Origin of the sequence: Dyadobacter sp. CY347 (assembly GCF_021502655.1) — a bacterium.
Lineage (GTDB): Bacteria > Bacteroidota > Bacteroidia > Cytophagales > Spirosomataceae > Dyadobacter.
In genome coordinates this window covers 346,029-461,371 of sequence record NZ_JAKFFT010000008.1, presented here as the reverse complement: position 1 = coordinate 461,371, position 115,343 = coordinate 346,029, and the positions used below count along the sequence as shown (strand labels likewise).

Genomic DNA, 115,343 nt, shown 5'->3' with positions numbered 1-115,343 from the left:
GTGAAAAAATATGGGATGCGATGACGAAAGAAGCTTTGGACAGGCATGCTTTGGTGATCAATGTGGGTGGCGGGGTGATTGGCGATATGGGTGGTTTTTGTGCGGCAGTTTATAAGCGTGGAATAGATTTTATACAGGTGCCGACCACGTTGCTTTCGCAGGTCGATGCAAGCGTAGGAGGAAAATTAGGAATTGATTTTCAGGGTTTTAAAAACCATTTAGGTGTTTTCACATTGCCTAAAAAAGTGCTGATAGATCCGGTCTTTTTGCAAACATTGCCGGAAAGGGAAATCAGGTCAGGGTTTGCGGAAATCATTAAACATTGCCTGATCGCTGATGCGGCGAAGTGGGAAGTGATCAGACAAAAAGATTTTGAAGAGCAAAACTGGAAAGATCTGATAGCGCATTCAGTAAAAATCAAACAATCGGTTGTAGATCAGGATCCTACGGAGAAAGGTTTGCGCAAAATATTGAATTTTGGACATACACTTGGACATGCAGTAGAGACTTGTTTTCTCAACAAACCTGCAAACCAAAGATTGTTTCACGGAGAAGCGATTGCAGTAGGGATGATCATGGAAAGTCATCTTTCCTTTTCGCGAAAAATGATTGACCAGCAGACGCTTACAAGCATTGAGGAATTTCTTTTCGCCACGTATGGTAAAGTGAACATTAAGGCAGAAGACATTGAAACAATCATTAACCTGACGCGCCAGGATAAGAAAAACAAAGGAAAAGAGGTGCGGTTTTCATTGCTGAAAGGAGCAGGGCAATGTGCGTTTGATATAGTGGTTTCTGCTTCTGAAATGCGTAAATCCATAGCTTATTATTTGGGATAATTTTTAAAAATATCTGGCATAAGCTATTGCTTTCGAAGGATTTGTATAAATACATTCTTGATATATTTTCATAAACCTGACAAATTAAATGCTTATGCTAAGGTCAATTTTTACTTATGCCGCTTTACTCCTAGTCATTATCATAGCGGGCTGTTCCAGTGGTCGGAAAGTGTTTGTGGAGCATGATTACAGCTACGAGACCAACTTCAAGGATTATTCTTCCTATACTTTTCTGGAATGCGAACGTGACACCAATAATCTCTGCACCGAGATCTACGAAGCCATCCGCCGTCAAATGCAAGTGAGAGGCTACAAGCTCACGGCTGAAAAACCAACATTACTGGTCAATTACGGTATCTTTTACGATAACCTGCGTTATCAGGGCTACATGCAGCCGGTCATTAAAAACTGGGTAGATACTGAAAACGACGGCTTCCGCTACGAACCAATCAAATACGCCCTTGACAAAGGAACGCTCATCGTTTCCCTAATCGATGCCGAAAGCGACCAGGTTGTATGGAGAGGCTACGCGTCAGGTATTTTCAAAGGCGTAGAAAACTCCAATAACCATTACAGGAGCGTAGTAAGAAGGATTTTTGACCAATATCCGCTGTTTGCGAAGGGTTATGATCCGAGACGTTATAGCGAGGCGGTAGGGCGTTAACCTACATTGTCACACTGAGCGTCACTTACCTGTCACACTGAGCGGAGTCGAAGTGAGGTACATCGTGCTAGCACTTCGACTACGCTCAGTGTGACAGGCGTTTACCGCAACTTCAAAGTCGCCAATGTCAAAATCGCCAGAATAATCCCTACAATCCAGAACCTGGTTACGATCTTCGATTCGTGGATGCCTTTTTTCTGATAATGATGGTGAAGTGGTGACATTAGGAGCACCCTTCGGCCTTCGCCGTATTTTCTTTTAGTCCATTTGAAATAGCTGACTTGGACGATTACGGAGAGGTTTTCGGCGATGAAAATACCGCACATGAAGGGGATAAGCCATTCTTTGCGGATGGCCAGTGCGATAACGGCGATAACACCTCCCAGCATTAAACTTCCGGTGTCGCCCATGAAAACCTGGGCGGGATACGCGTTATACCAGAGGAACCCGACGCAGGCGCCTATAAATGCCGCGCAGAAAATCACCAGCTCACCCGAGTTCGGAATGTACATGATGTTCAGATACTGCGAGAACTTCGTATTCCCTGATAAATAAGCCAAAACGCCCAGCGTAAGCGCAATGATCCCCGAAACGCCTGCCGCTAAGCCGTCAATGCCATCGGTAATATTGGCTCCGTTGGAAACAGCGGTAATGATGAAAATGGCGATGATTGTGTAAATGACCCAAGTGTATTCTTCTGGTAACCAGCCAAATAGCAACGCTTTGTAATCAAATTCGTTGTTTTTAATGAAAGGGATCGTTGTTACTGTCGGGTGGATAATGTCGCGGTAACGCTGGATTTCGCCCAAGTTGGAGCTCAATAAAGGCTGCTCGTAAATCCGGATCCTGACATTATCATTAAAAGACAGCGTAAGGCCTACAATGACGCCCAATCCCACTTGCCCTACAATCTTGAACCGCCCGTGAAGGCCGTCTTTGTTGTTCTTGAATTTTTTCAAATAATCATCCACAAACCCAATCATCCCTGTCCAAAGCGCTGTAATGATGAGGAGGACAATGTATACATTACTCAGTTTCGCGAAAAGCAGCACGGGAATAAGCAGTGAAGCCAGAATAATAAAACCACCCATGGTTGGTGTTCCGGCTTTTTCCATCTGACCGGCCAATCCCAAATCCCGGATTGTCTCGCCCATTTGTTTCTTTCTCAGGAAGTTAATGATGGTTTTTCCATAAGTCGCGGCGATGAAAAGGGATAAAACCGTGGCTCCCAGCGCCCTGAATGAAATATATTGGAAAACACCCGCTCCCGGGATATTGAAGTGCTGGTCGAGATAATCGAATAAGTAATAGAGCATGAATAATGTATTGGGGATGACTTTGCAAAGTTGGTTCTTTTCAAAGACTACGCAAAAAGGCAAATGTGATTTTTAGCGCCAATATCAGGAATAACGCCTTGCAAAAGCTTCAAGCAGAACTTCTTTATCGTCGAAATGATGCTTTACGCCTTTAATTTCCTGGTAATTTTCATGGCCTTTACCGGCAATTAAAATAATGTCCTCAGGATTCGCCTCTTCAAATGCCTTGTTAATGGCCTCATAGCGATCCTCAATCACCGAGGTTTTTTTGTAATCCAATGGCGGAACGCCTTTTCGCATTTGCTCCAAAATATCCATAGGATCTTCGTAACGCGGATTATCCGAGGTTAAAATGACCCGGTTACTCAATTTGCAGGCAATAGCAGCCATTTTAGGCCGCTTTTCAGCATCCCGGTTTCCCCCGCAACCCACAACCGTGATCACTTTCTCATTTCCGCTCCGCAAATGATTGATCGTTTCCAGCACATTCTCTAACGCATCCGGCGTATGCGCATAATCCACAATCCCCACAATGTTATCAGCCGAATGAAACTGCTCAAAACGTCCCGGAGGGCTTTTCAGGTTGGAAAGTTCGGTTAGGACAGATTCCGGTTTTTCGCCCATAAGAACTGCCGCGCCATAAACGGAAAGCAAATTATAAGCATTAAAACGGCCTATCACCCGGAACCAGACTTCCTGATTATTAACCTCCATATGCATGCCCGCCAGCGTGTCAGAAATGATTTTTCCTTTAAAGCTCGCAAGAGTCTGTAACGAATAGGTTTCAACTTTCGCTTTTGTATTCTGGACCATGACGGCGCCGCGCCGGTCGTCAACATTCACCAGTGCAAAGGCGGTTTTAGGAAGCTGGTCGAAAAATCCTTTCTTGGCTTTGATATAATTGTCGAATGTCTTGTGAAAGTCTAAATGATCGTGGGTAATGTTGGTAAAAATGCCTCCTGCGAAGTGCAAACCTGTAATGCGGTGTTGGGCAACAGCGTGTGAGCTTACTTCCATAAACACGTGGCTGCATTTGTTTTTCTGCATTTGGGAAAGCAAATGGTTCAGCGCAACGGCATCCGGCGTGGTGTGCGTGGAAGGGATCACCTCATCCTCGATCTGATTTTGAACCGTTGAGATCAGGCCGCAGCGATAGCCGAGTGCACGGAAAAGCTGGAAGAGAAATGTAGCAACGGATGTTTTACCATTTGTGCCGGTTACACCTACTAATGTGATCTGTTGAGAAGGATGGCCATAAAATGCAGCGGCAATAAGGCCCATTGCTTCGGCTGAATCCGCAACCTGAATGTACGTAACGTTGTCACTGAGTTTCTCAGGAAGTTCTTCACAAAGAATAGCTGCCGCGCCAAGTTCTGTTGCAATGCCAATGTATTGATGCCCATCGGTTTGAGTTCCTCTGAGCGCTACAAATAAGCTTCCTGGCAGAACCCTTCGGGAATCCAGAATAATGCTGTTGATGGTTACTATATCAGAGCCGGTGACGTTAGCGCCGGCCACGCCAATCAGGATATCGCTTAAAATTTTCTCTGGGGTGCTCTCCATGAAGGAATTACTGTAATGTTAATAGGATCGTTTTGTTGCCAGCGGCACTGGTTCCCGGCGGCAGGGATTGCTCCACCACTTTGCCCGAACCTTTAAATGTGACATTGAATCCTTTATTTTCCAAAATATACAACGCATCGCGCATGGCAAGGCCTTGCAGGTCAGGCACTTCCCTGGAATTCATATTGCGGGATTGCCAGTTGGTTTTTCCTTTTTTAAGGAGCGAAGCCGCAGCATATTCGCTGCCTTCGGGAACGGGCGTCAGTTTAAGTTCTTTGCTGATTATGTTCAGATCCGCTGATCTTCCTGCCCATTTTACATCTTTGGAAAGTTCTGATAATGAGTCTTTGATCGGTTTTTGAATGCTCACATCGTAGGCGTAGATCCGGTCGGCCACTTCCTTGAAAACCGGCGCAGCAACGCTTCCTGCGTATAATGTGTAGTTGGCACCCGCGCCCTGCGGTGTATCAATGATCACAATGGCGCTGTACTTGGGCTTATCGGCGGGGAAATAGCCGGCAAATGACGTGTAATATTTTCCAGGCGTGTAAATGCCGTTGATCAGTTTCTGCGCCGTTCCGGTTTTTCCTGCGATCTGGTAAAGCTCCGAACTGATGTTTTTGGCAGAGCCCGCTTTCACAACGCCTTCCAGCATCGTCTTCACTTTCTTAATCGTTTCAGGAGAAGCAATCGGCTTGTCTTCAACATAGGACGGGATTTTGTCTTCAACGCCTTCTGCATTCCTGATCTCGCGCACGATCATTGGCCTGACCCAGTAACCGTCATTGGCAACTGCATTATAAAGTGCCAGCGTTTGCAGCGGTGTCATGGACATTTCGTAGCCGTATGACATGAAGGTCAGCGAGTAAGCGCTCCATTGCTTGGACGTGCGGTCTTTAATATAAGGAGGCTTTTCCCCTTTCATATGGATTCCGGTGGGCGTGGTCAGGTGAAAGCGTTTTAAATAGGATAGGTAAGTGTCCGGTTTTGAGAAAAAGTAACGCTGCATGAGCATATGAACGCCAATATTAGACGATTTTTCAAAAACCTGCGTCGCAGTCAGAACGCCATGGCCACCTCTTTTGGAATCATTAATGGATGTTCCACGGAAACGGACCGAGCCTGCGCCAGTATTGACCGTAATCTGATCAGGGTTCATTTTTGTTTCCTCCAAAAGCGCCATCATGGTCGGCAGCTTGAATGTAGAGCCAGGATCGGCGCCACCCGCAACGGCGTAATTGAAAACTTCTTCGTATTTGCCCTCGCCGCGCTTGGTCAGATTGGCCATCGCGCGGATTTCGCCCGTTGCCACTTCCATAATGATCACGCAGCCGTAGTTGGCTTTGCTTTCAATGAGTTTTCTGCGCAAAGCGATTTCCGCCCGGTCCTGAAAATTCATATCCAGCGTGGTATAAATGTCCCTTCCAGCTTCCGGCTGTACATTTAATGCATCGCCCACAGGAATCTTCATGCCGCCTTCCACCATTTCCACCCATCCTATGCCCGCTTTTCCTTCAAGGTTTTTGTCAAAACTGGCTTCCAGGCCAATGTATCCGCGTCCGCTTTTGGGGTCAATGCCGCCAATGGTCCGGTCGGCCATGGGGCTGAACGGCTTATAGCGTCTGTAAATCGTTTCGAACTTGCCTCCGCCGCCTTTTCTGTTCTTTACGAAAAACGGCCAATGTTTAATCTTTTCCCGGTCCAAATGGCTGATCTGGCGGGATTTAAGCCTCAAATAGCGTTTGCTTTTACTCACGCGATAACGCATGATCTTGTTCTTATAACCAGCCACAGTATGCTCACCAAAACTTTTGGCCAGTAAGGACGACAGCTCATCAATGTTATTCCTGAAATAAGCCGAATCAGCCACTTTTGTATCCAATCCCACATAATAATATGGCAGCGAGGTGGCCAGCAGGCGGTCGTCAACAGAATAAATGTTCCCGCGCATCGCCGGAATCGTGTCGATTTTCAGGTCGTTTTTAGCAGAATATTCTGCCCAGGTTTTGCCTTTGAATTCGTCGTAATACTGCACGCGGATCAGTTTACCGAAAACCGCAACGGCCAATAAAAACAAAAGCCAGCCCACAGTCCTGGCACGGGCAATCAGCGCTTTCTTATTGTTCTGACCGCTTTCAACGTCGTTCTTCATTACTTCTCAGAAGAAAATTAAGCTTATAAGGATTGAGTATATTTCATTTGTCAGTATCGACTAATCGTCTTCTTCCGACTTGATAATGATCTTTTTGGGAGGGGTAAGGTTTTCTTCCAAACCTTCGGACTTTACTTTTTCAATGATCACAGACTGCAACCCGCTTTTCATGTATTCCGCATGAATGGACGTGTACTCAGCCCGAAGATCGTCCACTTCTTTTTTAAGCTTAATGCTGTTCCTAACATATTGTTCCGACTGAAAACCAATGCGTTCGTAGGCCACGAGCAGGATGACGATCCAGCCAAAATAATAGAAATATTTAACCGGAAGCCGCTCTTCCTTACCCGGTGCTTTTTCACCAAAAACTTTATCCAGCGGCAAAAACTTGTTGAGCCAGTTGAACAAATGATATTCCCGCTTGCGCTTCGCAGGCTTTGGAGGCTTAGGCGGAATGGGCTTAGGTCTTCTCTTATTTTCCGACATTCTCAAGTGGGGATTTTAAACAAATTATATTTTTTCTGCGATCCTGAGCTTTGCGCTTCTGGCCCGGGGATTTCGTGCAACTTCCTCGGGAGTTGCTTCCACCGGTTTTCTGGTAACGCTGCTGAGGGGCCTAATCGCATTTCCGTAGAAGTCCTTTTCTAATTCTCCGTCAAATTTTCCTTTTAAAATGAAATTTTTGACCAAACGATCTTCCAGCGAATGATAGGACATCACCACCAATCTTCCGCCGGGATTAAGCACCTCCGGGACCTGCGTCAGAAATTCTTCCAAAACCGCCAGCTCATCATTTACTTCAATCCTTAATGCCTGGAACACCTGGGCAAAATACTTGTTTTCGCGATGCTTAGGGGCATATTTTAGGAGAATCCCTTTTAAATCCGCAATTGTGTCAATCGGCGTGCTGTGTCTTGATGTAAATATTGCTTCGGCAGCTGTGCGGGCATTGGTGACCTCGCCGTACATACCTAAAATCCGTTGCAATTCGGCGCTTGACCTTGAATTAATTACTTCACGGGCTGTTTTTTCAATGTTCGGGTTCATGCGCATATCCAGGTCGGCGTCGAACCTTGTGGAAAAACCGCGCTCCGGTGTGTTGATCTGGTGTGAGGATACGCCCAGATCGCCCAGGATACCGTCTACTTTTTCGGCCTTATGCAGTTTCAGGTAACGCTTTAAATGCCTGAAATTGGCCGCTATAAATGTAAATCGCTTGTCATCTTTAAATTCCGCAGCATTGGCCGCAGCATCCGGATCCTGATCGAAAACGAGCAGTCGGCCCGTTGTTAATTTTTCCAGAATCGCCCGGGAATGTCCGCCGCCACCAAAGGTCACATCTACGTAAACACCCTCCGGTTGAATGTTAAGCCCTTCCAGGCATTCGGACAACATGACAGGCTCGTGATATGTACTTTGTAAATCCATTTGTTAAAAGCAACGTAATAGGAACTTATTCTTGCCAGGAGGCAGTTACAAACTTAGCAATTTTCAAGCGTACGAATCGCTGTCGGCAAAGGATTTAATTTCGGCGGCTTTCTGTTAATTTAATAATAACCTACTGTATATGAGACTCATTAATCAGATTGCTGCTGTCCTGATTTTATTTGCATTCGTAAGTTGCAATTCATCGACGCAAACCGACCTGAAAACCGGCACCTGGCGTGCAACATTGAGCCGGGATGAAAACAGGATCCCGTTTATTATGGATGTAACTAAAAATCCGGATGGGAAAACTTATTCTGTTGTTGTAATCAATGATACGGAGCGGTTGCAAATGGATACAGCATTCTTCCAAAATGATTCGCTGGTGATCCCTATGGATCTTTTTGACATGAAGATCATTGCAAAAGCTGACGGAGAAAAGCTGAATGGCACTTATTACAGATATGCAAAAGGCGTTGTAGCGGGCTCAATCCCTTTCGAAGCAGAGTTTGGAAAGGATTATAAATTCTTCAAACCGGGCGAAGCAAAGAGCACCAAATCCGTTGCCGGGAAGTGGGACGCAACATTCATTACCGAGGCCACAGGGGACACTACGCAATCCGTGGGTTCATTTATTCAGGAAGGAACCAATGTAAAAGGCTCCATACTGACCACAACGGGCGATTATCGCTTTCTTACGGGTAATGTTCATGGCGATAGTTTGTTCTTATCGACATTCGACGGTTCCAATGCGAAGCTTTTCAAAGCTGCCATCCAAAGCGATGGTTCGCTGAAAGGTTCTATGTGGTCGGGTGTGAAGAGTTTAAGAAGCTTTACTGCCAAGAAAAATGATCAGGCGAAACTGCCTGATGCTGCCAGTTTAACTTATTTAAAACCTGGTTTTGAAACCGTCGACTTTACATTTCCTGACTCGGACGGCAAGCCGGTTTCTCTGAAAGATCCAAGATTTAAAGACAAAGTCGTGATCATCCAGATCATGGGATCGTGGTGCCCGAATTGTATGGACGAAACCAATTTTGTGGCGCCCTGGTATAAAAAGAACAAAGACCGGGGTGTTGAAATTGTTGGTTTGTCCTTTGAAAGATCGGATGATCCCAAAGTTTCGAATCCTAAGATCAAACGCATGATCGAACGCATGGGAATTGATTATCCGATCCTTCTGGCCGGAACCAACACCGACGAGGCAACTGCGAAAGCATTGCCTATGCTTAACAAGGTAATGTCTTATCCCACAACGATTTTTATTGACAGAAAAGGAAAAGTTCGCGAAATCCATACGGGTTTTTCAGGCCAGGGAACAGGCGCTTATTTTGATGAATTTGTGACCGATTTCAATGGCCTAATGGACAAGCTGATCGCTGAAAAATAGATTTGTAAAGCATTTTGAAGAACGCATTGTCCGGCTCCGGACGATGCGTTTTTTATTAAAACTAAAATTAGTATGCTTGCATAATAGTGGGCTGATTTCTTACATTTGTGAGAAGGGGCATACCTGATACTATTCAGATTTTTTAACGATGCGTAAGGAAAAAACAATTGATTTCCAGATAAAATGGGCCTGGCATTCGATTTCCAGAATGTACAATGCCTACGCCGCACGTTTTGATACAACCATGGCTGTGGGCTATGTATTGCTCAACATCGACATTGAAAACGGTACGCCGGCAACAAAAATCGCCCCTTTGCTTGGCATGGAACCGAGAAGCCTCGTGCGGATGCTGAAAAACCTGGAAGAACGCGGACTGATCAAGCGTGAGGTAAGTGAGCAGGACAAGCGGTTTGTCCGAATTGTGCTAACCGACTTAGGAAAAGAGAAACGCGAGCTGGCACGGGAAGGCGTTATTTCTTTTAATACAATGATCAGGGATAAAATTCCGCTGGATAAGCTGGTCGTTTTTTTCGATGTAATTAAGGATATCAACAAACTGGTGGAAGAGGAAAATCAGAAACTCAAAGCCGGCGAAATAGAAGAAGAGCTTTAAACCAAACCTTTAAATAATGAATCGTTCAATTCGTAAAGTAGCCGTTTTGGGCTCGGGCATTATGGGATCGCGCATTGCTTGCCACTTTGCCAATATCGGTGTGGAAGTGCTGTTGCTCGACATTGTTCCGAAAGAGCTTAGCGACGTCGAAAAAGCCAAAGGAATGACCAGCGAGCACCCTGCTTTCCGGAACAGGATCGTGAATGATGCGTTACAGCAAGCCATCAAAGCATCACCGGCGCCCCTTTACAGCCCGGCTTTTGTGTCACGCATTAAAACGGGGAACTTCGACGATAACCTGGCTGACATAAAAAATTACGATTGGGTGATGGAAGTCGTTGTGGAACGGCTTGATATTAAGAAAAGCATTTTCGAAAAAGTGGATGCATTGCGCAAGCCGGGAACGCTCGTGACTTCCAACACGTCCGGAATTCCGATCCATTTGATGGCGGAAGGGCGCAGCGAAGATTTCCGCAAGCATTTTTGCGGAACGCACTTTTTCAATCCACCCAGATATTTACGCTTACTCGAAATCATTCCGACCTCAGAAACGGATCAGGAAATTGTCAATTTCCTAATGCATTATGGTGATCTGTTTTTGGGCAAAACTACTGTTTTGGCAAAAGATACGCCTGGGTTCATTGCTAACAGGCTGGGAATTTATGCATTGATCCAAACGATCCGTGTCGCTGCTGAAATGGGTTTGAGCGTGGATGAAGTCGACAAACTCACCGGACCGGTTGTAGGACGCCCTAAGTCAGGGACCTATCGGCTTTCGGACGTTGTGGGACTGGATACAACCGTTCATGTCGCGAACAATTTATACGCTTCCGGAGAGGGAAAAGATGAATCGAGGGACGCATTTGTGGTGCCTGAGGTCATGCAGAAATTGTATGACAACAAATGGTTAGGCGATAAGACGGGACAGGGTTTTTATAAAAAAATAAAGGATGACAAAGGCAAATCTGTCATTCTTGCCCTGGATTTCAATACATTAGAGTATAAGCCTTCTGAAAAAGTTAAGTTTGAAACATTAGAAGGAACCAAGGCCATTAGCGACGTTTCAAAACGTTTTGGCGTGCTGGTTGGCGGCAGGGATAAGGCCGGTGAATTTTACAGAAAGACGTTCGCCGACATTTTCAGATACGCATCCTTGCGAATTCCCGAGATCTCGGATGAAATTTTCAGGATCGATCAGGCCATTACAGCAGGATTTGGCTGGCAATATGGCCCTTTTGAAACCTGGGATGCGATTGGCGTGAAAAACATGCTTTCGATCATGGAAAGCCTCGATATGAAACCTGCGGATTGGGTTTATGAAATGATCCCAGCCGGCAACGAATCGTTTTATAAGGTTGAAAACGGCAAGCGGTCTTACTACGACATTGTTTCAAAAACTTACAAAAAAATCCCTGGGCAGGAAAGCTTTATTCTCCTGAGCAATCTCTCAAACAACATTGTCTGGAAAAATGCCGGAGCGAATCTATACGACATCGGCGATGGAATTCTGAACCTGGAATTCAAGTCAAAGATGAACACAATGGGTTCCGAAGTGATCGAAGGGATCAATAAAGGCATTAGTCTGGCGGAAAAGGATTTTCGTGGATTGGTGATCGGTAACGAGTCGAGCGAGGCGTTTTCTGCCGGTGCGAACCTTGCCATGTTGTTTATGTTCTCCATTGAGCAGGAATTTGATGAGATTAACATGGTCATTGCACAGTTTCAGCAAACCATGATGCGTGCACGTTATTCTTCGATTCCGGTTGTTACGGCGCCACATTCGCTGGCATTGGGCGGCGGTTGCGAGCTGAATTTGCATGCAGATAAAGTTGTGGCGCACGCTGAAACATACATCGGACTTGTAGAGTTTGGCGTTGGGATCATTCCTGCCGGTGGCGGAACGAAAGAAATGGCGCTCAGGTGCTCGGATATGTATCACGCAGGCGATACGGAATTGAACATTCTTCAAACTGCATTCATGAACATTGCACAGGCAAAAGTGTCGACTTCGGCGCAGGAAGCACGTGAAATGAATTATTTGCAGGATAAAGATCAAATCGTACTCAATCGTTCGCGGCTTATCGTGGAGGCGAAACAAGCGACGATGGATCTGGCTGATAATGGTTATACGCAGCCCAAGCAGCGAAACGACATTAAGGTGCAGGGTAAAACCGGGATCGCGCTGTTTATGGCCGGCATCGCACAAATGCGCCTGGCCAATTATATTTCCGATCACGACGCTAAAATCGCCAACAAACTCGCTTATGTCATCAACGGCGGCGATTTGAGCTATGCACAAAACGTAACGGAACAATATCTGCTTGATTTGGAAAGAGAAGCATTCCTTTCGCTTTGTGGCGAAAAGAAGACGCTGGAAAGAATGCAAGGACTGCTTAATGGTGGAAAACCTCCTAGAAACTAGTAAGGAGGCGCCTGCAACTTCTTCCTAAATTTTCAAGGGAATTATTGTTTAACCAATTAATGTTCTGCATTTAGCAGGATATTCGGTGAAATGTTCGATATTTAGAATTAATCATCTGTCAATCCGGGATGAAAAAGATTCGCCCTATATGCTAAATTGACTAAAAGTACATTTGAGCAAAAATGATTTCTAAAAAAGCAAAATACGCGCTTAAAGCCTTAAAAGTTTTAGCAGAACAATACGGAAAAGGGCCGGTCTTGATTTCCTACATTGCTGAAAAAGAGAAGATTCCAAAGAAATTCCTGGAAGCGATATTGCTTGACCTTCGTAATAACGGTGTTTTACAAAGTCAGAAGGGAAAAGGCGGCGGCTATTTGTTGCGCATTCCACCGGGGGAAGTCAATTTTTCGAAAGTATTACGGATTATCGATGGCCCTATTGCGCCGGCACTTTGCGTTTCAATGTTTTTTTACGGCCGTTGCGACGATTGTAAGGACGAAGAAACTTGCAGCTTGCGCTCCGTGCTCGAAAGATGGCGCGACGCTAACCTCGCTGTATTGGACCAAACCACATTAAACGACTTGCTACAAGCTGAAAATGCACAGCAAACGGATGTTTTGACACAATTATAGGCGGTCGTTGCGCACATATAAGCGCGTGTCGTCAAAGTCACCGACCAGTTTGTAATTATTGAGGATATATTCAAAAAGCGCAGGGTAACTCTCAATTCCCTGGGCTTTTTTGTTTTGCACCCACATACTGTTTTTCCCCACCGCATCCAGGACAATTGCTGGCTTGGTCCGCTTAATGTCAGTAATATAACGACTCTTGTATTTCTCCTGCATCGGATGGAGGAAAATAGAACGCTCAGAGTGGTTCTCCGCAGTGGCTTGTAACAGTTGCGCTTCCACGTAATAAGCACATTGCCAGCCCCATACGGCCATGTAGTCATCAGTTTTGCTGTATTTTTTAAGCGCCGTCACAACCGGGCTTTGCGCCAATGTTCTTGCATTTACCGAATCAAAAGCATTTAACCGGCGCTCTTTGACGAAGTGATATGCATCGTTTGTAGCAAACCATAGCAAAACGATCGCCGGAAATACGATAGTCCATTTTTCAATTTTAGATAAACCATAACCCGCCAGTAATGTCCAGGGAATGATGCAGAAATTGAGATAATGTATAAAATCGTTACCCGACTTCGTGACTGCATAAATGCTTGAAAACAGCAGCAAGAGAATGGTAACCGGAACGACCAAAGTCATTTTGCCCGCACTCGACCTTCGGAACATTTGATAAAATGCGATCAATATGGGCACGATGAGTGCTAATGTAAAAATCTGGAAATCAGGTGTTAATTTAAAGATTCTAATAAATTGGCCTGGGATTTCGAAAAATCCTTTTCCCCCGGCATAGATCACATTCCCTAAAATATAGAAGTAGATGAGATCGGAAAAGACGTTGAAAATCAATGTCAAGACGAGTGTAAGGATCGGAAATGTGAGTCCTCCCAGCAACACAAAAAGAATGGGCTTGAAGTCTTTTTTTGTTTTAAAGCATTGGTAACCAACCCATAAACCAGCAGCAGCAAGAACCAGTGCCTGCGGAACAGCTTGCAGCTTAGCAAAGGGAATTGCGCCGGCAGCTAGTCCAAGAAAGTATAAGTTAGTCTTATCATTTCCAATGCTTTGCGTCGCTCTTGAAAGCAGCCAAACACAAATCGATAATAAAAGAACGGGAAGCTGTTCGCTTGAATAATGTACAAAATCAATCTCTTGGGTAAAGGTCAGAAACAGCAACGGAACCAGGAATATTTTACGCGCTACGGATGTTCCATACCAGTTTTTAAGTGAGTAAAACAGCATTAATAAGGCTCCTCCAGCGCAAATGAGGCCCATCATGCGCCCGGATGTGTAGTTAATCTCGAAGCCTAATAATCTTGGGATAACCAGTAAATAATTGTCAAGCGGGCCGATGGTCGTGCCGTCCACCGAGCGCCAGTAAATAGGATCTTTGAACAACGTGATCGCGTGGCTGAGCATCTGGCTTTCATCAGGATTAAGCTCCCGGTTGAAAACGATCACTGGTAAACGCATGAAAATCAGCAGAATGATCGCTGATAGGATGAAGATTTTTGTTGATATAGATTTATAAAAACCCGAAAAGACCACAAACGCCGCCAGCACATATCCGATGAGCCAATATACAGGCGGTGAATTGTCAAAAGTGAGCATGCGGTTTAGCTGAAAGTGTCCACCTTCTCAACGAAATCGCGGTAATGAACTGCCGGGATGAAGTGTTGTTGAGAACGATATTGCAATACCATGAAAACCAAAAATAGCGAAATAAGGAAGGATTGCAACATCAAAATCATTAGCGTACTGCCCAATGTGGATGCCCAGCCAGGCGTTGCATTGCCAATAAGTTTCAGAAAAATGATGAAGATAATAAAAGCAATGGCTATGCCCGACATGAAAATCGAGAAGATCAGAATGCGGACTGCCGTGGTGTCAACCAGCACAGAAATGGCACTCAACCCATGCAAAACCAGCGAAACGAAGTTCATTTTACTTTCTCCTGCCAGCCTTTTAGCACGGTTTGTGAGCACGGAATCATAAGGAATCCTTGAACGGATAATGCCGCCCGGATAATTATTCCAGATCTCCGAAACGCGGACCAGATTTTGCAAACGATTTTGCGGCACAAGGCTGAAATTTCCAAATGTGATCACTTTTCCGGTCAGCAACTTGAAAAGCATTTTATAAATCACATAGAAAGATCGGAATAGAAAATTCTCCGTGCGCTTGTTACGTTCTGCAAAAATGATCTTGCCAGGTTCTTGTAATGATCTTTCTGCCAGCAAGTTAATGTCGCTAGGAGCATCTTCGCCGTCCGCATCCATGACAATAACTTTATCAGCAGCAATGTGCTCGGCAACATAGGAAAGGCCGATGGCAATTGCTTTTTGATGTCCAAGATTGCGATATAAGCGCAGGACTTTGATTTCTTTCCCCCCAAAACTTACAAATGGTGATGTTCTTTCCTTGGAGGAGCAGTCGTCAACGATAAATAACGTGGTATTTTTTAAGATCGAGGCGTTTAAATCCGCGTTAATCTTTTCTATAAGCAGGTTCAGCGCCTCCCAGTCGTTGAATTGAGGAATGATAATGACAAAATTTTCGGGCATGGGGGAGGAATTTGAAAGCCTCCGAAAGGTTAAATTCGGAGGCTTCGGAAAGATTTTAAACGGTTTTTGCTAGTCTTGAAGAAATACCGTCGTGAATTTGGGTAAGTGTCTCAGTCAGGCCATATTCCCAGTTCCAGCCTGGATAATGCGACTTAAATTTCGACAAATCGCTCACATACCAGATGTGATCGCCAATTCTATTTGTTTCTGAGTATGAGTACGATAACTTGTTTCCGGTAATCTCTTCACAAAGCGCGATCGCTTCCAGCATTGAGCAGTTTGCGAAACGTCCGCCACCCGCATTATACACTTCGCCCGGACGTGGATTTTGATAAAAATGCCAGAACATATTCACAAGGTCATGGCTGTGAATGTTGTCGCGAACTTGTTTTCCTTTATAACCAAAAATCGTGTAATGGTTGCCGGTAATGGCACATTTCATCAGGTAAGCAAGGAATCCGTGCAACTGAGCGCCTGAGTGGTTTGGACCAGTAAGGCATCCGCCACGGAAAACCGCCGTTTTCATACCAAAATAACGGCCATATTCCTGAACCATAATATCAGCAGCCACTTTCGAAGCACCAAAAACTGAATGTTTTGTGTGATCAATGCTGTGTTGCTCGTCAATCCCGTTCTCGAAGTAAGGATGGTTCTGATCGATTTCCCAACGCGTTTCCAGCTCGATTAATGGCAGGTAATTAGGATTATCGCCATAAACTTTATTGGTAGAAGTGAAAATAAACACAGCTTCCGGTGTATGCAAGCGTGTCATTTCCAGCATATTAAGCGTTCCAACCGCATTTACACCGAAATCTGTAAACGGCTCTTTCGCTGCCCAGTCATGGCTTGGCTGTGCGGCTGCGTGGATGATCAGCTTAATGTCGTTTCCGTATTCCTTAAAGATCGGTTCCAACTGGCTAACTTCACGAATATCAGCAGCATAATGCTTGTAGTTGTTAAACTGATCCTGGATCCTGTTACGGTTCCATTCTGTATTTCCGTCAGCGCCGAAAAAGTATTCTCTTAAATTATTATCAACACCGATTACCAGATCAAATTTATCCGCTAAAAACGCAACCGATTCACTTCCTATCAGACCGGCCGAGCCGGTTACCAAAGCTATATTCATGTTTTTGTGTATTTTTATTTGCCTGTCCGTTCCTGATTAATACGAGTATTCTACTGCCTCGAATACGTAAAGTAAATTAAAAATGTTCAATTGTCACAACTCAGTTAGTCAATGGAACTGTATCAGAAGGATTATACGCTGGAACCTGTATTAAAAATGTTCAATAAGATATAGGCAGCATTTCAAAAAAAAGATATCCCCAGTTGTGTGAGGATATCTTCATATTCAGGCAGAAATATACTATTGTTTAACCACTGCATTCGTCGTGCCGCTGTATAATTTGGCACGGATGTCGTTTACACGTGTTTCAAGTTCTGGCTTAGCCTCATATTTCAAAGACATTTGACGTGGCAAAGAATCCGGGCTTACGCCGTAAACCAATTCGTTGCCAGTATTCAGGTCTTTTTGCTCGATGTGATTATATTTCTGATAGTCACATGAAGAAAGCAATGCAAGACAGGCAACAAATGCAACAATTTTATAGAATTTCATTTCTTTGATCGTTCATAGTAATATGGGCAAAAATAACCGTCATTTTCATAACCACCAAATCAGCCCTGACGAAATGTTACTTTTTTAATTCGGCCAGTTCGTTGCGGACAAACTGCATCAGATCAGTGATATGCTGCTCCGAGAAATCAAACGGGATGTTGGCTGCCTGATATATCTCGCCAATTGTGGCTGTATAGCCCAGCTTCAACGCATCCAGATAACCTTTCAGGCCTTTCGCAGGATCCTGGCGGTAATTTTTCCAAACGCCGATTGCCCCCAGTTGCGCAATTCCGTATTCAATGTAATAGAAAGGAACCTCGTAAATGTGTAACTGACGCTGCCAAAGATATTTTTTATAAATTTCGAGACCGCTCCAGTCCATTACTCTATCTGTAAATTCTTCATAGATGCGGACCCATGCGTCCGTGCGTTCAGTGGCCGAATGCTGCGGATTTTCGAACATCCAATGCTGGAATTTATCAACCGTAGCAACCCAGGGAAGTGTTTCCAGAATGGATTCCAAATGCTGGATTTTCGCTCTCTTCAAGTCATTTTCGTTTTCAAAGAACTCATCCCAATAATCCATTGTGATCAATTCCATCGACATGGAAGCAAGCTCCGCAACTTCGGAAGGCGTGTGTTTGAATGAATTCAGCTTCAAATTCCGCGTTACCAGCGAATGCACCGCATGACCTCCCTCGTGCAGCAATGTTACCATATCCCGAAGATTCGACGTTGCATTCATGAAAATAAACGGAACGCCAATCTCGTCAAGCGGATAATTGTAGCCACCCGGCGCTTTTCCTTTCCTGGATTCCAGGTCCAGATGGTTCATATTCTTCATGGTGCTCAGGCAATTTCCCAGAAAAGGGTCCAGCCTTGAAAAACAGCGGATTGTTTTGTCCAGCAATTCTTCGCCCGTTGCAAACGGCTTCAATGGCGCCAATCCCTGCGGATCCACCTTCGTATCCCACGGACGAAGCGCATCCACTTCCAAAGCCGCTTTTCTGCTCTCAGCCATTTCATCCAGCATAGGAACCACCGCTTTTTTCACCGAACCGTGGAAATTGAAACAATCCTCCGGCGTGTAATCAAAACGTCCCATCGCAGCAAACATATAGTCGCGGTAATTGGCAAAACCGGCATTCTTACCAACCTGGTCGCGCAATGTTACCAGCTTGCCCAGCAGCTCGTCCAGTTGTTCGTGGTCGTCATAACGTCTGCCGCTGATGGCGCGCCAGGCTTCTTCCCGAATGTTGCGGTCAGTGGATTGAAGGCGGTCGGCGGCTTTTTGCAACGTCATTTCCTCGCCGTCCAGTGTCACCGTCATGGCGCCCGCGATGGCCCCGTAGCGGCGCTCTTCGGTCTGCATTTCTGTGATCAGCGGAATGTTCTCATCGCGGAAGATTTCGATGGCTTTCTTCATGCCGCGCACTGTAATTTCAAATCCAGGTTCCGTTAATTCGCTCAGATAAGGGCTGTCGACCACTTTTTTGTCCAAAGCATTGCCATATTCCGCAAGTTTCGGCTGGATTTCAGTGATGAAAAATTGCAAAGCGTTGATCAGGCTCGTATTAGCCGTATCGCAAGTCTGCCGAATGTATCGCCACGCAAAGTTTTCCGACAAATAAGACTCAATTTCACTCCTATCCAGAAACCACTGCTGCAAATCCTCCGCAGAATTGATCTCCCTGTTTTTCAGATTTTCAAAAAACGGCTCAACATCCTCCCATTTTTTCAAATCAAATTCTTCCCCTATGAAACCCCTTTTTCCCCGGGTCAGTATCTCAATATTATCCGTTGTCATTTTTTAAAAGGCTTATTACTGAATTTTTCAAAGTTAATTTTTAGCGTCTATGAATGTATTATCACTTAATTTTTTGATCCCTTTTATGAGATCAATTCCTTCCAGCGATTTACGCTGCTGCTCCACTGTATTGACAAGAAATCGGAGTCTCTCAGCTTTCGACAGGTTTTGGCTGATCAAAATTGAGTTTAAGCTTTCTATATTCGATAAGATGGCCAAGTCATTTATGCTTGCCATATCTCTTATATTTTCGCTGAAATACAGGACTAATCCACATTCCAAAAGTAAAAGCGATATCCTTATGCGCATACGTTCCTCCATAACGGCCTGCCTTAGCGACTATTCCAATTGCATTAGTCTTTGCAACCCATTCTTTTACACTGATTTTGAAAGAGTTGATGCCGGACTGATTCCTTATTAGGGCGTATTCGCCGTAATTAAAATCCGGGTTGTGCATTCCTTCCCAAGCGTGCAGATATTCCAGTGTATTGACATTTCTCAGCCAATCGCTGACAAAGAAATCACCATCCTTGGCTTTGATCATATCCGTTAAGCATATATAGTCTTGCGAATCTATGCTTACCAAGCCAATTTCCAGGCTTTGAACAATTATTTTAGTGTTTTTTCGCATATAATAGTGTGTTAAGTGAGTAATCCTAAAATCTCAAACCGAATCCGCACGTTGCGTCGTATCCGTCAGATTATCGGTGATAACGTTTTCTGTTTGGTGAACGTTTGCGAAGGCGTATTCCATTTTGCTTCGGTCAAATTCTTTTTCGTTGTTGGCCAGCCATATCGTGGCTACGCCGTTTCCGATGAAGTTGGTGATGGCGCGGGCTTCGGACATGAAGCGGTCGACACCCAGAAGGAGGGCCAAGCCTTCGACTGGGATGACTTTGATGGCGGTTAATGTGGAGGCAAGTACTACAAATCCGCTTCCGGTAACGCCGGCAGCGCCTTTGGAAGTTACCATCAGGATGCCAATTAGCGACAGGATCTGTCCGAATGTAAGATGCACATTGAAAACCTGCGCCAGGAAAATGGTGGCCATGGAAAGATAGATCGTCGTTCCGTCCAGATTGAAGGAATAGCCAGCCGGAACCACAAGCCCTACAACCGGTTTGGAACAGCCCATTCTTTCCAATTTGACCATTAAAGAAGGCAAACCGGCTTCCGAAGACGACGTGCCGAGCACAATCAGCAACTCTTCGCGAATGTATTTCAAATAAGACCAAAGGCTGATCTTATAAGTCTTCATAACCAGTCCCAAGACACCGAAAATAAAGATCGCCATCGTCGCGTAAACCGTTCCCATCAGCTTGGCAAGCGGCAATAATGTGTCAATGCCGTATTTTCCAATGGTATAAGCCATCCCGCCGAATGCTCCGATAGGCGCAAAGATCATGACCAGGTGCAAGGCGCGGAAAACGTATTTGGAAGCAGAATTCAGCCATTCCGTGACTTTTTCTTTGCCTGAATATTTGCTTAAAACAGTTCCTAAAACGAGTGAAAACAACAAAACTTGCAGCGTAACATTATCCAGGAAAAATTGCAGCCAACTGAAATCCTGTACTTTGCTGGTATATGCAGAAGCATCACCTTTTTGCAAATTGCTCGTTACCACGCCATCGCCGGGCCGGATCACATTGGCAACCACAACGCCCACGATCAATGCCAATGTCGTCACCACTTCAAAGTAAATCAGTGCCTTAGCACCCACTTTCCCGACTTTTTTCAAGTCGCCCATCCCGATAATCCCCAATGTAATGGTCAGGAAAATGATCGGATTGATGAAGATTTTGACAATTGAAATAAAACCCTTCCCCAGAATCTCCATTTTCACGGCCTGCTCCGGAATATAATGGCCCATTAATGCACCGGCCGTGATGGCTGTAAGAACCCAGAAGGTAAGATTCGTGAATAACTTTTTCAATAGGATATGGGTCTAAGGTCGGGGCTGCGCTGCAAGTTTTGAAGTTACAATAATATCAGTCCGAGGAATTGTTCAGAAGTGGAAAAGTAATTTTTTTATTGATTATTTATATTTGGTCTAAATTATAACTTTATATTTGCCACATCCAAGTGAAATACTTTAATACAGGAACGCCTCCATGCAAAAGAAATATTTCCGTCGCTCCTTAACCTTCATATTGCTGTTTTGCACAGGGGTGATAAATGCCATAGCAGGCCCCGGACAGCGGATTGTGTCCGCAAATGGAACGTTAAGCGAGATCTTGTATGGGTTAGGACTGGAAAAACAATTGGTGGGCGTTGATGTAACGAGCACTTATCCCGCCTCTCTTGAAAAAATCCCCAAAATAGGCCATAACCGGACCATTGCAGCAGAAGGCATATTGACATTAAACCCGGATGTGATCATTTATACGGACCAGAGCTTATTGTTGCCGTCGGTGGTAAAACAGCTCCAAAGCAGCGGCAAAAAAGTGGTTGAATTCAAACACGAATATTCCCAAGAGGGCGCGATTAAGCTGATCCGGGATGTGGGCGCATATTTCAATGCAAAACCGCAGGCGGAAAAACTCGTTAAATCGCTTCAGGCAGATCTGACTAAAATCAAAACCAATGCTGCGCCTAAAAAACTGCTATTTATTTATGCAAGAGGAACCGGGACATTAATGGTTTCAGGAACAGGGACTTCGGTGGATAAAATGTTCACGCTGGCAGGCCATAAAAATGCGGTCAGCGGATTTACGGAATTCAAACCATTGACGGCCGAATCATTAATAACAGCTAATCCCGACGTGCTGGTGCTCTTTTCGAGCGGGCTGGAAAGTTTGCAAGGCATAGACGGACTGCTGAAAGTGCCGGGCGTTGCGAATACAAACGCAGGTAAAAACAAAAAAGTGATCGTTATGGATGGCCAATTGCTGACCGGCTTCGGGCCGCGGCTTGGTAAGGCAGCATTAGAATTATCACAAAAGGTAAAATAGGATTAAATGTTGGCTGAAATCGCAAAGGAACCGGACCAATTCACGCAAACTGCATCTGTAAAACGGCTGCAACTTCCGTCTTCGACGGGCAGAATGGCGTGGATACTGGGTTCCCTTTTGCTTGCCTGCATGGTTTTTTCGGCTTGCACGGGCGCATTGCAGATTTCCCTGGCAGAGCTTTGGGAGATCATTGCATTCAAACTAGGTTTTATCCAGGAAACGCGCGTTGAGGAACAGAAGTCGGTCGTTTTTTGGGTGATCCGTTTGCCGCGGGTTTGTCTGGCTGTGCTGATAGGAGCGGGCTTGGGCATTGCTGGCGCATCATTACAAGGTCTTTTCCGAAATCCCATTGCGGATGCAACATTGATCGGCGTGACATCGGGCGCTTCACTGTTCGCAGTGTTTGTGATCATGCTTAATGTCAGATATTTTGGTATAATAAATGAATGGGTTGGCGTTTACGGCATTTCGTTTGTGGCATTTCTGGGCGCGGCATTAACCACATTATTAGTTTATCAACTAGCCAAAATCACGGGTGACGGCGGCGTCACAACATTGCTGCTCTGCGGAATCGCCATCAATGCTTTTGTAGGCGCCATGACCGGACTGATGACTTATCTGGCCGACGACGCGCAGCTCCGTTCTATCACATTCTGGAACCTGGGCAGCCTGGGAGGCGCGAGCTGGACGTCCGTGCTGGCAGTGTTGCCGTTTGTAGGGATTTCGGTGTTTTTTATGCCTTATCTTTCCAAAGCCTTGAACCTGCTCGTGCTTGGCGAAAGTCAGGCCGGGAGCCTGGGAGTGAATTTGAAAGTTTTGAAACGACAGGTCATTATTCTTGCAACTTTGGGCGTTGGCGCGTCCGTTGCGGTCGCAGGCACGATCGGTTTTGTAGGGCTTGTAGTCCCGCACATGATACGAACAACATTTGGCCCAAATCATAAAACATTGCTAATTGGCTCAGCATTATCCGGTTCCATCGTGCTTACATTAGCAGACACGCTTTCCAGAACGATTGTCGCGCCGTCGGAACTTCCTATTGGCATTCTGACTGCATTACTGGGAACGCCGTTTTTCATATACATTCTTTGGGAGCAAAAACGGAAGCGGCTATGATCGAGGTTAGGAATGTCGGTTTTGAGGTTAGGAACAAATCCCTTTTGAAGGATATTAGTTTTGATGTCCTGCCAGGTCAGTTCTGGGCCATCGTTGGCGCGAATGGCGCGGGAAAATCGACATTACTAAAAATCCTTTCAGCCGAGCTTTCACCTTCATCCGGTTCCGTTTTCCTGGATGGGATGGATTTGAAAAAGCATAAATTGAGAGATCTGGCCAGGAAACGTGCGGTTTTGTCTCAGCAGAATGTGATCAGCTTGTCCTTTACGGTGCAGGAAATTGTGTTAATGGGCCGATATCCGTTTTATGAAGCCGAGCCTACGCAAAAAGACCTCGAAATTGTAGAAGTATGCCTTAAAAAAGTTGGGATTGGGGCTTTAAAAAACCAACCTTACCCGACGCTTTCGGGCGGGGAACAGCAGCGTGTGCAGCTGGCGAGAGCTTTGGCGCAGATCTGGGAGATCAAAAATGGCCTTCTGCTATTGGATGAGCCAACCTCAGGAATGGACCTTTTGCACCAGTTTGAAACATTCCATTTAGCCAAAGAACTGGCGGCCAAGGGTTTTTCGATTGTGGCGGTGGTTCACGATCTCAACCAGGCACTGCAATATGCAGATCAGGTTTTAATGTTGAAAAACGGACAAAGTCATGCTATTGGCCCGCCGGAAGAAGTGCTGAATGAGCGCATTATTAAAGATGTTTTTGGATTGCCGGTTAAAATCGTCCAGTCAGAAGATTTGAGTTACCCAGTCATTGTGCCGGATGTGCCAATGGTTTCTATGGATTATTAAAGATCATTATAACATAATTTAAAAATGAAATCTACCCTGTCACCAGAAAGAACTGAGCTGAAAGAACGCTGGTCCGAATTTAAGGTTACCAACTCAAAAACCCGGATCCGGGACGCCGCGAAAGAATTGAATACAACCGAAGCAGAGCTTGTAGCCACCGGGATCGGTGAAAATGTTACATTACTGGCCGGCGATTTTCGAGAGTTGATCAAGGAAATAGGCTCGCTCGGGCATGTGATGGCGCTTACGCGTAATGATCACGTTGTGCATGAGCGGAAGGGTGTTTATGAAAAAATATCCTTTAATAACCACGTAGGGCTGGTTTTGGGAGAAGATATTGACCTGCGCCTGTTTCTGGGAGATTGGAAATTCGGATTCGCTGTTTCTGAAAACGACCGCCACAGCTTGCAGTTTTTCAACAGTTTCGGAGACGCAACTCATAAAATTTATCTCACCGAAAAAAGCAATAAAGAGGCATACGACGCATTAGTCACCAAATACAGCGCGCCGGACCAGGACATTAACCTTGTCATTTCGGAGAAAACTACGAAACCTGCTGAATCCGAAACGGTTGCTGACATTGACCAGGCTGCATTTCAAGCGGAATGGCTGGCGTTGAAAGACACGCATGATTTCTTTACACTGCTTCGTAAATACAACCTTACCCGCAAGCAAGCATTGCGCAACGCGCCCGAAGGTTACGCTTACAGGATCACGCCGGAAAGCATGAAGCCCGTTTTCGAAGCCGCTTCGGAAGAACAACTGCCGATTATGGTGTTCGTTTCCAATCCAAACTGCATTCAAATCCACACGGGCACGATCAACAAAATATTTGTAATGGGTCCTTGGTTGAACATTATGGATCCCGAATTCAACCTGCACCTGCGCCAGGATGCCATTGACGAGGCATGGGTTGTGAGAAAACCCACAGAAGACGGTGTGGTAACCGGCATTGAATTGATCGATAGAGAAGGGACGATGTTCAATCAGTTTTTCGGGAAAAGAAAACCAGGAATTCCTGAGCTTCCTGAATGGCCGGCATTGATTGAAAAGTCAGTTAGCCGCCTTTAAGCCTGATAGGAATTGTCTGAAAAAGATTTAAGATAAAATTTCGCCATAGTAATTAAAAAATTTCCGGTTTCGCTTTGAGCCGGTTTTTTTTGTGCCATTCATTTTGTTTTTGATTTCATGAAAATAAAAATTTTGCAAACTTTTTAGGCAATTGAAAATTTTAAAAGCTTGACTATCAATTTACTAAAACATTTTTCTGGAAACTTTTGAAATTAAACCAGGCATTAAAGTTTTAAAAGAGTTAAATTTATCATTCGACTTTTATTCAATGTTCTTCATATAAAATCTCAATGGAAACAACAAAACCTTCGCAAACCGCGCAAACTTACACTACGGACGAAGCGTATCAGGCTTCGCTTCAATACTTTAAGGGCGATGACCTGGCAGCGCGCGTTTGGGTGAACAAATATGCATTGAAAGATTCCTACGGCGCGATATATGAAGCCACGCCGGACGACATGCACAGGCGCATTGCGAAGGAAATTGCCAGAATTGAACAGCTCTACCCGAACCCATTGAGCGAAGAAGAAGTTTTTGATCTGATCAAAGATTTCAAATACATTATTCCCCAGGGAAGTCCGATGACCGGCATTGGCAATCCTTTCCAAATCGCGTCGCTGTCCAACTGCTTCGTGATCGGCAATAATGGTGCTTCCGATTCGTACGGCGGCATCATGAAGATTGACCAGGAGCAGGTGCAGCTGATGAAAAGACGCGGTGGTGTGGGCCATGACTTGTCGCACATCCGCCCGAAAGGATCGCCTGTAAAAAACTCCGCGCTGACTTCTACGGGCATTGTGCCTTTCATGGAAAGATTTTCCAATTCAACCCGCGAGGTGGCTCAGGACGGTCGCAGAGGCGCGTTAATGCTTTCCGTGGCGATCAGACATCCTGATTCTGAGGATTTTATTAATGCAAAACTGGAACAGGGCAAAGTAACCGGCGCCAATGTTTCTGTGCGAATTGATGATGAATTTATGCGCGCAGTTGAATCCGGGGAAACATACAAGCAGCAATATCCGATCAAAAGCACCACACCTTCGCACATTAAAGACATTGATGCAACCGCATTGTGGAAGAAAATTGTGCATAATGCGTGGCAGTCGGCTGAGCCGGGTATTTTGTTCTGGGACACGATCATTCGCGAGTCTGTCCCCGATTGCTATGCGGATCTGGGTTATGAAACGGTTTCTACCAACCCCTGCGGTGAAATTCCTTTGTGTCCGTATGACTCCTGCCGTTTGCTGGCGATTAATTTGTTTTCCTATGTGGATCAGCCGTTTACAAGCAAGGCAACATTCAATTGGGACCTGTTCAAAAAACACGTCGCTGCCGCCCAGCGCATGATGGACGACATTATCGACCTCGAACTGGAAAAAGTGGACGCGATTTTGCAAAAAATCGATGAAGATCCGGAAGACGAAGAAGTAAAAAGAGTAGAACGCAATCTGTGGCTGAACATTCAAACCAAAGCAAAAGAGGGCAGAAGAACAGGGATCGGCATCACCGCAGAAGGTGATATGCTGGCGGCACTCGGCCTGCGTTACGGAAGCGACGAAGGAACTGAATTCGCCGTTGAAATACATAAGACAGTTGCGCTCGAAGCATACCGCGGATCGGTGCATACTGCCAAAGAAAGGGGAGCTTTTTCTATATTTGATTCAGAGAGAGAAAAAAATAACCCGTTCATCCTCAGGCTCAAAGAGGCTGATGCGCAACTATATTACGAAATGCTGGAATACGGCCGGCGTAATATTGCTATGCTCACCATTGCGCCGACTGGAACGACGAGCTTAATGTCGCAAACGACATCGGGCATTGAGCCGGTTTTTCTGCCTGTTTATAAAAGGAGAAGAAAAGTTAATCCAAATGACAAAGATGTCCGGGTTGATTTCGTGGACGAAGTGGGTGATTCGTGGGAAGAATATGTCGTTTTCCACCACCGTTTCAAGGAATGGATGGAGATCAATGGCTTTGATATCAGCAAAAATTACGCGCAAAAGGAGCTGGATGATCTGGTAAAAAAATCGCCTTACTACAAAGCCACTTCCAATGATGTGGATTATCTCAAAAAGGTAAAAATGCAGGGCGCGATCCAGAAATGGGTCGATCACTCCATCAGCGTGACCATTAACATGCCCAATGACGTGACCGAAGAACTGGTCGGTGAATGTTACATGGAGGCTTGGAAAGCTGGTTGCAAAGGCGTTACAGTTTATCGTGACGGTTCAAGATCCGGCGTTTTGATTGCCAATACGGAGAAAAAAGAGGAAACAGTTTCTGGTAATGTGCCTTTCCCAACCACAAGGCCACAAATTTTGGATGCGGATGTGGTTCGTTTTCAAAACAAAAAAGACAAATGGATCGCATTCGTAGGGTTGATCGATAACCAGCCTTATGAAATTTTCACCGGGTTGGCCGATGATGAAGACGGGATCCTTTTGCCAAGATGGGTAAATGAAGGGGTTATTATCAAAAATCGTGAAGCAGACGGCAGTTCCCGTTATGATTTCCAATACAAAAACACCCGCGGCTACAAAACCACAATCGAAGGGCTTTCGTATAAATTCAATCCGGAATATTGGAACTACGCTAAACTGATTTCCAGCACATTACGCCACGGAATGCAGATCGAAAAAGTCGTTGACCTCATCAGCAGCCTGCAACTGGACGAATCCATCAACACCTGGAAAAACGGCGTAGCCAGAGCTTTGAAGCAATACATCCCAGATGGAACGGAAGCCAAGAAGCAGAAATGCCAGAATTGTAATTCTACGAATTTGCTGTATCAGGAAGGGTGTCTGACTTGCAAGGATTGCGGCTCGTCGAAGTGTGGGTGATGGTTAATGGTTAAATTAAAACTGCCAGTGAGCCTGAGCTCTATTGCCTGTCAGCCTGAGCGGAGTCGAAGGCGCGCTACCCAGGAGTAACGCGCCTTCGACTCCGCTCAGGCTGACAGGCAAATAACCCGACCCAGGCTGACTGACAGGACATTAAGCTGGCTCAGGCTGACAGGCGGCTTATTAATGCGTATCCTCAACAACCCCCAAATAATTAAACGGCGAGATTGCCCTTAGTTCTTCTCTGATCTTCTCGGAAACATCTAATGTTTCAATAAAGCGGGAAATTGAGTCGTGGGTTATCTTTTCATTCGTCCGGGTCAATTCTTTCAGAGCCTCGTAAGGTTTTGGATAACTTTCGCGGCGGAGGATTGTTTGGATGGCTTCTGAAACAACGGCCCAGTTTTCTTCGAGTTCGGATTTCAGGATTTCGCCATTCAGCTCAACTTTGCCTAAACCTTTCAGTAGCGAATTCAATGCGATGGCCAAATGCGCCAGCGGCACGCCAATGTTCCTTAACACCGTTGAATCCGTAAGGTCGCGTTGTAAGCGAGAAACGGGGAGTTTGGCGGCGAAATGTTCGAATAATGCGGTTGCCAGGCCAAGGTTTCCTTCTGAATTTTCGAAATCAATGGGGTTAACCTTGTGCGGCATGGCGGATGATCCTACTTCGCCTGCTTTGATTTTTTGTTTGAAATAACCCATTGAAATGTACGTCCACATATCCCGGTTCAAATCGGTCAGGATTGTGTTCAGTCTTTTCAGGCAGTCGAATGTTGCAGCCAGGTTATCGTAATGTTCAATTTGCGTGGTGTGACGGCTTCTTTTCAGGCCCAACCCTTCCACAAAATGATTGGCAAATGCCATCCAGTCCTGTTTGGGATAAGCTACGTGGTGCGCATTGAAATTTCCGGTTGCCCCGCCAAATTTGGCTGAATGCGGAATTTTATCCAGCATTTCCAGCTGACGTTCAAGCCTTTCCACGAAAACCAGGAATTCTTTTCCTACGCGTGTAGGCGATGCCGGTTGCCCGTGCGTGAAAGCCAGCATCGGCACATTCTTCCATTCGATAGACATTCTTTTCAAAACAAAAAGAACCTGACGGAACAATGGTTTAATCTGACGTTCAAGCGCATCTTTCAGCGAAAGCGGGATCGCCGTGTTGTTGATATCCTGAGATGTAAGTCCGAAATGGATAAATTCCTGGCAGGACTCAATACCCAGTTTCTCGAATTGTTCTTTTATAAAATATTCAACCGCCTTAACGTCGTGGTTGGTAACTTTTTCTATGTCCTTGATATGCAGCGCATCATCCTCACTAAAATCCTCATAAATCTTGCGCAGGGCTGCATAATGTTTCTTGTCAAATTGTGCCAGCTGGGGCAAGGGAAGCTCGCAAAGTGCAATGAAGTATTCGATCTCCACATAAACTCTGTAATAAATTAGGGCATATTCGGAGAAATAAGCTGAAAGCTCGGATACTTGCTTGTAGTAACGGCCGTCAACGGGAGAGATAGCCGTAAGTTGGTTTAATGACATGATTTTCAATACAAAAATTGATTATCAGGCAAAGTTAGTAGAAATCAGCGTCGAAAATTGGTAAAAAATTCAGGAAATATTCTTTTTGGTATTGATGTCAGAATTTATGAAACTATTCGCATATTCGCCGATCCAACCTTATTCCTAACTCATGCAACCTTCGCCCTTTCTTGGAGAATTAATCGGAACAATGATCCTCATTTTATTAGGCAACGGCGTCGTCGCCAATGTTGTTCTCAAACAAACCAAGGGAGAAAATGCCGGGTGGATCGTGATTACCGCGGGCTGGGGATTTGCGGTGATGATCGGTGTGTTTACTGCTAATGCGTTCGGAAGTGCGGCAGCACATTTGAATCCGGCGGTTACCATCGGATTTGCGTTTCTTCGACAGGATTACAGCCTGCTCACCAGTTACATTCCTGCTCAATTAATCGGTGCGTTTTTGGGCGCGGTGCTTGTTTGGCTCCAATATCTGCCGCATTGGAAAGCAACTGATGATCAGGGTTCTAAGCTCGCTTGTTTTGCAACCGGGCCTGCTATCAGGTCATCGGGCTCCAATTTTATCAGTGAATTCATTGCCACCATTGTGCTTATTGTGGGCGTCGTAGCAATTGGCTATGCCGGCACATCGGATCCTGAAAAAGGCGGGATTCCTTCGGGCTTTGCTCCTTACCTGGTTGGAATGCTCGTTTGGAGCATTGGATTGTCGCTGGGCGGCACTACCGGTTATGCCATTAACCCGGTCCGTGATCTGGGGCCGAGGATTGCACATGCCATTTTGCCTATTCCTGATAAAGGCAGCTCCGACTGGTCTTATGGCTGGGTCCCGGTGGCGGGCCCCGTTCTTGGAGCCATCGCCGGTGGCTTGATCCTGCGTTTTTTCTATTTTTAATTACTCCACTTTAATTTTCCCGCCGCCCGAATAGCTGCGATATTCGCCTTGATACATCGCATCCGCCGCCGCCGGGCCCACTGTGAATGTTCCTTTTGAAACAATGCGGACCTGATAATAAAATGTCTTGGCCACATTGTTCGCCGTGGTAAAGAAATGAATGCGGTCATCGCGAATGTCCAAATACTCAGGGCTCGAAGCATTCTTGATCCAGGGCATATCACGCGGCTCGGTAATCCTCGGGTTTTCAATTTCAAAACCGGAAGGAAGCAGATCGGTCACCACAACGTTATCAATCGGAAGGCCGTTTGTGCTGGTCAATGTCAGTTTCACGATCACCAGATCATTTTGTCTGAATGTTTGCACAGGCGTGCCGTCCCGGGTAAGGAATTGTCTGCGAATGCTTAATCCCTGGTCTTCCTCTGCGTAAGCGCCGGTTGCAGACATGCCCTCTGTTTGGGAGAACCAGTATAGGTCGGCCGAGCCTTGGGTTTGGATGGTTACTTGCTGGTTATTAATCCCTTTGGCAACTTTAAGTTCTTTGCCGTTGAATGTTCCCACATTCTTTCCATTAGCCGAAACCGTTGCAGTAACCGTCGAATTCGCCGTCTTTTTAGCTAATTTTCCCAATGCCAAGACCGAGAATGCGGCTTCCTGAGTGTTAAGATAAGCGGCTGACTGAACAGTTTTTGACAATTGGCGAGCGAGAGCCGGTATTTGTACATGATCCGGATCAGACTCAACTAGGGTGTTCAACACCAAAGACATATTTCTTAGCGGAGAAGAATAGCTGTTATCAAAACCTTGCGTGCCGTTTTCAGGGACGTATTTTTTGGGCAAAATAGCGTTGAAGCTTCTGGTGTCACCCGCCATTTGAAATGCTGCTGCGAGCAGATATTTGGAATCCAATGTGAGCAAATGCGGGTTTTGCTTATAATAATTCATAGAAGCCCGGTTCGGCTGACTGTTCAATGCAAGCACGTAAAGGGAATAAATGGCCTCTCTCCTTGCCACCGTTTTACGCGTTTGGGAACCCGACGAAGGCTCATTTCCGTAATTTAAGCCATTTCCAGTGCTTGCAGTGACCACTTCCTTATTGGCCGTATTTCCGGTTTTTGTTTTGAGATAATCCAATGCGCGGCTGAGGGTTTTGGCATTAATTTCAAAGCCTGCTCTTCTGGCCTCTTCGAGGAAATGGGCTGCATAGGCGGTTGCCCACCAGTCCTCCTGTGTTGAACCGGGCCACATCGCCAGGCCACCATTAAAAAGTTGCAGTGATTCCACTTTCCTGATCGCTTGTTGCACGTTGGTCATGGGATTGAAATCGCTGGCGCCACTTTTCACGGTGTAAACCGGCGCTGCCATGGCCTTGGTAAGATCCGCGAAATAAATCTGTGGAAATGCTTTGGAAACAGTCTGTTCCAGGCAACCATAAGGATAGCCAAGCAATACAGAAAGTGCTTTTCCACCCCCCTGCACCAATGGCGACCGGCTCAGAACAAGCTGACTTCTGCTCGTAGATGGAATAAATGTTGAGGCAAGATTAATCAACCCTTGCTTTCCAGCTGCGATCTGACCGGAATTACTCGATTTCAAAAGTGGCGATGCCGGGCGAACCTTAATGTTGGTCTGATTGGTAAAAGTCTCGCCGAATGCTGACACCTTGACTGTAATGTTTGCAAGGCCAATGGATTGCAAAGCTTTCACCGAGAAAATGGCGCGGGCTTCTTTTCCAGGCAGGATCGTCATTTTTTGCGTCAACGGGGATCCTCCGGATGCAAGCGGGCCGCTAAGTTGCACGGACACAGTTGCATTGCCAGCTTTATTTTCGGTGTTACTAATGTTGACGGGAAGCGTTAATTCGTCGCCTGGACTTAAAAACCTTGGTAACCCCGCGCTGATCACCACCGGATCAGCCACTTTGATATTTTTTGTCGCGGAACCGAAAGCATTGTCTTTGTAGGCAACGGCCATAATCCTGAGATCTCCGCTGAATTGCGGCACATTCATATCGAAAGTTACTTCTCCGCTGCCATTAGCCGTTAATATGCCACTCCAGAAGGAAACCAGTTCGGTCCGGCCATTACTTAAAGGATTGATCCTTCTTTCCAGGTCATAACCATCGCCGCCGAAGCTGGACGAGCCGCTAATGGTCAATTCAGGAAATAACTGAGCATATAGATCGTGTGTTGTGACTTCTAGGGCGCATTTTTGATAAAAGTGACCGTGAATGTCAGGCGTTTTAGAATTCTTGATCTGTAAAATTCCTTCATCCACAACGGCCAGCGTAACCTGTGCATTGGGCGAGGTTTTGATCTTAATCTGCTGTTTTGTTTTGGATCTGGATTTTTCAATGGCCGTTATAGCGATTGGCAATTTTCGATCAGGATCCTGAACCAAGATTGGGGTAAATCCGTGCGCTACTGTGAGCGGCATATCTGTGGAATCGAAAGGACGGATCAATGTGGCTGTGATAAAGACATTAGGCAAATGCTCTTCTTTCAACTTCAATGTTAGTTCCGCAGCTTTTTTCTCCGTTTTCAAAATGTGTTGTTCCAGCACATTATTCCGCTCAACTGTCACAAAAAGCTTCCCATCGAATGGTGTTTTGAATAATATCTTGGCCGATTCCCCGACTTTGTAATTATTCTTGTCGGTTTCCATCAGCACACGGCCTTCGTTGCTCACCTCAAATGAAGAATATTGTGTAGAACCATAGCCATACGCATAAAAATGGGCCAGCGTATAATGTTCCGCTCCCGGGCGGCGCACCCGAACTTCGTATTCTCCCGAAACTGTTGGAACATATTGAATGCTGCCTTTTCCTGCTTTAAGGTCCAATGTTGTCGAATACACCGCCTTTTCGCGCTTTTTCGATGTATAGTGCAGCACATCGTATCGTTTCTCAACAACGGTTTGATATTCCAGCCGAACGACTTCCACCTTTGCATTGCTTTTTTGAAGGACACCTTTGCTGTTGACCCCGATGATTTCAACCGGAACCGGCGCATTGGTTCCTACATAGGCATCAGGCAGGCGGATTCCGTAGAATGTAGGCTGGGTAAAGACGTCAAATTTATGAAGGCGATTGACCGGACGGCCATTTTCGTCAAAAACCGTAACGAAAATTTTTCCTTCCAGCACGCCGATGTCTTTCAAACCGGCTGCTATCGGGAAAATTTCTGTGGCTTGTCCCTGCTCGTTGGTAACGCCCTGGCGGCTTTGTTTTTCAAATGTGGTTTCGCCGGGAATGTCAAAGATAAATTCGGGAAAAGCAGCTGCAGAAAATCCTTTCCTTTTGAACTGGGCGTCCATTTGATAGGTGCGGTTGCTGGCAGGCGGGCCAAATAAATTGGTGGCGGTTGCGGTCAATGAAATATTGCTTGCTGACACATATTCCTTTGCGCCGCCGCTCAAATCCACTTTTATCCGGTCCGGCATAAATTCTTCAACGCTTACAGCATGCGAAGCCAGTAAAATCTCATTACCATTATATACTTCCAGCACATATGTTCCGGTAAGCCCGGCCGCATCAATGGGCACTTCAATCTCAACGGCACCTTGTTTGTTTGTATTCTTTCGCCATGTCCGGTATTCTCTTCCATTAGGCGTTACCATGCGTAATTTCAGTGGAATTTCACTTGCGCTATCCCATTTTTTAGTGCGGATAACCGTGTTGAAATGCATGGTTTCGCCCGGTCTGTAAATATCTCTCTGGCCGTAGATAAAGGCTTGTAAGCCAGACACATTATCCCGCAAACCCTCCACTTCAAAACGTGAAGTTTCAACCTGTGTATCTTCCAGAATCAGATAGTTGAAATCCTCTTTCATGTTGGCGGTAAGCATTGCTATTTTGAATCCCGGCGCTTTTTCACTCAGTTTTTCAATGTGTGCAATGCCTTCGCCATTGGTATTTGCGGTGTGTACAGTCTGGTTGTTGGAGCTGATGAGCGTGATTTCTACATCGCTAAGGGGCTCGTTTGTTTTGATGGAATTCGCAAAAATCCAAATTTCGTCTTTACCCTGTTTTGCAATTAATCCAATGTCTGAAATGGAAACGAGCTTGGTTGCACCGAGATAAGCTTCTTCTTTTGAATTCACTGAAACCAGATACACTCCTTTGCGTTGGTTATCGTCTGGCAAAGCCACATTCAATGCTGAAATGCCCTTATTTTTTGGCAGGTTTTCTGTTTCAACGGTTTTGTCAACGATCACATCGCTCAGCTCATTGTCGCGGTCATCGCTGTAATTGAATGAGCCGGTTGGCACCCAATCGTTGCCGGAATAGCCGTATTCATTCCAGCGATTGTTGCGGACGTAACTCAGGATGTTGTTGGCATACAATTTTGAGATCTTAACCTGTACTTTGGGAATGTTCACAATCTGAACGCCCAGGTTTCTGGATCCTTTGGGCGTCATATACAATGCTTTTTTATTGGCAAAATCAATGGATGCAGGCATTTTACCAAAAAACAGGTCCCTAGAAGTTTCGTCTTCGAGGAATGCGCCTAAGATGCCTTTTAATGTTTTGTTGATCTGTAAGTTATAAGTTTCGGTTTCGTTAAATTCACCGCGGACGATAAACCCGTTTTCCGCCGGCTCCGTCTGAACTGTAATTTCGGGATTGAATTTAAAGCCGGTGGCAATGCTTTCTTTATTGAGCTCCTGGGTGGTTATAATGCGTGCAAATCCTGCATTGTTTTCAAAACCAGTTTTAATGTCGACGATTTCAAGGTGAAGCGGTGAGGGTAAGCTGGCGCTTTTCTTAATTGTTTCCTGGCTTGTATAGGCAGTATTTTGAACTTTCAGCCCTTTTTCAATGGCAATGTTCACGGCGATCGGATTGTTGTCGGCCTTTCCGGGATTGGTTATGGCGAGCGTTACAGCTTGCTCGTTTGTTGCGGGCAAGACTTTATAATCCAGCGATTTATCATCCAATGTAACTTTCAGTTTGTCAGCAACATTCTGGCCGCTGACCGGATAATTGAAGATCAGTTTCAATCGCGCTTCCTGCTTGCCACTTTCCTGTGACAATGTCCACCAGCTTTCTGTTTCAACCAGTTGAAGATAAGGCGTATGAAAATCGAGCGGATCTTTTGAAACGGATAATTTTGCCTCTTTATCAACTTTTTCAATCAGCTCGTCAGTAAGTTTTGCGGTATATTTTGTGGCTGCGCCAAAGCCGGCCACAGGTGAGAATACAAGTTCGTTCGGTGCTGACCATTTGAATTTTCCACGCACAGCAGGCTCAAACTGAACATATTGCGTTGAATCCCAGTCATTAAGCTGGCTTTCAGAAACAATGTTTTTATTGAATGTAAAAACCAGGTTTTGCGACTGGCTGATTTCATCTGTGAAGTTGGTCCCTGCTACGCGGATTTCGTTCAGAGAGGAGCAACTGTTCAATAATATTGAAATAAAAAGAGACAAAAAGAATGCAAAAGCAGAAGATTTTCTCATAATCACGAAGGGAGTAAACGTAAGTGATAGCACACGTAAGAAACGAAAAAAGGACGGCCCATTGGAGCCATCCGACGAATATAATTTTCGTAAAAGGCGTACGCCTATATAATTGAGCAAACGGTAAGTTAAATGTTTTTCCGGCTCACATTCAGAACTGTTCCATCACCTCAGCAATGTCTTTAGTGCCTTCGAAATAGGAAAGCAGGCGGGTCAAAATGCCTTCTACAACCGCATCCGGGCAGGAAGCGCCGCATGTGAGCATAATGCGGGCAGGGGTGTGCCGGGGAAGATAATTTTCTGTGACAATTTCTTCTTTGGAATGTAAATTGAAATGGCGGATGAGCTGCTTGTCCAGTATTTTATTCACAGACTCAATGAAATAAGTCGGGAATTTCTGTTCGCAGAGCTCTACCAAATGGGTGGTGTTGGAGCTGTTATAACCTCCTGCAACAATCACCAGATCAGCCTCATGCGTGAGTAATGCGTAGGTCGCGTCCTGGTTATCATTGGTTGCGTAACATAATGTGTCGCGTGTGTTCGCGAAACGATCTTCAACCTGTTCGGGGCGGAGGCTGTAATGTTTGATCATTACATTTTTTAAAAAATCCGCAATGCCTTGTGTGTCAGAGGCCAACATGGTTGTCTGGTTCACAACGCCTATGCGCTGCAAATCTTTTTCCGGATCAAAACCATTGGAATACTGACCTTGAAAATCCTGGAAAAACTGCGTTGTCGGCAATGTGCCTTTCATATATTCCGCAAGACGTTCGGCCTGAGCCATGTTTTCAACCACAACCGTCGGTGCGTTTTCCTTGCTATGCGAGAAGGTGGCGCGTGTTTCTTCGTGATTGGGTTTGCCGTGGACAATGATCGTGTAATTTTTCTCCCCGATCTGCGCCGCGCGGTTCCAGACTTTTTCTACAAATGGGCAGGTTGTATCATAAACATAGGCGTTAATGCCCAGTTCTGTCAGTTTTTGCTGGTTTTCAACAGTTGTTCCAAATGCGGGAACGATCACAATGTCCTCAGGAGTAAGCGCTTCCCACGGAATTAAAGGATTTCCTTTGGTATCCATAATAAACTGCACGCCCCGATCCAGCAGATCACGGTTTACATCCGGGTTATGGATCATTTCACTTAATAGGAAAATCCTTTTATCAGGGTTTTCAGCAATCGCTTTATAGGCAATGTCAATGGCATTTTCAACACCGTAACAAAATCCGAAATGGCGTGCAATAAGGAACTGGACAGGGCCAAAATCCAGCAATGTAGGCGCATAATCACGTTTCAGCTTATCATTTTTACGGCGGAATTCCTTGATCGGCGTAATAATCCTGCTCCGGTAAAAATCAGGAATGTTGAACGTTTTCATTGACTAAAATTGGTAGATTGCAGTTAACAAATTAGGCTATATTATGACCAAAAATCAAAAATATATGCGCCTTTTTTAAGAACAACGGTTGACGCAACATTGTTCGAACGACGTTTCCGGAAAATTTTTTTCCTGTTGATGCAACATGTAGTTTCATCTACTGTCCTTTATACAGAACGTTCAAATATATATTAGCCATTCTGCTTGAAAACACAATTTTACCCTGACCGGCACGTCGAACTGGTGGAGCGTTGTAAACTCGGTGAGCGCAAAGCGCAATATGAGCTTTACAAGTCGTATTCCAAGGCCATGTTCAACATCTGCATGCGGATATTGAATCATTTGGGGGAAGCAGAGGACGCTTTGCAGGAGGCATTTGTAGATGCATTTACCAACCTGCACCAGTTCAGGCAGCAATCAACATTTGGTGCGTGGCTGAAACAGATCGTCGTAAATAAGGCGATCAACCACATGCGGAGCCGGAAGGTGAAATGGGTGGAGATTGAAGAATGGCAGGAAACGATGGAAGACAGCGACCGGAGCGAAAGTTATTTCGGGATGGATGAGTATGAGACGAACCTGGAAGTGGAGCGCGTGCGCAACACAGTCCAGAAGCTGCCGGATGGTTACAGGGTGGTTTTGAGCCTTTATTTATTCGAAGGCTATGATCATGAGGAAATAGGAGAGGTGTTGGGGATCAGCGAAACCACATCGAGGACCCAATATATGCGGGCTAAAAGAAAGCTTACCGAAATGCTTTCCAAATAGTTGTAGCAATAATTTTAAACTTAATCGTTTGAGTTCCATCTAAACATACAAGGATTTGAGAACATTATTTACACATGACAAGTTGATGATTTTATGAAAAATTCTTCTGATAAAAAAGATCGATTGGAGCGGTTTGTGCGAGATAACAGGGATGGATTTGATACTTTCTTACCGCAGGATTCTTTATGGAGCCAAATCGATAGCAAATTACATAGCGAGATTCCGATAGTGCCGGAGCAATCCAAAAAAAAAATTAGGCGATTAAGCAGCCCATATTTTGACTGGCGCATAGCGGCCGGCGTGTTTCTGGCCCTGGGAATCGGGTTTTTAGTTTACCTCAATAATGAATACGGCATAACCCGCGACCCGCGTGTGGCTTTAAAAGTCCCTACCTATGCCCGAGAATTCAATACGTACAATGTTGCAATAGACCAGAAAAGGGAGGAAATCATCAAGCTCGCACGGAATAATCCGGAGCTTTACAAAGATTTTTCTGCTGATCTGGAAAGTCTGGAGGTGAGTTACCAAAACCTGCGTTCCAACTTATCAAATGCTCCCAATCAGGAGGCATTGCTGGAAGCGATGGTCCAGAACTTACAATGGCAGGTTGACCTGCTCAACCAACAATTAGAAATTTTGCAACGCATTAACAAAGTAAAAAATGGAGACGATAAAGAGGAAGACAGCGCACCTGTTATTTAGCATGATGATCATGCTGCCGCAGATGCTGCTGGCAGTAAATCCGGATCCTGAACAGAATGGGCTCGTCGAAAAACGAAGGAATATTGTAAAGGTTTTTGATGTTAAAAACGATGACCAACTTGTGGTCGATAACCAATTTGGTCAGGTAAAAATTAATCTTTGGAATAGGGAAGATATTAAGGTTGAGATCATTGTAACGGCCAATGCGCCTACGGACGGCCGTGCTTCGGAATATCTCGGAGCTGTGAAAATCGACGAAAAGCGATATAAAAATCAAATTGGCTTGACTACGCATATCGACAGAAGCCAGTTTGGCAACAATGGCTGGAACAACAAAAAAGGGGAAAAGAACTTCATTCAGATCGATTATACGGTTTATATGCCAAAGGAAAATGCGCTGATCGTGCGTAACAAGTTCGGCGACACGGACATTCCTTCTTTCCACGCGCCGCTGACCATTGATTCACGCTACGGAAATTTCGTGGCCAATCTTTTGGATAATGCCGAAAATATCATTGATGTGCGTTACGGAAGCGCTAAAATCGGGAGAATGGATGGTGGAAAACTGGAATGCCAGTATTCGAACTTGAAGCTGGATATGGCTAAAAAGGTTTTTATCATCAATAAATTCGGCGAGCTTAACATTGGCGATGTTACCAATCTGGACGCAGACATTGATTATTCGGGTGCAAAAATTGGCACGATGCGCGGCTCGGGGAAAATAAAGCTGAACTACTCAGGCAATTTCAAGATCGATCAGCTAACCAATTCAGCGGAAAACATTGACATTCAGGCATCTTACTCGTCTATTATCTTGCCGGCAGATGCGAACCAGTTCAATGTGACGGTTACTTACGGGAATTTCAGTTATCCTTCTTCCAATGTCAATTTTTCCATGCAGCCGTCGAAGGATGATAAAGCTTATAAACAGAAGCAATATCAGGGGAAAGTGGGCACCGGATCAGGAACCAGGATTACGGTTGTTTCGCGGTTTGGTGATGTAAAGTTGAAGGATTAAGCAGCTTTCAATCAGCTATTTATCTTCAACGACTACATTATACCTGAAATCCAGCGGATCGAAAAGATCGAATAGTTTTTCGATGAATTCGGGATCATTAATATAGAAATTCAGCAGATTATCATAGCGTTCCTGGGCGATTCCGTTCGGGAACAGCTTGTTTTTAAGGCTGATCAGTTGCACAATTTCAGATTCGTGATTGCGCTCTTCGGCCTTGATAATACGTTTTTCCAGATGTTTTAAGGAATTCAGCAAGCGCGTTTGCTCTGCTTTTACCGCGCCGTACATGGTTTGATCCACGGCAGTAGCTTTATCTAAAATCGCCTCAAAAATATCATCAAAGGCATTTTTCTGATCTTCCAAGCTTAGGACATGCTCCGTATTCCGCTCAACGAATGTTTTTTTCAATGCAATCTCATCCAGAAAAAGATCCTTATAGTCGATCTTCAATTTCTGCACCTTTTTGCCTTGTAAATTATTGAGATACAATGCAAAGTTGCGCGGCATCAACATCGGGAAAGGCACATTAAAGTGCTCAAAAACGCCTTTCAGCTGCATCCAGTAAGGCACTTCCGACGGTCCGCCTATATACGCAAGGTTGGGCAAAATCACTTCTTCGTATAATGGCCTGAGCACAACATTCGGACTGAAAAATTCCGGGCTTTTTGTTGCCAGATCCAGGATTTCGGATTTTGTAAATGTAATGTCTGTATTTAAAACCTGAAAATTGTCGCCGTCGCGCGTAATGCGTTCGCGAAGTCCGTCGGCCAGGTAAAAAAGGTTGATTTCTCTTGCGTGAAGCGGCGTGTGGTAACCCAGTGCATTGAGTTTGCCGGTGGTTTCTGTGACCAGTTTTTCCGAGACGGAATCGGTCAGTTCCTCATGAATTACGGGAAGGAAGTGTCGTTTTAGATCTGCATTATCCGCATCAAGCGTAACTAAGCCTTGTTTTCCAAACAATTCGTGCATATAACATCGCACGGCATCAGCCAATGTTGTGTTTTCCAGATATGCTTTGGCAAACAGCAACGGTTTGTCGGGTAATTGCTTGATAATGCTTTCCAGTTCCTTCGGATTCAGGCGGCCAACGGCGCCTTTGTGCTCGCCCGTCCACTTGTGCGTTTGTCCGAACAGATGAAATGTAGCAATTTCCTCAAAATCATGATCTTCCGTAGCCATCCAGTAAATCGGCACGAAGTTATATTCAGGATATGCCTCTTTCAATGCCCTCGCGAGCTTCACTGTCGTTACGATTTTATAAATAATGTAAAGCGGCCCGGTGAAAATGTTCAGCTGGTGGCCGGTTGTAACGGTGAATGTATTTTCCTTTAAAAGGATCGAAAAATCGGGGAGATAGGGAAGTCCTGTATATTGTTTTTCTAAAACATCAACCAGCGTTTTACGCTTTTCGATATCAAAATTCTGCTTGCTAACGATGGCTTCCTTTGCATTTTCCAGGGTCGGATAAATACTGTAAAACGATTCCAATGCCGGTTTTTGATCGAGATAATCAAGAAGTAATGCAGGAAATTGGCCCGTTGTACGAAGATCCAGGGAATGCAGGGTCATGAAAGGTGGCTTTTCAGTAGCTAGTAGAGAATCCAACGTAAATTATTTAGCGATATTTTAATCAAACAAACCGATAGCCTAACGTGAAAATCGACGGCTTTGGTTTCCTAAAAATAGCCGATCCGCCTGAAAAATCTTATTTAAAAAACATATTCGTTTTTAGTGATCAGTTCATCGGCGATTCTGCGGCGGGCTTCTTTGAGATTAACCGGCTCAATTTTCGTGAACCGTTTCAATCCCATCAGCATCACGCGCAGCTCGTCACTTTCTGCAAAACTCGTTATAGCGGCCCTACCGGCATTATTTACCTTCTCCACAGCCCGATGCAGATAAATGATCGCCATATCCTCGTGCAATTTGTTTGCATCCGCCCCCAGCAGATCAATCCGTTTTTCAACGCGCAGCAGAACGGATTCGGCTGCATAAATTTCAATTACCATATCGGCCAGGTTCATGATAATTTCCTGTTCTTCGGAAAGCTTCATCATGAATTTCTGCACCGCGGCCCCGGCAACCATTAATGCTGCTTTTTTGAGGTTTTGAATCACTTTTTTCTCCGCTGAGAAGCGTGTCTCGTCTTCACTAATGCTGAAATCCGGGATAGACATGATTTCTTTTCCAACCGCCATCGCAGGTCCCATCAGGTCGATCTGGCCTTTCATGGCGCGTTTTAAAAGCATATCCACAACGAGTAATCTGTTAATCTCGTTGGTTCCTTCAAAGATCCGGTTAATGCGGCTGTCGCGGTAAGCACGATCCATTGGCGCATCCGCCGAGAAGCCCATTCCGCCATAGATCTGTACACCTTCATCCACCACATAATCAAGCACTTCTGAGCCATGCACTTTCATAATGGCACATTCTATGGCCAGTTCTTCCAGCGCTTTAAGCTTGGATTCAGCGTCCGACATTCCTTTTTCCTGAAAAGTAGAGATCAGGTCATCGATATTTTGGCCAACCCGGTAAGCCGCTGATTCGGTTGCGAACATTTGCGTAGCCATTTCAGCCAGCTTATGCTTAATTGCGCCAAAATTCGCGATTGCAGTTCCAAACTGCTTTCTTTCATTTGCATAGTTAATGGCTTGATGGGTAACTCTTTTCGCGCCGCCCAACGCCGCAGCTGCCAGTTTGATCCGGCCAATATTTAGAATGTTCACTGCGATCTTGAACCCGTTTCCGCGTTCCGACAGCATGTTTTCCACCGGAACCAGGCAATCATTAAAGAAAATCTGCCGCGTATCCGAGCCTTTAATGCCCATTTTATGCTCCGGCGCATTCATAGTGATGCCGCCGAAAGATTTTTCAATGATGAAAGCGCTGAGGTTTTTATCAGCCTGGCCGATTTCTTCAATTTTGGCAAAAACAATAAAAACATCAGCGAAACCGCCGTTTGTGATCCACATTTTCTGGCCGGTAATGGAGTAATGCTGGCCGTCAGAAGTGAGGATCGCCTTGGTCTTGCCGGAGTTGGCATCCGAGCCCGAATCAGGCTCTGTTAAACAATATGCTGCTTTCCATTCGCCCGTTGCGAGCTTGGGAAGATATTTACTTTTTTGTTCGTCGTTACCGTAATAAAGGATAGGCAATGTGCCGATTCCTGTGTGGGCGGAAAGTGCTACTGAAAATGAATTTCCCGCACCCGTGGCTTCCGCAACCAGCATGGAGGTGTTGAAATTCATCCCAAAACCACCATACTCTTCCGGAACCGCGGTTCCTAATAAGCCTAATTCACCGGCCTTATCCATTAACCCCGAAATCAGATCAGGACTTTTGGCATGATCGATTTCATCCAGGATCGGCCAGATTTCCTTGCCGAGAAATTCCCTGCAAGTGTCTGCAATCATACGCTGCTCCTCCGTAAATTCCTCAGGAATAAAAATTTGAGACGAAGATGTTTCTTTGATTAAAAATTCTCCTCCCTTAATAGACGTCTTGTTTGCTTCTGCAACGGCCATATTCGTTAATTTTTATCGATGATTAAGGCTTGAATTAAAGGTATGCTTGCATACTACCTTGTCTTTTACAAATATAAATCATTCGCATACTTATGCAAGCATACCAATGGCAAAATTGAAAGAGAGCCGGGATTTTGAAACTTACTTTTTGAAGATCTTAAACTGTTTTAAAAGCTCACCATTCGCGTGAAGGCGGATAAAGTAGATTCCTGATGAAATGCCCAATTTGGAAAGATCAATGTTCGACAGGTCGTCGGAGACGGTGACAAACTCTTTTGGAAAATCAATTCTTTTCCCCGAAACGGTAATCAGCTCGTAAGAAATGTCATTAGCGACCACATTTGCGGGAAGCTTCACATTAAAAACGCTTTCCACGGGATTCGGGAAAAAGCGCCAGTCTTCCAGGTCTTTCGTAATGTTGATCGAATCTCCAAAGGAAATGCTGAACTGGATCGAGTTGGTTACTATGGCCGAATCCTCCTTTGTTGCCGTAACCGTCAATGTGTACCGACCGATGTAAGGCGCAAATCCGCTGGCATTTTCGTAAAGGGCAAAAGGGAAAATCTTGGTTTGCGATTTTCTGTTGTAAGGACCGGTCAGGTTGAAGTCAACTTTATCGTATTCGAAATTTCCGTGCGCGTAAATGTTTAAGGAAGATGGCAAATCACTGTAAGCGATCACTTCATCACCCGTCAATTTCCTGATCACGCGCTGATCCACTTTACTTCCGCCTTGAACCAATTCAAAACGGAATTTTGGGATTTCAACGATTAATATAAATGGCACCTCCACATAAGCCCCAGCATTGTCATAAGCCCTGATAATGAGCCTGTATTCGCCTTCTGCCGTTGGCGTTCCTGAAAAAGTATTCAGCTGGAAATTGAGCCAGGAAGGGCGGTTTTGTAATGTGATGGAAGATATATAACCGTCGGGGTCACCAAAGATCTCGGTTGGTAAAATGTAGTTAAATGGCATGTTCAACTGTCCATATTTGACTGGTAATGAGCCAGCTGCGTACGGAGGAGCATTGAGAAACTGCTTTTCAACAACTTTAATTGTGAAATAAGTCTCAACAAACGCATTCAGATCATCATATGCTTTCAGACTAATGCGGAATTCGCCCAGGCTAGGCGGCGTTCCGGTCAGGACGCCATTTGTATATTTTAGCCAGCTTGGGAGTTCGCTTGCCTCTATTTTGGTCACCTCGCCATCTGCATCCTCGAATGCGCCATCGTTAATGGGCAGTGAAAATGGTTCGTTAACAGCAATGGTCTGGTTTGAAAAACTGGCATCAACTGTTGGTGGCTTGTTAGCATTCTCGCGCGTATCCACACGAACAGTCAGAAACGCCTCCGTGACGCCGCCTTCATCATCGATCCCTTTCACCTGGATGCGATAATCTCCAAGCGACGTTGGCCTGCCCCTTAATTGACCATTTTCAAACCTCAGCCATGCCGGCAATGCGCCAACCTCCATTCTTACAACTGTTCCGTCTACGTCAGAAAAAGTATCAATGGGCAGTTTGTAAGCGAAATCTTTGTTGACCGCAATGATCTGCATTGGCACCGGTTTGAACACATATGGTGGATAATTAGACGCATCATCCCAATATTCAGGAGCCAGAAGGTCTTCGTTCAGGCCAATCCAGACAGGTTTTGGGTTATTAGGATCTGCAAAGGCACGTTTTCTCCACTCGTCATAAACGACGTTCATCGGCCCGCTCTTTTCCACTGCTGCCGAAAGTCTGTAACTCACGGAATCCGTGTAAACGATGGGTTTCATGGGCTGGTTAAGCCACGTTTGGGCAGCTTGCCGGAGAAAAGGCTCGGATCTGGCCATTGTGGTTTGAACGGAGGCCACAACAGCCACCATATTTGCACCGTGGGCGAAATTTTCGTTGATCTGTTTTAAATGGGCATTGTTATCAAATACTGTATTGATAAACAGCTCATTGGCAATTATAAAATTAGCAGGCGCCGTACTCTTGATGATATCAACTGACCATCTGTGATCGTGGGTGGCAAGGTCATCATTGATTTTTATCCCATCTGATTTTTCATTCAAACTCCTGAAACCCAGCGTTCCGCGTACACTTGAAATCCTGTCAAACACAGAACCGTAATCAGATACAAACTTTACATTAGGATCAACAGATTTGACAGTCGCGATCATTTGCTCCGTAAAGCGCTTCAAGATAAGATGGCGGTAAATGTACCAGTCCTTGCCGGCACGCTGACGGAATGATTCGGCTGGCTCCCAGGGTGTTGCAGGCGGTAACACCTCTTCGAAATTTTTATGATTAATCCCCCAGAGATAGTTAAGACGTTGTAGTTTTTTATAATGCGAAATCAAAAATTGCCTGAACCCAGTTATCATGGTTCTGGAATAATCATACACTGCGGGGCTTTCCTTACCATTTTCGATCAAACTGCCCGGATATTCCCCTTCCTGCGTTCCTGTGGTGGTTATGGAAACAAATAAAAGCTGTTTGTTGGTTTGCAAATGTCTGTATCGCGTAACGGTTTCTTTAACAAATGCTTGTGCCTTTGCCGCAATCGGATCATTATCAAACCCGAATGAAGTGTCCTGATAGCCGCTGATCACAGGTTTGCCAGTTGAGCTCATATGGCTGTCCGACGGTTCCCAAAAATTCTTGATCCGCGTGCTATGCCTCCCCAGGTGGATGCGCAGTGCCACTTTCATCCCCAGATCCGTAGCCGTTTTTATTTGCAGGTCAAACTTTTCCCAAAGTGGCTGGTCTGTTGGAGAGGTGTAATAGATTTTATCCCAGGGAATAGTGAGGTAAACGGCATTCATTCCGTACGCATGCGCCGACCGGATCAGGTCCAGCTCGGGGCCTTTTTCATCTTTATCCAGCACATTAAGCAGCATCAGGGCAAGATAACGCTGGTTGTCCGCCTCGGTTGTTCCAGGATTGGTCTGGGCATGGAGCGTTTGGAAAGAGATAGTCCAAGCCAAAACCACAAAGAATAGCTTCGTGAGCAATTTAGACCCGTACGTAGAATGATGCATGCTAATAATTTTTATCTATTAATTCGATCCAATTTTTATAACCATTGTCGACATTGAACTGAGAGGCTCTTTCAATGCTTTTCTCACTGCTGGTAGCCGTTTCCCCGCGCATAATCGAGCGGATTCCTTCTACCATTTGTTTTATGCTAATATCCTGAGTGACAATGCCCATGCCTTCTTTTACAAATTCAGAAACACCTCCGGAAGGAAACGAAATAATAGGCTTACCAAGCAGCGCAGCTTCAATCATCACCAAAGGAAAAGGGTCTTGCCTGGATGTGAGTAAAAACCCGTTTCCCATGTTAAGGTAATTATAATAATCTTCTTTCTGCTTTCCGACCAGGTGAATTTTCGTTGCCGATTTCGAATTCCTGCAACGTTGTTCGGTGTAATATACGAGCCCGTCATCAATGCTTGCGCCTACCCATATCAGGTGAACGCGCGGATCGTTAAGTTCTTGTGCAAGATCGGGTAACATATCAAAACCTTTTCTTTCCGACGTCATTCCGGATAGGATCCAGACAAAATCGTCGGCCGGGATGCCCAATGCACGTTTTAATTCTGCTGTCCGCTTTTCATCTTTTTTAACAAGCGTATGATCAATGAAGGAGTAGAGCAATTCCACATGCTTTCCGCCCGCATCTTTGATTGCATCGCAGGTGGTTTGCGAGCAGCCGATGAGCAGTCCGGAATAATCGATAATGCTTTTAAAATCCGGGGCGCTTAAATAGGTGTAGGTCAAAGGCATTTCGTGAAAATGCGTGATCACCGGAATTGAAAATTCCTTCGCAACCAAAACCGTTTCAGGCATCATCATCGTATTTACATACCAAAAATCAGCCTTGAAATCTTTTGCAAGCTTTCGGAGATATTTTAATGTTGGATGGATACCAAGATGAAAAGATATCTTTTCAACGATATTAAAAGTCTTGGGCGCTATAAAAACCGGAATGTCGGCGGGAAATTCTTTTAATAATTCACCATTTGCAAAACTTACGATGCCAATATCGAAGCGGCTTCTGTCAATTTTCTTCACGATATAAAGCAGCATCATTTCTGATCCCGTCCGCGTTGCATAAGGAGTAAAGAAGAGGATCTTTTTCTTAACGTTGTTCATGTACAGCTGTTAGCAGATCAATATTTTCTTCGGGCTTAATTTTGTACAAGCCTTTTCTTAAAAAAAGTGTTTTCCAGAAGTATTTAAGGATAACCCTGGTTTTACGCACATATATATGTTGGGTGCGCAACTCGCTGAATGGGTTTCCATGCTTGCGCAGGTTCAATGCCATTTTCCAAATATAAATAACCGGGATCATCAATAGATAATGGACGATGAGCAGTAAATACTGGAAGGTCCCATATTGTTTCCTTACCCACAGGAAGTTGGAAATCTGCATTTGCGTGCTGAAACGGTTGATCCAGGAAATATTCGTGCGGCGGAACGGGTTGTTATTTTCGAGATGAATAAATTTGCAGTCTTTGAAATAGCAAAGCTTTCCCAATTTCCCGAGCCGCCCCGACCATTCCACATCCTCGCCATACATAAAGAAATCTTCACTGAACCCGCCTGTTTTTTCAAATCCTTCCCTGCGAAGAAAAATGAAAGCGCCTACAAGCCAGTCATACTGGTCCGGATCGGCATATTGGGGATCAGGGTAAAACTTTTTTACCACCTTATCTACGACATTGCTGATCGGAAGGATGAAAAATGTCCGCCGAAACTCATTAAAACTTTGGTAGAAGGGCATTGGGCTGCCGTCGGCATAATATTGGAGCGCGCCGCAAGCGATAATGTCTGTGCGCACATTCAGGCGTTCGAAGAAGCGGTGGATGACATTGTCGGTGATTAATGTATCTGCATTCAGCAGCAGGAAATATTTTCCTTTCGCCACCGCCATTCCCCTGTTGTTCGCAATCCCAAAACCGTCGTTCGACGGCGAATCAATCCATGTAATTTCCGGAAATGACTTTCTGACTAGTTTACCACCACCGTTTTCCGGATCATTATCAACAACAATAATTTCAAAAGAAATGCCTGAAGTAAACTTATAAATAGAGTCTAAACAATTGATTATGAGCTGAGGCGTCCGGTAATTGATAATGATAATGGATACATCCATGCAAAGGTGTGTATGTTTTGGGGCAAAAATAAAGAATCTCCGCCGAAGATGGTTCATTCTTCAACGGAGACCGTAAAATAAGTTCTGCAGTTATCGAACGGTTTTTAGTTTAATCTTTCAAAAATTCCTGCAACGCCCTGTCCGCCGCCAACGCAAGCGGTTACCATGCCATATTTTTGATTTCTGCGTTCCATTTCATTAAATAACTGCACCGAAAGCCGCGCACCTGTTGAGCCTAACGCATGTCCTAGAGCAATGGCGCCGCCGTTCGGGTTCACGATGTCCGGGTTAATATCGAGTTCCTGAATCACCGCCAGCGACTGCGCTGCGAATGCTTCATTCAGTTCAATTTGCTCTATATCATTGAGTTTCAAACCTGCTTGTTTCAATGCAATAGGAATTGCAGCCACAGGCCCGATGCCCATCACGCGCGGGTCAACGCCAGCGGTGGCGTAGGAAAGCATTTTGGCGATCGGTTTTAAATTTAATTCCTCCACCATTTTTTCCGACATCACCATGACAAATGCTGCTCCGTCAGATGTTTGCGACGAATTTCCTGCCGTTACCGTTCCGCCGGCTGCAAAAACGGGTTTGAGTTTATTGAGTGCTTCTAATGTTGTATCCGCTCGTGGTCCTTCATCCTGCTTTACAACAATTTCTTTCGTTTTCTTTTTGCCAGAAGCTGCGTCAAAATAGGTTTCTGTAACAGTTACCGGCACAATTCCATCCGCAAAATATCCTTCCTTTTGTGCTCTTAATGCTTTCTGGTGTGAGCTGAAAGCAAATTCATCCTGCTTTTCGCGGCTGATGTTGTAATCTTTCGCAACCTGCTCGGCCGTCAAACCCATACTTAAATAATAGTCAGGATTGGTATGCGCAATTTCGTAGTTCAATGCTGTTTTCCAGCCCATTGTCGGCACAAGTGACATGGATTCCGTTCCGCCCGCAATAATGCAATCGGCCATTCCGGCGTGAATTTTGGCAGATGCCATCGCAATGGCTTCCACGCCGCTGCCACAATAGCGGTTGATCGTAATGCCCGAAACGTTCTTTGGTAATGCAAGCAAAGCGACATAGCGGCCCATTTGCATGCCCTGTTCCGCCTCAGGAACCGCATTTCCGACAATGACGTCATCTACACGTGCAGGATCCAGATTCGGGATTTTTTCAAGCAGATATTTGATAACAGTTGCTCCGAGGTCATCAGGACGGGTAAAACGGAAACCTCCCCGCGACGCTTTTCCAACCGCACTGCGGTAACCGGCAACTATGTATGCATTCATAATGTCTGATTTTAATTTAAAGCAATCACAGGCATTTAAAGAATAGTATGCCTGCATACCATTGGTAAAAATAGCAATTAATCATAAAACAACAAACCACCGGAATTTGTTTTCCGGTGGTTTGCAATTACCTAGTCTTACTGATGGAATCATTAATATTTTTATGAATAAATCCGATGTTCTTCGTGTGTTTTATGCCTTTTGGCGCCGTCCGGCATTACGATCCAAAGAACAATGTAAAAGAGGATGATCGGAAATGTGACTGGAATGAAAACGCCCAAAACGAAAAGGACCCTGACAATCGTTACATCTATGTCCAGATAATCGGCGATCCCGGATGCTACGCCACCTATAACTTTACTGCTTGTATTGCGGAATAATCTGTTGTTGTTCATGGCTATGTCTGTTTATTTTTCTTTGATGATTTAAAGGTACTATGTATTGCATAGTAGTTGAAAAAATTTGGTATAAACGGTTCTATCGTCTGAGAATGGGCGCTTGATTTGTTTGAGCAAACGGTAAAAAAACATTAGAGTTACATTAGGATTCTTCTGATTGATATACAATACTATTTGCAATGAATTACCTTTGAGTTTGAAAATGATAGCTTTGCTGACAATCTGACACGATTATACGGACGGGCTCAATTATTTTTCTGTAAATGATCGGTTAAAAACATATACTAAAATCATGTTTAAAATATTTTCAAAGCTGTTTGGCACAAAATCAGAACGGGATTTAAAAGAACTGACTCCCTACGTTGATAAAGTCAATGCCGAATACGCACTCCTGACTTCCCTAACCAATGACGACCTGCGGGCTCAATCGGAAGGCCTGAAACAACATATAGCAGACAACCTGAAATCCATCGATGATCAGATTGCAGCTTTAAGACAACAGGCTGCTGATGAACCTAATGTCGATAGTAAAGAAGCGATCTTTAAGAAAATTGATGCGCTGGACCTGGACCGGAATAAAGAATTGGAGAAAATTCTTTTGGATATTCTGCCGAAAGCTTTTGCCATCGTCAAGGAAACGGCCCGTCGCTTTAAAGAGAATGAAAAACTGGAAGTAACTGCTTCCTTTTTCGACAGGGAAGTCGCTTCCAAAAAGTCACATGTTGTTATCGAAGGCGACAAGGCATATTGGAATACAACCTGGGATGTAATTGGCCAGCCTATTAAATGGAACATGCTGCATTATGATGTGCAGCTGATCGGTGGTGTGGTTTTGCACCAGGGTAAAATCGCTGAAATGGCGACCGGGGAAGGTAAAACACTTGTTGCAACACTTCCTGCATTCCTTAATGCACTAGCCGGAAATGGCGTTCACATTGTAACTGTGAATGATTACCTGGCGAAACGTGATGCGGAATGGAATGCGCCCCTTTTTGAATTCCATGGTATGAGCGTCGATTGCATCGACCGCCACCAGCCTAATACCATTGCGCGCCGCAATGCATATAAAGCGTCATTAACTTACGGAACCAACAACGAGTTTGGTTTCGACTATCTGCGTGACAACATGTCACGTACGCCGGAAGAACTGGTTCAGCGCAAGCACCACTTCGCGATGGTCGATGAGGTCGATTCCGTTTTGATTGATGATGCGCGTACGCCGTTGATTATTAGCGGACCAGTCCCAAGAGGTGACGAGCAGGAATATCTGGAATTGAAACCCCGCGTTTCACGCATAGTTGAGGCTCAGAAAAAGCTGGCAATGGATTTCCTTACCGACGCCAGAAAGAAAATTGCAGCCGGGGACAAAAAAGAAGGAGCATTATCCTTGTTCCGTGCGCACCGCGGAATGCCAAAATACAAGCCTTTGATCAAATATCTGAGTGAGTCGGGTATTAAGGCATTAATGCAGGAATCGGAATCAATATATCTGGCTGAAAACCAGAAATTGATGCCTGTGGCTGATGAGCCGCTTTACTTCACCATTGACGAGCGTCATAACAGCATTGAATTAACAGAAAAAGGAATTGACTTCCTCACCGGCGAATCGGAAGAGACTAACTTCTTTATTCTGCCTGACATTGCGGTTGATCTGGATGCGATTGAAAAAGATGCATCATTGAATGAGCAGGAACGTATTATCAGAAAAGAAGCATTAATCCGCGACTATTCTGTAAAAACAGCCCGTATCCACACGGTTAACCAGCTTTTGAAAGCATTTACATTGTTTGAAAAAGATGTGGAATACGTGATCATGGACGGAAAGGTGAAGATCGTCGATGAGCAAACGGGTCGTATCATGGATGGCCGTCGTTATTCCGACGGTTTGCACCAGGCAATTGAAGCGAAGGAAAATGTGCGCGTTGAAGATGCAACGCAAACTTATGCGACGGTTACCCTTCAAAATTATTTCCGTATGTATCACAAGCTGGCCGGTATGACCGGAACAGCGGAGACAGAAGCGGGAGAATTCTGGGAAATCTATAAACTGGATGTTGTTTCAATCCCTACCAATGTAAATGCGGTTCGGAAAGATCATGAAGATAAAGTGTATCGTTCGGTTCGTGAAAAATACAATGCGGTAACGGACGAAATTGTAGAGCTTGTGGAAGCCGGAAGGCCGGTTTTGGTGGGTACAACTTCGGTTGAAAACTCCGAGATCATCAGCCGGATGCTTACATTAAGAAAAATCCAACATCAGGTTTTGAACGCCAAGCAACACCAGCGTGAGGCAGAAGTGGTAACGGAAGCCGGTAAGCCGGGAACTGTGACCATTGCAACCAACATGGCTGGTCGTGGTACGGACATTAAACTAACGCCGGAATCGAAACAAGCGGGCGGACTTGCGATCATTGGTACGGAGCGTCACGAAAGCCGTCGTGTAGACAGGCAGCTGCGCGGTCGTTCCGGTCGCCAGGGTGACCCGGGTTCATCGCAATTCTTTGTTTCATTGGAAGATAACCTGATGCGTCTGTTCGGTTCCGATCGTATGGCGAAGGTGATGGACAGAATGGGATTGGAAGAAGGCGAGGTGATCCAGAGTGGAATGATCACCAAATCCATCGAACGTGCGCAGAAAAAGGTTGAGGAAAACAACTTTGGCATGCGGAAGCGTCTTTTGGAATATGATGATGTGATGAACTATCAGCGTGATGCGATTTATACGCGTCGTCGCAATGCATTGTTCGGAGAGCGTCTGGCTGTTGACATTGCCAATACATTATATGATGTGTGCGATGAGCTGGTAAGCACAGCAAATTCTTATGCAGAGCTTGAACTGGCAGTGATCACAACATTGGGTATGGAAGTGCCTTACAGCGAGTCGGAATACGGTTCGATGCGGCCCGCCGATCGCTCGCAGAAACTTTATGATGCGGCTGAAAAGCAATATCAGGAAAAAAATGCAGCGATAGCAGGAAAAGCACTGCCTGTTTTAAGCTCGATCAATGCAGAACGCGGTGCAACCATTTCCGAGATCATGATTCCTTTCAGCGACGGAATCCGTCAGACTGGCGTTGTTGTAGGCTTGAAAAAGGCTATTGAGAACGAAGGAAAAGAGATCACGAACGAAATGGAAAAAGCCATCGTGCTTTCGCTGATCGACCAGGAGTGGAAAGAGCATTTGCGTGAAATGGACGATTTGAAACAATCTGTTCAGAATGCTGTGTTTGAGCAAAAAGATCCGCTACTGATCTATAAATTTGAATCAGTTGAGCTGTTCAAGCGCTTCCTGAGCAAGGTGAATTTTGATATGATCTCCTTCCTGATGAAGGCAGATATTCCTCAGGAAGAGGAAGTTCCGGCAACTGCGGTGCAACAAACCGTGCGTCGCCCGGCTCCGGCCCCCGCATTGCATACCAACCGTGAAGAAGACTTTGACGCTGAACTCGACGGAGGCCCGAACGAGTACGCTCGCAACATGGAGTCCACGACGAAAGCGCAGCCTGTTCGCACCATTAAAATTGCCGATAGGAACCAGAAAGTGTCTGTTCAGTATCGCGACGGTCGGATTTTGCGTGATGTGAAATTCAAAAAAGTGGAGCAGGAAGTGAAAAACGGAGACTGTGTAGTGATCGAATAATCGGTCGCAATGCATTAATAAATTGTAAAGCCCTGCCCGTCTGAATGGATTGGCAGGGCTTTTGATTGAAAGGAAATCAGTATTTATACGATATTTGTATTTTACAGCAAGTCATTAACGAAACATAACCCTGCATGAGACTGCACAAAGAAGGTTACACCATCATGGCCGTTACAGCCATCATATTGATACTGATAAACTTAGGCATACATTACCTCCTTCCGGATGGCTACTGGATCCCGAGATTGGTGTTAATTGGCAGTGTGATCGTTTTCTTCCTCGTTGTTCAGTTTTTTCGCGTGCCAAAGCGCGTGGTGCATAAAAGTGACCGCCAGGTTATCGCTCCGTGCGATGGAAAGGTGGTGGTGATTGAAGAAGTTGTTGAAAGTGAGTATTTCCAAGGTCCAAGGAGACAAATCAGCATTTTCATGTCTCCCCTTAATGTACATATCAACTGGAACCCGATCAGCGGGGTGATCCAGTATTTTAAATATCATCCCGGACTTTATCTGGTTGCCTGGCATCCCAAATCCAGCACCGCTAATGAGCGCACAACAGTCGTTATCAAGACGATTGAAGGCATTGAAATCCTTTTCCGCCAAATTGCAGGCGCAGCCGCCCGCCGCATACGCTGGTATGTGAAGGAAGGCGATCAGGTTGAGCAAAGCACCGAAATGGGCTTTATCAAGTTTGGCTCACGCGTGGACATTTATCTTCCACTGGATGCAGAGATTAAGGTTAATTTGCAGGATAAAACAGTGGGCAGCGTAACTGTACTGGCTGAATTAAAAAATACGCCAGCTTAAAATCTGCTGTATAAATCCGGGAACTGCACTGGGATAAACCACGGCCATAAATACAAATCCGAAAATCGCGCCAACCATGTGTGCGCTATGGTTCACATAGCTCGTGCCACGCTTGGATTCGTAAAACGAATATCCTAAAAAGAGCAAACCGAAGATAAATCCGGGCATACAGATAAAGAAATACAGACAAACCTGCATTAACGGAGAATAAAGAATTGCGGCGAAGAGCACAGCCGAAACGCCTCCGGAAGCGCCCAGGGAATTGTATTTAGAGTTATTCCTATGTTTTAAAAATGTGGGAATATCAGAAACAATGATCCCGACAATGTAAAGGAACAGGAAATAGATCGTTCCGCTCGGTCCGAAAAGCATGGCAAAAAGCCGCTCAATTCCTTCTCCTACAAACCACAAACTGAGCATATTGAAGATCAAGTGCCCGAAATCGGCGTGAACAAAACCGGATGTTACAAAACGGTAATATTCATTGCGCTGCGTGACTTTGTAGGGATTCAGGATCAGTTTTTCCATTAAACTGTAATTGTTTAATGCATAATAACTGATGCCGGACGTGATAATGACGAGTATGAGGGTTATTGACATGTTCTGTTTTGAATGTTTAATAGCTGTTATTTTTCTCGCTCCACCAGCTGCTCAGCAAATTGCAGCAAGGGTTGTTTTCTGTCTTCATCTATTTTCAGCGCGTGCAGACTGGAAAGCCCTTTGGTAAAATATTCCTGAATTTTCTGCTCCGTAAATGCGCGGATGCCTAGTTTTTCATAAATGGCCGTTACGCCAGCCACTTTTTCCTGCTTATCAAAACTTTCCAGACCAATCCATTTATCCAGTTCGGTTTTGGCATCGTGGTCTGCTTTGGACAATGCTTCAATCAGTAAGAATGTCTTTTTATTTGAAATAATGTCTCCGCCAACCTGCTTACCAAACTTGTCAGGATCGCCATAAACGTCCAGCAGATCATCTTTCAGCTGGAAACCAATTCCCATATTTTCGCCCGCAGCATACAGAAGCTGAATGGACTCTTCATCGGCCCCACCAATAATGCCGCCCAGTTCCAATGCAAAACCCAGCAAAACCGACGTTTTCAGGCGGATCATGCCCAGGTATTCCTCTTCGGTAACGTCCCAGCGCGTTTCAAAATTCATATCCAGCTGCTGTCCTTCGCAAACTTCGGCAGCTGTTTTATTAAATCTTTCCAAAACACGGCGCAGCTTTTCAGCGGGAATGTCCAGCAGCAGGTCATATGCGCGGATCAGCATTACATCCCCGGACAAGATAGCAGTGTTCGAATTCCATTTTTCATGGACCGTGGGCTTGCCTCTTCGCAGCGGGGCCTGGTCCATAATGTCGTCGTGCATTAATGTGAAATTGTGAAAAACCTCCACCGCCATGGCTGGTTTAACGGCATTTTCCCAATCATCGGAATATATGGAAGCGGCAAGCAATGTTAGTAACGGACGGAAACGTTTCCCGCCAAGCGACATAATATAGCGGATAGGCTCGTAAAGCTCAATGGGATGTTCGCCGTAAGATTGTTTCTCAAATTCAATTTGCAGCGTCTGCAGTAATTGTTCGGGTTTAATCATTCGCAGAGTAAAAAAAGTCCGTTCAGATAAATCTGACGGGTAAAATAGTAACGTCGTGATTTGATCAGATATGTATGCAAAGTAGGGAAAATTAATAACTTTGAGATTCCGCCCATCATATATTAATTCATTCAGCATGCCCTTTCACCAGTATTTCAACGGAGAAATCCTTCCTATCGACAGTCCGATTTTTAAAACCAATGATCTAGGATTGCTCCGTGGTTTTGGGCTTTTTGACTATTTCAGGACCTATAATGGTATTCCCTTCCGTTGGGACGATTACTGGCAGCGGTTTGAGAATTCAGCAAGATTATTGAAACTAACATTGCCAATCACGCAACAGGAAACGGAGAAAGTGCTGGCCGATCTGCATGCATTATCGGGCGAGCAGGAAGTTGCTTTTCGTTTTGTATTGACCGGCGGTTATGCGCCGGACAGCGTAAATGTTGTGCAGCCTAATTTTTTAATAAGGACCGAAGCATTGCCGCAGGATAACCCTGCCGGGCGTTTGAAAGGCATTAAGGTATTGCCTTATGACTATGTACGCGACTTACCGGAAGTGAAAACCACGAATTACGTGCACATGGTTTTGATGGCCGACGAACTGAGGCGCCAGCAAGCGGCCGATCTGCTTTTCCATAAAGAAGGCGAAATCAGCGAGCTGACGCGGAGCAACATTTTCATTTTCCAGGGCGATAAGCTCATCACTTCGGATCGCAACATTCTCAAAGGCATTACAAGAAAGGTGGTTATGGAGCTTGCCAAGCCGCATTTTGAAGTGGAGATCAGGCCGGTTTTGTATAAAGAGGTGATTTTGGCGGACGAAGTTTTCACCACCAGCACGACCAAATGGGTAATGCCTGTTGTTCAAATCGGCGATCTGCCTGTCGGCAATGGAGAGGCAGGAAAACGGACGCTTTTTTTGCAGCAGTTATTCGAAAAAATGGTTGCAGACTGGGGCAAATAAGATTGATTTTTGGCAAATAAAAAAAAGTGACGAGCCAGATGCTCGCCACTTTTCGATTCTCGTAATCAGCAAAATTTATTTAGGCGCATTCGGTGAATCCTTGTTTACAATGGGCCAAACGCCCGGTCTTGGAACGCTGACGCCCTTGGTCATGCCTCTTTTCATTTCATCCGGCCCGAAATAGTAAAGCGGCCATCCCTTATACGTAAGTTGTTTCTTGCCAAAAACATCAATGGTCGAAAACAATGCTTTATCCACACCGGATGGAATGCCCTTGATCTCGTCTGCACCATAAATAGGCCAGGTTTTGTCTTTTTCAGGGTCATTAGTCGTCCAGTTGTTGATTCCCGACGAGTCACGGGCAAACGCATATAATGTTCTTCCCATGTCGTCTACAAAAAACTGTGTTTCACCCGTTCCTTCGGTCAGATCGGGCTTGTAAGACTTGCCATCCAGGCCCACAAGCTGCGTATTGGCAAGCATAATGGTGTAATCCGTCTTGGCGACAAACCATATTCCACCTACATTCTCACCATTCGCTTCACCGGCCGCTGCATCATTTTTATAATAATACAAAGGCCATCCTTTATAAGTGGTTTGTGGTTTGCCGTCAGCACGGGTAATGTTTGCAAAATCGCCTGCTGTCAGTCCGCCGTCGATTTTGAGCTTGCTAATGTCTGCAATGGCGAAAACAGGCCAGGTAACTTCACAATTGCCTGAACAAGTGGACGTTCCTGCTGCATCTTTTGTAAAAAAATACAATGTTTTGCCATCCTTATCAGTCAAGATTTTTCCTAATGTGGAGTTGTCTTTTAGCTGAATGTCGTTGGTAACCGCCGGGATCGGATCAGTGTCCGGGTCATCGTCCGAGCAGGCTATGACGAGGGACATAAGGAATCCCAGGGCAAATACTGTGCGGGAAAGGTTGAAGATTTTCATCGGATTCAAATTTTTATTGTTAGAGATGAATTGGTTTGTCGTGAATACGAGCAAAGCCTTCCGATGGTTGCGCAACAAAAAAAGCATAACCATTGGCTATGCTTTCGTAATGCGCTGTCAGATTTTCAGCTCCAACCCTGGGCCGTGATCGGCACGCGGCTGTCACCTTTGGTATGAAGCACGATTTCTTCTTTATCAGCCGTAATGTAGCCTATGAAGCTAATTTTGGGATTATTTTTGATCAAATCATAAGACGCTTGCGGAACGGTGAAAAGTAATTCATAATCTTCGCCACCATTCATCGCCGCAGTGATCGGTCCAATGTTCAGCTCCGAAGCCGCCAGGTAAGTTTGTTCGTCAATCGGAATCCTTTCTTCAAAAACCACCGCACCCACGCCCGATTGCGCACATATGTGAAGCAGATCCGAAGCCAGTCCGTCCGAAACGTCGATCATGGAAGTGGGCAGCACGCCAGCTTCCGCCAGCTCGTAAATCACATCCATACGCGCCTCCGGCCGAAGCTGGCGCTGGATCACGTAATCTTTTCCTTCCAGTTCGGGCTGCATATCAGGATTAGCCAGGAAAACCTGCTTTTCTCTTTCAAGCAGTTGCAAACCCAGATAAGCGCCGCCCAAATCGCCTGTAACGCAAAGCAGGTCATTGGGTTTCGCCGTGTTTCTGTAAGTGATTTTATCTTTCTTAACCTTCCCAAAAACGCTTACGGAAATCAGCAAGCCAGATCTTGACGATGAAGTGTCGCCCCCAACGAGGTCCACATTGAAATCGGCACAGGCCACTTTCATTCCTTCATACAATTCATCTATTGCTTCCAGTGAAAACCGGTTGCTTAATGCCAGATTCACAGTCACTTGTCTGGGAATGCCATTCATGGCAGCAATGTCCGAAACATTCACCGAGATGGCTTTGTAACCCAAATGTTTCAAAGGAAAAAAGGTCAGGTCAAAATGCACGCCTTCGAGCAGCAGATCGGATGATAGCAAGCCATATTCTTCGCCCGTGTCAATCACCGCAGCGTCGTCACCAATTCCTCTTATCGTATCCGGCAATGTCGTTTTTATTCCGCTGTTTATTCTTTTTATAAGCCCGAACTCACCCAGGCTGCTTATTTCAGTTCTTGTTTCCATGGTGCAAAATTAGCTAAAAAAAGCGAAGCCACTTCCTGGTAGAAATGGCTTCGCTATATGATGGTTTATCTCAAAAGCATTTTGAAAATGCCAATGGAGAAGATTATGGATTGCTTAATGTGTATTCGTTGATCGTTCCGCCTGTTTTTGGGCTGGTTTTCAATCTTGTCAAAACCAATCTGGCATCGTCCAGGGATGTGATTGTAAATTCAACGGTCCCGCCGCTTCCGGTTGGTTGTGGAGTCAACTCTTTAAGGATCAGCTTGGAATCACCGTCCAGTTCCCAGCTCCCGCTGAATGTGCTGCCGTCGAACTCCGTGTAGGAAACTGTTTTTGTGCCGGATGCATCATTCAATGTCAGCCTGAAAGCCGAGTAAGCCGGAACAGCATTGGTGGATCCTCCTCTGGTGTAAACAACCGTTGCCCCGTGCTTCACAGATTCTGCCGTCCACGCCTTCGCAATGCGTTCTGATACGGGTTTTACTTTTTTCTTACATCCGGTTGCAATCAGGGTAAGTGCCAGTATTGTACACCAAATTAAAGAGTAACTTTTTTTCATATTTCTGGTTCTTGGATTTTCTGTAACAGAACGCCAAGTTCTTACATTTTAGTCTTATTATCAAAATATTCACTCAAGATCATTTTTAATTTCGAACCGAAAATCCGTAATCGCTAAATTGCGGGCTAAATGGCAGTAATGAAAGAATATACAAAAGCGCAGCTCGCGCTCAGAAACGGGCAGGACCGGGAGGAAATCTGGTGCGCATATAAAGGCATTATCTATGATGTAGGATCATCCAGACTTTGGCGAAACGGGCATCATTATGAACATTGGGCAGGCCAGGACCTTACCAAAGAGCTGGGCGACGCGCCGCACACCGAAAAAGTTTTCGAGCGTTTCAGTGCCATCGGAAAATTGCAGTCACAGGAAAAATAATACATGCAGCATTCATATTTAATCGCCGATAGCGGCTCCACAAAGACAGACTGGGTCCTAAAAAACGCGGAAGGAGAGCATGCGTTCCAATCGGCCGGAATCAATCCGTTTTACCAAACCGCTGAGGAAATCATTCCGGTTCTGGAAAAGGAAGTAGTTCCCAATCTGATCGGAACGGTTGATAAAATCTACTTTTTCGGGGCAGGTTGTGCGGACGAAAAGACTGGCAAGCCGGTTTTTGATGCATTAACTAAATGTATTTCTTCTGCCAGCACGATTGAGGTTGCTTCGGATATGCTGGGTGCTGCGCGTGGGTTGTGCGGGCATGAGCCGGGTTTGGCTTGTATTTTGGGAACGGGTGCGAATAATGCTTATTATGACGGTGCAAACATTGTGCGTTCTATTGGATCGCTGGGTTTCTGGCTGGGTGACGAGGGGAGCGGATCTTATTTAGGGAAAACTTTGGTTGTTTACTTTTTGCAAAATGAGCTGCCGGAACATTTATATGTAAAGTTTGCCGCTCAGTTTCCAGAGGTCAACAGGCTATCTGTTTTAGATAAAGCTTACAAAAAACCCTATCCTAACCGCTATTTCGCCTCTTTTTCAAATTTTATAGCAGAAAACAAAGCAGATCCTTTTCTCGAAAACCTGGTATGGAGCGCTTTTGCCATTTTTGCAAAAAAATACATTTGTAAACACCCGGAAGCCCAAACCGTCCCTATTCATTTTACAGGATCAGTTGCCTATTACTATCAGGATATCTTAAAAAATGTGCTCGAAACCCTGAAATTGAAGCCCGGACGCATTCTGCGCTCACCGCTGGAAGGACTTTTGCAGTATTATTCATGATGTGTCCACAATAAACAAAGCAACGAACGTTAATCCTGCGCAATGTCACGACGTACCATTCAGTCCCTCACCGTTTTTTCTGCCCTGCTCATCATAGGTGTGGTGATTACGCAGATCTATTGGGTGAAGCAGGCGCTGGATCTCAGGCACAGGGAATTTAACCAAAACGCGCACGTTGCCTTGCAGGATGTAGCCACCAAACTCGCGAAAGTGAATGGTGTGATGCAGAGCGTCAATCCTGTGGAGCAGTTATCGCCTCAATATTTTCTGGTGAATACCAATGCAACCACGCAGCCGGATCTGCTGGAAAATTTTATCAAAGACAGCTTTCAAAAAAATAACCTGATCACCGATTTCGAGGTTGGGATTTACGATTGCACGACCAACCGGATGCGCTACGGCATGTCGCTGAGCACCAAAAACAATGATAAGATCCCGACGCCCACTTCCAACTGGATCAAGACAGATAAATATCCTTACTATTTCGGTGTGCGGTTTCCTGAGCAGGACACGTATTTTGCGGGCACCATTGATGGGGCGATCTGGTCGTCTATTCTGGTTTTAGTCGCCGTTTCCTTTTTTGCCTATGCGCTTTTTGTGATTTTGAGACAAAAACAATTGTCGGAAGTGCAGCGTGATTTTGTCAATAATATGACCCATGAGTTGCAAACGCCTATTTCAACCATTCGCATTGCGGCGGATGTTTTGAATTCTGATAACATTGCAAACCAGCCCATCCGCCATAAGCGCTATGTTCAAATTGTACAGGACGAGATTTTACGGTTGCAGGGACAAGTGGAAATGGTGCTTTCGATGGCCAAAGCGGAACGGAATGCATTGACATTACAGAAGGAAGTCATGCGCGCGGAGGATATTATCGAATCGGTTTTGCTGCCATTTGAGAATAAAATTACATTCCTGAACCGTGCCGGAAACACTTTGATCGAAGCAGACCCATTTCACTTCAGGTGCATGATCAATAACCTGATTGACAATGCATTAAAATATTCCAACGAAACGCCCGATGTAAGGATAGAGACTTATAATAAAGGTAAATGCCTGGTTATAGCGGTTCAGGATCACGGGATTGGCATTGCGCCGGAATATCGCAAGAAGATTTTTAACCAGTTTTTCCGCATTCCCTATGGCGATGTGCATAATGCGAAAGGATTTGGCATAGGCCTGAGTTACGTGAAACAGATCGTCCGGTCACATAGCTGGAAGCTGGATCTGGAAAGCGAGCTTGGGAAAGGGAGCACATTTAAAATATCAATTCCTCAGAAACAAGCCTAAATGAAAAAACGAATATTATACGTCGAGGACGATCCGAACCTGGCATTTGCGACGAAAGATAATCTGGAAGAGTATGATTATGACGTAGTTCATGCGCCGGACGGCATTAAAGCACTGGAATATTTTGGGAAGGACCATTTCGATATCTGCGTGCTGGACATTATGCTGCCTAAAATGGACGGATTCACCCTGGCAGAGAAAATCAGAAATTCCGACAGCCAAGTCCCCATCCTTTTTCTGACCGCCCGCGCTTTGCAGGAAGACAAGATCAAAGGCCTCAGACTCGGCGCCGATGATTACATTACCAAACCATTCAGCATTGAAGAGCTCAAATTGCGCATTGACGTGTTCCTGCGCCGCAGCAAATCCGAGCAGCCGCTGGCAACCAAAGCCGATTCGAGCAAGGTTGGAAAATACACTTTCGACTTTCAGAAATTAACATTAGGCATCAACGGAAGCAGTCAAAACCTGACATTCCGGGAGGCGGAAGTGCTGAAATATCTGGCAGAAAGACCTGATCAGGTAATTCGCCGGGATGAGCTTTTAAAGGCGATCTGGGGCGATGATGATTATTTTATGGGTCGAAGCCTGGATGTTTTTATTTCCAGGTTAAGGAAGTATTTATCGGCCGATCCGGACATTAAAATTGATAATATTCACGGCGTAGGGTTCAGAATGAGGTGGTAAGCCGGTTTTTTTCAAAATTTGTTTTACAGAAGTTTGTTCAAAAAAAATTAATTACGCATCTTTGCACCCTCATTTGGAAAAAAAGTAAGGTTATGGCTAAGGTTTGTCAAATTACAGGTAAAAGAACTCGCGTTGGAAATAACGTTTCTCACGCTAACAATAAAACGAAGCGTAAATTCTTCCCGAATTTGCAAAAGAAACGTTTCTTCCTTCCTTCGACAGGAGAGTGGGTTACGTTGAAAGTAGCTACTTCTGCTCTTCGTACTATCAATAAGAATGGTATCGAAGCAACGATTCAAAAAGCATACGACAAAGGAACGCTTACGTTCTAAAAATATTTACGAGTTTTAAAAAGGACTTCTCCTATCCGGGAAGTCCTTTTTTCATGCGCCGTGCGCTCCACTCATCATAATCGCAGGAATGGCTGGTTCTGAAAGCATTTTTCTCTCACTAGGCTCGAATCTGGGCGACAGGCAGGCTGTGCTTGCATCCGCGAGAGAACAAATTGCAAAAAGAGTTGGACCGATAACCAGCGAATCTTCGATCTACGAAACAGAACCCTGGGGCCTGGTCGATCAGCCTGCATTCCTGAACCAGGTAATCCGCGTGGAAACGGAACTTGCTCCCGAAGAAGTTTTAAGGTTCATCCTGGACATTGAGCACGAGCTCGGCCGCCTGCGTTACGAGCGCTGGGGAGCCCGCGTGATCGACATTGATCTGCTGTATTACAATGCATTGGTGCTGGACACCGCCCGGCTCACATTACCCCACCCACGCCTCCAAGATCGCCTTTTCAACCTGATTCCGCTCAATGAAATTGCCCCTGAATTTTTAAATCCTCTCCTGAATAAAACTTCGCTTGAATTGCTCGAAATGTGCAGCGACAATGGTGTTGTATCAAAATTTTCATAAAAAAATACTATTTCTATTTGGGCCTCCGGTTTCTAAGTTTTGGCCACTTATTCTCTTTTTTGGCAAGTTCATCACTTTTTTCTGTTATATGAAGTTGATTTACACGTGCTTTACCAGCTCCTAGCATGAAGCTCATAAAAACTTTTGAAGTATTTACAGAGGGTATACGTCTCTATGGTTGTCATCAGAATAGGAAAAGTTCAATAATGAAATTAAAGCCCATGAAAAACAAAGTACTCATTCCATTTATTCTCTTCTTCTTCTTTTGTGTCAGCGCATTTGCGCAAAACCGGCAAACGGTCAGCGGTTATGTGAAAGACCAGTCAAATGGTGAAGGGCTGATCGGGGTTTCCGTTTACGTTCGCGAAGCGGAAACCGGCGTCGTAACGAACCCTTACGGATTTTATTCCCTGACCTTGCCTGCGGGAAATTACACGCTGGTGTTTTCCTATATAGGATATCAGAAAGTAGAAAAGACGGTCAATTTGGATGCAGACAAAACCGTCAGCATTGAAATGTCCGATGAAAGCACCGATTTGCAGGAAGTCACAATCTCAACTCAAAAGGAAGACGAGAATGTGAAGAGCATTGAAATGTCTGTGAATAAGGTGGAAATGAAGACCATCCGAAAAATGCCTGCATTACTAGGCGAAGTGGATCTGATCCGCAGCATTCAATTGCTGCCTGGGGTTACTTCCGTTGGTGAAGGCGCGTCGGGTTTTAATGTTCGTGGCGGGGATATATCTCAAAATCTCGTGCTCCTGGATGAAGCGCCGGTCTACAATTCGTCTCACTTATTTGGTTTTTTCTCCGTTTTCAATCCTGATGCGGTGAAGGATGTAAAGTTGATCAAAGGCGGGATTCCTTCGCTTTATGGCGGCCGGATCTCCTCCATTCTGGATGTCAGGATGAAAGAAGGGAATGCTAAAAAACGGGAGATTAATGGCGGGATCGGGACTATTTTTTCAAGATTGACTTATGAGCAGCCATTTGCAAAAGGAAAAGGCTCATTCATTGTTGCCGGTCGCCGGTCTTACATTGATGTTTTGGCAAAACCATTTTTAAATTCAGACCTGAAAGATTCCAAGTTCTATTTCTACGATCTGACGGCCAAGGTGAATTATAAAATTGGTGACAAAGACACATTCTTTGCATCGGGTTATTTTGGGAAAGATGTTTTCGGCGGAGGTGATTTTGGTTTTGGCTGGGGCAATGCCACGGCAACGGCGCGCTGGAACCACGTTTTTTCGAATAAGTTATTCATGAACCTAACTGGCTATTACAGCAATTACGATTACAATTTGGGTCAAAACCAAAACAAACCGGACGCAAAAGACAAGTTTGACTGGAAATCAAAGATCATCAGCACGAGCATTAAGCCCGACTTTACATTTTATATTACACCAAACAACCAGCTGACATTCGGAGGACAATACATTTACTACGACACGCGTCCTGGAAAAGCCATTGCCGTTTCGGAAGGAGAAAACACGGACATTAGCCTGGAACCGCGTTATGCTGATGAATCTGCATTATATATAGGGAACGAGCAGAAGCTGGGGGATAAAATTTCGCTTCAATATGGTGTGCGTTATTCTTATTTCAGGAGCTTAGGCCCGGGCACTGAGTATGATTATCTGGAAGTTGACAAAGGACAGCGCAAGTATCCAATGTTCCCTGGCAAAACTTACAAAAAAGGAGACGTGATCAAAAGTTACGGAAACTGGGAGCCCAGGGCGTCATTGAACATTGGTATAACCTCGGATGCATCTATTAAAGCCAGTTACAACCGCACAGCGCAGTATTTACACTTACTATCCAATACAGCCGCAAGTTCGCCGCTGGATGTATGGACGCTGAGCTCGATGAACATTGCGCCTGAAAAGGCTGACCAGGTTGCATTAGGCTGGTTCCAGAATTTCAAAAATAATACGTACGAAGCTTCTGTGGAGGTGTATTACAAGAAGCTGTATAACCAGATCGATTACGTCCCAGGGTCGGAATTGCTGTTGAATGAGTTTGTGGCCGGCGACCTGCTTTTTGGAAAAGGCCGAGCATACGGCGCTGAGTTTTATTTGAAAAAGAACAAAGGAAGGTTAACCGGCTGGATCAGCTATACATTATCAAGGACCGAAAGGCTTGTGGAAACCATCAACAACAGCGACTGGTTCCCGGCAAGATTTGATAAACCGCACAATTTCACGTCCGTTGCGATTTATGAAATGGGCAAGAGATTGTCTCTTTCGGCGAACTTCACCATTACATCCGGCACACCGGCAACATTCCCTACGAACCGCTACGAGTGGGGCGGCTGGCCGATCGGCAATAATTATGATGGCGCAAGAAATAACAACCGCATTCCGGCTTACCATCGTCTGGATCTGGCTGCTACGCTGAAATCCAAAAGGAAATTGTTCAAAGTGGGCCAGGGCGAATATGTGTTCTCCGTCTATAATGTATACAATCGCCGCAATCCGTTCTCGGTGTACACCCGCGCTAATGAAGATACGCCGCTCAGGACGGAGGCCGTTCGTTACTCTGTGATTGGTAATTTTATACCCGCCATTACTTACAATTTCAAGTTCTAAAAAAGAGATCAAATCCATCACATTGATGAAAATTGTTGCCATGAAAAGATTCTCAAAAATTTCAAATATGAAGCATTTAGGGTTATTAGCATTGTTTTTCGCCATGTTTGTTGCAATGACAGGCTGCGAAGACGTGATCGACCTGGAAACAGAAACCGGCCCTGACCAGCTTGTTGTGGACGGCTGGATCACCAATGAAGGCGGCCCGCAGACGATCAAACTTTCCTGGTCGGCGAGTTATTTCAACAATGGTCCTGCGCGACCGGTTTTAGGAGCGGAAGTAACGGTTACGGATGATAAAGGCAAGGTTTATAAATTCGAAGACCTGGCTGGAAATGGTCAGTATGTATGGGGGAAAACCAATGCGGATACATTGGGTCGGGTAGGAAGAACCTATAATTTAAAAATCGTAAACGAAACCAACACTTATACCGCATCCAGCGAGCTGAAACGCGTTCCGCAGGTAGATTCCATTGTTTATCGTAAAGAAAAGTTACCATTTGAGCCGGATAAGGGGCCGAAAGAAGGCTATGTAGCCCAATTTTACGCACGGGATTTTGTGGGTGAAGGGGACACTTACTGGATCAAACCGCTCATCAACGGAAAACCGAAAGTTGAAAAAGCAGTGACTATTTCTATTGCATACGACGCTGCATTCGGATCAGGCGCTCCTTCTGACGGGCTGATATTTATCCTTCCGATTCGTGAATCAATTACAACGGACTCGCTTTATTCAGCGGGTGCATCTGTCGGTGTCGAATTACACAGCATCACAAACGAAACCTTTGAATATCTGAAACAAATCCGTGAGCAAGCCGCAAACGGCGGACTTTTTGCGGTGCCGATCTCGAACATTAAATCCAATGTTGTCAATGCGGACCCCAAAGGCCCTAAGGCGCTGGGTTTGTTTGGCACATCTGCGGTAAGCCGGAAAGAAACCATTATTGATCCTGAAAAGGCACGTCCGGACGAAGACTAATCTTTGCAAAAACCCTATTGAATCCACTGGTAAGCGTATTTACCAGTGGATTTTTGTTTATATTTCATTTTTTAAAACAATGTCATGAAACGGAATATACTGATCCTCCTCGTCCTTTTTTCAATGCCAGTCCTTGCTCAAAAGCGTGCCCGGGAACTCGGCATCAAGATCGGCGTATTACCAACAGGCCCGCTCAATGCGATTACGGATGTGGGCGGCGTAAAGGTGGGGCAGGTCACCTTGCGTGAAGGCGCTGACGTCCGTACGGGAGTGACGGCGATCATTCCGCACGATGGGAATATATTTCAGGCGAAAGTGCCCGCGGCGATCTACATCGGAAACGGTTTTGGGAAATTAACCGGTTATTCCCAGGTTGAGGAGCTTGGCAGCATTGAAACGCCAATCCTCTTAACCAATACATTAAGCGTCCCCACCGTTGCCGACGCGATCATTGACTGGACATTGGGCCAGCAGGGAAACGAAAATGTCCGATCCCTGAATCCCGTTGTTGGAGACACCAATGATGGTTTTCTGAACGATATCCGCGGGCGTCACGTGCGTAAGGAGCATGTGCTCAATGCATTGGCGCAGGCGCAAAACGGCCCTGTTGCAGAAGGCAATGTAGGCGCAGGAACAGGAACCGTCTGTTTCAATTTTAAAGGCGGCATAGGAACGGCTTCCCGAAAACTTCCAGCCAATCTTGGCGGCTACACAGTGGGTGTGTTAGTACAAACGAATTTCGGCGGGGTGCTGAAAGTGAACGGCGTTCCGGTGGGAGAGGAGCTGGGGAAATTCGCATTTAAAGAATCACTGGATAAAACTTCCGATGGTTCGTGCATGATCGTGATGGCTACGGATGCGCCTTTGGATGCCAGAAACCTGAAACGACTTGCCAAGCGGGCAATCATGGGCATGGCACAGACCGGCGGGATTGCTTCCAATGGCAGCGGAGATTACGTCATTGTCTTTTCTACGGCTAATCGCATGCTTCACGAAATCCCGGAACGTACTTTTGGCGCAACTTATCTTCATAATGATGCCATCAGCCCGCTATTCCTGGCGGTTATTGAGTCCACGGAGGAAGCCATTATCAATTCGCTCGTGATGGCGCAGACTATGGAAGGAACCCAGGGTCATAAAGTGGAAGAACTCCCAAAAGAGCAGCTTCTTGACATCATGAGAAAATATGGAAGGTTGAAATAAAAACTTCACAAATTGTGCTGTTTACTGTTCAGGCATTATACCCGATTTGCATAGTAATTGTACGCAATTGTCCTTCGTAAAAAGCAACGTATATACTAATTAGTCAGTGTAAACCACTAAGGTTTTACCTTTAATTTTCAGGATCGGTAACTAATGTTATTGACTGATAGTGAGAATCATATAGATTTACGCTTTTCGTAAAATCAAGTAGTCTTACCCGTTTCATTCTGTACTTTCACGTATTGACTGTGAAAGCGCGGAAAGCTTACCTTTGAACAGTACTTTTTCATCCACATCCCGAACAAAACCATGGAACATTCCACTACACATGCATGCTTGGTGCATCCGCATCCACTCGAGTGCGAGGCAGTTGCTGAATGGTTGAGGAGAAGGTCTTACATTGAGTTGGTGGGGAAATGCACAAGCCTGGAAAATTTCAGCCAGCTGCCTTATTTGAAGGACATTGATATCGCAGTTGTATTCGATCATCACGCTGAAAAAACATCGGACCAGATTTTAAAACTCCGCAAAATTTACCCTCATCTGAAATTCCTGCTGCTTGCACAAAGCCCAACCGGCGATTCTGTGAGGGAAGTTGTACGCTCCGGCGTCTCGGGATACATTGTGTTTGGCGCAGAACTCGACGAATGGGAAAGGGCTATCAGGGCGGTTTCCGAAGGCAAAGTTTATTACGGTCAGGAGGTCATGCTCAAACTGGCCGAAAGCTCACCCGAAAGCCTGATACAAGATCCGGCGCCTACCGCACGCGACTTTTTGAGTAAAAGAGAGGTCGAGATCCTCCGGCTGGTGGCTAGCGAATATTCCACCAATAAGATAGCTAATGAGCTATGTATCAGTGACAAAACAGTGGAGACACACCGCAGGAACCTCTTCCAGAAATTAGGTGTGAAAAATTCCGTTGGGCTAACCAAGATCGCAGTTAGAATGGGTGTGGTCTAGTTACAGGCCCGTCATGGGAAACCCTTAATTTCGCCCAAAAAACCCTTAAAAAAATCAGGGTAAAAACCAGGAAAAATCAGGGTATCTGCTTATTGAAATAGCGCTTCCGGCGAGTCAACTTTGTCTAAGTATTTCAATTATGGAACTGACAAAGCGCGAAAAGGAAATTCTGGATCTTATCATGGATGAACTCAGCTCCAAAGAGATCGCGGATAAACTTCATGTAAGCATTTCAACGGTCGAATCGTACCGGCGGAGTTTGTTCAGGAAGTTTGGGGTGAAATCGGTGATAGGCCTTGTCAGGGCAGCAATGAAAATGTAGCATTTACCAGTAACATTATAAAGGCATGGCAGATAACCGGCACCTGGCAGTCAATTGGGTGGATGGGATGAAAATCTCACGACAACATTTTGTTGAAACAGACAACTACCACGCTGATCAGTTTCGCCGGGCGCAGGCCAATGCTCAAACTGCCTTGAATTACGGATTGCTGCTTCCGGCAAATAACAATGAGTCGCTGGAAATGCAGATACTGGGTGATGCAAGCTTGCAGATCAGGATTAAGATAGAACAATGTAATGCCATTGCACCCGATGGAACGCCATTGGAAGTAAAGCCGTCGGACGATTTAAAACTGGAAACATCATTAACGCAGGTCATCGAACAATACAGATTACCCGTAGCACAAAATCAGCTTTTTTACATTGTTATCAGCAGTAATTTATTTGAAAGACAGCCTGTAGGCAATCCTGTTGAAAACGAAATCCCTGTAAGGCACCCACACACTACGCCCACGTCACAGATCAGTCTGGTTCCCGCGGATCTTATTCATATGGACCAATGGGGCGGACCAAGTCTGGTCGTTGGAAAAATAGAATATAACAATTCGGAATTGCGCGTTTTGCACGATTTTATCCCGGCTTGCAAGGCTGTAAAAAGCCACAAAGCATTGCGTGAATGGTACAACCGGTTTGGCGGATATTTGAATGATATTGAAATGTATTCGTTTCGTATCATACAGAAAATCAAGGTCAAAAGCCAGAAAAGCACATTGTCGGACAGCGTTCAGGCGCTGGTAGAAAGGCTGGTCAATGTGTTCGCAACAACCAATATCCATTACCAAAGACTGGTTCCGTACCAGCCGCCGGTGCAGATGGTTGTCGCGCTGATCCAGGCAGTCCAGAGCATCAGAACATCATTGGAATGTTTGACAGACAGGGAAAAAGAGGAGTTACTGGGTTACCTGGGCGAATGGGCGGACGATTCGCCGGGGAGTTTGGAAAAGCAGATCCTGGCAGTGATCCAGGTCCCTTATAACCACAATGAAATTTTGCCGTGCCTTAAAACAATGGATGCGTTTTTCAGCATGTGGTCAGCATTATTCCTGAAACTAAGCCAGCTCGAATTCATAGGCAAGCGCAAAGGACAGCAAGTATTTATCATAGAAAGCCCCGTCCACGAACCACCCGTGCAGCCCGAAAAGACTAAGTCGCGGTGGAGCCCATTGTAAACCAAGCAAACGAAATTTAAAATGGAGCCTGTTAATCAAAATCAGCGAAAATCGGCGATAGGAAGGTTCGTTGGCATGTATGCACTATCACTCACTTTCCCCATCGCGGCAGTTTTCCTGCTCATGCGCGTCCCCGATTCTGTCGCAGAAAGCGAAGCAAAACGTTACAAACAGATTGTCGACGAACAGTCTGCCATGTTGGTGGATACAGACACATTGAGCCTGATTTCAAGAAAGCTTATCCAGCTCGACGGCCTGTACAGCAGCGCATCGGACGAAATGGCAAAGGCCACGGCGAGAACCCAATTGGTTGACATAGAAAGCCGTATCAATTCAATCATGAGCCATTTCAATACATTAGCAGGATCAGCGGCCCACGAACAGAATAAACGACTTTCCACCGGCATCGCAAAGCTGACGGAAGCATTGGTAACCTATCGCCAGACAATCAGCGAGCTCCGCAGGACATTGGATAGCAAAGGAATTGACGTCCAGGTGGTGAACGATCTGCGAAATCAGATCAATATGAAAGATCTCGAAATAAAAAGCATGGAACGCCAGCTTCTCGCAGGTGGCGGCGGTGGCGGCGGTGGAGGAGGAGGTGGTGCAGATCCGGCTGCCAAAGAATTGCAGACCAAATTGGCCCTAATGCAACGCGATCTGGATAATTGCAAAGCATCAAAATCAGGCGGCGGTGGCGGCGGGGACGTTACTGCAATTCAAAAGCAACTGGATGAATGTCTCGCCGCGAAAGGCGGCACCGGGGTCACTTACCGGGAATGGTTGCGCTATTCGGAGGCAGAGGGATATTACCAGCTTCTGACGCAGGGAAATCTCCGGAAAAATGATCGGAAAGTCTATTACGATCAGGCCAAGCAGATTTTTGATGGCTTGCAGCTTTCAACTTCCAATAAGGATATGAAGGCAAAAGCAACGGAACGGTTAATGGGGCTGCAAAAGAACCAGCCGTAAAAATACCGGTGCATTTCCGGCACAGATTGGCAGCAGAGAATTCATTTTTTAAAAATCGTTTCAATGCAAACCGAAGCACTCAAATACGCAATCACCGTCGCACAATCACTTGCGAGAGAATACCGGCAGGAACCTTTCGGCCCCGCCCACTTGATGATGGGGCTGCTGCACAATGATGTTGGCCTGGCTTCGGAGCTGGTTATGGCGGGCAAGGACATTGGTTACCTGCGCGATTGGACCGAAGTAAGGTTAGAGGAAAGTCCGAAATCGATCAAAGTGCCGGAAACGCCGCAAGCGGATCATCTGGCTGCATCCAGCCTGGAACTGGCGGAACTGATTGCATTACAGCTCAACAGGGATACTGATCCGTTGTGCGCATTGGCCGCTTTGCTGAAACCCGGAGTGGGATTCTCATCGGACCAGTTGAAATCTCTGCCTATTTCTCAAAAAGAAGTCCTGGCATTAAGTCAGTCCGGGATTAGCCAGCAAAAATCGGAAGAAAAGCCAGAGAATGGAATTGCTGCCAAGCCTTCCGTTCAAAACAAGGGAACAAGCAATCTTGAAAAATATACTTCTGACAAAACGCAGCGGGCCGCGGATGGAAAAACAGATTCGGTCATCGGCAGGGATAGGGAAATCCGGCAAATGGCTGAGATCCTTGGGCGAAGAAGCAAGCCGAATGTTATTTTAATCGGCGAGCCGGGCGTAGGGAAATCAGCATTGGTAGAGGGTTTTGCCAAATTGATTTCAGACAAAAATGTTCCTCAGTTACTTCAAAAAGCCAAATTACTCGAACTCGACACAGGCGCACTGGTGGCAGGCGCATCTTACAAAGGCGAAATTGAAGAACGTTTGAAAGGGATATTGAATGAAATAAAAGCATTTGATAAAGCCATTTTATTCATTGATGAAATCCACGTGCTTTTGGATCCGAAAGGCTCCGTGGGTGCAGGTGTGGCACAACTCCTGAAACCCGAACTAGCCAGAGGTGACTTGACATTAATAGGCGCGACAACGCCCGAAGAATACCGGAAATACATTGAAAAGGACGAAGCATTTTCACGGAGATTTGAAATCCTGAATGTAGAAGAACCGGATGAGGCAACCGCAACGCGGATGATCGAATACATTTTACCCGTGTACGAAGCGCATCACGGACTCAAAGTTGCCGCCGGAACAGCCTGGGAAGCCGTAAAGCTTTCGAAAAGATATATGAAGGAACGCCGGTTGCCGGACGTCGCATTGGATCTGCTGGACCGCACTATGGCGACCATGCGGTTAATGGATGAAGTTTCAGAAAATGAGCTTGTTAAATTGCAAACGGATCTGGACGCATTGCTATCCATCGACGAGGCCGAGCGCGTTCATGAGCTGAAATGGTTCGCCAGGCAGTTACCAAACAGGTTAAGCCCGTTGCTCATTGGAAAAGTGGATGAAAACGGTGAATCCGAACTGGAAACGGCGGAAGGTATTCATAATCACCTGAGCAACAAGCTCGCTTCCTTACAACAATTGGCTTCCCAACATTCCGATTCGGTTGGTAAGCACGACATTGCAGCAATTATTTCGCATAAAACAGGCATTCCATTAGGCAAACTGCAAAGCTCCGAACGCGATAAGTTATTAGGCATTGATGAAGTGTTAAAAAAGCGGGTTGTAGGCCAGGATCAGGCAGTGAAAGCATTGAGCGAAGCTATTCTTGAATCGCGTTCGGGATTAATTAAAGCCGGACAGCCCATCGGTTCTTTCTTTCTGCTCGGGCCTACAGGAACCGGAAAGACAGAGATCGCAAAAGCGCTGGCCGATTTCCTTTTCAATGACGAATCTTTTCTGATCCGGTTTGATATGTCGGAATTTAAAGAGGAACATTCAGCCGCGTTGCTTTACGGCGCGCCTCCGGGATATGTGGGTTATGAAGAAGGAGGTTTGTTAGTGAATAAAATCAGGCAGAAACCTTACTCGGTTGTGTTGTTTGATGAAATTGAAAAGGCACATCCATCCGTATTTGACCTTTTTTTACAAATACTGGATGAAGGAAAGCTCCACGACAGGTTGGGCAAAGAAGGTGATTTCTCCAATGCAGTAATTTTGTTCACTTCCAATATCGGGCAGGAGCATATTGTCCAGGAATTTAACAAAGGCGGCATTCCAAAATCGTCGGACCTGATGGAAATCATGGCCAAATATTTCCGCCCCGAATTCCTGGCCAGGTTAACTGAGATCGTCCCGTTTGCCCCGATTGCGGAGGATAATGTGGTCAAGATCTTCGACATCCATTTGCGTAGTCTGACTGATCTGATGGAAAAGCAGGGAATCACATTACAGCTCACGCCCGAAGCCAGAAAACACATTGCTATGCAGGGTTTTACGCCCCGATATGGCGTTCGGCCGCTCAAAGGCGTGATCCGGAACCTGTTACGAAGGCCCATCAGCCGCATGATTGTTTCCGGGGAGGTCGAGAAGGGTTCTGTTATCGAATTAAGTTTGAATGATGCCGGTGAGATCCAATGGAACACCTCCAAAAGCATTTCTATTAGCCATGAACAAGAAAAATTGTCTGTTTCCTAAATTTTTAATTTATGCAACTTCACTTATTTAAAACGGCGAGGAAGTGGGATTCCTGCTTGCTACCCATTGATGACAACACATTAGGGCTTATCCTCCAATTTAGGGTTAGGCTGGTAAGGATCGAGCCGGGATCAAGGTTTTTTATGGGCAGCACTTATGCGCTGGGGGATGGTTTTGTGATGGATGAAGGCCGTCGTTTTACCCTCGCTTCATGGAATAACCGTGAATGGGAGGCTTACCAGAGAGAATTCGTCAGAGTTGTTCAAAGACACTGGAGTGACAAGTTTGTCCTGATCCCGAATAAACCCTGGTATTCACCAAGGCCAGGAGCGCCGCTTACGGCAGCTAAGATAAACTGTGGACTATCCATTGAGTTGGTACTAAGCGATGGCAATGCGCACCAGACTTACCGCATTATCCATCCCACGCAGCCATTCCGGTCATTTGCGGACCCGGAAGGCCGTTCAGGCCTATTTACGCACACGGATGTGGAGCCGGAATGGAACACAAGTATGACAAGAATGGGCCGCGAAACGCATAGCGTCAGTTTTTACCAAATAGCGGTCAACCATGAGTTCGGGCATACACTGGGCCTGGCGCATGTAAACGGCGTGGGAAATAGCGACTGGAATTACGGGGTTACCTTGGAGCAGAGAGAAAACCAATTGGGCCTGGGCAGCAGGCTCACGAGCACACACGCACGGCCCTGGATCAACCGTTTGAAATCACATTTGATTCCAAGAACGCATGCCGATTCAACCGTCCACTTCACCGGAACTGTTGACAGTCTTCAATTAATAGAATACTGGGATAACGACTGGCAGCCACCAGAGCCCACACCAGCCAGAACATAGCTTATGCTTGCCTCGCATTCCGAATTACAAAGAGATCAAAAGATGAAAAGGATAAGAGTTTTTCTAATGGCCGGGATTATGCTGCTGTTGCATGCATGTAACCTGTTTGCGCCGGTTGATCCGCTGACGCCTTCCGTTTCGGAAGTAAGTGTGATCAGGGCGTCCACATCCGGGGCGACGGTAAGCGGGAGTTTGCAAGCATTGAGTTTCGAAAATGATCGCCAGGAGAAAAAGAGTGGGAAAATAGTCGAGTATGGCTTTGTTTATGGAACCAGCAATGAGCCGGTTATTGAAGGTGGAACATTGGTAAAAGTAGGAGAAGATAACCCGCCAATGCCCTTCCAGTTCGAAAGAGACATTACCGGCTTAACCGTCTTAACCACGTATTTCATTCGGGTGTATGCCAAAAATGAGGGCGGCGGCGTGGGTTACGGACCTGTTGCTACATTCAAAACCGACAGATATGTTTTTGCAGATCTGAGCATTGCCGGAAAGGTGACAAACAGCACCAAAACATCAGCAGACGCATCGGTTAGCATATTATCGCTCGGAAATGCTTTAATTTCATCATTCGGCGTTTGCTTTTCGTCCACCAACAAAGTTCCAACCACACAAGACACCAAAGCACAGGCAAGCGGAAGGGCGGCCGTAGGCAATTTTACAGTGCCTCTCACCGGATTATCCACAGGAACAACCTACTACGCAAGAGCATACGCGCTGACGCTGGGGGGAAATGTTTATAGCGATGAAGTTTTAACATTCAATCTGGGAGAGCAGCCGGTTTATACGGCGAAGAAGAAATTCATCATGTATTATTCCAATCCATACGATCTGGATACGGGTGAACTGGTGTCCCAACAAGGCTCCGAAGATATGACCTGGTATCCTTACGATGGAAAAGCAGGGATCTATCCCAAAAACGGGGCCAAGTTCGCTGTTTTAGGAAAAGTAAATTTTGATGATGTGCCCTATGCGCAGATTGCAAAAGCGCAGTCGACACTCACAGCGGATATGATCAGCGGGAGCTATACGCCCACCAAAGCAGATCCCAATTTACTTCCAACCGGAACAGTAGTCATCTTCCAAACCAACCAAGGGCGGCTAGGGAAAATGCTGGTAGAAGCGCATGGGGAAGAACGAACGCCCAACGGCGGGGGCAATATGGAAATTACCATCCTGACATTTGACAAATAGCTGCGTATACACATTATCGTAAGGTTAATTAACTAAGGGTAAGCCTTAAATTATGAACAAGCACATTGGGATTATTCTAGTCACTTTACTGGCCGCATCGCTGCATTCATGCAGCATGTTTACGAGCGTGGACCCGCTTCCGCCCGCCATTTCGGAACTGACCATTGTGGAAGTTAAGCGCACAGAAATTACTGTTAGTGGCATAATAGGAAATCCGGATGCCAAAAATTCAAGACAAGAGAAAAAAAGCGGACCGATCATTGAGTACGGACTGGTTTACGGCACAACGCCCAATCTTGATATAACCAAAAACACGGTGCTGAAATTGGATTCGATGCCTACCGTTTCCCTTGTAACGATCACCAACCAGCGAATAGGCGGCTTATCGGGCAATACGGATTACTATATCGCCCTGTATGCCCGTAATGAAGGCGGCGGTTTGGCTTATGGCGAAACCGTAAACTTCAAAACAGCCACGCAGGGTGCAATAAAGGTTGATATAAAATCTTCGTCAAACCCTATCAATTCCGCATTTTGGTATGACCTGGACGAAGGCAAAATAACAGAAGCAAACGGCTCTGCCGCAGACGTCACGATAGATTTGTTCGAAATCAGCGGAAGGGGACTGGTCATTTCTTTTAACCTGAAAGGAAGCACATCCGCCAAAAACCTGGGCCCGGTAAACTTTGATAACCTGACCTATCTCAACCTGGCCAGTACGACCAGCTATGAGACCACAGGCGTTGGCTTTGTGGTCAATGCAAACTCGGTCAATTCAGTTGTAGCATTTAAAACCGGCGCCGGCCGCTTCGGGAAATGGAGGATTGAGTCAGTCGCCGGCAATGTGCTGGTGTCGAGTTTAACCACTTATGAAAATTGATATTCGCAGGCAATGTGCCTTCAAACATTAAAATGAGAAATCTTTATAAACATATCCTCCTGCTTATGCTGATATCATCGGCTGCCATGGCGCAGGACAGGATCTGGCTGGACAATGGTAACCCGGTCCAGGCCAAGCTGAGCCGCGCAATGGATAGCAAGCTGGAATGGATCGCAGCCGACGGTATTCCCAGGATTTATCACAGGAAACGCTTTCTGGTGGTTTTTTCGGGCAGCGGGCAGTTCATGGTGATTTCGGAGCTCAATGAAAATGCAACCAAAGCCCAAACGCAGATCGAAGCTTTTTACAAATCGCCGCCGCGGAATGTTAGCCAGGACATTATCGTGAAAAGTGTGCCGCTTACCATCATTACGGGCACCATTTCGTACGAGAGCGACGAGGTGATCAACTACATGACCATGGAAGGAAATGCGGCATCCATTGGCAAAGAAGAAGTCGCGGCGGTCATTTACCGCGACGGGAGGCATGAAATCCTGCGGGACGTGGTCGACGTTGCGCCCTTGCTCGCTCTCGCGCATAAGGACATTGAAAAGAAGGAACGGGAAATGGTGCAAATGCGACAGCAAAAGCCTAAAGTTTCCGATTCACCCAAAAAAGAGAAGCCACAACCGCCCAAAGAGCCGGCAAAGCCATTTTTATCAGACACAGAATACAAGGAATACAGTGAAAAGGGAATCAGGCGTGTGGACGAATTCAATTCCTATCTCCGCATCATTGCGAACAAAAGCTTGAAAGCCGAAGAGAAAAACAAGGCCGTTCAGCAAGCATTAAGCCTTTTCGAGCCTCAGGCAACTGTTGCGGTGAGTTCGGCGAAAGGAGTGAAAAAATATCCGGTAAAGGAATATCTGAACCGGCTCAAACTGCTTCCATACAGCAAGATCAACATTACCTGGAATGAGGTTAAGTATGTGAGCGAACTGAAACAGGAAGCGGATGGAAATTACTATGGGATCATAGCCGGGCAGCAGGTTTTTGAAGGGTTTGCAGCCAACGGGAAAGTCGCTTACGGGGACATTACCAGGAAAAACGTCCGCGTGAAACTGGAATCGTATCAGAAAACGGTCGATGGGAAGGATACGGTGAATTGGGAGGTTTTGTTGGGCAACATTGGAGTCGAAACCAGCGAAGGACAATGAACTACAAGAAGCTATTGATCACCCAGTTGCTGTTGCTAGCAAGCATAACTGCGCTCCATGCGCAATGTGGCTTCCTGGCGGGTAAGGTCACGGACATTACAGGTTCGACGACATTGAAAGCGAGTTTGTCAGCGAAAACGGATCAGGGTAAGGTGCGACTGGGCAGGACGGATTCAACCGGGATATTTAATGTTGAAATGCCTTGTAACATTTCCGTGCTCACCATTGAATCGGCTCAATATCAGTCGCTTCACATGCCGGTGAATGCCGACGGAAAGCTGGAAGGGACTTATTATGTATCATTTGCAATGCTGCCTTTGGGAAAGCAAACCAGTGACGAACCGTATGCACAATCGGAACAAACGCATTATGAATTAAAAGACACTACGAAAGCGCAAACGTCCATCATTCGGCGGATTGAAGTAAAAGATGCGGTTTCCAATGAGTCGTTAGCAGCCGAAGTTTGCCTGTATTATACGCACAAACAAAAGAAGGACTGTTTCAGCCTTGTTGCCAAGAAGCCCTCTCTGGAAGTGATTTTTACAGAAAAAGACATTGTTGCGATTGAAGTAAAAGCAGTTGGTTACCAGTCGTATAACGGGAATCTGATCCTGGACAAAACCGATGACGAGCCGCGGACTTACATGATCAAATTGAACAGGCAGCAAACAATGCTTTCCATTAATATCCTTAATGCGAAAGCAGGCATTTCATGCCGGCTCAGTGCGCAAACAGGTTCTGCCATTGCTTTGAATAAAATAAATGACGGGCATTATTTCGCAGAGCTGGCTCCCGGAAAATCGTATCAGTTCAATGTATCAGGATCGGACCAGCCCGAATTCAGCACGGCCGTTGCGTCCATAAAAGAAGGGTTGAATTTAAAATCGGTGCGCTTGACAGATAAGGCCAAACCAGCTGCCGTTGCCGAAAAGAGCCTGAATACCAGCATTACAGCCTCCGACAGGACCCTTTATTTCCCAAGAAGCGATTACAAACTGCCGTTACAGTCCCGCACATATCTCGATTCTGTCGCCATTTACCTTGCTGAAAATAAAGGCAAAGCATTGCGGATCACCGGACACACAGACAATGTGGGAAACCCGGCACTTAACCTCACATTATCGGAATATCGGGTCCGAGTCATCACCCGCTATCTGATCAACAAAGGCGTTCCTGAAAAATTGATCGCATCGGCAGGCCTGGGCAGCAAGCAGCCGGTGATGCCCAATGATACGGAAGAAAACAGGCGGTTGAACAGGCGGGTAGAGGTTCAAATTATTGATTTACAGGAATAAAGTAATTGAAATCATGATACAACAAATGAAAATGCAGAGAACAACATGCTGGCGAATGTTAGCTGGTTTCGTGGTGATCCTTTTTTGTGCCAACACTTCCCACGGCCAGGCATTGAGCCGTAAGGACGCAGATGAGATCCGGGTGCTGGCGCGCGAAAAAATAAAAGGCCTGAATGATCTGCTGAACGCGATTTCCAATGAAGACCTGAGCAATTACGAGCGCCGCTATCTGATGATGAACAGCTACATGCCCAGCACTGACCAGATATTTGTGAACGACGGCGTGATCATCGAGGACGACATTGACCCAAAGCACAAAGCCAGCGCGCCGGGCCTGGATACGCCGATCGAAAAATATCTGAGCAATTTTGACCTGTTTTATACCAAAACAGAAACCAACACAATCGAATTCACCAACCTCGTCGTGTCGGATGTGAAGGTTGACAAGTATCCTTTTGTAAAAGTTTTTTATACCCAACATTTCAAAGGAAAAAGCAATAAGGATAACACGGCTTACACGCCTATCGCCCGCGTTGCGGAATTGCGGGCGGATAAGTCTGGTAATGATTGGATCGTGTATCTGACCCGCGTTGCTTTCAACTCTTCGGATAATGCAAAGGCGGTTCCGGTAACACCCAAGCCTTCTGCTACTTACGATTCGCTTCAACGCAAAAAAGAAGAGCCGGTTGTTGCGCAGACGACGGATAAAAAACCAGTTCCAACACCCGAAGACGCGAAAGAAGGAGAAAGGGTTTTTAAAGAGATTAATAAGCCGGATCAGGCGCAAATCCAGCGTGCAAGAAGAACGGGCATCATTAAGGTGGGCGCCGGTGTGGCAGCATTGGCCTTTGGAGCGGTTACTTACTCCATGCTCAACAAGGATTACAAGGATTACAAAAACCGCATCCAAAATCCCGAAGGGTTAACCAGTTACGCAAAGCCGGGCATTTACATTTCGGCAGGGGCCGCTGCTGTGGGACTGGGTGTGTCCTTATCCTCATTATTTGATTTCAAAAAAACACGCTAACCGAAGATAAAATGGGACAGCCAGCAGCAAGAATAGGCGATATGCACGTATGCCCGATGGTAACGCCCGGAACGCCCCCCATTCCGCACGTGGGCGGGCCAATCCTGCCACCGGGCGTTCCGCTGGTGCTGATTGCAGGACAACCGGCCGCAACCATGGGTGATATGTGCGTGTGCGTGGGCCCGCCCGACAGCATTGTAATGGGTTCGCCCACGGTCATGATCGGAGGGAAGCCGGCAGCCAGAATGGGCGACACGACGGCGCACGGCGGCACGATCACATTAGGCTGTCCAACGGTTTTAATAGGATGACCAGCACGGATTTCAACATTTACTTAACCATACAAAACTATGTTCAATTACGGAATAGGTGGGAATGAACGCAAGCTGGACCAGGCCAGTGAAGGCATTGCAGACATACCCCAAAACAGAACGCTTTTTGCGACACGGCTCACCGGCGAGCCGTCGCCAAGACCAGAAATGGTTTATGATCTTAAAAATGTGGAGGAGGTTTTCGCACATTATCAGCCCGAGGCAGAAGTTGAATTCATTACTTCCGACGGAAGCCTGATCAACGAAAACCTGCGGATGCGGAATTTGGGTGATTTCGGAAAAAAAGGAATTGTAGCCCAAAGTGCTTTCCTGCAAGATCTGGACGCCCGCGCCGAAGCTTACCAGCAGGTTGTGAGGCATTTGAAAGTAAACAAAATCCTGAAAGCAGCTCTGGAAAAACCAGAAGCCAAAGCAGCATTACTGGGAGTATTTCAAACACTGATCAATGAGCTCGAAGAAGCGGGCTGATATTCACTCATTCAAAATTAGAAACGATGTCACAGTTACAAGAAAATTCGTCGCCGGCCCAGGGCGCCCTGAAAGAAAGAGTGGCGGTTCCGCTGGAAGCCGGGCTGCCTGTTCTGGCAAAATATGGCAGTTTTGATCTGGTAGAAACCATTATTGAAGGCGCTGCCAATGTTAATCCCGAGAAAAAAGCCAGAAAGAAAATATTTCTGACGGAAGCCGATAAAAAGAAAGAGCGCCAGCAACTTAAAAAGCGTTTGCAGCTTTGGTCGGAGCTGTTGAGCAGTGCGGATAATGTTGCGGAAATGATTGAAATAGGGCAAAAACAGGCGGATACGGCCTCTGTGCTTTTGAAAGAGAACCTTGGAAAGGCAGTTGAAGAGCTTAGGCCACTGGAACAGTCTTATCGCTCTGTCGCCATGTTTTTCAAGAATACGGAGCAGGAAAAAGTGAAAAATATAACATTCCTCAATGCCGATGCCGATCAGTTACAGGACCTTGATGTAACCACATTCATCGATGCCGTAGGAGAAGAACTGGCTGCCAAATTCGACCGGCTGGATCTGCGCGAAAATTATTCAATCCTGAATGTTCCGGGTTACCTGGGTTCGGGTAAGGTGGTGGATAAGTGGGCGAAAATGGCTCATAAGAATAAAGTAATGCTGGTGACGGATTTCATGCATCTGGATGCGCCAGAGGACGTTATGGAGCTTTTTGAGTCGGCAAACCTGACGGGCGGCGCGGCGCATTTATCCAATGTAATGATGACTTGCAACTGGCTGACAGGCAGGGCTAAACACGGTGATCTGGGTGAGGAAGAAGACCTGTTTATTCCGCCATCCACCGCATTGGCGGGCAATGTTTACAAAACGTTAATGTCGCAGGTTGCGGCTGGGAAAAAACACGGAACGCTGAATGAAGTTGACGGAGTCCGATTCCCGCTGAAAAAATCAGAGATCGCGGATCTGGAAAAAATGGGATTGATCCCGATGGTCAATGAATACAGCAAAGTGATGGCGTTCTCTGCCAAAACGCTGTTTAACGGGGATAATGTGGGTTTACAGACCTATTCAGTCGTGCGGGTTTTCGATTATATCACCAAAGTGCTCATTGATTTCTTAAACAGAAGAGCATTTGAAAACTTTGATTACAACACCAAAAACGACCTCAAAAAGCAGATCATCAAGTTCCTCGACAGTGTAACCGGACCTGGGAAACTGATCGAAAAATTCAGCGTGATGCGGTTTGAGCAGGATAAAAACCAGAAGGATAAAGTATACCTCGACATCCATATGGTCCCCTATTTCCCAGCCAAAAACTTCATGATCGCACTTACAGGCCAGAAAGGTGATGATTTAGACGCCACAGCCTGGGCAGCAGAATACGCGCAGCAGTAATGTCCTTTGCAAGCACCTTGAAAATTGACGGCGAGCATGAGTACAATGTCATGTTCATGCGGTTTGAGCTGCATCAGACGGTGGACGATGCTATGTCCATTACTTCACCGATGCAGTGGGCACATTTGTATCTGGAAGTGGATATGGTTTTGGATGATTTCCTGATCGAATGGGCGAATAAGCCGTCGCAAAAATATGATCTGACTGTGGAGCAATTCGGTGAAAACGGCTCTTTCAAGACGCTGAATTTTAAGGAGGCTGTTTGCATTGAATTTGTGGAAATGTTTGATGATGGCATGGATGATCTGGATAAGGCATTGGCAACCAGACTGCAAAATTTTATCACCTGTCTTACGATTACGGCCGGTAGCGTAGAAATCAACGAAGCCAAGCTGGAAAATTTCTAAAACAATGGCAGAACAGGACGCAACGATTGGCGTGGAAGCACATTTCACGCTGGATGGGAAGGAATTTTTCGCAAAAAACGTCTCCTATGGCTGCAACCGCACCGCTGACGAGCGCGGAAGTCCTGCCGATGCGCCCAAAGCAAGGCTGATCCGCATGACGATCGCACCCAAGCAGAATGATGATTTTGCGCTGCTTTACGACTGGGCGTTCAAGAACGACAGGCAGCTCAGCGGGCAGATTGAATTTAAATACAACAACGACTCGCAAGTGCTCCGAAAAATGGAATTCGAAGATGCTTTCTGCGTGGGGTTCCGGGAATCTTTCCTGGCGAAATACACGACGATAAGAGGCGGCAAGCTGGTGCACGTTCCCGATGCAAAGTCCTATCTGCCGCAGCACCGGGGAAAGGATTATTTTCTGCGCCAAAGCAATGAAGCGCTGGTTTACGAACTGGTGCTGCTGCCTAAAAAAGTCAGGATTGGTCAGGTTGAAATTACAAGCTAAATGGCGCGACAGGTAAACACATCCATTGAAATTGAAGGCGGGACACAAATCACCCGGCACCTCGGCCTTGTGATCGAGCAGGATCTTTTTGCGCATCATTGGTTTGAATTGCTGGTGCCATTTGACCAGCTCGAAAACGAAGGCGAGCATTTCTTTAACCAGTCGCACCGGGCCGTAATGGGGAAGAAAATTACATTCTCATTCAGTCCGAGGTTGGGGCAGGAATCATTTGACTTCACATTTCAGGGCATTGTGACGGAGATCCGGCTGCAAAGTCTGAGTGATATGAGCAGTGCATTCGTCCTGAAAGGGTTCAGTCCGACCATTGTTCTCGAAGATTCGGTGCAGCGGAGGTCGTTTCTGAGAGGAACGGTGCAGGACATTTTTAATTCTGTTTTGCAGCCCTACCCCCAAAACCTGCTGCGCAAGCAGCTTAACCCTGAAAACGGGGGCCGGGCTGTTCCTTTTACTCAATATAATGAGAGCAATTACAAGTTTTTGAGCCGGGTGGCCGACCGGTGTTCCGAATGGTTTTATTTCAACGGTCGCGAATTGGTGCTGGGGCATGGCAATGATGCCCCGGAAGTGGATTTCCTGGTCGATGGCTTGCAGAATTTCGATGTAGCGCTCAAACTTTCACCGTCTGTTTTCAGCCTGGATGGCTATAATTATACAGTTCCACAGTCATTTTTGGGACAATCGAGCCAGCAGCAGGTGGACGGGCTTACCTCATTAAGTGAGTTTGCATTGCAGGAATCGGATAATCTTTTTGCCCAAAGTTCACTCCTTCCCGCGCCCGAAATCATCAGCGGGCAAAGCGAAGTTGACGAGCTGACCAAAATGGAACGTTCGGCCCGGGTAACTTCCATGGTGGACTTTCGCGGAACGGGTGAAACGCCTACGATCAGCGTGGGGACGGTGCTAGCCGTGAAAGGGCAGCGGTTGAATGAGCGCGGCGAACAGTATGAAGAGAATTTCGGCAAATACAGGGTGGTGCACATCCGGCATGAGGTAAATACGGCTGGGAGTTATCAGAATTCCTTCAATGCAGTCCCAGAATCGGCGCAGCATCCGCCCAATAATCCCTACGTCAGGAACCCTTTGGGGGAAACGGAACAAGCGGAGGTTATTGCCAATGATGACAGCGACAGCCTGGGCCGGGTAAGAGTCAAATTTTTTTGGAGCCAGTCGCGGCAGCAGGACCAGGAATCGATCTGGATGCGGGTGGGGACAATGCACAATTCTGCTGGCCGGGGAGTCAATTTTGTGCCGGAGGTAGGGGCAATGGTGATGATCGGTTACGAAGGGAATCTGGCAGAAAACCCTTTTGTAATGACCAGCCTTTATCCGAAACCCAGTGAAGAAATTAATTACACCTCAGACAACAACGACATTAAAGTAATTGCTACGAGATCAGGGAACATGTTTGTTTTCCTCGATAAGGACGGCGATGCGCAAATTCAGATCAGTAACCGCACCAAAACCGACACATTCCTGACATTCAGTTTTAAAGATGATGGAAAAATAGGAATGCACGTAACGAACGGGCTGATCGAGGTGAAATCCAAAGACCTGACCATTGAAGCTACCAACAACATTTCCATCCGGGCCGACAGCAAACTGGAACTGGAAGCGAATGAAATTTCAATCAAAGCCAATCAGGATTTGAAGGTCGAAAGCACAGGCGGGACCGAGATTAAGGCTGGTACGGAGCTCAAAGCCGAGGGAACCGCCGGTGTGAAGGTCAAAGGGGCCCAGGTTGGCATCGAAGCGGATGCCATGGCAGAGCTGAAAAGCAGCGGCCCGACCATTATCAAAGGCGCAACAATCATGTTAAACTAAATATCCATAATCAATTTCTTTTCACTTTTTAAACACTTACAACTATGCCAGCATCAAGTTTTGACGCGTATTTTACCTGGGACGGAGGTCCTTCGGGCGACGGGATTGCCGTCATTTCATGCTCTTATTCTTTGTCACAATCCATAGACGATAAAGGCCGTGTTTCCTCGAAAGTATATGGAGGGACCGTTTTCATTCAGGTTGACTCTTCCAGTGCCAGCGACAGCCAGGGACTTTGGGAATGGATGGTGGACCCGGACGGGAAAAAAGCATCTGCAAAGATCACTTTCAAGAATGTGGACGAGGAGCAAACACAGAAAGAGCTGGAACTAACAGACGTTTACTGCGTGCAATACAGCGAAAGCTTTATGGAAACAGGGTCTATGCCGATGACAACGGCCCTTACCTTATCCGCCAAAGAGATCAAGTTGTTCGGCACGCCGCATACCAACCGCTGGTAATCGATCACGTCGCACCATTAGGACTCATATCATTCGCAACGTCGTGAATTTATAAACGGCGTTGCGGAAAAATGATAATCAGATTCAGGATCAGCCTCTTACCGCCACAATGGTTTCGTTGTCGACAATGTTGTTGGCTTGAAAAGTAAGGTCAGGGTCCACGTATTTACGGCGTTTATACCAGGGCGCTTTTTTATAAAACAGCCAGCCATAAGGTTCGCCTGTTTCAGACAAATATTCAATGGGGCTGCCCGGATTGCGGTCGTTGTAGTCGTTCAGGAAAATGAAGAATAGCTCACCAAATAGCATTGCATTGGGCGCTTTGGCCCGGAAGTTGGTAAATGAAGCTTCTTTCGCAGTTTTGGTAAATTCAAATTGGATCACCAGCACGCGGGAAAGGTCCAGCAGGTCCATATCAGGCAATGGCTGCCCGACGGGATAAAACCATCTTTTGTATTCTTTAAGAGGAATTTCAAGATAATTCTGGTAAACCCTTGCAACAAAGATCGGAAACAGAAAACCGACCAGTGCAGTGGCCATACCAACGCCTTTTGTGAGTTCTCCGGCCAGTTTATGATACGCGTAAATGATCAGCAGCGCAGAGATCAGTGTGATCAAAAGTGTTAAACCAATTGCTTTCGCCGACTTTCCCTCGAAGAGCTGGTTGAACCATTGGGAAAGCAGGTAAACATGCAGGATTCCAAATACCAGAAAAACCGTCATGGCCATCGGATAAGCATCCCGGTAATCTGCAATCCAAAACCCGAGCGAGCCAACGGCAACCAGGAGCAAAATGACAATCACTGCATAAAAGGTTTGAAGTCGTTGTGCTGGGGTTTTAAGAAACGGGATATTCATTCTGGCTGTCTTACAGGTTAGTATGAGACAAAAATAAGATACACTTTCATTAATGCAACCAAATGTTTGAGTGAACGCGATGGAAGATCAAAATTACGCATTGCCTTTATCGCTGGACCGCATTGTCGCAGGCCAGCATCACCCGCGTTGCTCCGATAGGGAAGCCATCCATCAGCATCTGTATCTGTTAATGGTCACGCATTTCGACGAGGCCCGATTCGACAGCACATACGGCTGTGCGCTTTGGGAGCACGATTTCTCCATGTTATCCCAATTAAAATGGAAAGACCTGATCAAAGAATCACTGGAAGAAGCCATCACCAAATTTGAAAAGCGGCTTGCCAATCCGAAAATACGCGTGGAAGTTGAGGAATTTGAAGTGCTTACCAAGACAAATAATTACGTCCGAAAGCGGGTTGGCGTGGAAGTGAAAGCAGCGATTAAGCGAACCAATGAGCCTTTCGTTTTCTTTGAACGCATCTTCATTTCTCCATTATCAATTGAATAACAATTCGTTATGTATCAAACAGCAGCTTATTCAAAAGAAAACATTTCGCGGCGTTTGCTAAGGCGGTCGGCAGAACTGTGGGGCTACGACGAATCCCAGATCGACCAATTTGATCCTTTGGTGAAATTGATCATTGAAGCCTGTTCCGTTGAATTTGAAAAAGTAGGCCAGGAAATCCAGGGCACGGAGCTGCGCCTGATGACGCGCTTAGCCGAAATACTTTCCCCCGAAACACATGCAAACCCACAGCCTGCGAGCGCCATTGCACAAGCGCGTTCAGTGGAATCAACGGGCTGGATTGAGCCTGAAAATCAGTTGGTATGCAAGAGGATTAACCCCCGAAAAGGCGAATCCGCCGAAATATTCTTGTCAGCCGCAGCGCGTTATCCGCTGGTGAACGCAAGCATTGTACATTATGCAACGCCTAATGCATTATTCGGCATTGAAAAAGGTGTCCGCAATTTAATTTCTAATGCAAAAAGTGTCGCAGGCGATCAAAATATGTGGATAGGGATTGAGGCAGACGCGAACATTACTTCCTGGAACGGTTTCCGCTTCTTTTTCGACTGGATTAATGATGTGGAACAATATGCTTACCGTGAATTTCTTCCTGCAACCGCATGGGAAGGCAATGCGAAAATGATTCATTATAAAATCGGGGTTCAGGATGAAGCCATCGATGACGCGATACGCATATACGACGGCAATTTCATCCGTATGGCCAGTGCCGATTCCTGGGAAAAAGGGAAAATGCTAACGAGCGCCTATCCGCCGGAATTTGAACAGATCTTTGATAACAGAACATTACAAGGGTTGAAAAAACCATTGCTATGGCTTAAAATCAAATGGCCAGCCGCATTTCCCGCTGCCGGTTTCGAAAATATGACCGTCGCATTGAATGCATTTCCGGTTTTGAACAAACAATTACACAAGCTTACCTATCGCCTTCAACCCGGACTTAACGGCGTTGCATTGCCTTCGGGAGATGCGTTTTTAGGCATTAATACGATTATAAATCAAAAAAACCAGGGTTACACCGCTTCTGAAAAGAACCAGTATAATGTTGAGGATTCGTCCGCACGGACCTATGCATTGCGCCAGCAAGGCGTCGGCCGTTTTGATCAGCGTAATGCAAAGGCAGTCCTTTATCAGCTTATGGAATTATTGAGGGATGAAGTCACCGCATTCAATGCTATCGGCGAAGATTTCCTGGCTTCCATTTTAAGGGAAATTGCACAGAATATGGCGCGTATCGAACAGAAGCTTGGTCCGAAAAAAGCCAGTGAAACGACCGCGCAGCCATTTTTAGTAATCAAAGGAGAAAAAAATCCGGACGTTCTATACATTTCCTACTGGACAACATTATCCGAATCTGCCAACGGGCTTCCCGCGGGTTCCAAGCTGCAATCTTACTCCGCAACCGGCATCAATGGCGCCGACATTTCCTTGCTGACCAAATCCATCGGCGGCAAGCCTAAGCCGGATGAAACGGAATATGTGGATCAGTTAAGGAAGAACATTATCACCCGAAACAGGCTTGTGACACAGGAAGATATGAAAGCTTTTTGCTCAGCCGAACTGGGAAGCCGGCTCAAACATCTGGAAGTGAAACCTCATTTTATGCAAAGCAACATGCCCGGACAGGGGTTTGTGCGCTGCCTGCAAATCCGCCTCACGCCATTTGCGAATGTTGCGCGCGATGAGGATTGGCAACGAGCCTGCCAACTGCTGCAAATGAAAATTCAGAACCGGTCAACAGGCATGTATCCCGTACAGGTTATCACTGCATAGTAAACCAAGAATATGATTCAAGAACCGAAATCGGATCTCCAAGCTGAATTTGTGGCCAATTCCTGGCTGGAAGAAGGATTGTCACCTGAAAAAATGCTTTTCAGGCCGCTGGGGTCATTCAAGCGGCGAAGTCACCAGGACATTGAAATGACTGGTGAGCAGGATATCGGAAACTTTTCAGGACAGGTTATAGAGTCAAACCGGAGCGGGATATACGATTATCTGCCCGAGCAGCTTTTTCACCTGCCCACTTCGAATGCTATCAATACACTCAAAAAGAGAGTTGACGAGATCCGTTACCAGCGCGAAAAAGAGCAAAAATCACGATTGTTCTTTTTGCCGATCGAACAGGAGTTTTTTCTGAACAGGTTAACCATTTCCAGTCTCGAACAGCAAGCATTCGGGCTGGATCGCGACTCCGCTTTGCTGGAAGAGCTCCGGAATTTCTGGCAGGTTCCGTCGGTCGTTTCGCAGGAAACATTGGTGCGGCTGCTTCCTATGCTGCCGTTTGTTTCCGAGCATCGAGGAAATATGGAACTGGCAGCGGAAATGTTATCCGGCATTTTAAATCTTCGGGTTGAAATTACGCAGTGCTTTGGTCAGCAGTATCTGGCTGATGGCAATGCCCGCCTTACCAGTGCACGGCTGGGCATGGACACCACGCTGGGCGGCGTTTTGGACACTTATCTCCCGAAAATCAGCATTGCCATTCATGTGCGCACACAGGAAGCGCTGGAAGAAAGGTTATACAATGCCCATTTTGACACATTTTTAAACTGGCTGCTCGGCTGGTTTTTGCCCGTCGAATACGAATTTAATGTTGAATTCAGGCTGCCTGCTGACGCATCGGCGCTTTATCTGGTTGAAGAAGGCAAAACAGCAAGCCGCCTGGGCTTCGCAGTCCTTTGAAAAAATAGTTTGCGTTTGTAATTTTTTAGATTAAAATTTGCGGTTTAATAAGAGAACCGGATCCGAAGTGAAAGCGCAAAGAGTTATTAATCAGACAATGAGCTTCATGCTTGCCATCATGCTTTTGATGGTTGCAGGAATGCGTTCCTGGTCTGATCAATCGGATTCGGCGCAAAAGCACATTGCGCATGCCAAAGAGATTGGTAAGGATCTTTCGAAGAACGCTTCCCAATCGCCGGAGCAAAGCCAGGCAAAAGTGAGTGCATTGTCCCTGGACGCTGTTATCACCCCAGCATTATCATTTGATTTTTCCCATTATTTCTACTTTTTACCGCAACCCGTCTGGCACTTCGTAGCCAGCGAACTAGTTGTTCCTGTTGTTGTTAAGGAATCTGTTTTCCTGTTTTCCTATTTCCACAGGATCTTCGGGCGTTTTATAGTCACCAACGCCCCGTAAAGCCGTTTCTCTGGCCATACATCCCGCGGCAGGCTAATATTCTTTGATCTTAAATTACACATTCATGACAGGCTATAAGCTTGTCGGACAGATCAATTGCTGCATTACTTCGCATTCATTTTCTTCATTTTCAGGAATATAATTTCAATTTTTTCAAAACATAATAATGGCTAATAAGAACGGAATTATCGGGCTAACCATCGTGATCGCCCTGATTAGCGTCTATTATCTCTCATTTACATTCGTGTCCCGCAACATTAAAGCCAAATCCGTGGCTTATGCGACTGATGCGAAAGGAGAAGTAGACCTGTCGAAAAAACAACGCTACATTGATTCGCTATGGCGTGAAGATGTGTACATCGGTCATACTTTGCAGGAAGTAATGGAACGTGAGCTGAACCTTGGTCTTGATTTGCAAGGCGGTATGCACGTAGTAATGGAAGTGGCCCCGGCTGACATTTTGAAAGGAATGGCTGGCGGAAATGCACGCAGCGTCGCTTTCCAGAATGCATTGAAAAAAGCAGGTGAAAACAAAGCCGTTAGCAACAGCACATTTATCAACCGCTTTGCCGCTGCATATAAAGAAGCTGCCCCTAATTCAAGCCTGGCCAGCATTTTTGCGACAAGCTCCAACAGAGGCAAAATCAGCAGCAGCTCGTCGGATAGCGACGTGATCAAAATGCTGAACACGGAGGTGAATGGTTCAATTGACCGTGCATTCCAGATCACACAGGCCCGTATCGATAAGTTTGGGGTAACTAACCCGAACATTCAGCGTCTGCCCGGCCAGAACCGTATTTTGGTTGAGCTTCCGGGTGTTGATAACCCTGAGCGTGTGCGTCGTTTGCTTTCAGGCGCTGCAAAACTTGAATTTTCTGAGGTTTATCTGACCAACGAGCTTGCTTCCGGATTGGACGGGTTAGGGAAATATCTTGCTAAACAGGAAGAAATTAAAAAAGCAACTGGCAAACCGGCCACAACAGCCGCTGCTGCCACAACAGATACAACTAAGAAAACAGACGGCGGTCTTGCTGCCCAATTGGCTCAAAAATCGGCTGATTCTACCGCAACCGACTCTTCTGCATTGGCTGCTCAAAGTGCTGCATTGACAAATTTGTTCGTTCCGATGCCACAAGGCCTGGGTGTTTTCCTGAAAGACACTGCGCGTGCAAGTGAAATCCTGCGCCGCCCTGAAGTGAAATCCTTATTCCCTGCGGACCTGGTGTTTATGTGGGACCGCAAAGGAACAGAAGGCGTTAACAACCAATTGATCCTGCCATTGTATTTTATTAAAAAGCAAAATGGCCAGGCTGCTATGGAAGGTGACGTGATCGTGGATGCAACGCACGACTACGATGAGCGTGGCCGTCCTGAGGTTACAATGCGTATGAACGGTGAAGGCGCCCGAAAATGGCGTACATTAACTGCCCGCAGCGTAGGCCGCCCGGTTGCGATCATTATCGATAATCTTGTTTACACCGCGCCGACAGTACAAGGCGAAATCCCTAATGGTAACTCAAGCATTACCGGAAGCTTTACAGTGGAAGAGACAAAAGATATGTCTAACGTCTTGAAAGCAGGTAAGTTACCGGCTCCTACGCACATTGTTGAAGAAGCGGTTGTAGGTTCTTCGCTGGGTGCTGAGGCCATTAATGACGGACTTATTTCATCTGCCGTTGGTTTGCTCATCGTTTTGGTTTTCATGGTGGCTTATTACAGCCGTGCAGGTTGGATCGCCGATATTGCTTTGCTTATCAACTTGTTCTTCCTGTTGGGGGTTATGGCTTCTCTCGGAGCGGTTCTTACACTTTCGGGTATCGCCGGTATCGTGCTTTCGATTGGGATGGCCGTGGATGCGAACGTACTTATTTATGAGGGGATCAAGGTCGAGTTGGAAAACGGAAAGCCATTTGCACAAGCAGTTAGGGACGGTTTCAAGCATTCGCTTACAGCGATCATTGACTCCAATGTAACAACATTGCTTACGGGTATCATCCTTTACACATTTGGAACAGGGCTTGTACTTGGATTTGCGACCACATTGGTTCTCGGTTTGCTTACCTCTCTGTTTTGCGCCATTTTTATCACGCGTTTGTTCCTTGAACAACAGATCAAAAGAGGAAAAGTATTCAATTTCTATTCGGGTCTGACTAAAAACTGGTTTAAAGACAACGACTTTGATTTCGTTTCACAACGCCGTCGTTTCTACATTATCTCTGCGATTATCATTGCGATCGGGGTTGGTTCATTCATTTTCAAAGGATTTGGACTGGGTATCGACTTCAAAGGCGGACGTTCTTATGTGGTTCGTTTCCAGGAATCGGTTGATGCGGATAAGTTAAGAAGCATTATGGACGAAGATCTTGGCTCGACCACAGAAGTAAAAACATTCGGTGGACAGGATCAGGTGAAAATCACTACTGCTTACCTGATCGAAGAGACATCTACGGATGCAGATCAAAAAGCTGAGGCGAAAATCCTGGCAGGCGTTAAGAAAATCCCTAACAATCCTGCCAAGATCGTGAGTTCTAACAAAGTAGGGCCAACGATGGCCAATGATACGCTTTGGTCGGCCGTGTACGCGATCTTGCTCGCACTTGCTGCCAACTTTATCTATATCCTGATTCGATTCAAAAGGGTTGCGTTCAGTTATGGAGCGGTTGTGTCGCTCGGGCATGATGTGATCATTATCCTGGCTATTTTCTCGCTGTTCAACGGCTGGTTGCCATGGTCACTGGATATCGACCAGGCGTTTATCGGTGCGATTTTGACAATGATTGGTTATTCAATGAATGACACAGTTGTAATTTATGACCGTATCCGGGATTACCTGGCGGATGATAAGTCACGCAACCAAAGCCTGCCAACGGTTATTAACAATGCATTGAACAGCACGTTGAGCCGTACTGCGGTAACGGGTATCTCGGTAATCCTTGTTTTGATCGTGTTAATGATCTTCGGAGGAGCTGTAATCCGGGGATTTACATTCTGTATGCTTCTTGGGGTTATCGTGGGAACTTACTCATCTCTGTTTGTAGCAGCGCCTATCGTGGTTGACTTGCTGCAACGCGAAAAAAGAAAAGAGCCTGCATTGACGGTGGCAGAACCTGTCGCGCCGGTCGGAGGCAAAAAGATTAAGGCATAAAGATATATTAGAATAAAAAGGGGTTAAGTTTCATACTTTCCCCTTTTTATTTTGTCTATATACGCTAATGGCAAATTTTCTTTTTAGTTTTAACAGATGTTAATATAACTACAACAAACGCATTATATGGCAAATCAACTCTGGGTCAAAAAGCCTATTGACAAATTATTACTGGAATCATCAGGAGAAGGAAATCAATTAAAGCGTTCATTGAGCTCTACCAGTCTGGTTGCCCTTGGAATCGGCGCGATCATTGGGGCTGGTCTTTTTTCATTAACCGGGATTGCTGCTGCTGAACATTCAGGACCAGCCGTTACCATATCATTCATCCTTGCGGCTGTGGGTTGCGGCTTTGCGGGGCTTTGTTATGCTGAGTTTGCTTCCATGATCCCTATCGCAGGAAGTGCATATACTTACTCATATGCTACGATGGGTGAGTTTGTTGCCTGGATCATTGGCTGGGACCTTGTTTTGGAATATGCATTGGGAGCAGCAACCGTTTCGGTGAGCTGGTCGCGTTATTTGCTTGAATTTTTAAACAAATTTGGCATTCACCTGCCTGCACAACTGGTTTGTTCGCCTTTTGAAGTAGTGAAATTGAGCGATGGAACTATCATCGACAACGGCCTTATCAATTTGCCCGCCATCATTGTTGTATGCTTGCTTTCACTATTACTCATCAGAGGAACACAAGGATCAGCGTTTTTGAACAATGTGCTGGTTGTGGTAAAAGTAGCAGTGGTTTTGATTTTCATTGCCCTGGGTTGGAACTACATCGATCCTCAAAATTATGTGCCGTACATTCCGGAAAATACTGGACAGTATGAAAACTTCGGCTGGTCGGGTATTGCAACAGGCGCGGCGGTTGTATTCTTTGCATTTATTGGTTTTGATGCAGTTTCTACGGCAGCTCAGGAAGCTAAAAACCCACAAAAAGGGATGCCGATCGGGATCCTTGGATCACTGGTTGTTTGTACAATTTTGTATGTGCTTTTTGCACACGTAATGACGGGCTTAGTAAAATATACAGAGTTTGCAAATGATGCTAAACCTGCTGCAACTGCCTTTGCTAAAACAGGTTACGATTCACTGCAAACCGCATTGATCATTGCCATTCTTGCAGGTTACACTTCGGTAATGCTGGTAATGCTTTTGGGTCAAAGCCGCGTGTTCTATTCGATGAGCAAAGACGGACTTTTGCCTAAGTTTTTCAGCGATGTGCATCCTAAATTCTCGACGCCATGGAAAACCAATCTTTTCTTCATGGGCTTTGTAAGCATCTTTGCCGGACTGGTTCCTGTGAGTGATTTGGGCCATATGGTGAGTATAGGGACATTGTTTGCATTCTGCCTTGTATGCGTAGGCGTATGGATGCTGCGTGTGAAGAGGCCGGACCTGGAACGTTCATTCCGTACGCCATTGGTTCCGTTTGTGCCAATTATGGGGATTGTTGTATGCCTTTACCTGATGTATTCGCTTCCTATCGAAAGCTGGTATCGCCTAGCGATTTGGCTGGCGATTGGGCTTGCAGTATATTTTGGTTACGGTAAGAAGAATAGTAAGCTGGGAAAAGAAGGGTCTTTATAATAATTGAATAAACAAAAAGGTCTCTGTTCTTCATTTAGAACAGAGACCTTTTTGTTTAGTAACAATCTCTAAATTCTTGCCAAAACACGCTCGGAAACGGTCTGGCCAATTGATAATGAAGATGTTGCAGCCGGTGAAGGCGCATTGCAGACATTAATGGCATTCTTATTTTCAATTATAGAAAAATCATCCAGCAACCCGCCATCGTAATCGCAGGCCTGCGCACGAACGCCCGCGCCGCCGGGAATGAGGTCTTCACTCTGAATTTCAGGAATGAGGCCTTGTAGTGCTTTTGTGAAAGCAGCTTTGGAAAATGACCGGTAATATTCGCCCATGCCCGTTTTCCAGTATTTCATCGCCACTTTCCTGAAACCTGGCCAGGCCAGTGATTCCATCAGTTCAGGAACATTGAAGTCCAGCTTACTATAACCCTCCCTGCGAAATGCAAAAACAGCATTAGGCCCGGCTTCAACACCGCCTTCGATCATGCGCGTGAAATGCACGCCGAGGAATGGGAAATTAGGATCTGGGACTGGATAAATGAGGTTTTTGACCAAATGATGTTTCTCCGGTTTGATCTTATAATATTCACCCCGGAACGGAATGATCCTGACTTTAATGTTCTCAGGTTGCGTTAATTGAGCCACTTTATCGGAATAAAGCCCGGCACAATTGACGATCAGTTTTGTTTCAAACACGTTACCCGTCGCCGAAACGACTTCGGAATGTGTATTACGGTTTTTAATATCAATTGCTTTTTCTCCAAAACGAATTTCTCCGCCTGATTTCTGGAAACATTCTGCGTATTTTTCAGAGACTGCTTTGTAGTCGATAATGCCCGTGTAAGGGACCCAGATGCCTTCCAATCCAACCACATGCGGTTCAATTTCGCGAATTTCACCTTGTGAGATCATTCTGTTTTGTGTCAAGCCATTCTGATTTCCCCTTTCGAACAAATTACGCAGCAATGGCCGCTGTTCTTCGGTGGTTGCGACAACGATCTTTCCGCATAAATCATAATGCACGCCTTCCCGGTTGCAGAAATCGATCAGCATTTGATAACCGCGGATGCAATTGGTGGCTTTCAGACTGCCTGGTTTGTAATATAACCCGGAGTGGATTACGCCGCTGTTATGCCCGGTTTGGTGCTTGGCAACTTCATTTTCTTTTTCCAGCAGCAGGATTTTCAGCGCGGGTTTTTGCTCTTTTAATCGCAATGCTGTGGCCAGGCCTACGATGCCTCCGCCTATGATGGTAATGTCGTACATCTTATTCTTTAATATTTTTTGCAATTAGCCTGGAAACGAAATTTTCCCCATAGAAACGCCCGGCACGCCTTCTTTTTCTCCAAAATGCATTTGTTGGCCGGCTACTGCTTCATTTGCTAAAACAGCGAACAAAACCGCCTCCTTAGCATCGCCAGAAATGCCCAGCTTATCAATTTTTAACACAGGACGGTTCAACGCGTGAGAAATTCCCGACATTAAGACCGGGTTATGCGCGCCGCCGCCGCTTGCGTAAATGGTGTAAGCCTCATCCTCGTTCATTACGCTCCTGATCGCGTCAGAAATAGTTTCGGCGCTAAGCTGCGTCAATGTTGCGATAATATCCTGTCGGGACACAGAGATCAGTTTGGATTGCTGAATGGCCGATTCTACGTAATCAAAATTGAAAACTTCGGGGCCGGTGGTTTTTGGAAATGGTGCTTTGAAAAACGGAAAGGACTTTAATGTTGCCAGCAATGTTTCATTCACTTTCCCGCTCGCTGCAATGGTGCCGTTTTCGTCGTAAGGTTTATGGTAAAATCGCTTGGTATAGGCGTCCAGAAGTGTGTTTCCGGGGCCAGTGTCCGTTGTAAATATTTTCGTGGTGTCGAGTGTTCCTGGCAGGAATGTAAAGTTGGCAATGCCGCCCATATTGAGCAGAATGCGATTTTCACCTTCCTTAGAAAACAGGAAATGATCTCCATATACAGCCAGAGGAGCGCCTTCTCCGCCAGCGGCAATGTGTTTTTGACGGAAATCACTTAATGTAATAATGCCTGTTTTTACTGCAATGTGGTCACCGTCACCAATTTGCAATGTTGCATTAGGGAATTCGGGAAGCTTATGCTGTTTTTTAGGTGCGTGAAATACGGTTTGACCGTGACTGGCGATAAGGTCAATGTGCTTCAAATCAATGTCCCAGCTTTCCAGACAGTCCAGGATCATTTTGGCATGCGTGATGCCAATGTATGGATTCAGGAGGCAAAGCTGTTGAAAATCGATCTGTCTTTTGGCAAAGATTTGAAGGATTTCATTGCGAAATTCTTCGTCATACGGCACCGTTGTGAAAAATTCTAACTCTAAAACCGTTTCCGTGCCGCTTCCTTCAATGTTACAAACAGCCACGTCCAGCCCATCCAGTGAGGTTCCGGACATTAACCCGATAATTCTGCGCGATTTTTTGCCGGAAATCTGGTAGAGTTTCTCAATATGCTCCTTCATAAGCCATTTTGTAAAAAAAGGAAGCCAAGCGCTGATAAGCCTTGACTTCCTTCCAGTTAAAGATCTTGCCGGATTCTAGTCGGTTTTCTGAGGAGAAGAAGCTTGCGGTTTGTTGGCATTGTTCTTGTTCTTGCCAGACCTGCTTTTCTTCTTTTTCTTCTTTTTCTGTTCCTCGCTGTATTTCTTATCCAGGTTTTCAAGATCGCTGTTGATCTTTCCGGGCGCTCTGTCCACTGCTGTTCTTTCGGCTTGCGGCGTCAGGATTTCCAACGATTCCGGAATAATGTCCTTTTTGTTCAGCTCCATGATTTCCAGCACTTTACTGATCGCCACCGGATACCAGTTTGTGTCTTTATCAAAACCAAACCACATGATTTTCTTGAAAATGTCCGTTTTTTGCAAAACAGCAACACCTTTTTTGGTCTTCAAAGGCACATCCACTGTCGGAATGTCCCGTAAAGCATCAATGTAGGTTTCGAGCTCGTAATTCAGACAGCATTTCAACCGGCCGCATTGTCCTGAAAGTTTTGCAGGATTCAATGACAGGTTTTGGTAACGCGCTGCGGCTGTTGATATATTTTTAAAATCCGTAAGCCAGGTCGAGCAGCACAGTTCGCGCCCGCAAGAACCCAATCCGCCCAAACGGCTCGCTTCCTGACGCAGGCTGATCTGCCGCATTTCAATCCGAACCTTGAATTCCGAAGCCAATGACTTGATCAGCTCACGAAAATCGACGCGTTCCTCGGAGGAATAATAGAATGTTGTTTTGGTATTATCAGATTGAAACTCCACGTCGGAGAGCTTCATATTGAGCTTCATCTCACGGATTATCTCACGTGTACGATAAAGCGTCGGCATCTCGCGTGCCATCGCCTGGGTGTGCTTATCAAGGTCTTTTTCATTTGCAACGCGGTAAATCACGTGCATATCATCATTGATCACTACGTTTTTACGCTTCATTTGAAGCCTTACGAGCTCACCCTGCAAAGAAACCGTCCCGATATGCTGCCCGGAAGCCATTTCACAAACCACATAGTCGCCTGTGATGAATTCCAGCTGATTTATATTTCTGAAATACTCTTTTCTTCCTCCTTTGAATTTAACTTCGACAACATCAAAACGTTGGCTAACAGGCACATCCATGTGACTCAACCAGTCGAAGACATTCATTTTATTGCATCCTCCTGTTCCACAGGTTCCATTACTTCCACATCCGGAGACCGCTGATCCACTACTAGTACCGCATCCGCCGGATGAACATGATCCACATCCCATAATTACTCATATCTTCAATCGTTATAACGTATTAAATCCACACCGATGTCGTGCCGGAAATACTTCCCTTCGAACTGCACAGCCTGGGCTGCGCGCTGCGATTTATGGACCGCATTTTCGAGGGAATTGGCCAGGCCTGTAAGTGCCATCACCCTTCCTCCATTTGTCACAACTTCGGTGTTTCCATTGAAAGTAGTGCCTGCGTGGTATAAAAACACATCTTCTACTTTTTGGCTGCCGGAAATTACCTTTCCTTTTTCATAATCTCCTGGATAACCTCCTGACACAACCACGGTCGTCACGGCCACCTGCGGGGAGATTTGTAATTCAAATTCATTCAAAGTTCCCTTCGCGGTTGAGGCCATGAGCATAGCAAAATCGGACTGTATCCGCGGAATCACCACTTCCGTTTCCGGATCACCCATTCTAACATTGTATTCGATCACAAAAGGCTCCCCTTTTATGTTCATCAGGCCAATAAAAATAAAGCCTACATACTTGATTCCTTCACTTTTAAGACCATGTAAAGTGGGCTTAACCACCTTCTCGTCTACTTTTTTCAAAAAATTAGCATCTGCAAATGCTACCGGCGATACTGCGCCCATTCCGCCTGTATTCAGGCCTGTATCGTTTTCGCCAATGCGTTTGTAATCTTTTGCTTCGGGTAAAATTTTATAATGCTCTCCATCAGAAAGGACAAATACGGATAATTCTATCCCTTTCAAAAATTGTTCTATGACAACTTTATTACCCGCATCGCCGAATTTACGGTCGAGAAGCATTTCCCTGAATGCTGTTTCGGCTTCTGAATGCTTCTCAGCAATGATAACACCTTTTCCGGCAGCAAGTCCGTCGGCTTTCAAAACAATCGGAAGTGGGTGGGCTTCAAGATATTCCAGGCCTTGTTCCAATGTTTCAACGGTGAATGTTGCCGATGAAGCCGTTGGAATGCCGTATTTCTGCATGAATTGTTTGGAAAAATCCTTGCTTCCCTCCAACTGCGCACCTGCTTTATTCGGACCGATAATTTTTACTTTTGAAAGATCTGCCCTGGATTCGAAATAATCGACAATGCCGTTGACCAGTGGTTCTTCCGGACCAACGATCACCAGCTCAATATTGTTTTGCAACACCGCATTTGCGATGGCATCAAAATCATTGTAAGATATAGAGAGGTTGGTTGCAACACCCGCAGTTCCCGCGTTGCCGGGCGCTACATATAAACTGTCACAAAGAGGGCTTTGGGCTATTTTCCAGGCAAAGGCATGTTCTCTTCCGCCTGATCCCAATATAAGTATGTTCATAAATGGTTAATTGTTTCACAAAAACACTGACAACAAGTTTTTCCCGCCTGTTAATTCGCCAGTTCGGATAAAAACTTGATGCGCATAAGCCGCAATTCTTCTTCGCTGATCTCGTCATGGGCAAATTCTCCCAGTGCGGCGGCTATATTGTCCGTTTCGGCAGTCATGAAATAGTCATATATATCCTGCTGTCTTTCCCGGTCAATAACCTGATTGATATAGTAATCAAGGTTAAGCTTCGTTCCTGAGTAACAGATATGTTCAACTTCTTCAATGACATCGGCGAGGGCCAGATCCTTCACTTCGGCGATTTCATCCAGGCTTACTTTGCGGTCGACTTGCTGGATGATAAATATTTTAATCTTCGATTTATTGACAGTCGATTTAATGACGACATCTTTGGCTGTCTCAATCTCATTTTCTTCGACATAACGGGTGATCAGATCCAGGAACTGACGACCGAATTTCTGCACCTTACCCATCCCGACGCCATTGATCTGCGCCATTTCCTGTTGGGTAGTCGGGTAAGTCGTTGCCATTTCCTCCAATGACGGATCCTGGAAAATAACGTAAGGGGGCAGGTTTTTCTCCTTGGCAACCTTTTTACGGAGCGCTTTGAGCATTCCCAAAAGTGCTTCGTCATAGGCATGCGCACTTCCGCCTCCGGCAGCCGCATCCTTGTCATCATCCTCCGGTTTTATTTCCTCTTCATCAAAATTATGGTCTTTATGAAGCGTAACCGGATATGGATCGTTCAGGTAATTTGCACCTTTTTCACCCAATTTGATCACCCCGTAGTTTTCAATATCCTTTTCGAGGTAATTAAAAATCACAAGCTGGCGAATGGTCGAAATCCAGTATTCTCTCGATTCACTGATTTCTAACCCCTTACCATACACATCGAGCTGGTCGTGTTCGTAGCTTTTGACATATTGGTTTTCAGTGGCCGTCAGGACGTCCGCAATGTGTTCACAGTCGAATCGTTGCTCAGTAAGCTGAACAGCTCTCAGGACGAGTATAACGCCGTCCTGAACCTTTGTTTTTTCCGTTGACTTGATGCAGTTATCACAAAACCCGCAATCTTTTTCCAGATATTCGCCAAAATAGCTCAGCAGCTGTCTCCTGCGGCAAACGCCTAATGTTGAATAGGCTACCATTTCATTCAGCAAATGGCGTGCATTGTCCCTTTCGGTAACCGTTTTGTCTTTGTTGAATTTTTCCAGCTTCTGAATGTCCTCATAGCTGTAAAACATCAGGCAGTTTCCTTCCAAACCGTCGCGTCCGGCCCTTCCCGTTTCCTGATAATAACCTTCCAGCGACTTGGGAACATCATAATGTATTACAAAACGAACATCCGGCTTGTCAATTCCCATTCCGAATGCAATGGTCGCAACGATCACGTCCGCCTCTTCATTCAGGAATGCATCCTGGTTGGCCATGCGCGTGTTGCTGTCCAATCCGGCATGATACGGTAATGCACGAACGTCGTTAACGCGAAGCAGTTCAGCCACTTCCTCCACCGTCTTCCTGCTCAGGCAATACACAATCCCCGATTTGCCTTTATTGTTGCGAACGTAACGGATCAGTTGCTTCTTAACATCCTTTTTCGGACGGATTTCGTAATAAAGGTTTTTTCTGTTAAATGAAGACTTAAATGTCTCCGCTTCTTCCATTTGCAGGTTTTTGCGGATGTCCTGCTGCACTTTCGGGGTTGCTGTGGCCGTAAGCGCAATGATGGGAAGGTTGCCTATATTTTCAATGATCCCGTAAATGCGGCGGTATTCAGGCCGGAAATCGTGTCCCCATTCGGAAATACAATGTGCCTCGTCAATGGCGACGAAGGATATCTTTACTTTTTTAAGAAAATCAAGGTTATCTTCTTTCGTAAGTGACTCAGGGGCAATGTAGAGCAGTTTGAGGCTGCCATCCAGCGCATCGCTTTTTACCCGGGTAATTTCGGACTTGGTAAGCGTAGAGTTAAGGAACTGTGCATTAATGCCGAAGGCCGTCAACTGGTCGACCTGGTTCTTCATTAAAGCAATAAGCGGCGATATAACGATGGTCAGACCATCGCTGACAAGAGCAGGCAATTGATAGCAAAGTGATTTTCCAGCTCCGGTTGGCATGATCACAAAAGTATTCTTACCAAGAAGGATGTTTTGAATGATTACTTCTTGCTCACCCCGGAATTGACTATACCCAAAAATTTCTTTTAGTCTCTCTTTCAACGTGTCTAAAACGACGGCATCAACATTATTTACCATACTCTGTTAACAAAATGGTTATCCCAAACTTCTATATCTTTGCTTTTGAAATTAAAAATCCCATTGGTTCCCAATAAAACTGTGTTTCAGATTTGAAATTAATAAAAAATATTCAGTCAATAGCAAAAGAAGTATTACGGCAAGAGGCAGAAGCATTGCATAATCTGATCGGATTGATTGATGAAAAATTTGAAAACTGCGTATATGCCATTATCAACTGCGGAGGTCGCGTTGTGGTGTCCGGAGTGGGCAAAAGCGCCATTGTGGGTCAAAAAATAGTTGCTACATTAAACTCCACCGGAACGCCCGCGCTCTTCATGCACGCAGCGGACGCCATTCATGGCGACCTGGGCATGATCCAGGACAACGACGTGGTCATCGTAATCTCCCGCAGCGGCGACACCGCCGAAATCAAAGTGCTGGTTCCGCTCCTGAAACGGACCGGTGTAACGATGATCGCTATGGTAAGCAACAAGGATTCTTATTTAGCAAAAAACGCAGACCATATCCTGCACGCTTACGCCCCCGAAGAAGCTGATCCACTGAACCTTGCGCCTACAACCAGCACGTCGGTGACGATGGCATTAGGCGATGCGTTGGCAATCTGTTTACTGGAAGCCAGAGGTTTTACGCACGATGATTTTGCGAAATTTCATCCGGGCGGCGCTTTGGGAAAAAGACTTTACCTTAAAATCTGTGACATCTATCCGCACAATGCGTTGCCTATGGTTTCGGAAGATGCAGGTTTACAGGAAATTATCCTGGAAATGACCTCGAAAAGGCTCGGCGCAACGGCAGTAAACAATGCAGATGGCAAAATGGCCGGCATCATCACCGATGGCGATTTACGGAGAATGTTGAAGCAACACGACGGCGGCAACATTTTACACCTGAAAGCACGGGATATTATGACTAAGTCTCCCATCTCAGTCTCGCCTGATGAATATGCGGTAAAAGCGCTGGAACTCATGCAAACCCGCAGCATTACGCAGGTTGTTGTAGTGGAGGCGGATGCGATTTTAGGCTTTGTGCATCTGCATGATCTGTTGCGGGAGGGATTGGTGTAGGCTTGTTAAATGCCTTGTCACCCTGAGCGTATTATGCCCTGTCAGCCTGAGCGTAGTCGAAGGCGCGCTACTCCTTGGTAACGCGCCTTCGACTACGCTCAGGCTGACAGGCAATAGAGCTCAGGCTGACAAGCGTGATGCTCCTAGGCTGACAAGGCGCGCTACTCCTTGTTAACGTGCCTTCGACCGCCCGGCGGCCCGGTCCGCTCAGGCTGACAGGCAATAGAGCTCAGGCTGACAAGGCAAGTCGCATCACGGCTGACATGTTAATGTCACCTAAACCGCTTCGACTGCTGAACTTCCCGCTCGTCCTTCCTGATAAAACGATTCGCGAAAACATTAGCCAGCATGGCGCCTACCAATCCATAAAACCCTATTTCATAGCTTCCGGGCAGGTTTGGATCGAAGAGTTTGGCAGTTTTGTAGAATGTGAAATAGATCACGAGACCCATAATGATGGTCATCAGAATGGAATTTACTGCGCAAAGGGCAGATTGTAAAACCCTGTTTTTGTATTGAAGTATTGCATAAACTGCGACTGCGGCAACCAGAATGGCGAGAATGATCAGGTAATAAACCGGCTGAACATTAGACTGCACAGCATTTACCTGATGCGTTAATTTAATGGCAGTAAGGTCGGCCCTTTGCTCGCCTTCAACAGCGACTTTTGTCCATAACGGGAAGGCAAGAAAAATACCCATTCCGATGACGGTTAGGGCCAGAAAAATGGTTTGTATCCTTTGTAACATATTTTTAAATATTGTGAAACAGGCTTATAAGCCGCGAATTTAATAAAGACTAAGCCAGCCCGAAAGCATTATCAGGAAATTACAGAACCGTAAAGGTCAAATTCCTCTGCCGACGTGATGTTAACCTGCGCAAAATCACCTAACCGAACATATTGGCTGGCTGGGACAAGCACCTCATTATCAACCTCCGGTGAATCAAATTCCGTACGACCGATGAAATGCCCGCCTTCTTTTCTATCGAAAAGCACTTTATAAGTCTTGCCGATTTTTTGCTGGTTCAATTCGTATGAAATACCTTGTTGAAGCTCCATAATGGCGTCTGCACGTTCCTGTTTGATCTCGGCAGGAATGTCATCGGGCATGGTGTAGGAATGCGTATTGTCTTCGTGGGAATATTGAAATGCTCCCAAACGGTCAAAACGCATTTTTTCAACAAAATCGTAAGTTTCATCAAATAATGCTTCTGTTTCTCCGGGGTGACCGACGATCAATGTAGTTCTCAATGTAATGTCCGGCACTTTTGCACGGATCGTTTCGATCAATGCTTCGGTTTTTTCACGGGTGATGCCTCGGCGCATGGATTTCAAAATCTCTGTTGAACCTGTTTGCAACGGCATATCCAGATATTTGCAAATGTTGCTGCGCTCGTTCATGATGTCCAGAATGTCCATCGGAAATCCGGCGGGGTAAGCATATTGCAGCCTGATCCACTCAATGCCTTCTACATCAGACAGTTGAGCAAGCAAATCGGATAAATTCCTTTTTTTGTAAATATCAAGACCGTAATATGTCAGGTCTTGCGCAATGAGGATCAGTTCCTTGGTGCCGCGTTTTGCTAATGATTTTGCTTCTTTTACAAGCTCCTCAATCGAGCGGGAGACGTGGCCACCGCGCATAATGGGGATCGCGCAAAAACTGCACGGGCGGTCGCAACCTTCTGCAATTTTCAGGTAAGCGTAATGTGTGGGCGTGGTTAATAAGCGCTCGCCGACAAGTTCATGCTTGTAATCCGCTTTTAATGTTTTGAGCAGGCGAGGTAGTTCGTTCGTTCCGAACCAGGCATCGACTGTTGGGATTTCTACCGAAAGCTCATCTTTGTAACGGTGTGATAAACAGCCGGTAACATACACTTTATCCACCATTCCGGCTGCTTTTGCATCGGCGTAGCGCAGGATTGTATTGATGGATTCTTCCTTAGCGTTATCGATAAATCCACAGGTGTTAATGACAACAATCTGCGAATCGTCTTTTTTGGACTCATGATCAACGGCGAAACCGTTTCCTTTGAGCTGTGTATAAAGCACTTCTGAATCCACCAGGTTTTTGGAACAACCCAGCGTTACAATATTAACTTTATTCTTAACTATTCCTTTGGTTTTCATTGATATTAGCCATCCGCGCGAAGCTTTGGGCTTTAAGTGATAACTGACTATGTAGACTTTATTTTAATCTTGCGAACGGATTTTATTTTCGAGATGCTGCGGCTTGAATGAATGATGTTCAAAACCTCGATGCGTAGTAGTGTAACCTTATAAATTATTAAATAGCTCCCGACGCGGATATTTCTATACTTTTTGGACTTGGTTACCAGCTGTCTGCATTCTGGATGGTGGAGGTAATTTTTTGAAAGACCTTGTATACTGGCTTGGATTTCATCTACAAATACCGAAGCTGAACCGTAGGAGAATGTTTCGATGCCGTAGACAAATATTTCCTCTAAACTCAGTAATGCTTCCTGGCTGACAACTACTTCGCGTACTTCGATTTCCACTTGGCAATGATTTGGGTTGTTTCCTGCATGCTGAAAAATGGGCCTTTTTCTGCGTCCCGAATCATGTTCTTGAACTCATCATCACTTAATGGAGCTCCTGAAATAATGAGGTTCTTTTTGGATGTTTTTGTCTTGCCCATAATCAAAGATAACGAATCTCAAATTTTTTTTAGCCAATCTTCTTAAACAAAGAATCTACAAACTCTGCTCGGTCGAAGACTTGGAGGTCGTCCATTTTTTCTCCTACGCCAATGTATTTAACTGGGATTTTGAATTCGTCGGAAATGCCGATTACGACGCCGCCTTTGGCTGTTCCGTCCAGTTTGGTGATGGCTAATGCGGTGATTTCTGTGACCTTCGTGAACTCCCGGGCTTGAATTACAGCGTTCTGCCCTGTACTGCCGTCCAAAACGAGTAAGACTTCATGCGGCGAATCCGGAATGATCTTCTGCATGACGCGCTTGATCTTTGAAAGCTCGTTCATGAGGTTCACCTTCGTATGTAAACGTCCTGCGGTGTCGATAATGATCACGTCTGCGCCTGTTTCCATTCCTTTTTTCAATGCGTCATAGGCAACGGCAGAAGGATCGGTGTTCATGCCGTGGTCGATAACCGGGACGTCGACGCGCTTTCCCCAAAGTTTAAGCTGTTCTACGGCAGCAGCTCGAAATGTATCAGCGGCACCTAGTACAACCTTATGTCCTCTTTGATGAAACTGGTGCGCCAGCTTTCCGATCGTAGTCGTTTTTCCAACGCCATTCACACCTACAACCATAATCACGTAAGGTTTGGGAAGGTGTTCTGTCTCAAAACTATCCTTAAAATCGACTGATTTGTTTTCTGTCAGCAATGCTGCAATTTCCTCCCGGAGTATGCCGTCCAGCTCGGCTGTTGTAGCATATTTGTCCCTTGCAACGCGCTCCTCAATCCGCTTGATAACCTTTACGGTCGTCTCAACGCCTACATCCGAGCTCACCAAAATGTCTTCAAGTTCGTCCAGAACATCTTCGTCAATAGTGGTTTTACCAACGATGGCGCGGGAAAGTTTGCCAAAGAAACTGTCTTTGGTTTTTTCGAGGCCTTTATCCAATGTTTCTTTTTTCTCTTTTGAAAAAAAACCAAATAAGCTCATATCGATGTGAAGGTAATAAGATCTGAATCGTGTAAGTGTGCTCAAAAATAAAACAAAAAAAGTCCCAAAAGGGACTTTTTAGAAACTCAATGTCATCATTCGACTTCGCTCATGAGGACAAGCACTAGTAGTGTCAGTCTGAGCACAGTCGAAGACTAGTTTTTCAACGCGCCTTGAACACCGTCCAAAGGAACGATTTCTTCTTTGAAGGTGTAAGCTCCTGTTTTTGGAGATTTTACAGCCTTAATAACTTTAGCGAATGCTTTTCCGCCTTCTTTTTTCAGGGTAGCAACTACTTTCTTTGCCATGTCTGTATATCTTTTAAAGTTAAAAAACTTATTTAATTTCTTTGTGGACTGTATAGCGTCTCAGGAATGAATTGAATTTTTTCAATTCCATACGGCCAGGCGTATTTTTCCGATTCTTTGTAGTCACATAACGTGACATTCCAGGAACACCACTATCTTTTTGTTCTGTGCATTCCAATATAACCTGTACTCTATTACCTTTCTTAGCCATTGCTTTACATCGTTTTTACAAATAGGACTGCAAAAGTAAGAACATTTCGTTTTATTCACAATGGTGCCTATCAAATTTAGTATATTTTTTCAAAAAATTTATTGATGTCCCGTTACATTAAGATCTTGGTGGACAAATAAATAAGTTAGAACTATAATCAGCACACTACCAATTTCTGTCTTAAATTTGAAGGAAATCTAGCGCAAACTTAGTTTCTTCGTGTGCGATTTATTTGCAAAACCTTAATCTGGCGGAAATTCTTAAATAAAAAACAATGACTCTTAAAAAAAGCACCCCTTTGGCGCTTGTTGCTCTGGCGGTTTCCTTACTCATCGGCTGCTCCTCAAAAGAAGACAGAGATAAATATGATCATTATTATGGATCAGGAAGTAAGTCAAGGGAAGAAACAGCGCTTGTAGATCTGCAAAACGAAAGAAAAAACCAACCTGCGCCAGCTCCCGCAGCGGCGGCCCCTGCGCAAGGAACGGCACCGGCAGCCGGGGATTCGGCAGCAGCTGGTTCTGGTGACGCGGCTGCAACAGTAGGTGAAGGAGGAGCGGCAGCGGCAGCGACGAATCCAAACGCGGCGGCAGCTCCAAGTGCGGCACCAAAACGCAAGCCTGTTCCTGCAGACGTTTCTGCATTGCTTAACAAGCACGCGTGTCTTGCCTGCCACCAGCCATATGATAAGGTAATTGGCCCGGCGTACGCAGAGGTTGCCAAAAAGAAATATACATCAGATCAGATCGTAGAACTGGTTCACAGCCCGAAGCCCGAACATTGGCCTGGATATCCTCCAATGGCCCCTATGGCGCACGTTCCAAAGGCTGACATTGTGGTTATTGCCAACTGGATCAACTCATTATAGTAGTAAGCTGACTTTTTTAGAAAATACGGGCCGTTCATGTTATGGACGGCCCGTATTTGTATCTTTGCGAACGCATTTTAATAAAATATGACTCAAAACGCATTGCAACCAGCTGATATCACCGATGAACATTTGGCCCAGTATGAAACTGTAATCGGGCTTGAAGTACATTGTCAGCTCCTGACGGAATCCAAACTTTTTGCGCAGGACAGAAACCTTTTTGGTGCTGAACCTAACACAAACATTGGTCCGCTTACGCTTGCACTTCCCGGGACATTACCCAAAATCAATAAAAAGGCAGTCGAATATGCAGTCCGTTTAGGGCTGGCTTGCGGGTGCTCAATCAGTAAAAGGACCATTTTTGATCGTAAAAATTATTTTTACCCGGATCTTCCGAAAGGTTACCAGATCTCTCAGGATAAAAAACCGATCTGTGAAAATGGCGGCGTGACAATCACGACGAAAAACGCAGAAGGAAAAATGAACGAGAAAGTGATCCGCTTTCATCATATACATTTAGAAGAGGATGCTGGAAAATCCGTGCATGATGGCAGTGTTACCGAAACATTATTGGATTACAACCGCGCCGGGACGCCTTTGGTTGAGATGGTTTCTGAGCCTGATCTGCGCTCTGCGGAAGAAACGGGTGCTTTTGTGACAGAAATCCGCCGGTTAGTTCGCTATCTGCACATTAGCGATGGGAATATGGAAGAAGGGTCGCTGCGCTGCGATGTCAATGTTTCACTCCGGAAAAAAGGAGCTGAAAAATTAGGCACCAAGGTTGAGATCAAGAATATGAACTCGATCCGCAACATGATGCGGGCCATTAGTTTTGAGGAAAAAAGGCAAATTGCTATGCTGGAAAATGAGCAGGCAATCCAGCAGGAAACTCGAATGTTTGACGTAGAAAGCGGACAGACTTACGGCATGCGTGTAAAGGAAACGATGAACGATTATCGCTATTTCCCTGATCCTGACCTTAGCCCCGTTGTCGTTTCTGACGAATGGCTTGAAAGCATTAAAGCTGCTATGCCGGCATTGCCGCACGAGCTGCGCGAGAAATTCACGCATCAATATGGAATACCGGCTTATGATGCGGCTGTGCTTACAGATACGCGTGAGATTGCAGCCTATTTTGAAGCAGTTTGTGCCAAAACAAATGCTTATAAAGCGGCTTCGAACTGGTTGATGGGGCCTGTGAAATCCTATCTGAATGATCATGAAGGCAACATTGACCGTTTCCCGATCAACCCCGAAAGCCTGGCAGCATTGATCGATCTGAGCGAGTCGGATGTTGTGAGTAACTCGGTGGCCACGCAAAAAATATTTCCGGTGCTTTTGGCTGAGCCTCAGCGTGATCCGAAAGAGATCGCTTCGTCAAATAACTGGATTCAAAACAGCAATACAAACGAGCTTGAAACGTTGGTAAATGAGGTTATTAGCGCAATGCCAGACAAAGTTGCAGCTTATAGAAAAGGAAAAAAGGGGTTACTGGGTCTTTTTGTGGGAGAAGTCATGAAAAAGTCAAATAACACCGCTGATCCGAAGCTTGTAAGCCAGTTGCTCAATGCGAAACTCTGATACCCAGGCCTAACAAACACATTTTAGAAGGTTATGAAAGGAATAGTCAAACAAGGTTTTTTTATAGTAAGTCTTGCTTTTTTTAGCCTTCAAGCTCAGGCACAGCAACTTGCACCTAAGGATTTCACGGTTAACGGCAAAGTGAAGAATGGTGCGAAAGGAGAAAAAGTAACGTTGCTGCGAACCACCGCCGGCGGGTCATCCGTTAAATTGGATTCTGCGCAGCTGGCAGCAGACGGCACATTTTCCATAAAAGGCGTTGAGAATGACCGTGGCAGTTTTTTTGCCCTGAACATTTCGGATCGTCAGAAAGTGATTCTGCTTGTGGAAGGCGGAGAAGAGTTCAAGATTCTGGCCGATGGGACATCACGTGATGATAAAGGCAATGGTGGAAAGGCTGAGATCACCGGGTCCAAAAACATGGAATACTATGCCCAAATTGACAAGCTGATGCAAACATTTGCTGCTAAGGTTACGGGCTGGAATGAAGAATATGCAAAGGCCGAGGAGAAAAAGGACGCTAAGAAAATCCAGGAAGTGCAGCAAGCTTATGCCAGCGCGGACAAGGAGCGGCTGGACGTGATCAAGAAACTGCTTCCTGAAATGGGTACAACTTTGGTTGCCCTTTTTACTGCTAACAACTTTTTGAGTCCTGATACTGACCTTGAAATACTGAAAAAACTGGGCGACGATTACGAAAAAATCACACCTACGCCCACATTAGCGAAAGGTTTTATTGGTCAGATAAAAAGAATTGCAGGCGTTTCGGTGGGTCAGCAGGCACCTGATTTTACATTAAATAGTCCTGACGGTAAGCCGGTTGCATTGTCCTCATTGCGCGGAAAATTTGTCCTGATCGACTTCTGGGCGTCATGGTGCGGACCTTGCCGGATGGAAAATCCGAATGTTGTGCGGATGTATGACAAATTCAAAGACAAAGGATTTGATATTTACGGCGTTTCACTGGACGATAACGAAAAAGCCTGGAAAACGGCCATCGAACGTGATAAATTGAAATGGCTGCACGGATCAGAATTGAAAAAGTGGAATTCGGGCGTGGCGCAGACTTACGGCGTGAATGCAATCCCGGCAACATTCCTGATCGATAAGGACGGAAAAATCATTGCGAAGAACTTACGCGGGCCAGCACTGGAAAGCAAGCTTACCGAATTGCTGGGCGCTCAATGATAATAGATTAGATGTAGTTAAAAAATCCGCAAGATCTGTCTTGCGGATTTTTTTATGCACCATGATCTTCCAAACTATAATAGAACTGCAAAGGATCAGGAAATTTGAACGCATAACAATAATGCTTATCAAGCTTTTCGCCTGAAATAACTTTGAATTCCGGTTGCTCATTTGCTTCCGCAAATGTGGGTGCTTCCCAGCCAAATTGTGCGCAAGACGTTTCGTACACTTCACGGCGCGTGGTATGAACCGGCGCTACAACATTAAAAGTCTCATTACTAATGCCCGTTTCAAGAATCGTAGCAATGATTCCCGCAGCATCGTCCCGGTGAATGTAATTAACAGGAATAGAGCCGGTTGTCATATCTTTTTTCCCCTGCACATATTTTCCCGGAATGCGGTTATAGCCGAGTAAGCCGCCTAATCTGAGGATCGAGACATTACGGTCGGGACGTAATGCAATTAAAAGATTTTCAGCCACAACCATTTCCGGCGATTCCGATTCTTCGGGTGTTTTTACATCGTCTTCAACTACAATCCGGTTCAGCTCGGGATAAATGCCGGTTGAACTGATGAAAATAATGTCGCGGATTCTTGATTGATTTATCTCGGCAATGACCGATTCGATTTGTTTGACATAAAAACCAGGTTCATTTTTGGTCAGGCGAGGCGGTAAGGAGATCAAAAGCGTATCAACGTCGAAAAAAGTATCAAGGCCTTCTTTGGTCACGAAGTCAGGATTCATTGGCAACATGTAGGCTGAGATCCCTTTTTGGACGAAGCCATTCATTTTTAGCATTGATGTTGTGCTGCCATTGATTTCCCACGTACTATGCTGGCTCAGCAAGCGTTGAGCTAGTGGAAAACCTAACCAGCCGCATCCCAGAATGCTTATTTGTTTTTTTTCTACTTTTGAATCGTTATCTGTCATTTGATATTTAGGCTATGTTGTTTTCGAGAATTGCTCTCTTTTGCTCCCTGATTTCTGTTTTTTTAGTTTCCTGCAATAAAGATAAACGGCTCGATTCGGATGCGACCGAGGCTGTGGTCAATGTTGAATCCGAAAATCTGGATCAGGCGCTTTTTGCTTGCAAATCAGTTAAAGATGTGCAAAATTTTCTCGACGCACGTCCATATCTGTCAAAGGAATATTTTGCCAGTTCACAAATGGATCCGCAACAGCTGGCATCGCATTTATTTAATATTTTACAAAACCCTGATTTCCAGGCATTCCGAAGTCAGCTTGACAGCCTCATCGGTGATCGTAAAACGAACATTCTGGATCCGCTGGCAGCAGCATTCAAACAAATAAAATATCATTATCCGGCATTCAAAGCACCCAAAGTGCAGTTTCTGGTGACTGGTTTTACAGGAACGGATCTATACATTTCTGATTCGCTGATCATTATCGGGTTGGATTATTTCGGGGGACCAAATGCCATGTATCGCCCGGATGTATTTGACTATCAGTTGCGGAGATATCAAAAAGAATACATCGTTCCTTCCATCGTCTTCTTCGAATCCAATCGTTTCAACAAAATGGATCCTACCGACAAGACATTGCTGGCAGATATGATCGGTTATGGCAAAGGTTATGCATTTGTGAAACAAATTATGCCTAATGCTGCCGATAGCCTGATCATCGGATATTCGGCCGACAACTTGCGCAGAACCGATGCGAGCCAGCAGCAGATATGGGCTTATTTTATTGCGGGGAAATTGCTGTATGAGTCAGTGGAGATGAAAAAGAAGAAATTCATTGAAGAACGACCATTCACAACGGAAATCGGACCAAAGGTTCCTGGCGCTATTGCGCGCTGGCTGGGTTGGCGGATTGTAAACCGGTTCAGAGCTGAAAATCCGGGTGTAACACTTCCCGAATTGATGGAAATGGACAACTCCGCACAGATTTTGCAGGAATCGGGATATAACGGCGAGCCAGACGAAGAGGAGTAAGTTTTTTGTTTACTTTTGCGGCAGTCACTAAGATCCCAAAACGCCATTGATACCGTTTACACTCATCATTTTTCTGCTTCTTGTGCCTGGTTTTGTGGTTATCGGCGTCTATTTGGAACGCAAGGTTTCCGCATTCATTCAGGATAGGATGGGTCCGATGGAAGTGGGTAAATGGGGTTTGCTTCAACTTTTTGCCGATTTGCTTAAACTCCTTCAAAAGGAGGATATCGTTCCAAAAGCGGCGGACAGGCGCCTTTTTCTTATCGCGCCATTTGTCATTTTCGTATCTGTTTTTGCCGGTTTTGCTGTTGTCCCGCTCGCTCCTGATCTGGCAGGGTCGGGCGCATCAGTTGGTGTGTTTTTTCTGCTTACGATCGTTTCTGTGGACGTTATAGGGCTTTTGATGGCCGGCTGGGGTTCTAATAATAAATTTGCATTGTTTGGTGCCATGCGTGCTGTGGCGCAGATCATTTCCTACGAAATTCCTCTGGGACTTTCTATTTTGTGCGTGGTAATGCTCACGCAGACATTGGATTTACAGATCATCAGTTTCCAGCAAGGCATTTATTCCAATGAACCTGTGTATCTGTTTGGTATAAAAGATCTGGGCATTGATGTGACAAATGTGGGTGGATTTTTGTCCTGGAACATTATCAGAAACCCATTTTTGCTATTGGCATACATTGTCTTTTTTATAGCCTCATTGGCAGAATGTAACCGGGCACCATTTGACTTGCCGGAAGGTGAATCAGAGCTGGTTGCAGGATTTCACACTGAATATTCAGGCATGCGCTGGGCACTTTTTATGCTTTCTGAATATGGAATGATGCTGCTGGTTTGCCTGTTAGGGGCCATTTTATTCCTGGGAAGCTGGAATACGCCTTTCCCAAACATTGGCCCATTAAAACTCGCTGACTGGACCAGTGGAGAGCCCGGAACCTGGCTAGGTTACATTACCGGTATTTTCTGGCTCTTGGGCAAAGCAATTTTTGGGATTTTAATTCAAATGTGGGCACGCTGGACGCTTCCGCGACTGCGTGTGGATCAGCTTATGTATTTGGGATGGAAAGTTTTGACGCCGGTCGGACTGGTGCTATTCTTCATTTCCGGCGTCTGGCGGTTGATCGGAATCTGATTATTCCGCGATTTCTGCGCCGTCCAGAATGTAATTCATCTGATAAATATCGTCTGCATTCAACTTCAATGTTCCTACGAACGTCAGACGCTCATCCGTTTTGAACTTCCGGCCATCTTTTTTCTTGAAATTCAATGTCATAACCGTTTCAGGACCAGCACCTCCGCAGAAGAAGCACGCGCTGAATGGAAATGCCGAGAGGACATATAAATTAGCATCCAGATCCACAGGCAGAATGTATCCGGTAATGGTAACCTGCTGATTTTTCAACTTCTGAACACTCGGCCCGAAAGTCGGATGAAGCATATAAATGGATTCTTCGGCATACCACTTCTTTTTGAAAGTCACATCCCGCAACGTTTCCCACGTCACCTTAACCGGATTAATGGCTGGCGTAAATGCAAATAAAGAGGTGAAGCAAAAAAGCAATATTATGATTCTGACAGATTTCATCGCGCCTGATTTTGTCTTGGTTAGGATTTAACTAAGCAAACAAATTTACATAGAATATCATTCCTCTGCCAACGTCCGCGAGATATT

Annotated in this window: 100 protein-coding genes (2 of these 100 cut by a window edge); 57 read left to right on the top strand and 43 right to left on the bottom strand. The window is 45.6% G+C overall.

What is annotated here, in order from left to right:
* Positions 1 to 839 carry the 3' portion of a 3-dehydroquinate synthase gene (aroB, locus tag L0659_RS20360; RefSeq protein ID WP_235128421.1) on the top strand. 196 nt of this gene lie to the left of the window's left edge, so 839 of the gene's 1,035 nt are visible here — the last part of the coding sequence; its start codon lies beyond the left edge, outside the window; its stop codon occupies positions 837 to 839.
* Positions 840 to 927: 88 nt separating this feature from the next.
* The gene (locus L0659_RS20355) at positions 928 to 1,503 is read left to right on the top strand and encodes a DUF4136 domain-containing protein (protein ID WP_082216781.1); all 576 of its coding nucleotides are present in this window, start codon (positions 928 to 930) and stop codon (positions 1,501 to 1,503) included.
* 101 nt (positions 1,504 to 1,604) lie between these two features.
* On the opposite strand, the gene mraY is transcribed toward L0659_RS20355, so the two are convergent.
* The 5 genes from mraY to rsmH form a co-directional block, all read right to left on the bottom strand.
* Complete coding sequence (gene mraY / locus L0659_RS20350; RefSeq protein WP_235128420.1) at positions 1,605 to 2,819, bottom strand: phospho-N-acetylmuramoyl-pentapeptide-transferase; 1,215 nt, start codon at positions 2,817 to 2,819, stop codon at positions 1,605 to 1,607.
* 84 nt (positions 2,820 to 2,903) lie between these two features.
* Positions 2,904 to 4,382: a UDP-N-acetylmuramoyl-L-alanyl-D-glutamate--2,6-diaminopimelate ligase gene (locus tag L0659_RS20345; protein ID WP_235128419.1), complete on the bottom strand. Its 1,479-nt coding sequence runs from the start codon at positions 4,380 to 4,382 to the stop codon at positions 2,904 to 2,906.
* A 7-nt stretch (positions 4,383 to 4,389) separates the two neighbouring features.
* A complete protein-coding gene (locus L0659_RS20340; RefSeq protein WP_235128418.1) occupies positions 4,390 to 6,534 on the bottom strand; it encodes a penicillin-binding protein in 2,145 nt (714 codons plus the stop codon).
* Between the two features lie 60 nt (positions 6,535 to 6,594).
* On the bottom strand, positions 6,595 to 7,020 hold the full coding sequence (locus L0659_RS20335; protein ID WP_026631980.1) for an FtsL-like putative cell division protein: 426 nt from the start codon (positions 7,018 to 7,020) through the stop codon (positions 6,595 to 6,597).
* A gap of 24 nt (positions 7,021 to 7,044) precedes the next feature.
* Positions 7,045 to 7,962, bottom strand: coding sequence for a 16S rRNA (cytosine(1402)-N(4))-methyltransferase RsmH (gene rsmH / locus L0659_RS20330; RefSeq protein ID WP_235128417.1), 918 nt, complete (start codon positions 7,960 to 7,962; stop codon positions 7,045 to 7,047).
* Between the two features lie 139 nt (positions 7,963 to 8,101).
* Here rsmH and L0659_RS20325 point away from each other — a divergent pair, with 139 nt between their 5' ends.
* From L0659_RS20325 to L0659_RS20310, 4 genes are all read left to right on the top strand, one after another.
* Positions 8,102 to 9,349 carry a peroxiredoxin gene (locus L0659_RS20325; protein ID WP_235128416.1) on the top strand — a complete coding sequence of 416 codons (1,248 nt, stop codon included), beginning with the start codon at positions 8,102 to 8,104 and terminating at the stop codon, positions 9,347 to 9,349.
* Positions 9,350 to 9,497: 148 nt separating this feature from the next.
* Positions 9,498 to 9,962 (top strand): MarR family winged helix-turn-helix transcriptional regulator, encoded by a 465-nt coding sequence (locus L0659_RS20320; RefSeq protein WP_026631983.1) that lies wholly within the window; start codon positions 9,498 to 9,500, stop codon positions 9,960 to 9,962.
* A gap of 16 nt (positions 9,963 to 9,978) precedes the next feature.
* On the top strand, positions 9,979 to 12,384 hold the full coding sequence (locus L0659_RS20315; protein ID WP_235128415.1) for a 3-hydroxyacyl-CoA dehydrogenase/enoyl-CoA hydratase family protein: 2,406 nt from the start codon (positions 9,979 to 9,981) through the stop codon (positions 12,382 to 12,384).
* 182 nt (positions 12,385 to 12,566) lie between these two features.
* The gene (locus tag L0659_RS20310; RefSeq protein WP_026631985.1) at positions 12,567 to 13,016 is read left to right on the top strand and encodes an Rrf2 family transcriptional regulator; all 450 of its coding nucleotides are present in this window, start codon (positions 12,567 to 12,569) and stop codon (positions 13,014 to 13,016) included.
* Here the strand turns inward: L0659_RS20310 and L0659_RS20305 are convergent.
* From L0659_RS20305 to L0659_RS20275, 7 genes are all read right to left on the bottom strand, one after another.
* Positions 13,011 to 14,618, bottom strand: coding sequence for a hypothetical protein (locus L0659_RS20305; protein WP_235128414.1), 1,608 nt, complete (start codon positions 14,616 to 14,618; stop codon positions 13,011 to 13,013). The two genes, L0659_RS20310 and L0659_RS20305, sit on opposite strands and share 6 nt — an antisense overlap.
* A gap of 5 nt (positions 14,619 to 14,623) precedes the next feature.
* Positions 14,624 to 15,571, bottom strand: coding sequence for a glycosyltransferase (locus L0659_RS20300; RefSeq protein WP_235128413.1), 948 nt, complete (start codon positions 15,569 to 15,571; stop codon positions 14,624 to 14,626).
* 55 nt (positions 15,572 to 15,626) lie between these two features.
* A complete protein-coding gene (locus tag L0659_RS20295; RefSeq protein WP_235128412.1) occupies positions 15,627 to 16,700 on the bottom strand; it encodes an NAD-dependent epimerase/dehydratase family protein in 1,074 nt (357 codons plus the stop codon).
* Positions 16,701 to 16,940: 240 nt separating this feature from the next.
* Positions 16,941 to 17,192 carry a hypothetical protein gene (locus L0659_RS20290; protein ID WP_026631989.1) on the bottom strand — a complete coding sequence of 84 codons (252 nt, stop codon included), beginning with the start codon at positions 17,190 to 17,192 and terminating at the stop codon, positions 16,941 to 16,943.
* 76 nt (positions 17,193 to 17,268) lie between these two features.
* Entirely contained in the window at positions 17,269 to 18,999 is a 1,731-nt protein-coding gene (locus tag L0659_RS20285) for a M3 family oligoendopeptidase (RefSeq protein WP_235128411.1), read from the bottom strand.
* Between the two features lie 220 nt (positions 19,000 to 19,219).
* Entirely contained in the window at positions 19,220 to 19,630 is a 411-nt protein-coding gene (locus L0659_RS20280; protein ID WP_235128410.1) for a KilA-N domain-containing protein, read from the bottom strand.
* Between the two features lie 33 nt (positions 19,631 to 19,663).
* A complete protein-coding gene (locus tag L0659_RS20275; protein ID WP_255727525.1) occupies positions 19,664 to 20,932 on the bottom strand; it encodes a cation:dicarboxylate symporter family transporter in 1,269 nt (422 codons plus the stop codon).
* 178 nt (positions 20,933 to 21,110) lie between these two features.
* Between L0659_RS20275 and L0659_RS20270 the strand changes: the two genes are divergently transcribed.
* From L0659_RS20270 to L0659_RS20250, 5 genes are all read left to right on the top strand, one after another.
* The gene (locus L0659_RS20270; protein WP_235128409.1) at positions 21,111 to 21,950 is read left to right on the top strand and encodes a hemin ABC transporter substrate-binding protein; all 840 of its coding nucleotides are present in this window, start codon (positions 21,111 to 21,113) and stop codon (positions 21,948 to 21,950) included.
* A 6-nt stretch (positions 21,951 to 21,956) separates the two neighbouring features.
* Positions 21,957 to 23,066 carry an iron ABC transporter permease gene (locus tag L0659_RS20265; RefSeq protein WP_235128408.1) on the top strand — a complete coding sequence of 370 codons (1,110 nt, stop codon included), beginning with the start codon at positions 21,957 to 21,959 and terminating at the stop codon, positions 23,064 to 23,066.
* Positions 23,063 to 23,857 carry a heme ABC transporter ATP-binding protein gene (locus tag L0659_RS20260; protein ID WP_235128407.1) on the top strand — a complete coding sequence of 265 codons (795 nt, stop codon included), beginning with the start codon at positions 23,063 to 23,065 and terminating at the stop codon, positions 23,855 to 23,857. The genes L0659_RS20265 and L0659_RS20260 overlap by 4 nt, the downstream gene beginning before the upstream one ends.
* A gap of 24 nt (positions 23,858 to 23,881) precedes the next feature.
* A complete protein-coding gene (locus tag L0659_RS20255; protein ID WP_235128406.1) occupies positions 23,882 to 24,928 on the top strand; it encodes a hemin-degrading factor in 1,047 nt (348 codons plus the stop codon).
* A 290-nt stretch (positions 24,929 to 25,218) separates the two neighbouring features.
* Entirely contained in the window at positions 25,219 to 27,768 is a 2,550-nt protein-coding gene (locus L0659_RS20250; RefSeq protein ID WP_235128405.1) for an adenosylcobalamin-dependent ribonucleoside-diphosphate reductase, read from the top strand.
* 183 nt (positions 27,769 to 27,951) lie between these two features.
* Here the strand turns inward: L0659_RS20250 and purB are convergent, their stop codons facing one another.
* Positions 27,952 to 29,307, bottom strand: a complete 1,356-nt coding sequence (purB, locus tag L0659_RS20245) for an adenylosuccinate lyase (protein ID WP_235128404.1) — start codon at positions 29,305 to 29,307, stop codon at positions 27,952 to 27,954.
* Between the two features lie 151 nt (positions 29,308 to 29,458).
* On the opposite strand from purB, the gene L0659_RS20240 reads away from it, so the two are divergent.
* A complete protein-coding gene (locus L0659_RS20240; RefSeq protein ID WP_235128403.1) occupies positions 29,459 to 30,199 on the top strand; it encodes an MIP/aquaporin family protein in 741 nt (246 codons plus the stop codon).
* Here L0659_RS20240 and L0659_RS20235 read toward each other — a convergent pair whose 3' ends face one another.
* Positions 30,200 to 35,659 (bottom strand): alpha-2-macroglobulin, encoded by a 5,460-nt coding sequence (locus L0659_RS20235; RefSeq protein WP_235128402.1) that lies wholly within the window; start codon positions 35,657 to 35,659, stop codon positions 30,200 to 30,202.
* Positions 35,660 to 35,810: 151 nt separating this feature from the next.
* The gene (locus L0659_RS20230; RefSeq protein ID WP_235128401.1) at positions 35,811 to 37,034 is read right to left on the bottom strand and encodes a 4-hydroxy-3-methylbut-2-enyl diphosphate reductase; all 1,224 of its coding nucleotides are present in this window, start codon (positions 37,032 to 37,034) and stop codon (positions 35,811 to 35,813) included.
* Between the two features lie 204 nt (positions 37,035 to 37,238).
* On the opposite strand from L0659_RS20230, the gene L0659_RS20225 reads away from it, so the two are divergent.
* The 3 genes from L0659_RS20225 to L0659_RS20215 all read left to right on the top strand — a co-directional run bounded on the left by L0659_RS20225 (position 37,239) and on the right by L0659_RS20215 (position 39,522).
* Positions 37,239 to 37,802 (top strand): RNA polymerase sigma factor, encoded by a 564-nt coding sequence (locus L0659_RS20225; protein ID WP_235128400.1) that lies wholly within the window; start codon positions 37,239 to 37,241, stop codon positions 37,800 to 37,802.
* Between the two features lie 93 nt (positions 37,803 to 37,895).
* Positions 37,896 to 38,504, top strand: coding sequence for a hypothetical protein (locus L0659_RS20220; protein WP_235128399.1), 609 nt, complete (start codon positions 37,896 to 37,898; stop codon positions 38,502 to 38,504).
* Positions 38,464 to 39,522 (top strand): hypothetical protein, encoded by a 1,059-nt coding sequence (locus tag L0659_RS20215; RefSeq protein ID WP_235128398.1) that lies wholly within the window; start codon positions 38,464 to 38,466, stop codon positions 39,520 to 39,522. Before L0659_RS20220 ends, L0659_RS20215 begins: the two co-directional genes overlap by 41 nt.
* Before the next feature lie 15 nt (positions 39,523 to 39,537).
* Here the strand turns inward: L0659_RS20215 and bshC are convergent, their stop codons facing one another.
* From bshC to L0659_RS20180, 7 genes are all read right to left on the bottom strand, one after another.
* Complete coding sequence (gene bshC, locus L0659_RS20210; protein WP_235128397.1) at positions 39,538 to 41,091, bottom strand: bacillithiol biosynthesis cysteine-adding enzyme BshC; 1,554 nt, start codon at positions 41,089 to 41,091, stop codon at positions 39,538 to 39,540.
* 140 nt (positions 41,092 to 41,231) lie between these two features.
* Entirely contained in the window at positions 41,232 to 43,046 is a 1,815-nt protein-coding gene (locus tag L0659_RS20205) for an acyl-CoA dehydrogenase family protein (RefSeq protein WP_235128396.1), read from the bottom strand.
* Positions 43,047 to 43,187: 141 nt separating this feature from the next.
* Entirely contained in the window at positions 43,188 to 46,079 is a 2,892-nt protein-coding gene (locus L0659_RS20200; protein ID WP_235128395.1) for a putative Ig domain-containing protein, read from the bottom strand.
* Between the two features lies 1 nt (position 46,080).
* Positions 46,081 to 47,196 (bottom strand): glycosyltransferase, encoded by a 1,116-nt coding sequence (locus L0659_RS20195; protein ID WP_235128394.1) that lies wholly within the window; start codon positions 47,194 to 47,196, stop codon positions 46,081 to 46,083.
* Complete coding sequence (locus L0659_RS20190) at positions 47,183 to 48,199, bottom strand: glycosyltransferase family 2 protein (protein WP_235128393.1); 1,017 nt, start codon at positions 48,197 to 48,199, stop codon at positions 47,183 to 47,185. The genes L0659_RS20195 and L0659_RS20190 overlap by 14 nt, the downstream gene beginning before the upstream one ends.
* Before the next feature lie 104 nt (positions 48,200 to 48,303).
* Complete coding sequence (locus tag L0659_RS20185; RefSeq protein WP_235128392.1) at positions 48,304 to 49,482, bottom strand: acetyl-CoA C-acyltransferase; 1,179 nt, start codon at positions 49,480 to 49,482, stop codon at positions 48,304 to 48,306.
* 161 nt (positions 49,483 to 49,643) lie between these two features.
* Positions 49,644 to 49,877 (bottom strand): PspC domain-containing protein, encoded by a 234-nt coding sequence (locus tag L0659_RS20180; RefSeq protein ID WP_235128391.1) that lies wholly within the window; start codon positions 49,875 to 49,877, stop codon positions 49,644 to 49,646.
* Positions 49,878 to 50,172: 295 nt separating this feature from the next.
* On the opposite strand from L0659_RS20180, the gene secA reads away from it, so the two are divergent.
* Both secA and L0659_RS20170 read left to right on the top strand, forming a co-directional pair.
* Positions 50,173 to 53,520 carry a preprotein translocase subunit SecA gene (gene secA / locus L0659_RS20175; RefSeq protein WP_235128390.1) on the top strand — a complete coding sequence of 1,116 codons (3,348 nt, stop codon included), beginning with the start codon at positions 50,173 to 50,175 and terminating at the stop codon, positions 53,518 to 53,520.
* 134 nt (positions 53,521 to 53,654) lie between these two features.
* The gene (locus tag L0659_RS20170; RefSeq protein ID WP_235128389.1) at positions 53,655 to 54,326 is read left to right on the top strand and encodes a phosphatidylserine decarboxylase family protein; all 672 of its coding nucleotides are present in this window, start codon (positions 53,655 to 53,657) and stop codon (positions 54,324 to 54,326) included.
* On the opposite strand, the gene L0659_RS20165 is transcribed toward L0659_RS20170, so the two are convergent.
* Positions 54,306 to 54,926, bottom strand: a complete 621-nt coding sequence (locus L0659_RS20165) for a rhomboid family intramembrane serine protease (RefSeq protein ID WP_235128388.1) — start codon at positions 54,924 to 54,926, stop codon at positions 54,306 to 54,308. The two genes, L0659_RS20170 and L0659_RS20165, sit on opposite strands and share 21 nt — an antisense overlap.
* Positions 54,927 to 54,952: 26 nt before the next feature.
* Positions 54,953 to 55,924 carry a polyprenyl synthetase family protein gene (locus L0659_RS20160; protein ID WP_409019296.1) on the bottom strand — a complete coding sequence of 324 codons (972 nt, stop codon included), beginning with the start codon at positions 55,922 to 55,924 and terminating at the stop codon, positions 54,953 to 54,955.
* 139 nt (positions 55,925 to 56,063) lie between these two features.
* On the opposite strand from L0659_RS20160, the gene L0659_RS20155 reads away from it, so the two are divergent.
* Complete coding sequence (locus L0659_RS20155; RefSeq protein ID WP_235128386.1) at positions 56,064 to 56,894, top strand: aminotransferase class IV; 831 nt, start codon at positions 56,064 to 56,066, stop codon at positions 56,892 to 56,894.
* A gap of 75 nt (positions 56,895 to 56,969) precedes the next feature.
* Here L0659_RS20155 and L0659_RS20150 read toward each other — a convergent pair whose 3' ends face one another.
* The 3 genes from L0659_RS20150 to L0659_RS20140 form a co-directional block, all read right to left on the bottom strand.
* Positions 56,970 to 57,833 (bottom strand): hypothetical protein, encoded by an 864-nt coding sequence (locus L0659_RS20150; RefSeq protein WP_235128385.1) that lies wholly within the window; start codon positions 57,831 to 57,833, stop codon positions 56,970 to 56,972.
* A 125-nt stretch (positions 57,834 to 57,958) separates the two neighbouring features.
* The gene (gene thiL / locus L0659_RS20145; RefSeq protein WP_235128384.1) at positions 57,959 to 58,978 is read right to left on the bottom strand and encodes a thiamine-phosphate kinase; all 1,020 of its coding nucleotides are present in this window, start codon (positions 58,976 to 58,978) and stop codon (positions 57,959 to 57,961) included.
* Between the two features lie 103 nt (positions 58,979 to 59,081).
* On the bottom strand, positions 59,082 to 59,537 hold the full coding sequence (locus tag L0659_RS20140; protein ID WP_235128383.1) for a hypothetical protein: 456 nt from the start codon (positions 59,535 to 59,537) through the stop codon (positions 59,082 to 59,084).
* A 138-nt stretch (positions 59,538 to 59,675) separates the two neighbouring features.
* Between L0659_RS20140 and L0659_RS20135 the strand changes: the two genes are divergently transcribed.
* From L0659_RS20135 to tssD (L0659_RS20005), 27 genes are all read left to right on the top strand, one after another.
* Complete coding sequence (locus L0659_RS20135; RefSeq protein ID WP_082216741.1) at positions 59,676 to 59,915, top strand: cytochrome b5 domain-containing protein; 240 nt, start codon at positions 59,676 to 59,678, stop codon at positions 59,913 to 59,915.
* A gap of 3 nt (positions 59,916 to 59,918) precedes the next feature.
* Positions 59,919 to 60,764: an N-acetylglucosamine kinase gene (locus L0659_RS20130; RefSeq protein WP_235128382.1), complete on the top strand. Its 846-nt coding sequence runs from the start codon at positions 59,919 to 59,921 to the stop codon at positions 60,762 to 60,764.
* Between the two features lie 42 nt (positions 60,765 to 60,806).
* A complete protein-coding gene (locus L0659_RS20125; RefSeq protein ID WP_235128381.1) occupies positions 60,807 to 62,057 on the top strand; it encodes a sensor histidine kinase KdpD in 1,251 nt (416 codons plus the stop codon).
* Positions 62,058 to 62,744, top strand: a complete 687-nt coding sequence (locus L0659_RS20120; RefSeq protein WP_235128380.1) for a response regulator transcription factor — start codon at positions 62,058 to 62,060, stop codon at positions 62,742 to 62,744. It abuts the gene before it with no gap.
* A 92-nt stretch (positions 62,745 to 62,836) separates the two neighbouring features.
* Positions 62,837 to 63,076, top strand: a complete 240-nt coding sequence (gene rpmB, locus L0659_RS20115; protein WP_026632020.1) for a 50S ribosomal protein L28 — start codon at positions 62,837 to 62,839, stop codon at positions 63,074 to 63,076.
* Between the two features lie 88 nt (positions 63,077 to 63,164).
* Positions 63,165 to 63,656 (top strand): 2-amino-4-hydroxy-6-hydroxymethyldihydropteridine diphosphokinase, encoded by a 492-nt coding sequence (folK, locus tag L0659_RS20110; protein WP_235128379.1) that lies wholly within the window; start codon positions 63,165 to 63,167, stop codon positions 63,654 to 63,656.
* A 221-nt stretch (positions 63,657 to 63,877) separates the two neighbouring features.
* Complete coding sequence (locus L0659_RS20105; protein ID WP_235128378.1) at positions 63,878 to 66,244, top strand: TonB-dependent receptor; 2,367 nt, start codon at positions 63,878 to 63,880, stop codon at positions 66,242 to 66,244.
* A gap of 40 nt (positions 66,245 to 66,284) precedes the next feature.
* The gene (locus tag L0659_RS20100) at positions 66,285 to 67,223 is read left to right on the top strand and encodes a DUF4249 domain-containing protein (RefSeq protein WP_235128377.1); all 939 of its coding nucleotides are present in this window, start codon (positions 66,285 to 66,287) and stop codon (positions 67,221 to 67,223) included.
* A gap of 84 nt (positions 67,224 to 67,307) precedes the next feature.
* Entirely contained in the window at positions 67,308 to 68,426 is a 1,119-nt protein-coding gene (locus L0659_RS20095; RefSeq protein WP_235128376.1) for a P1 family peptidase, read from the top strand.
* Positions 68,427 to 68,735: 309 nt separating this feature from the next.
* Positions 68,736 to 69,386: a response regulator transcription factor gene (locus L0659_RS20090; RefSeq protein WP_235128375.1), complete on the top strand. Its 651-nt coding sequence runs from the start codon at positions 68,736 to 68,738 to the stop codon at positions 69,384 to 69,386.
* A gap of 139 nt (positions 69,387 to 69,525) precedes the next feature.
* On the top strand, positions 69,526 to 69,708 hold the full coding sequence (locus L0659_RS20085; RefSeq protein ID WP_235128374.1) for a response regulator transcription factor: 183 nt from the start codon (positions 69,526 to 69,528) through the stop codon (positions 69,706 to 69,708).
* Between the two features lie 25 nt (positions 69,709 to 69,733).
* Complete coding sequence (locus L0659_RS20080; protein ID WP_235128373.1) at positions 69,734 to 70,897, top strand: hypothetical protein; 1,164 nt, start codon at positions 69,734 to 69,736, stop codon at positions 70,895 to 70,897.
* 21 nt (positions 70,898 to 70,918) lie between these two features.
* On the top strand, positions 70,919 to 71,869 hold the full coding sequence (locus tag L0659_RS20075) for a hypothetical protein (RefSeq protein WP_235128372.1): 951 nt from the start codon (positions 70,919 to 70,921) through the stop codon (positions 71,867 to 71,869).
* Between the two features lie 63 nt (positions 71,870 to 71,932).
* Positions 71,933 to 74,437: an ATP-dependent Clp protease ATP-binding subunit gene (locus tag L0659_RS20070; protein WP_235128371.1), complete on the top strand. Its 2,505-nt coding sequence runs from the start codon at positions 71,933 to 71,935 to the stop codon at positions 74,435 to 74,437.
* A gap of 11 nt (positions 74,438 to 74,448) precedes the next feature.
* The gene (locus L0659_RS20065; RefSeq protein ID WP_235128370.1) at positions 74,449 to 75,291 is read left to right on the top strand and encodes a hypothetical protein; all 843 of its coding nucleotides are present in this window, start codon (positions 74,449 to 74,451) and stop codon (positions 75,289 to 75,291) included.
* Positions 75,292 to 75,333: 42 nt separating this feature from the next.
* Positions 75,334 to 76,485 (top strand): hypothetical protein, encoded by a 1,152-nt coding sequence (locus L0659_RS20060; RefSeq protein WP_235128369.1) that lies wholly within the window; start codon positions 75,334 to 75,336, stop codon positions 76,483 to 76,485.
* A gap of 52 nt (positions 76,486 to 76,537) precedes the next feature.
* Positions 76,538 to 77,365, top strand: coding sequence for a fibronectin type III domain-containing protein (locus tag L0659_RS20055; RefSeq protein WP_235128368.1), 828 nt, complete (start codon positions 76,538 to 76,540; stop codon positions 77,363 to 77,365).
* A 65-nt stretch (positions 77,366 to 77,430) separates the two neighbouring features.
* The gene (locus L0659_RS20050; protein WP_235128367.1) at positions 77,431 to 78,522 is read left to right on the top strand and encodes a hypothetical protein; all 1,092 of its coding nucleotides are present in this window, start codon (positions 77,431 to 77,433) and stop codon (positions 78,520 to 78,522) included.
* Positions 78,519 to 79,817: an OmpA family protein gene (locus L0659_RS20045; RefSeq protein ID WP_235128366.1), complete on the top strand. Its 1,299-nt coding sequence runs from the start codon at positions 78,519 to 78,521 to the stop codon at positions 79,815 to 79,817. Before L0659_RS20050 ends, L0659_RS20045 begins: the two co-directional genes overlap by 4 nt.
* 31 nt (positions 79,818 to 79,848) lie before the next feature.
* Positions 79,849 to 80,844 carry a hypothetical protein gene (locus L0659_RS20040; protein ID WP_235128365.1) on the top strand — a complete coding sequence of 332 codons (996 nt, stop codon included), beginning with the start codon at positions 79,849 to 79,851 and terminating at the stop codon, positions 80,842 to 80,844.
* An 11-nt stretch (positions 80,845 to 80,855) separates the two neighbouring features.
* A complete protein-coding gene (locus L0659_RS20035; RefSeq protein WP_235128364.1) occupies positions 80,856 to 81,155 on the top strand; it encodes a PAAR domain-containing protein in 300 nt (99 codons plus the stop codon).
* A gap of 39 nt (positions 81,156 to 81,194) precedes the next feature.
* Positions 81,195 to 81,644 carry a hypothetical protein gene (locus L0659_RS20030; RefSeq protein ID WP_235128363.1) on the top strand — a complete coding sequence of 150 codons (450 nt, stop codon included), beginning with the start codon at positions 81,195 to 81,197 and terminating at the stop codon, positions 81,642 to 81,644.
* 26 nt (positions 81,645 to 81,670) lie between these two features.
* Positions 81,671 to 83,038: a DUF5458 family protein gene (locus tag L0659_RS20025; RefSeq protein ID WP_235128362.1), complete on the top strand. Its 1,368-nt coding sequence runs from the start codon at positions 81,671 to 81,673 to the stop codon at positions 83,036 to 83,038.
* On the top strand, positions 83,038 to 83,445 hold the full coding sequence (gene tssD / locus L0659_RS20020) for a type VI secretion system tube protein TssD (protein ID WP_235128361.1): 408 nt from the start codon (positions 83,038 to 83,040) through the stop codon (positions 83,443 to 83,445). The genes L0659_RS20025 and tssD (L0659_RS20020) overlap by 1 nt, the downstream gene beginning before the upstream one ends.
* A 4-nt stretch (positions 83,446 to 83,449) precedes the next feature.
* Entirely contained in the window at positions 83,450 to 83,950 is a 501-nt protein-coding gene (tssD, locus tag L0659_RS20015; RefSeq protein ID WP_235128360.1) for a type VI secretion system tube protein TssD, read from the top strand.
* A complete protein-coding gene (locus tag L0659_RS20010) occupies positions 83,951 to 85,792 on the top strand; it encodes a type VI secretion system Vgr family protein (RefSeq protein ID WP_235128359.1) in 1,842 nt (613 codons plus the stop codon).
* Positions 85,793 to 85,836: 44 nt separating this feature from the next.
* Entirely contained in the window at positions 85,837 to 86,253 is a 417-nt protein-coding gene (gene tssD, locus L0659_RS20005) for a type VI secretion system tube protein TssD (protein WP_235128358.1), read from the top strand.
* Between the two features lie 90 nt (positions 86,254 to 86,343).
* On the opposite strand, the gene L0659_RS20000 is transcribed toward tssD (L0659_RS20005), so the two are convergent.
* A complete protein-coding gene (locus tag L0659_RS20000; RefSeq protein ID WP_235128357.1) occupies positions 86,344 to 87,111 on the bottom strand; it encodes a TssN family type VI secretion system protein in 768 nt (255 codons plus the stop codon).
* A 79-nt stretch (positions 87,112 to 87,190) separates the two neighbouring features.
* On the opposite strand from L0659_RS20000, the gene L0659_RS19995 reads away from it, so the two are divergent.
* From L0659_RS19995 to L0659_RS19970, 6 genes are all read left to right on the top strand, one after another.
* Positions 87,191 to 87,619, top strand: a complete 429-nt coding sequence (locus tag L0659_RS19995; RefSeq protein WP_235128356.1) for a GPW/gp25 family protein — start codon at positions 87,191 to 87,193, stop codon at positions 87,617 to 87,619.
* Between the two features lie 9 nt (positions 87,620 to 87,628).
* The gene (locus L0659_RS19990; protein ID WP_235128355.1) at positions 87,629 to 89,410 is read left to right on the top strand and encodes a type VI secretion system baseplate subunit TssF; all 1,782 of its coding nucleotides are present in this window, start codon (positions 87,629 to 87,631) and stop codon (positions 89,408 to 89,410) included.
* 12 nt (positions 89,411 to 89,422) lie between these two features.
* Positions 89,423 to 90,319 (top strand): type VI secretion system baseplate subunit TssG, encoded by an 897-nt coding sequence (locus tag L0659_RS19985; RefSeq protein ID WP_235128354.1) that lies wholly within the window; start codon positions 89,423 to 89,425, stop codon positions 90,317 to 90,319.
* A gap of 67 nt (positions 90,320 to 90,386) precedes the next feature.
* Positions 90,387 to 90,776, top strand: coding sequence for a hypothetical protein (locus tag L0659_RS19980; protein ID WP_235128353.1), 390 nt, complete (start codon positions 90,387 to 90,389; stop codon positions 90,774 to 90,776).
* Between the two features lie 166 nt (positions 90,777 to 90,942).
* Positions 90,943 to 93,921 (top strand): protein translocase subunit SecDF, encoded by a 2,979-nt coding sequence (gene secDF, locus L0659_RS19975; RefSeq protein ID WP_235128352.1) that lies wholly within the window; start codon positions 90,943 to 90,945, stop codon positions 93,919 to 93,921.
* A 126-nt stretch (positions 93,922 to 94,047) separates the two neighbouring features.
* Positions 94,048 to 95,508, top strand: coding sequence for an amino acid permease (locus L0659_RS19970; RefSeq protein WP_235128351.1), 1,461 nt, complete (start codon positions 94,048 to 94,050; stop codon positions 95,506 to 95,508).
* Between the two features lie 68 nt (positions 95,509 to 95,576).
* Here the strand turns inward: L0659_RS19970 and lhgO are convergent, their stop codons facing one another.
* The 5 genes from lhgO to recQ form a co-directional block, all read right to left on the bottom strand.
* Positions 95,577 to 96,776, bottom strand: a complete 1,200-nt coding sequence (lhgO, locus tag L0659_RS19965; protein ID WP_235128350.1) for an L-2-hydroxyglutarate oxidase — start codon at positions 96,774 to 96,776, stop codon at positions 95,577 to 95,579.
* A 24-nt stretch (positions 96,777 to 96,800) separates the two neighbouring features.
* Entirely contained in the window at positions 96,801 to 97,994 is a 1,194-nt protein-coding gene (locus L0659_RS19960; protein WP_235128349.1) for an anhydro-N-acetylmuramic acid kinase, read from the bottom strand.
* Between the two features lie 75 nt (positions 97,995 to 98,069).
* Positions 98,070 to 99,164: a regulatory iron-sulfur-containing complex subunit RicT gene (locus L0659_RS19955; protein WP_235128348.1), complete on the bottom strand. Its 1,095-nt coding sequence runs from the start codon at positions 99,162 to 99,164 to the stop codon at positions 98,070 to 98,072.
* A gap of 119 nt (positions 99,165 to 99,283) precedes the next feature.
* The gene (gene purD, locus L0659_RS19950; protein WP_235128347.1) at positions 99,284 to 100,573 is read right to left on the bottom strand and encodes a phosphoribosylamine--glycine ligase; all 1,290 of its coding nucleotides are present in this window, start codon (positions 100,571 to 100,573) and stop codon (positions 99,284 to 99,286) included.
* Positions 100,574 to 100,623: 50 nt separating this feature from the next.
* The gene (gene recQ, locus L0659_RS19945) at positions 100,624 to 102,837 is read right to left on the bottom strand and encodes a DNA helicase RecQ (protein WP_235128346.1); all 2,214 of its coding nucleotides are present in this window, start codon (positions 102,835 to 102,837) and stop codon (positions 100,624 to 100,626) included.
* 92 nt (positions 102,838 to 102,929) lie between these two features.
* Here recQ and L0659_RS19940 point away from each other — a divergent pair, with 92 nt between their 5' ends.
* Positions 102,930 to 103,904, top strand: a complete 975-nt coding sequence (locus L0659_RS19940) for an SIS domain-containing protein (protein ID WP_235128345.1) — start codon at positions 102,930 to 102,932, stop codon at positions 103,902 to 103,904.
* 272 nt (positions 103,905 to 104,176) lie between these two features.
* On the opposite strand, the gene L0659_RS19935 is transcribed toward L0659_RS19940, so the two are convergent.
* From L0659_RS19935 to rpmG, 7 genes are all read right to left on the bottom strand, one after another.
* Positions 104,177 to 104,653, bottom strand: coding sequence for a DUF4293 domain-containing protein (locus L0659_RS19935; protein WP_235128344.1), 477 nt, complete (start codon positions 104,651 to 104,653; stop codon positions 104,177 to 104,179).
* A 71-nt stretch (positions 104,654 to 104,724) separates the two neighbouring features.
* Positions 104,725 to 106,035 carry a 30S ribosomal protein S12 methylthiotransferase RimO gene (gene rimO / locus L0659_RS19930; RefSeq protein WP_235128343.1) on the bottom strand — a complete coding sequence of 437 codons (1,311 nt, stop codon included), beginning with the start codon at positions 106,033 to 106,035 and terminating at the stop codon, positions 104,725 to 104,727.
* Between the two features lie 47 nt (positions 106,036 to 106,082).
* Positions 106,083 to 106,424, bottom strand: a complete 342-nt coding sequence (locus L0659_RS19925) for a type II toxin-antitoxin system RelE/ParE family toxin (RefSeq protein ID WP_235128342.1) — start codon at positions 106,422 to 106,424, stop codon at positions 106,083 to 106,085.
* Positions 106,400 to 106,564 carry a hypothetical protein gene (locus tag L0659_RS19920; protein ID WP_235128341.1) on the bottom strand — a complete coding sequence of 55 codons (165 nt, stop codon included), beginning with the start codon at positions 106,562 to 106,564 and terminating at the stop codon, positions 106,400 to 106,402. The genes L0659_RS19925 and L0659_RS19920 overlap by 25 nt, the downstream gene beginning before the upstream one ends.
* Positions 106,565 to 106,593: 29 nt before the next feature.
* Positions 106,594 to 107,556 carry a signal recognition particle-docking protein FtsY gene (ftsY, locus tag L0659_RS19915; RefSeq protein ID WP_235128340.1) on the bottom strand — a complete coding sequence of 321 codons (963 nt, stop codon included), beginning with the start codon at positions 107,554 to 107,556 and terminating at the stop codon, positions 106,594 to 106,596.
* Between the two features lie 155 nt (positions 107,557 to 107,711).
* Positions 107,712 to 107,864, bottom strand: a complete 153-nt coding sequence (locus L0659_RS19910; RefSeq protein WP_015813059.1) for a DUF4295 domain-containing protein — start codon at positions 107,862 to 107,864, stop codon at positions 107,712 to 107,714.
* A gap of 28 nt (positions 107,865 to 107,892) precedes the next feature.
* On the bottom strand, positions 107,893 to 108,075 hold the full coding sequence (gene rpmG, locus L0659_RS19905) for a 50S ribosomal protein L33 (protein WP_026632037.1): 183 nt from the start codon (positions 108,073 to 108,075) through the stop codon (positions 107,893 to 107,895).
* Between the two features lie 274 nt (positions 108,076 to 108,349).
* On the opposite strand from rpmG, the gene L0659_RS19900 reads away from it, so the two are divergent.
* The 3 genes from L0659_RS19900 (at position 108,350) to L0659_RS19890 (ending at position 111,712) form a co-directional block, all read left to right on the top strand.
* Positions 108,350 to 108,943 (top strand): hypothetical protein, encoded by a 594-nt coding sequence (locus L0659_RS19900; RefSeq protein ID WP_235128339.1) that lies wholly within the window; start codon positions 108,350 to 108,352, stop codon positions 108,941 to 108,943.
* Between the two features lie 87 nt (positions 108,944 to 109,030).
* Positions 109,031 to 110,524, top strand: a complete 1,494-nt coding sequence (gatB, locus tag L0659_RS19895; protein ID WP_235128338.1) for an Asp-tRNA(Asn)/Glu-tRNA(Gln) amidotransferase subunit GatB — start codon at positions 109,031 to 109,033, stop codon at positions 110,522 to 110,524.
* A 33-nt stretch (positions 110,525 to 110,557) separates the two neighbouring features.
* Positions 110,558 to 111,712, top strand: coding sequence for a TlpA disulfide reductase family protein (locus tag L0659_RS19890; RefSeq protein WP_235128337.1), 1,155 nt, complete (start codon positions 110,558 to 110,560; stop codon positions 111,710 to 111,712).
* 52 nt (positions 111,713 to 111,764) lie between these two features.
* On the opposite strand, the gene L0659_RS19885 is transcribed toward L0659_RS19890, so the two are convergent.
* Positions 111,765 to 112,643, bottom strand: a complete 879-nt coding sequence (locus L0659_RS19885; protein WP_235128336.1) for an NAD-dependent dehydratase — start codon at positions 112,641 to 112,643, stop codon at positions 111,765 to 111,767.
* Positions 112,644 to 112,657: 14 nt separating this feature from the next.
* Here L0659_RS19885 and L0659_RS19880 point away from each other — a divergent pair, with 14 nt between their 5' ends.
* Complete coding sequence (locus L0659_RS19880) at positions 112,658 to 113,668, top strand: gliding motility protein (protein ID WP_235128335.1); 1,011 nt, start codon at positions 112,658 to 112,660, stop codon at positions 113,666 to 113,668.
* A 49-nt stretch (positions 113,669 to 113,717) separates the two neighbouring features.
* Positions 113,718 to 114,803, top strand: coding sequence for a complex I subunit 1 family protein (locus L0659_RS19875; RefSeq protein ID WP_235128515.1), 1,086 nt, complete (start codon positions 113,718 to 113,720; stop codon positions 114,801 to 114,803).
* On the opposite strand, the gene L0659_RS19870 is transcribed toward L0659_RS19875, so the two are convergent.
* Complete coding sequence (locus tag L0659_RS19870; protein ID WP_235128334.1) at positions 114,804 to 115,256, bottom strand: DUF3299 domain-containing protein; 453 nt, start codon at positions 115,254 to 115,256, stop codon at positions 114,804 to 114,806.
* A 57-nt stretch (positions 115,257 to 115,313) separates the two neighbouring features.
* On the bottom strand, positions 115,314 to 115,343 hold the 3' portion of the coding sequence (locus L0659_RS19865; protein ID WP_235128333.1) for an FtsX-like permease family protein. The gene runs 1,185 nt beyond the window's last position; only the last 30 of its 1,215 coding nucleotides appear in the window; the start codon falls outside the window, past its right edge; it ends in the stop codon at positions 115,314 to 115,316.

Coding starts and splice junctions, on each gene's coding strand:
- L0659_RS20285 (WP_235128411.1), bottom strand. CDS start 18,999: ATGACAACGGATAATATTGAGATACTGACCCGGGGAAAAAGGGGTTTC.
- L0659_RS19960 (WP_235128349.1), bottom strand. CDS start 97,994: ATGAAGGAGCATATTGAGAAACTCTACCAGATTTCCGGCAAAAAATCG.
- L0659_RS20125 (WP_235128381.1), top strand. CDS start 60,807: ATGTCACGACGTACCATTCAGTCCCTCACCGTTTTTTCTGCCCTGCTC.
- L0659_RS19990 (WP_235128355.1), top strand. CDS start 87,629: ATGTATCAAACAGCAGCTTATTCAAAAGAAAACATTTCGCGGCGTTTG.
- L0659_RS20055 (WP_235128368.1), top strand. CDS start 76,538: ATGAACAAGCACATTGGGATTATTCTAGTCACTTTACTGGCCGCATCG.
- secDF (WP_235128352.1), top strand. CDS start 90,943: ATGGCTAATAAGAACGGAATTATCGGGCTAACCATCGTGATCGCCCTG.
- L0659_RS20355 (WP_082216781.1), top strand. CDS start 928: ATGCTTATGCTAAGGTCAATTTTTACTTATGCCGCTTTACTCCTAGTC.
- L0659_RS20105 (WP_235128378.1), top strand. CDS start 63,878: ATGAAAAACAAAGTACTCATTCCATTTATTCTCTTCTTCTTCTTTTGT.
- L0659_RS20040 (WP_235128365.1), top strand. CDS start 79,849: ATGCAGAGAACAACATGCTGGCGAATGTTAGCTGGTTTCGTGGTGATC.
- tssD (WP_235128360.1), top strand. CDS start 83,450: ATGGCAGAACAGGACGCAACGATTGGCGTGGAAGCACATTTCACGCTG.
- L0659_RS19870 (WP_235128334.1), bottom strand. CDS start 115,256: ATGAAATCTGTCAGAATCATAATATTGCTTTTTTGCTTCACCTCTTTA.
- L0659_RS19910 (WP_015813059.1), bottom strand. CDS start 107,864: ATGGCAAAGAAAGTAGTTGCTACCCTGAAAAAAGAAGGCGGAAAAGCA.
- L0659_RS20060 (WP_235128369.1), top strand. CDS start 75,334: ATGAAAAGGATAAGAGTTTTTCTAATGGCCGGGATTATGCTGCTGTTG.
- purD (WP_235128347.1), bottom strand. CDS start 100,573: ATGAACATACTTATATTGGGATCAGGCGGAAGAGAACATGCCTTTGCC.
- L0659_RS19880 (WP_235128335.1), top strand. CDS start 112,658: ATGTTGTTTTCGAGAATTGCTCTCTTTTGCTCCCTGATTTCTGTTTTT.
- L0659_RS20310 (WP_026631985.1), top strand. CDS start 12,567: ATGATTTCTAAAAAAGCAAAATACGCGCTTAAAGCCTTAAAAGTTTTA.
- L0659_RS20135 (WP_082216741.1), top strand. CDS start 59,676: ATGAAAGAATATACAAAAGCGCAGCTCGCGCTCAGAAACGGGCAGGAC.
- L0659_RS19935 (WP_235128344.1), bottom strand. CDS start 104,653: ATGTTACAAAGGATACAAACCATTTTTCTGGCCCTAACCGTCATCGGA.
- recQ (WP_235128346.1), bottom strand. CDS start 102,837: ATGGTAAATAATGTTGATGCCGTCGTTTTAGACACGTTGAAAGAGAGA.
- L0659_RS20205 (WP_235128396.1), bottom strand. CDS start 43,046: ATGGCCGTTGCAGAAGCAAACAAGACGTCTATTAAGGGAGGAGAATTT.
- bshC (WP_235128397.1), bottom strand. CDS start 41,091: ATGACCCTGCATTCCCTGGATCTTCGTACAACGGGCCAATTTCCTGCA.
- tssD (WP_235128361.1), top strand. CDS start 83,038: ATGTCCTTTGCAAGCACCTTGAAAATTGACGGCGAGCATGAGTACAAT.
- L0659_RS20030 (WP_235128363.1), top strand. CDS start 81,195: ATGTTCAATTACGGAATAGGTGGGAATGAACGCAAGCTGGACCAGGCC.
- L0659_RS20215 (WP_235128398.1), top strand. CDS start 38,464: ATGGAGACGATAAAGAGGAAGACAGCGCACCTGTTATTTAGCATGATG.
- L0659_RS20280 (WP_235128410.1), bottom strand. CDS start 19,630: ATGCGAAAAAACACTAAAATAATTGTTCAAAGCCTGGAAATTGGCTTG.
- L0659_RS20290 (WP_026631989.1), bottom strand. CDS start 17,192: ATGAAATTCTATAAAATTGTTGCATTTGTTGCCTGTCTTGCATTGCTT.
- L0659_RS20295 (WP_235128412.1), bottom strand. CDS start 16,700: ATGAATATAGCTTTGGTAACCGGCTCGGCCGGTCTGATAGGAAGTGAA.
- L0659_RS20340 (WP_235128418.1), bottom strand. CDS start 6,534: ATGAAGAACGACGTTGAAAGCGGTCAGAACAATAAGAAAGCGCTGATT.
- L0659_RS20090 (WP_235128375.1), top strand. CDS start 68,736: ATGGAACATTCCACTACACATGCATGCTTGGTGCATCCGCATCCACTC.
- L0659_RS20230 (WP_235128401.1), bottom strand. CDS start 37,034: ATGAAAACGTTCAACATTCCTGATTTTTACCGGAGCAGGATTATTACG.
- L0659_RS20130 (WP_235128382.1), top strand. CDS start 59,919: ATGCAGCATTCATATTTAATCGCCGATAGCGGCTCCACAAAGACAGAC.
- L0659_RS19890 (WP_235128337.1), top strand. CDS start 110,558: ATGAAAGGAATAGTCAAACAAGGTTTTTTTATAGTAAGTCTTGCTTTT.
- L0659_RS20120 (WP_235128380.1), top strand. CDS start 62,058: ATGAAAAAACGAATATTATACGTCGAGGACGATCCGAACCTGGCATTT.
- L0659_RS20265 (WP_235128408.1), top strand. CDS start 21,957: ATGTTGGCTGAAATCGCAAAGGAACCGGACCAATTCACGCAAACTGCA.
- L0659_RS20085 (WP_235128374.1), top strand. CDS start 69,526: ATGGAACTGACAAAGCGCGAAAAGGAAATTCTGGATCTTATCATGGAT.
- L0659_RS19885 (WP_235128336.1), bottom strand. CDS start 112,643: ATGACAGATAACGATTCAAAAGTAGAAAAAAAACAAATAAGCATTCTG.
- L0659_RS20150 (WP_235128385.1), bottom strand. CDS start 57,833: ATGAAAATCTTCAACCTTTCCCGCACAGTATTTGCCCTGGGATTCCTT.
- thiL (WP_235128384.1), bottom strand. CDS start 58,978: ATGGAAACAAGAACTGAAATAAGCAGCCTGGGTGAGTTCGGGCTTATA.
- L0659_RS20080 (WP_235128373.1), top strand. CDS start 69,734: ATGGCAGATAACCGGCACCTGGCAGTCAATTGGGTGGATGGGATGAAA.
- L0659_RS20065 (WP_235128370.1), top strand. CDS start 74,449: ATGCAACTTCACTTATTTAAAACGGCGAGGAAGTGGGATTCCTGCTTG.
- L0659_RS20270 (WP_235128409.1), top strand. CDS start 21,111: ATGCAAAAGAAATATTTCCGTCGCTCCTTAACCTTCATATTGCTGTTT.
- lhgO (WP_235128350.1), bottom strand. CDS start 96,776: ATGTACGACATTACCATCATAGGCGGAGGCATCGTAGGCCTGGCCACA.
- L0659_RS20190 (WP_235128393.1), bottom strand. CDS start 48,199: ATGGATGTATCCATTATCATTATCAATTACCGGACGCCTCAGCTCATA.
- L0659_RS20045 (WP_235128366.1), top strand. CDS start 78,519: ATGAACTACAAGAAGCTATTGATCACCCAGTTGCTGTTGCTAGCAAGC.
- L0659_RS20325 (WP_235128416.1), top strand. CDS start 8,102: ATGAGACTCATTAATCAGATTGCTGCTGTCCTGATTTTATTTGCATTC.
- L0659_RS19970 (WP_235128351.1), top strand. CDS start 94,048: ATGGCAAATCAACTCTGGGTCAAAAAGCCTATTGACAAATTATTACTG.
- L0659_RS19955 (WP_235128348.1), bottom strand. CDS start 99,164: ATGAATGTCTTCGACTGGTTGAGTCACATGGATGTGCCTGTTAGCCAA.
- L0659_RS20320 (WP_026631983.1), top strand. CDS start 9,498: ATGCGTAAGGAAAAAACAATTGATTTCCAGATAAAATGGGCCTGGCAT.
- L0659_RS19920 (WP_235128341.1), bottom strand. CDS start 106,564: ATGGGCAAGACAAAAACATCCAAAAAGAACCTCATTATTTCAGGAGCT.
- L0659_RS20260 (WP_235128407.1), top strand. CDS start 23,063: ATGATCGAGGTTAGGAATGTCGGTTTTGAGGTTAGGAACAAATCCCTT.
- L0659_RS20220 (WP_235128399.1), top strand. CDS start 37,896: ATGAAAAATTCTTCTGATAAAAAAGATCGATTGGAGCGGTTTGTGCGA.
- L0659_RS20140 (WP_235128383.1), bottom strand. CDS start 59,537: ATGAAAAAAAGTTACTCTTTAATTTGGTGTACAATACTGGCACTTACC.
- mraY (WP_235128420.1), bottom strand. CDS start 2,819: ATGCTCTATTACTTATTCGATTATCTCGACCAGCACTTCAATATCCCG.
- L0659_RS20070 (WP_235128371.1), top strand. CDS start 71,933: ATGCAAACCGAAGCACTCAAATACGCAATCACCGTCGCACAATCACTT.
- L0659_RS20315 (WP_235128415.1), top strand. CDS start 9,979: ATGAATCGTTCAATTCGTAAAGTAGCCGTTTTGGGCTCGGGCATTATG.
- purB (WP_235128404.1), bottom strand. CDS start 29,307: ATGTCATTAAACCAACTTACGGCTATCTCTCCCGTTGACGGCCGTTAC.
- L0659_RS20170 (WP_235128389.1), top strand. CDS start 53,655: ATGAGACTGCACAAAGAAGGTTACACCATCATGGCCGTTACAGCCATC.
- L0659_RS20095 (WP_235128376.1), top strand. CDS start 67,308: ATGAAACGGAATATACTGATCCTCCTCGTCCTTTTTTCAATGCCAGTC.
- ftsY (WP_235128340.1), bottom strand. CDS start 107,556: ATGAGCTTATTTGGTTTTTTTTCAAAAGAGAAAAAAGAAACATTGGAT.
- L0659_RS20155 (WP_235128386.1), top strand. CDS start 56,064: ATGCCCTTTCACCAGTATTTCAACGGAGAAATCCTTCCTATCGACAGT.
- L0659_RS20300 (WP_235128413.1), bottom strand. CDS start 15,571: ATGCCCGAAAATTTTGTCATTATCATTCCTCAATTCAACGACTGGGAG.
- L0659_RS20250 (WP_235128405.1), top strand. CDS start 25,219: ATGGAAACAACAAAACCTTCGCAAACCGCGCAAACTTACACTACGGAC.
- L0659_RS19995 (WP_235128356.1), top strand. CDS start 87,191: ATGGAAGATCAAAATTACGCATTGCCTTTATCGCTGGACCGCATTGTC.
- L0659_RS20100 (WP_235128377.1), top strand. CDS start 66,285: ATGAAAAGATTCTCAAAAATTTCAAATATGAAGCATTTAGGGTTATTA.
- gatB (WP_235128338.1), top strand. CDS start 109,031: ATGACTCAAAACGCATTGCAACCAGCTGATATCACCGATGAACATTTG.
- folK (WP_235128379.1), top strand. CDS start 63,165: ATGGCTGGTTCTGAAAGCATTTTTCTCTCACTAGGCTCGAATCTGGGC.
- L0659_RS20345 (WP_235128419.1), bottom strand. CDS start 4,382: ATGGAGAGCACCCCAGAGAAAATTTTAAGCGATATCCTGATTGGCGTG.
- L0659_RS20025 (WP_235128362.1), top strand. CDS start 81,671: ATGTCACAGTTACAAGAAAATTCGTCGCCGGCCCAGGGCGCCCTGAAA.
- rimO (WP_235128343.1), bottom strand. CDS start 106,035: ATGAAAACCAAAGGAATAGTTAAGAATAAAGTTAATATTGTAACGCTG.
- L0659_RS20240 (WP_235128403.1), top strand. CDS start 29,459: ATGCAACCTTCGCCCTTTCTTGGAGAATTAATCGGAACAATGATCCTC.
- L0659_RS20035 (WP_235128364.1), top strand. CDS start 80,856: ATGGGACAGCCAGCAGCAAGAATAGGCGATATGCACGTATGCCCGATG.
- rsmH (WP_235128417.1), bottom strand. CDS start 7,962: ATGGATTTACAAAGTACATATCACGAGCCTGTCATGTTGTCCGAATGC.
- L0659_RS20305 (WP_235128414.1), bottom strand. CDS start 14,618: ATGCTCACTTTTGACAATTCACCGCCTGTATATTGGCTCATCGGATAT.
- L0659_RS20050 (WP_235128367.1), top strand. CDS start 77,431: ATGCTGATATCATCGGCTGCCATGGCGCAGGACAGGATCTGGCTGGAC.
- L0659_RS20180 (WP_235128391.1), bottom strand. CDS start 49,877: ATGAACAACAACAGATTATTCCGCAATACAAGCAGTAAAGTTATAGGT.
- L0659_RS20335 (WP_026631980.1), bottom strand. CDS start 7,020: ATGTCGGAAAATAAGAGAAGACCTAAGCCCATTCCGCCTAAGCCTCCA.
- L0659_RS20195 (WP_235128394.1), bottom strand. CDS start 47,196: ATGAACAACGTTAAGAAAAAGATCCTCTTCTTTACTCCTTATGCAACG.
- secA (WP_235128390.1), top strand. CDS start 50,173: ATGTTTAAAATATTTTCAAAGCTGTTTGGCACAAAATCAGAACGGGAT.
- rpmG (WP_026632037.1), bottom strand. CDS start 108,075: ATGGCTAAGAAAGGTAATAGAGTACAGGTTATATTGGAATGCACAGAA.
- L0659_RS20185 (WP_235128392.1), bottom strand. CDS start 49,482: ATGAATGCATACATAGTTGCCGGTTACCGCAGTGCGGTTGGAAAAGCG.
- rpmB (WP_026632020.1), top strand. CDS start 62,837: ATGGCTAAGGTTTGTCAAATTACAGGTAAAAGAACTCGCGTTGGAAAT.
- tssD (WP_235128358.1), top strand. CDS start 85,837: ATGCCAGCATCAAGTTTTGACGCGTATTTTACCTGGGACGGAGGTCCT.
- L0659_RS20255 (WP_235128406.1), top strand. CDS start 23,882: ATGAAATCTACCCTGTCACCAGAAAGAACTGAGCTGAAAGAACGCTGG.
- L0659_RS20200 (WP_235128395.1), bottom strand. CDS start 46,079: ATGCATCATTCTACGTACGGGTCTAAATTGCTCACGAAGCTATTCTTT.
- L0659_RS19900 (WP_235128339.1), top strand. CDS start 108,350: ATGACTCTTAAAAAAAGCACCCCTTTGGCGCTTGTTGCTCTGGCGGTT.
- L0659_RS19985 (WP_235128354.1), top strand. CDS start 89,423: ATGATTCAAGAACCGAAATCGGATCTCCAAGCTGAATTTGTGGCCAAT.
- L0659_RS20000 (WP_235128357.1), bottom strand. CDS start 87,111: ATGAATATCCCGTTTCTTAAAACCCCAGCACAACGACTTCAAACCTTT.
- L0659_RS20235 (WP_235128402.1), bottom strand. CDS start 35,659: ATGAGAAAATCTTCTGCTTTTGCATTCTTTTTGTCTCTTTTTATTTCA.
- L0659_RS20010 (WP_235128359.1), top strand. CDS start 83,951: ATGGCGCGACAGGTAAACACATCCATTGAAATTGAAGGCGGGACACAA.
- L0659_RS20075 (WP_235128372.1), top strand. CDS start 70,919: ATGGAGCCTGTTAATCAAAATCAGCGAAAATCGGCGATAGGAAGGTTC.
- L0659_RS20165 (WP_235128388.1), bottom strand. CDS start 54,926: ATGTCAATAACCCTCATACTCGTCATTATCACGTCCGGCATCAGTTAT.